This window comes from Burkholderia sp. HI2714 (assembly GCF_002223085.1).
GTDB classification, from domain to species: domain Bacteria; phylum Pseudomonadota; class Gammaproteobacteria; order Burkholderiales; family Burkholderiaceae; genus Burkholderia; species Burkholderia lata_D.
In genome coordinates, this window is record NZ_NKFM01000053.1 from 57672 (window position 1) to 173014 (window position 115343).

The following is a 115343-nucleotide window of genomic DNA, read 5'->3' on the forward strand; positions in this document are numbered from 1 at the left end:
CTTCGGCAGCGGGTGGACGCCGTCGAAGTACGACAGCACTTCCTCCTTGCTGCCCTCGCGCACGCCCCAGGTTTCCTGTTCGCGGCTGTGGAACGTGACGACGAGGTTGTACTGCCGCCCGCCGCGCAGCGGATAGTGGACGAGATGGCAATGCGGGCCGGCCCACACGACCGGCGCATTGATCTGCAGGTCCTGCGGCATGTTGTCGACGTCGACCACCGCGCGATACACGACGTGGCCCGTCACGCGATGCGCGTCGCCGATCAGCGCATGACGGATCGCGGATTTCACGCCGTCGCAGCCGATCACCGCATCGGCACGATAACGTTCGCCATGCTGGTCGGTCACGGTCACGCCTTTTCCGTCCTGCTCGAAGCCGCACACCTGCGTGCTCGTCCGGAATTCGATCTGCGGATGATCCTTGACCGCCTCGTAGATCGACAGGTGAATGTCCGCGCGATGAATCACCGCATACGGATTGCCGAAGCGCTCACGGTATGCGGCGCCCGTATCGATGCGCGCCACCTCGCGCGCATCGACCGCATCCATCAGTTGCAGCCAGTCGGTAAACACCGCCCGGCTGCGCGCAGCCTCGCCGACGCCCAGCGCGTCGAGCGCGTTGAATGCATTCGCCGCGAGCTGGATCCCCGCGCCGATCTCGCCGATCCGATCTGCCTGTTCGAGCAGCTTCACGCGGATGCCCTGGCGCGCGAGCGCGAGCGCCGTCGCGAGCCCGCCGATGCCGCCGCCGATCACCAGCACGCGCCGGCCTTTGTCTTTTGTCTCGCCCATGTGTGTCTCCTGCTTCGTGTTACGCGACGTAATCCGGTTGCCGCTGTGGCTGTGCGGCCTCGAAAGCCGGCTCACGCCGCGCGTGCTCAAAAACCGCGAGGCTGCGCGGATACGCGCTCAGGTCGCAATCCATCCGCAACGCGTTCGCGACCTGCGGCACGAGGCACACGTCGGCGAGCGTCGGCCTGTCGCCGAAGCACCACGGGCCCTCGTCCGCGCGCGCGAGCAGCCGCTCGACGCCGGCCATCCCTTCCGCGATCCAGTGCCGGTACCACGCGGTCTTCTGCTGCGGCGTGACCTTCAGTTCGCCGTCGAGATAGCGCAGCACGCGCAGGTTGTTGACCGGATGGATGTCGCATGCGATCAGCGTCGCGAGTTCCAGCACGCGGGCACGAAGGTGCGGTTCGAGCGGAATCAGTCGAGGCGTCGGCTGGATCTGGTCGAGGTAGTCGAGGATCGCGAGCGACTGCCCGAGACGGAAATCCCCATCGACCAGCGCCGGCACCGCGGCCGACGGGTTCACGTTCGCGACGTACGACGCCTCGCGATGCTCGCCGGTGCGGATGTTCACCGGCAGCGTGTCGTACGGCAGCCCTTTCAGCGCGAGCGCGATGCGCACCCGGTAGGACGTCGAACTGTTGAAGAAGCTATGCAGTTGCACGATGTCGCCTTTCGGGGAAGATGCGTCAGACCACGCGCACGGTCAGTTCGCCGAGCCGTTCGACGCCGACCTTCATCACGTCGCCCGCAACCACCGCGCCGACACCTTCGGGCGTGCCCGTGAAGATCACGTCGCCCGGTTCGAGGCGGAAAAACTTCGACAGGTCAGCCACCGTTTCCGCGACCGACCAGATCAGGTGCGACACGTCGCTCTTCTGCTTCGTCGCGCCGTTGACGGTCAGCCACAGGCCGCCCTGTTCGAAGTGGCCGACATCGCTCGCCGGATGCACGGGCCCGATCGGCGCCGAGCGGTCGAATGCCTTGCCGATCTCCCACGGCCGGCCCATCTCGCGCATCTTCATCTGCAGGTCGCGGCGCGTCATGTCGAGGCCGACCGCGTAGCCCCACACATGTTCGAGCGCGCGCTCGAGCGGGATGTCCGAACCGCCCTTGCCGATCACCGCGACGAGTTCGGCTTCGTAGTGATAGTTCTGCGTCTGCGACGGATACGCGAGATCGAGCGTGTCGCCGTACGCGACCGGCACGATCGAGTCGGCCGGCTTGCAGAAGAAGAACGGCGGCTCGCGATCGGGATCGAAGCCCATTTCACGTGCATGGGCCGCGTAGTTGCGACCGACGCAATACACACGGCGTACCGCGAACTGCGCGTCGCTGCCGGCGACGGGGAGCGCCACGGGCGCTTCGGGCGGGAAAACGAAAGTCATGAATGGCTCCGGCGTCAATACGAATGAAGGGGGCACGCCGCAGCGACGGCGCACGGAAAAAGGAAACGAAACGTTGAAACCGGCCGGCGTCAGTCGCGCGCCTCGCGCAGCAGGTTCAGCGCGGACAGCACGGGCCGGTCGGAATAGCTGAACAGCACGCTGTCGGACGACGCCGACAGCCGCACGGGCACCCACGACGGCACGACGAAAATGTCGTGCGGCTCGAATTCGAAGGCGTTGCCGCCGATGTGCGCGGTGCCGCGGCCTTCGACGACGCAGTAGATCGTCGCGTCGGTGCTGCGGTACGTGCGGCCGTCGAAACCGGCCGGCAGGAACTGCATGAAGGTGGCGATCGTCGGCATCGGCCAGCCGCCCGTCGCGGGATTCACGTAGCGCAGCTTCACGCCGTCCCACGCATCAAGCTCGCCGTTCCGGTACAGCGCGTCGAGCGCTTCGCGGGTGCGGGCATACGGGTAGCTGAATACCGGCGACGTCGGATCGCTCGCGCGATGCCGCACCGGCACCATGTTGTGACCGAAGCGCGCAAAGCTGTTGCCTTCCGGGCGATTCACCGGCTGCACGGCTTCCGGGTAGTTCTCCGCGAAACCCGCGTCGAGGTTGGCGAGCAGCGGGATGTCGAGCCCGTCGAGCCACACGACCGGCTCGCCGCCCGCTTCCTCCGACGGATTGCCGTGGTCATGCCATGCCCACGACGGCGTGATGATGAAGTCGCCCGGCTGCATCGTCGTGCGCTCGCCGTTCACCGCCGTCCACGCGCCGCGCCCTTCGACGATGAAGCGCAGCGCCGACTGCGTATGCCGGTGGCTCGGCGCGATCTCGCCCGGCATGATCAGTTGCAGGCCCGCGTACAGGGTCGGCGTCATGCTCGACTTGCCGGGCAGCCCGGGGTTCTCCAGCACCAGCACACGACGCACGGCCTCTTCCGCGCTGATCACGCTGCCGGCCTGCATCACGAGGTCGCGCACCTGCGCGTACTTCCAGATCGCGGCCTGCGCGGCCGGCTGCGGGGATGTCGGCACGAGGTTGTGCAGCGATTCCCACAGCGGCGCCAGACGTTGCTCGGCGATCCGTGCGTAGTAGGCGGCGCGCGACGCGTCCGGGTGGGTCGTCATGATGTCTCCTTGGAGTCGGCCGATCGGCGTCGGCGCTATGTCGGGGCGGGAACCGTGCTGCAGTCCGTTAGCGGATTTATATTCGACCCAGGCATACCCGGTAAAATGGTAAAATCATCTGATCCATATGTTTATGGATATACCTACGCGCGACGAGGCATGCGATGGACTGGACCCACCGGCTGCGACTGCGGCATCTGCAGGTACTGTTGAGCCTTGCCGGCACCGGCAATCTGAGCCAGTCGGCGGTCGCGCTCGCGACCACGCAGCCCGCGCTGTCGAAATGGCTGAAGGAACTGGAAGAGGACATCGGGCTGCCGCTGTTCGAGCGGCATGCGCGCGGCCTGCGGCCGACGCCGTACGGCGAAGCGCTGATCGAGCATGCGCGCCGGGTCGAAGCGCAGCTCGACGTCGCGCGCGACGACATGGCCGCGCTGCGGGAAGGCGGCAGCGGCCTCGTGACGATCGGCACGTCGGGCGTGGCGGCGGCCGACACCGTGCCGCTCGCGGTGTCGCAACTGCTGAAACGGATGCCGCGCGCACAGGTGCGGCTCACCGAGAGCACGATGAACCAGTTGATGCCGCAGCTCGCACGCAGCGAACTGGATATCGTCGTGGGCCGCTCGGGGTCGACATCCGTCGATCCGCTGCTGCATGCCGAAGCGCTGTATGTCGATCCGGTCGTGTTCGTCGCGCGGCCCGGCCATGCGCTCGCCGGTGCGACGTCGGTCGGCTGGGACAACGTGCTCGCCTACTCGTGGATCGTATGGCCGTCAGGCACGCCCGTGCACAACGCGCTGGAGGCCGCGCTGTCGGCCGCCGGCCGCGTGCGGCCTCCGCACTGCGTCGAATCGAATTCGTCGATCCTCAACCTTACGCTGCTGAACAACACCGACCTGCTCGGCGTGGCGTCGCATCGTGCAGCGCAACGCTTCGCGCAATTGAACGCGATCCGGATCCTCCCGATGCAGCTCGAGGGCCAGGGCGCGGTGTCGATGTACTGGCACCCCGACAGCGCGAATCGCGCGGCCGTGGCCGCGACGATCGAGTGCCTGCGGGCCTGTGCGGCCCCGCAGGTCGGCGGATGGGAGAAAGTAAAGGTGGAATGAATGGCGCGGCCCGGTGTCAACCGGGCCGTGGTGCCGTGGTGCCGTGGTGCCGTGGTGCCGTGGTGCCGTGGTGCCGTGGTGCCGTGGTGCCGTGGTGCCGTGGTGCCGTGGTGCCGTGGTGCCGTGGTGCCGTGGTGCCGTGGTGCCGCGAAGCCTCACGCGCCGTCGCAGGATGCCGTACCGTCCAGCATCAGCGTGCCGACCCGCGCGGGCACGAGCGGCGTGCGCGGCACCGGCGGTGTCCAGCCGAACAGCGCCTGCGCGGCCGCACCACACACACGGCCCTGGCACGCACCCATCCCGCAACGCGATTGCAGTTTCGCGGCCGTCCAGCCCGGCGCTTGCGCGACGGCATCGAAACGCACGTCCTCGCAACGGCACAGCAACGTGTCGGGCCGCGCGAGCCGGCGGATTGGCTCGCGGATCGCAAAGCGCTCGCGCACGGCATCGGCAAACACCTGCCAGTGCGCCCGCTGCGTAACCAGCGCAGCCAACGGCGCCGTCTGCCCGGTCGCCGCCAAACCGGCGATTTCGCCTTCGACCATCGCCAGCTCGCTGCCGCCGACGCCCGTACACTCGCCCGCCGCAAAAACACCATCGCGGCTCGTACGCTGGTGCACATCGACCGCCACCGCGCCGTTGTCGATCCGGCAGCCGAGATGACTCGGCAGCACCGTATTCGGCACGAGGCCGAAGCCGCACGCGAGCCGGTCGCAATCGACCTCGAACTCGCGATCGCCCTGACGAATCCGCACGCGTTCGAGCCGCTTGTCGCCGAACGCCTCAACGACATGCGCATCGGGCCGATAGGCGGCGGTGACGAGTTTCGCGGCCTGCGCGAGCTTCGACGGCCAGCGCCACAGCCCTGCCCCGAAACCGGCCACGTCACCCCATGCGGCCTGTTCGAGCACGTGCGACACGCGCGCGCCGGCCTGACGGGCCGTCGCCGCGCTCGCCAGCAGCAGCGGCCCGCTGCCCGCGATCACCGTGCGCTGCCCGCGCACGTCGAGGCCGTACTTGATCAACGCCTGCAAACCGCCCGCGCCGGTGACACCCGGCAACGTCCAGCCAGGAAACGGCAACAGCAGCTCGCGTGCGCCGCAACAGAGAATCAGCGTGCGGAAATCGAGCAGCACCCCGCGTTCGTCGTCTTCGAGCAGCAGCGTGCCCGGCTGCGTTTCGGCGACGATGCGCGTCGCCGCGAGATGCGTGACGTTCGGCTGCCGCAACACGGCGAGCCGCTCGGCAGCGGCCGGCGTCGGCGCAACCGTTGCGCCTTGCCGCCAGATCTGCCCGCCCGCGCGCGGGTTGTCGTCGACGATCGCAACCGTCGCACCGCTGCGCGCGGCGGCCCGTGCGGCCGACAGCCCGGCCGGCCCCGCGCCGACGATCGCGACGTCGACGCTCAGTCGTTCCTGTTTCATCGCGTGCGCTCCACCTGCATTCCGTCGCGGCACAGCGTCTGGCAAGCCAGCCGGCGTCGGCCATCGATCGTCATCCTGCACTCCTGGCAGATGCCCATCCCGCAAAACGGCGCACGCGCCGCACCCGTGCACGACACGCGCGTCGTGTCGTCGCCGCTCGCCGCGACGGCGGCCGCGACGGTCGCGCCGTCGGCCACCGTCAACGGGCGGCCGTCCAGATGAATGATCATGTCAGCCTCCGCCGGGCCGCCCCAAGGAGGCTGACCGCCCCCGCGGGGGGCGCCGTGCAGGGGACTGGAGTCAACGCTGAAGCGCCAGCTCCGGTCGACCGCAAGCGAAATGAGCGTGGGGGTCGTTTCATGTCAGCGCTCCGGCGACGAGGGACGCGCTCAGAAAGCGTCCCGGCAAATACGGTTCGATATCGATGGGCGGCCGTTCGCCGGACATCAGCGCAGCAACGAGCCGCGCGCTGCCCGGCGCGGTCGTCACGCCGAGCCCTTCGTGCCCGACCGCGAGCCACACGCCCGGCCGCGCCGGATGCTCGCCGAGCAGCGGCAGCCCGTCGGGGCTCGCGGAACGGAACCCCGTCCATGCGCGGATGCCGTTCAGGTCGGCCAGGTCCGGCAAATAACCCACCGCGCGGCGCAGCATGCGCGCGAGCACGGGCGGCTCGACTTGCGCGTCCTCGGTGTCGAACTGGCGCGACGAACCGATCAGCAACTGGCCGGTCGGCCGCGGCTGCACGTTGAACGCGACCGACGTGCCGTCGCTTGCATGCGCGCTCGCGGCGTACCCCAGCTCGACGAGCTGGTGCGACACCTGGCCCGGATAGCGGTCGGTAATCAGCAGATGGCCCTTTTTCGGGCGCAGCGGCAGCTCGGGCAGCAGCGTGCGCGCGGCCACGCCGTTCGCGACGACCACCCGTTCCGCGCGCAGCGTGTCGCCGCTCGCGAGCGTCACGCGCGGACCATCGACCGCGACGGCCCGGTCGCGCCGCAACGTGATGCGCGGCGCGCGCTGCAGCAGCCAGTTCGCGGTGACGGGCGCATAGAGGATCGCGTCGCCGGGAATCTTCAGCGCACCGCCGAGGCCCGCACGCAGCATCGGCTCCAGTCGCGCGAGCGTCGCCGCGTCGATCAGTTCGCCCGCCACGCCATGCGCGGCCAGCGTCGCCTGCTTCGCGCGCGCCAGATCCATTTCGTGCGCATCGGCGGCGAGCCACAACGTGCCGCAGTTGCGGTACGCGCATCCCTCGGGCATCTCGCCGCTCAGCGCGCGCCACAGTTCGATCGAGTAATGGCTGAGCGCGAGTTCGGCCGCGTTGTCGTCCATCGCGACGAGGTGCCCCATGCCCGCGCCGGTTGCCCCGCCGCTCGCGTCGTCGACGACGAGCACGCGCAGCCCGCGCTGCGCGAGTTCGTGCGCGCACGCCGCGCCGACGATGCCGGCGCCGATCACGACGACATCCGCCTTCGTGTCACTCACGGCGCAATACCCCAGCCGAATGGGTCGTCTTCCTCGATCAGCAGCGTCGCTTCCGCGCTCAGGTGTGCGCTGCCGCGAATCGTCGGCACGATGCCGCCGTCAGCCGCTTCATAGCTCGCCTGGAACACGCTGCCAATCACGCTCGCCTGCCGCCATACGGCGCCCGGCGCGAGCTTGCCGTCGGCCGCGAGGCACGCGAGCTTCGCGCTCGTGCCGGTGCCGCACGGTGAGCGGTCGTACGCGAGGCCCGGGCACAGCACGAAGCTGCGGCTGTCGTGTTCGGGATCGTCGGCGAACAGCTCGATATGGTCGATCTCGCCGCCGTTCGCGCCGGTGATGCCCGCGCGTTCGAGCCCTTCGCGCACGGCCGACGCATACGCGGTGAGCGGCGCGACGTTGTCGCCGGCCACGCGCTGCCCATGGTCGCTGATCAGGAAGAACCAGTTGCCGCCCCACGCGATGTCGCCCTTCACGGGGCCGTAACCCGGCACGTCGAGCGCGACGCCCTTCGCATGGCGATACGCGGGCACGTTGCGCACGCTGACCGACAGGTCGTCGTGCAGCGTCGCCTCGACGGTGCCGACGGGCGTTTCGATCCGGTGCACGCCGGGCGCGATGCGCCCCATATGGTGCAGCGTGCGCACGACGCCGATCGTGCCGTGCCCGCACATCCCGAGATAGCCGCTATTGTTGAAGAAGATCACGCCGGCCGCCGCCTCGGGCGACACGGGTTCGCACAGCAGCGCACCGACCAGCACGTCGCTGCCGCGCGGTTCGAGAATGCATGCGGTGCGGTAGCGGTCGTGCTCGCGCGCGAGCACGTCGCGACGCTCGGCCATGGTGCCGCTGCCGAGCGCGGGGAAACCGGACACGACGAGTCGAGTGGGTTCGCCGCCCGTGTGCGAATCGATGATCTGGATGCGCTTCATCATGAGCCGTCCGAAGTGGGGAAAGGAGCACAGCTTCCTCCGTCGCGCGTCCGCCCGCTTGTGGCTTTTCGATGAGGACGACGACGAAATCGGCATAGTGCGAAGCGCCCTTCCCGCGCCGTCCGGCCGCTGTGCCGATTTCGTCATTTTGCTCCGCGATACGACTCAAGCGTGATGGGCATTTGCGCGGCGATACTGGTTGCACACCGACACCTCGTCGGCCGACCGATACAAACACGTAGGAGATTGAAGTGAGCCGAAACGCCATTCAGTGGACCGGGGTTTTCCCGGCCGTCAGCACCCAGTTCAAGCCGGACTTTTCCCTCGACATCGATGCCACGCACCGCGTGGTGAAGAACCTGGTGAACGACGGCGTATCGGGCCTCGTGGTCTGCGGCACGGTCGGCGAAAACACGTCGCTGTCGACGAGCGAGAAGCTCCAGGTGATCGAGGCCGCACGCGACGCGGCCGGCGGCAAGATTCCGGTGATCGCCGGCATCGCCGAATTCACGACCGAATTCGCGCGCAACACGGTGCGTGAGGCCCAGCGCGTCGGCGTCGACGGCGTGATGGTGATGCCCGCGCTGGTCTACTCGGCGAAGCCGCACGAAACCGCCGCGCACTTCCGCGCGGTCGCAACCAGCACCGACCTGCCGGTGATGGTCTACAACAACCCGCCGATCTACAAGAACGACGTGACGCCCGACGTGCTGATCGCGCTGCAGGATTGCGAGAACATCGTCTGCTTCAAGGATTCGTCGGGCGATACGCGCCGCTTCATCGACCTGCGCAACGCGGTCGGCGATCGCTTCGTGCTGTTCGCGGGCCTCGACGACGTCGTGGTCGAGAGCATTGCCGTCGGCGCCGAAGGCTGGGTGTCGGGCATGTCGAACGCGTTCCCGAAGGAAGGCGAGACGCTGTTCCGCCTCGCGAAGCAGAAGCGCTTCGACGAAGCACTCGCGCTGTATCGCTGGTTCATGCCGCTGCTGCACCTCGACGCACGCCCCGACCTCGTGCAGTGCATCAAGCTGTGCGAAGAGCTGGTCGGCCGCGGCAGCGCGATCACGCGCCCGCCGCGCCTCGCGCTGCAGGGCGACACGCTCGCGGAAGTGAAGGCCATCGTCGCGAAGGCGCTCGAAACGCGCCCGGCGCTGCCCGACGTCGGTCTCTGATCGACTCCCCTGCGGCGGCTTGCGGGCTTTCCCCCGCGCGCCGCCGTCTCCGGTCCGGCATGGCCTGCGGGCCCGTTCATACCGGCGCCCGCCCGCGCCGCGCGTGAACGTCCCGCAGCCCGCCCCGGTCGTTCGAACCGGGCGACGCCGGCCGGCAGGCTTGCGCCGCTGCTCCGTCGGAGCGCGGCGCACCTCAAGCCTGTGCCGATATTCCTCCAGGAGACACGCCCATGCCAGGCCAAGGCAACGCTCACCCGTCTGTCCCGCTTTCCCGTTCCGCGCACCCCGACGCGGGTCACGGCAAGTTCAAGAAACAGCTGTCGCTGACCGATCTCACGTTCATCGGTCTCGGCGCCATTTTCGGTTCGGGGTGGCTGTTCGCCGCGAGTCACGTGTCGACGATCGCGGGCCCGGCCGGCATCTTCTCGTGGCTGCTCGGCGGCTTCGCGGTGCTGCTGCTCGGCATCGTCTACTGCGAACTCGGCGCCGCGCTGCCGCGCGCGGGCGGCGTGGTCCGCTACCCGGTGTTCTCGCACGGCCCGCTGCTCGGCTACCTGATGGGCTTCATCACGCTGATCGCCTTTTCGAGCCTGATCGCGATCGAAGTCGTCGCCGCGCGCCAGTATGCGGCTGCGTGGTTTCCGGGCCTGACCGTCGCTGGATCGAGCGACCCGACCACGCTCGGCTGGCTCGTGCAGGCCGCGCTGCTGTGCTTCTTCTTTTACCTGAACTATTCGAGCGTGAAGACGTTCGCGAAGGCGAACAACATCATCAGCGTCTTCAAGTTCATCGTGCCGCTCGCGGTGATCGGCGTGCTGTTCACGTTCTTCAAGCCCGTGAACCTGACGATCCAGGGCTTCGCGCCGTTCGGCATGCCGGGCATCGAGATGGCCGTGTCCGCGGGCGGCATCATCTTCGCGTACCTCGGGCTCACGCCGATCGTGTCGGTCGCGAGCGAGGTGCGCAATCCGCAGCGCACGATCCCGATCGCGCTGATCCTGTCGATCCTGCTGTCGACGCTGATCTACGTGCTGCTGCAGCTCGCGTTCATCGGCAGCATCCCCACCGACATGCTCGCCGCCGGCTGGCACGACGTGAGCAAGGCGTTCTCGCTGCCGTACCGCGACATCGCGCTGGCGCTCGGCGTCGGCTGGCTCGCGGTGATGGTCGTCGCCGATGCGATGATCTCGCCGAGCGGCTGCGGCAACATCTACATGAACGCAACGCCGCGCGTCGTCTACGGCTGGGCGAAGACGGGCACGTTCTTCAAGGTGTTCACGCGCGTCGACGAAGCGTCGGGCATCCCGCGCGCGGGCCTGTGGCTCACGTTCGGCCTCGCGATCTTCTGGACCCTGCCGTTCCCGTCGTGGGAAGCGCTGATCAACATCGTGTCGGCCGCGCTGGTGCTGAGCTATGCGGTCGCCCCCGTATCGGTCGCCGCCCTCCGCCGCACCGCACCCGACCTGCCGCGGCCGTTCCGCGCCAGCGCGTTCGGCCTCACCGGCCCCGCGTCGTTCGTGATCGCCGCGCTGATCGTCTACTGGTCGGGCTGGAGCACGGTGTCCTGGCTGCTCGGCCTGCAGATCGTGATGTTCGTGATCTATCTCGCGTGCCGCCGCTGGGTGCCGACCGCGCACCTGAGCCTCGCCGAGCAAGTGCGTTCGTCCGCATGGCTGATCGCGTTCTATGCCGCGATGATCGTGCTGTCGTATCTCGGCGGCTTCGGCGGCACGGGCCGGCTCGCGCATCCGTACGACACGGTCGTCGTCGCGGCCGTCGCGCTCGTCATCTACTACTGGGGTGCGAATACCGGCGTGCGCGCCGACAAGCTGCAACTCGACGACGACGAGGACTGACGCACTCGTTCCCCTTCCCATGATCCCTTCGGCCGGGCGCTCCACGCCCGGCCCCTGTTTTTTCCGAGGAAAACCATGCAACTCACAGGTCAGCTCCTGATCGGCCAGTCCGCCGTCGCCGGACAGAACGGCACCCTCCACGCGATCGCCGCCACAACCGGCGAACGGCTCGAACCTGCCTTCGGCGGTGCGAGCCTGCACGACCTGGAGACGGCCTGCGCGCTCGCCGATGACGCCTTCGACACCTATCGCGAAACGTCGCTCGAAGCACGCGCCGCGTTTCTCGACGCGATCGGCCGCCACATCATGGCGCTCGGCGACGACCTGATCGAGCGCTGCGTCATCGAAACGGGCCTGCCGCGTGCGCGCATCGAAGGCGAGCGCGGCCGCACGGTCGGCCAGCTCGCGCTGTTCGCGTCGCTCGTGCGCGACGGCGGTTTTCTCGACGCGCGGATCGATCCGGCGCGCCCCGAGCGCAAGCCGCTGCCGCGCGTCGACCTGCGCCTGCGCAACGTCGCGGTCGGGCCCGTCGCCGTGTTCGGTGCGTCGAACTTCCCGCTCGCGTTCTCGGTCGCCGGCGGCGATACCGCGTCGGCACTCGCGGCCGGCTGCCCGGTGATCGTCAAGGCGCATTCGGCACATCCGGGCACGTCGGAACTCGTCGGCCGCGCGATCCAGCAGGCCGCGCGTGAATGCGGGATGCCGGCCGGCGTGTTCTCGCTGCTGTTCGACGCATCACGCGAAATCGGCCAGGCGCTCGTCGCCGATCCGCGCATCAAGGCCGTCGGCTTCACCGGCTCGCGCGGCGGCGGCGTCGCGCTGATGCACATCGCGGCCGCCCGCCCCGAGCCGATTCCCGTCTATGCGGAAATGAGCTCGATCAATCCCGTGCTGCTGTTTCCCGCCGCGCTCGACGCCCGCCACGATGCGATCGCGCCGCAGTTCGTCGCGTCGCTCACGCTCGGCGCCGGCCAGTTCTGCACGAACCCGGGCCTCGTGCTCGCCGTCGACGGGCCCGCGCTGCGCGCGTTCGAGGAATCGGCCGCCGCTGCGGTGCGTGCCGCGCCCGCGCAAACGATGCTGACGCCGCACATCCACGCCAGCTACGAACAGGGCGTCGCGGCGCTTCGCGATCACGCTGCCGTCGAGCTGCTCGCACAAGGCGCCGAAGGCAATCGCCTGCAGGCCCGCGCGGCGCTGCTCGCGACCTCCGCCGACGCTTTCATCGCGCATCCCGAATTGCGCGAGGAGGTGTTCGGCCCCGCTTCGCTGATCGTGCGTTGCCCGGACGCCGACACGCTGCATCGCGTGCTGAAGTCGCTCGAAGGCCAGTTGACGATCGCCGCGCACCTCGCCGACGGCGACGCGCCGCTGTTCGCCGCGCTGCGCCCACTGCTCGAGCGCAAGGCCGGCCGCATTCTCGTCAACGGCTTCGGCACGGGTGTCGAGGTCGGCCATGCGATGGTGCACGGCGGTCCGTTCCCGGCCACGTCCGACACGCGTACGACGTCCGTCGGCGCGCGCGCGATCGAGCGCTTCCTGCGCCCCGTGTCGTATCAGGACCTGCCGGACGCGCTGCTGCCGGACGCGATCCGCAGCGGCAATCCGCTGAACGTGCCGCAACGTATCGACGGCGTGCCCGCGCCGCGGGAGGCGTGAGATGACCGCATCCACCGGCGAAGTCGTCCTGTCGCTCGATGAAGTCCACGCGCTCGCGCTGCGCGTGCTGACGCACAACGGCATGTCCGACGCGCATGCGCGCGCCATCGCCAACGTGATCACGCAGGGCCAGCGCGACGAATGCCATTCGCACGGCGTGTACCGGCTGCTCGTCTGCGTGCGTTCGCTGAAGAAGGGCAAGGTCGATCCGCAAGCCGTGCCGACGCTGCGCCGGCTGTCTTCGTCGATCGTCTCGGTCGACGCGCATCGCGGCTTTTCGCTGCTGAGCTTCGAGACCGGCCTGCCGGTGCTCGTCGAGATGGCGAAGCAGCACGGCATCGCCGCGATGACGATCAACCACTGCTACCACTTCTCCGCGCTGTGGCCGGAAGTCGAGGCCATCGCGGCCGAGGGGCTCGTCGGCATCGCGATGAACCCGAGCCATAGCTGGGTCGCGCCGGAAGGCGGCAAGGAGCCGGTGTTCGGCACCAACCCGATCGCGTTCGCGTGGCCGCGCCCGGGCGGCGTGCCGTTCGTATTCGATTTCGCGACGAGCGCGATCGCGCGCGGCGACATCGAGCTGCATGCGAAGCAAGGCAAGGCGATCCCGCCGGAATGGGCAATCGATGCCGACGGGCGGCCGACCACCGATCCGAAAGCCGCGCTGCAGGGCGCGATGCGCACGTTCGGCGGCCACAAGGGTTCGGCGCTCGCGGCGATGGTCGAACTGCTCGGCGGCGCGCTGATCGGCGACATGACGAGCCGCGAGTCGATGGACTTCGACGAAGGCGTCGGCGCGACGCCATGCCATGGCGAGCTCGTGATCGCGTTCGACCCGAAGGTGTTCCTCGGCGACGATCTCGACACGGGGCTCGCGCGCGGCGAACGGATGTTCGAATCGATCGTCGCGCAGGGTGCGCGGCTGCCGTCGCAACGCCGCTTCGACGCCCGCGCGCGCAGCATCGCGCACGGCGTGCGGATTCCGAAGGCGCTGTACGACGAAATCCTGACGCTGCTCGATTGACGCGCGATCGAGCGGTGCGGCTTCATCGTCGGCAAGACGGGCGATGAAGCCGCCGCCGGGCTCCGCTGGCGATGGCCGGCTTCCGGCTTCGCGTGTTCCCGCCATTGCGTCTTCGCGCCACGCATTGTTCGCTTTGTGCGCCTACGCGCTGCCCGCCGCGCCCCACCCGCGCCGCTCGCCCGCTCCCGCCGGCGCCGCGGGCCCGGCGGCTGTGGGATAATCGCCGAGTTTGCCCAGGGCGCAGCTCAAGAGGTTGTTCGCACGGGCGCGAGAGAGGCCTTTATTCCCGTGCCTCCACCCTTTTCCCGCGATATTTCTTCAGCAACGATCATGCCCACTTACCGTTCCAAAACTTCCACCGCTGGCCGCAACATGGCAGGTGCGCGCTCGCTCTGGCGTGCCACCGGCATGAAAGACGACGATTTCTCGAAGCCGATCATCGCGGTCGTCAACTCGTTCACCCAGTTCGTGCCGGGGCACGTGCACCTGAAGGATCTCGGTCAGCTCGTCGCGCGCGAGATCGAGGCTGCCGGCGGCGTCGCGAAGGAATTCAACACGATCGCGGTCGACGACGGCATCGCGATGGGCCACGACGGCATGCTGTATTCGCTGCCGAGCCGCGACATCATCGCCGACTCGGTCGAATACATGGTGAACGCGCACTGCGCGGACGCGATGGTCTGCATCTCGAACTGCGACAAGATCACGCCAGGGATGCTGATGGCCGCGATGCGCCTCAACATCCCGGTGATCTTCGTGTCGGGCGGTCCGATGGAAGCGGGCAAGACGCGTCTCGCGAACCCGGTCACCAAGGCCATCGAGGTGAAGAAGCTCGACCTGGTCGACGCGATGGTGATCGCGGTCGACCCGTCGTATTCCGACGCCGAAGTCGCCGAAGTCGAACGCTCGGCCTGCCCGACCTGCGGCTCGTGCTCGGGCATGTTCACCGCGAACTCGATGAACTGCCTGACCGAAGCGCTCGGCCTGTCGCTGCCCGGCAACGGCACGGTGGTGGCCACGCACGCCGATCGCGAGCAACTGTTCAAGCGCGCCGGCCGTCGCATCGTCGAACTCACCCGCCAGCACTACGAACAGGACGACGAACGCGTGCTGCCGCGCTCGGTGGGCTTCAAGGCATTCGAGAACGCGATGACGCTCGACATCGCGATGGGCGGTTCGACCAACACGATCCTGCACCTGCTGGCGATCGCGCAGGAAGCCGGCATCGACTTCACGATGAAGGACATCGACCGCCTGTCGCGCGTCGTGCCGCAGCTGTGCAAGGTCGCGCCGAACACGAACAAGTACCACATCGAGGACGTGCACCGCGCAGGCGGCATCATGGCGATCCTCGGCGAGCTCGACCGCGCCGGCAAGCTGCACACCGACGTGCCGACCGTGCACGCGCCGTCGCTGAAGGACGCCCTCGACCAGTGGGACATCGTCCGCACGCAGGACGACGCGGTCCGCACGTTCTACCAGGCCGGCCCGGCCGGTATCCCGACGCAGGTCGCGTTCAGCCAGAACACGCGCTGGCCGAGCCTCGACCTCGATCGCGCCGAAGGCTGCATCCGCTCGTACGAGCATGCGTTCTCGAAGGAAGGCGGCCTCGCCGTGCTGACGGGCAACATCGCGGTCGACGGCTGCGTGGTGAAGACGGCCGGCGTCGACGAAAGCATCCTCGTGTTCGAAGGCACGGCACACGTGACCGAATCGCAGGATGAGGCCGTCGACAACATCCTGAATGACAAGGTCAAGGCCGGTGACGTGGTGATCGTGCGCTACGAAGGCCCGAAGGGCGGCCCCGGCATGCAGGAAATGCTCTACCCGACCAGCTACATCAAGTCGAAGGGCCTCGGCAAGGCATGCGCGCTGCTGACGGACGGCCGCTTCTCGGGCGGCACGTCGGGCCTGTCGATCGGCCATTGCTCGCCGGAAGCGGCAGCGGGCGGCGCGATCGGCCTCGTGCGCGACGGCGACAAGATCCGTATCGACATCCCGAACCGCACGATCGACGTGCTGGTGTCGGACGAGGAACTGGCGCGCCGCCGCGAAGAGCAGAACGCAAAGGGCTGGAAGCCGGCGCAGCCGCGTCCGCGCAAGGTGTCCGCTGCGCTGAAGGCCTACGCGAAGCTGGTCATGTCCGCCGACAAGGGTGCCGTGCGCGACCTGTCGCTGCTCGACGACTGAGAGGGGTAGTCGCCAGCACGGCCGGCTGCTTGTAACACGTAGCCGGTCGCGGGCCGTCCGACCGCCCGCTCGCCCGATCCAGAAGCCGCTCTCCGGAGCGGCTTTTTTTCGTCCTGGCCGACCGAATGCATCGACATCGTCAGTGACGGAATTCTTCCGGACCGCCGCCTCCTCCGCCACCACCGTGGCTTCCGCCGCCGTTCCCGCCGCCTTGCGGCCGCGCACCACCATAACCACCGCCGCCACCCCCACCGCCGCCCGGGTGCACCGGTACCGGCATCGAACGGCCCTCACCGCCCGGCGCGGGAGGCGGACGCATGACGGCGGCCGGCGGCGGATGCACGACGGCCGGCGGCGGCGCTGCCGGACGCGGATTGCCGGCTGCACCCGGCATCGGCGCGGGCGCGGGCGCAGCCGCAGCCGGCGGCTGCGTGCGAATCGCGCCGTTCCAGCCGCCGCGTGCAGCGGACGGTCGCGCGTCGTGCACGGGGGGCGGTCCGCCCGGTGCGGCCTGCGGCGGCCCGCCCGGTTGCGGGCGCCCCTGTCCCGGCGGCACGCCGCCCGGGCCGAGCCGCGGTTCCGCGCGGTGTTCCCACCGATCGCGGTCGTGGAACCACGGCCGGTGACGGTAGTGGCGATCCCAGTACGCCCCGATCGCGAACCCCGTGATCGGCACGCCGATGATCGCGCCATATTCGAGCAGCGGCGCGTAACCGCCCTGGTACGGATAGTCGATCAGTTGCGCGTCGATCCAGCCGCGCACGCCCGGCAGCGCGACGTCGCACCACGTGTAGTCGCTCAGGCAGCCGAACACGTCCAGCGCGGTGCCCGGCGGAATCTGCGCGACGACCGGATAGTCGGGCGCCGGCCCGGCGAACAGTTCGGCCGGCGAATTCGTGTAGCCGGTGCTCTGTGCCTGTGTAATACCTGGCGCAGCCGCCAGGCCGAGCAGGACGACGTACAGGCTTCGGACAATCGTGTTCCTCATGATGCTCTCCCGCACGGTGCCGCCGCGCGCCGGTCAATGCCGATGCCCGCCCCAGCCGCCACCCCAGTGGCCGCCGCCCCACGGACGATGCCCGTACCCGCCGCGTCCACGCCAGCCGCCGCCCCATCCGCCCCAGAAGCCGACCGAGATCGCCGGTGCGCCCCAGCCGTACCAGCCCGGGTAATACGCGGGGGCATAGTACGGATACGGATAGGGATACGGCGGCGGATAGGCCGGCGCGACATAGACGGGAGCCGGGTCGACCACCGGCGGCACGACCGCCGCCGCAGCCGAGCCCGGCGCAGTGGTGCCCGGTGCAGCCGGCGTGACGGGGATCTCGCGCTGCGTCAGCGTGGCCGGCGCCGGTGCGTAGTACGGAGCATAGCCATACGGACTCGTGTAATAGCAGCCGCCGAGGGTCAGCGTCGTCAATGCGAATACCGCACACCTCGCGACAGGAATCGGGGTCATGTGTTGCTCCGGCAGAATCCGCGCGTCGCCGCCGGGCGCGCGCCTGACTCTAGCTTACGTCCCCTGCAGATTTCCGCTCGGTATGATCGGTTACTTTTTGTTTCCTGCACCGGACGGGCGCGCGGGCACGCCGCGTGCTGGCCCGTCTGCCGCGCTCGCGTTGAAGTTCGCGCAAATGCCCTCAACTTGAACGATGTCAGGCTGGCCGGCGCGGACGGGGTTCGCGAACAACCGGCGGCCCGAAACCAGCGGACTTCGGCCCGCCCAGACAGGAACGCGGTTCACGCCGCCATCGACATGACTACGCCACGGCCCACTCCCCGGGCGGACACGCCGCTCGATCCGATCATCCAGTTGCTGGCGCTCGCCGGCGAACAGGGTTATCTGACCCACGCCGACCTCGTCGACGCGCTGCCGCCCGAAAGCGACAGCCCCGACGCGCTCGACGTCGTGCGCGCCGCGCTCGCCGACATCGGCATCGCCGTGCTCGACGAGCCGGCCGCGCCTGCGCCGTTCGCCGGTTCGGCGCCTGTCGACGTCGATCGCGATGCGCTCGACGAAGGCCGCGCGATGCTCGGCGACCTCGCACGCGGCACGAGCGCATCGACCGATCCGCTCGCCCTCTACATGCGCCGCATGCAGGCGGTGCCGCTGCTCACGCGCGAAGGCGAAATCGTGCTGGCGCGCGAGATCGAGACGGGTCGCCACCAGATCCTGCACGCGCTCGCCGGCTATCCGGCGGCGGTGGACGCGCTGCTTGCGCGTCATCGCGCAACGGCCTCGACCAGCGCAGCCGGATCGTCCGACGACGACGCCGGCGACACGCCTGCGCCGGCCAGCTACGACGCGCTGCAGGCGGCCGTCGCGGCCTTGCGCGGCGCGTTGCACGCGCAGGGCTTCCGTTCGGCCGAATACCGTGACGCACGCAACCACGTCGCCGCCCTGCTCGGCTCGATCACGTGGGTCGCATCGGCCGTCGACGACGCGAGCGGCGTCGTGCGCACGCTCGTGTCCGCGCCGCATGGCGCCGCGGCGGGCGAAGCCGCCTGCTTCGACACGGTCGCGCGGCGGGCGCTCGCCGCAGCGCTTGCCGACGGCCAGCAGAAAGTGCGCGACGCCACGCGCGCGATGCTCGAGGCGAACCTGCGGCTCGTGCTGTCGATCGCGCGCAAGTACATGAACCGCGGCGTCGACCTGCCCGATCTCGTGCAGGACGGCAGCCTCGGCCTGATGCGCGCGATCGAGAAATTCGAATACCGGCGCGGGTTCAAGTTCTCGACCTATGCGACCTGGTGGATCCGCCAGGCGATCGCGCGCGCGGTCGCGGATCGCGCCCGCACGATCCGCGTCCCCGTGCACGTCGGCGACCAGTACCAGCGGGTACAGCGGCATGCACTGCGTTTTCAGCAGCGCACGGGCCGCCGGGCGACGCCGGCCGACCTCGCGGCCGAAACCGGCCTCGACGAGGACAAGCTGCGCGCGGTGCTCGCGCTGCCTGCCGAGCCCGTGTCGCTCGACGCGCCGCTGCCCGACGCCGACACCGGCCTCGTCGAGCTGATCGAGGACCAGGCGTCGGCCAGCCCGTTCGAGCAACTGGCCGACACGCGCATGCGCGAATGCGTGAGGTCGCTGCTCCGGTCGGTCACGCCGGCCGAGGCCGACGTGCTGCGCCGGCGGTTCGGCCTCGGCGGCGCCGAGCCCGATACCTACGACGCGATCGCGCAGGACGCGGGCATGTCGCGCGAACGGGTGCGGCAGATCGAGAAACGGGCGCTCGCCGCGTTGCGCACGGCCGCCGAGGCCGAAAATGCGCAATCGTTCCTCGACGCGTGACGGCGTCACGCGACGCACGGTCGTGCCGCTTTCCGGCACGACCGTGCGCTTCGAACCTGTGCTACGTTTGCCATTGACGTGCGTCAAGTTTTCTTCATCGCGTGTCGTGACAATGATGAAAAGCCGACCGGCGCATCGTTAGCCGTGTCCATTCCGTTTGTGCGTCCCCAGGTCCCTCGCCATGCAGATGACCGTCAGCCAAACGTTCGAGGAAAACCGGCATATCGCGGCCTGCCTGCGCGAGGCGGCGCAGCGGCTGGCTGACCAGGGCGCGAATCCGTACCGGGTCGCAGCATACCGCGCATCGGCGGAGACGGTCGACGCGCTCGACCTCGACATCCGCACCCTGTTCGAGTCCGGCGGCGTCGATGCGCTCGGGATGCTGCCCGAAGTCGGCACGGGCGTCGCCCAGGCGATTGCCGAGCTGCTGGTGACGGGGCGCTGGCGCCAGCTCGACCGGCTGTGCGGCGACGCCGAACGCACGTCCGCGTTCGAAGCGGTGCCGGGCATCGGCCACGCGCTCGCGCTGCGCATTCACGACCTGCTGCACATCGATACGCTCGAGGAACTCGAACGCGCGGCCCGCAACGGCCAGCTCGAAACGATCTCGGGCGTCGGCCCGCGGCGCGCGGCCGGCATCCGCACCGCGCTCGACGACGTGCTGAGCCGCCGCCGGCGCTGGCAGGGCCACGTGCAGGACGCCGGCCGCGGCACGGAGCCGCCCGTCGAACTGCTGCTCTACATCGACCGCCTGTACCGCAACAAGGCCGCCGCGGGCGTATTGCCGACGCCTGGCGTCGTGCAACGCGTCACCGCGCATCGGCGCCCGAATGCGGACGACACCGTGCCGCTGCCCGTGATGCACATGACCAAGGGCGGCTGGCATTTCACCGCGCTGTGCCTGCACGCCGCGATGCGCACGCCGGAGGCGTCCCGCCCGACGGACTGGGTGTCGCTCTATTTCTACGACGCCCTGCAACGCGAGCATCAGCGCACCGTCTTCACCGAAACGTACGGCTCGCTCGCCGGCAAGCGCATCGTGCGCGGGCGCGAGCAGGAATGCCGCGTGTATTACGCGGGATAAATCAGTCGTCGCCGATCTCGTCGACGTCGAACGGGACGTCGAGCACCGACGCAATCTGGCGAAAGGCCTGGTTGAGCGAGCGGGAATGGCGGCTGGCACGGTTCACCCCGAGATCGAACCCGGTCGAATACGTGTTGTAATCGGTCCTGTGCTCCCGCTTCGGCACGTCGAACCAGAACGTCACCATGTAGTCGCCGTTCCAGCGAACCGGCATCACGTGCGTGAGTCGCAATCTCGTGATTGCGCCGTGGCGGAACCGGAAGCTGTCGTCACCGACGCGAAACCCCGACCACGCGCCGTCGTTCGACACGAACACGGTCAGCGTTTCGTCCGGCGGCGCGGCGGGCAAGCCGTCTGCCGGGGCGAGGTCGGCCGTCGACACCATCGCCGCGCCCGAACCGTCGCGCCCCGCCTCGACATCCACGTACGCTTCGATCGCCTGCTTCGCCTTGTCGTAGAAACGGCGCGTGACCTCGGGCCGCCCGGTGTCGGTAATCAGAACCAGTTGCTTGAATCGTGCCTGCTCGCCGTATCGAAGCGGCATATCAGGTGTGTCATCGGGCCCGTCAACCGGTTCGTCGTCCAGACTATCGGTCTGTACAGCCGGTGCGGTCACCACAGGCGGTTCAACACCCCCGCGCCGCCGTGTCACCCAATCCATTCCCAACGCCAACAGCACGGGCGGCGTCACCATCACGACGGCCACCGTCGCGAGCCCGGCGAGCACCCCGTAATGCGGCGCGACCCTCGATGCCGCATACGCGGCAGGAAACACAAGCAAAATCCACACGCTGCAACCCCGTTGTTCCTGTTTGCGATGTCTGGCACCGAACGGCTCGCCGCCTACGCGCCTTCCGTCTTCGTGCGGCGCGCCGGATGGCGATGCGCGGCAATGCGCAGCAGCTTCTGGAACGACGGGCATTCGAGATGGTTCGATGCCGGGCACACGGCCGCATGCCGCAACGCATCGCGTACGGCGCCGAGACGGCGAATCGTGCGGTCGAGTTCGTCGGCCTTGCCGTCGAGCTTCGCGCGATCGATCGCGGGCCGTCCGTCCGTGCCGACCATCGCGAGGATGTCGTCGAGCGAAAACCCGGCCTCGCGGCCCAGTGCGATCAGCGCCAGGCGCTCCAGCACCGACTCGTCGTATTGCCGCCGCAGCCCGTGGCGGCCGGTCGGGACGATCAGCCCTTTTTCCTCGTAGTAACGCAGCGTCGACGCGGGCAATCCCGAGCGTCGCGCCACCTCTGCAATGTCCAGCCGGCTCATGCTTGACCTCAAGTGAACTTGAAGTTGCAAGATAGTCGTTCGACGCCATCAAGACAAGCCCGGACTGCCATGAAACCGCTGAAACCATGCTGTATTCCGCTGCACCGCGCAGCCCTTTCCCTGCTCCGCGGAGGGTCGCGATGAGCCTGCCCGATGTCCTGCTCAACCTGTTGCTGATCGGCACGGGCGCCACGCTCGTGATGGATCTGTGGACGCTGTTCCAGCGGCGTGTATTCGGCATTCCGTCGCTCGACTACGCGCTGGTCGGCCGCTGGATCGGTCACATGATGCAAGGCCGGTTCCGGCACGTGTCAATCGGTGCCGCGGCGCCCGTGCCGGGCGAACGCGCGCTCGGCTGGATCGCGCATTATGCGATCGGCATCGCGTTCGCGGCGCTGCCCGTCGCGATCGCGGGCCCGCAATGGATCGGCACGCCGACCCCGCTCCCCGCGCTCGTCGCCGGCCTCGCCAGCGTGGTCGCGCCGTTCTTCGTGATGCAGCCTGCGTTCGGCTTCGGCATCGCGGCGTCGCGCACGCCGAACCCGGGCGTCGCGCGGCGGCGCAGTCTCATCACGCATCTGTCGTACGGGGTGGGGCTTTATCTGGCGGCGTTCATGCTCGCGGCGCTGGCCCGTTGAGCACATCGACTCGGCAGGACCGTAACGGGTAGCGTCGGCTCAACCGGGCCAACGTCGACACCCATGCACGCGCTTCGTCGAGCACGACGGGCGCATCGTCATGTGCCGGCCGGACGAAGGCCGCGCCGGGTACCGCGATGACAACGCCGCATGTCGGCATGCGGGCAAACGCAGTGTGGTTGCGCGTTGCCGCCCGGTGTTTTCAAGTCGCTCATCCGGCCCGCCCGCATGACGGGCCACATCACTCCCCGCCGCAATCGATCAGGTTGTGGCGCACGCGCCCGAGCAGCCGCACCAGCGTATCGCGCTCGTCGGGCGTGAAGCCGCGCAGCCCGTCGTCGGCGACGGTGTCACCCACTTCAAGCATCTGCGGAAAGATCTCGCGCGACTTGTCGGTCAGCCGGATCACGAATGCGCGGCGATCGTCGTCGTTCGCGATGCGCTCGATCCAGCCATAGCTTTCCATCCGGTCGAGCAGCCGCGTGAGCGAGATCGGCGCGATCTCGAGCCATTCGGCGAGGCGCGCCTGATTCATCTCGCCCTTCCACGTCAGGTACGCGAGCACGCGGCTTTGCGCCCGTGTCAGCCCGATCCGCTTCGCGCGCCGGTCGAACAGGCGTCCGTTCAGGCGGGCGACATCGGCGATCAGATAGCCGATCCGGTTCTCGTAAGTCTTGTCCATGCGGCGATTATAGGGGTCAAGCCGGCCCTGCCTCGGCGATAAGCGGATATATAATAAGCGTGCTTATAATTCCAGCCATACCGGATCGCCGCCCACGGCGACCGCCCCGTGGAGACACCCGCTTGAACCCCGCCGCCGACGCCCCCGCCTCGCCCGCCCTGAACCGGCCGATGCTGACCTTGTCGATCATGCTCGCCACGCTGATCCAGACCCTCGACAGCACGATCGCGAACGTCGCGCTGCCGCACATGCAGGGCACGCTGTCCGCGTCGCAGGACGAGATCACGTGGGTGCTGACCTCGTATATTGTCGCGGCGGCGATCGCGACGCCGCTCACCGGCTGGCTGTCCGACCGGCTCAGCGTGAAGCGGCTGCTGATCGTGTCGATCGCGGGCTTCACGGTCGCGTCGGCGCTGTGCGGGCTGTCCGAGACGCTCGTGCAGATCGTCGGCGCGCGTCTGCTGCAAGGCGTGTTCGGCGCCGCGCTGGTGCCGCTGTCGCAGTCGATCCTGCTCGACATCAATCCGCGCGAGAAACAAGGCCAGGCGATGGCGATCTGGGGAATGGGCGTGATGGTCGGCCCGATCCTCGGCCCGACGCTCGGCGGCTGGCTCACCGACAGCTACAACTGGCGCTGGGTGTTCTTCATCAACGTGCCGATCGGCGCGTTCGCGCTCGCCGGCGTGATGACCTTCCTGCCCGCACGCGCGCCGCGCCCGCACGTGAAGTTCGACGCATTCGGGTTCGCGACGCTGGCGCTCGCGATCGGCGCGTTCCAGGCGATGCTCGACCGCGGCGAACAGCTCGACTGGTTCGGCTCGTATGAGATCCGCATCGAGGCGATCGTCGCGGCGCTCAGCTTCGCGTTCTTCCTCGTGCATACGGCGACCGTCGGCAAGGCGTCGTTCTTCAAGTCGGAACTGCTGCGCGACCCGAACTTCGCCACGGGCACGCTGTTCATCTTCGTGGTCGGCGCGGTGCTGTACGCGACACGCGCGCTGCTGCCGCCGATGCTGCAGAACCTGATGGGCTACCCGGTCGCGACGACGGGCCTCGTCACCGCGCCAAGCGGCGCCGGCACGATGATCGCGATGCTGTTCGTCGGCAGGCTGCTGAAATACGTGGATGCGCGGATGCTGCTGCTTGCGGGACTGTCGATTTCCGCGCTCGCACTGTGGCAGATGATGCAGTACACGGTCGTGCTGTCCGAAGCGGACATCGTGTGGCCGGGCGTGGTGCAGGGCTTCGGGCTGGGGCTCGTGTTCGTGCCGCTGAGCGCGCTGTCGTTCTCGACGCTGCCGCCCGACCTGCGTGCGGACGGCACGGCCACCTACAGCCTGATGCGCAACATCGGCAGCAGTATCGGCATCTCGATCGTGCAGACGCTGATGACGCGCAACACACAGGTCGCCCATGCCGACCTCGCGACCCACATCACGCCGTTCAACCCGGCCGTGCAGGCGATGGCCGGCAGCCGCCTCGACATCGCGCTGCTCGACCGCACGATCAACCAGCAGGCGTCGATGATCGCGTACCTGAACGACTTCAAGCTGATGTTCGTCGCGACGCTGCTGATGATTCCGCTGTTGCTGCTGATCCGCCCGCCACAGAAAGCGGCGAGCGTGGAGATCGCGCACGCGGCGATGGATTGACGGGCGCACGCAGAGCGCGCGCCCGCTTCGCTCCGCGTCAGGCCTTCATCGTGCCCGTGCGCACATAGCGCTCGTGCCACGACAGCGCCTCGGCGAGCAGGTGCGGCGTGTGCTTGCCGAAGCTTTCGCGCGACGCGCGCTCGAAGTAATCCTCGAGCATCGGCCGGTAGTCGGGATGCGCGCAGGTCGCGATGATCTTGCGCGCGCGCTGCTTCGGCGACAGGCCGCGCAAGTCCGCGAGGCCCTGCTCGGTGACGACCACCGCGACGTCGTGCTCGGTGTGATCGACGTGGCTCGCCATCGGCACGATCCGCGAGATCGCACCGCCCTTCGCCGTGCTCGCCGACATGAAGCACGACAGGTAGCCGTTGCGCGCGAAGTCGCCCGAGCCGCCGATGCCGTTCTGGATCTTCGTGCCCATCACGTGCGTCGAGTTCACGTTGCCGTAGATGTCGGCCTCGATCATCCCGTTCATCGCGATGCAGCCGAGCCGGCGCACGAGTTCCGGATGGTTGCTGATCTCCTGCGGGCGCAGCACGATCTTCTCGCGGAACGTCGCGATTTCGTCGGCGAAGCGCTGCACGGCGGCCGGGCTCAGCGACAGCGCGGTGGCCGACGCGAAGTCCAGCGTGCCGTCCTGGAGCAGGTCGAGCATGCCGTCCTGGATCACTTCGGTGTACGCGGTCAGGTGCGAGAAGCCGGCCGAGCTGAGCTCCGCGAGCACCGCGTTCGTGATGTTGCCGACACCCGACTGCAGTGGCAGCAGGTTCTCCGGCAGGCGGCCGCGCTTCACTTCGTGACGCAGGAAGTCGATCAGTTGCAGCGCGATCTGCTTGGACGTCGCGTCCGGCGCGGAGAACGCGTTGCTGCGGTCCGGCGCGTCCGTCTCGACGATCGCGACGATCTTGTCGGCCGGGCAGCGCAGGTACGGCTCGCCGATCCGGTCGTCGCTCTTCGTCAGCGGAATCGGCTTGCGGTGCGGCGGCAGCGCGGTGCCGTAATAGACGTCGTGCATCCCGTCGAGGCCGAGCGGCTGGCGCGAGTTGACCTCGAGGATCACGTGCTTCGCGCGTTCGAGCCAGGTCTTGTTGTTGCCGATCGACGCGGACGGAATCAGCAGCCCGTCCTCGCGGATGCCCGCGACTTCGACGATCGCGACATCGAGATCGCCGTACAGCCCGAACCATGCGTACTGCGCGACGTGGCTCAGGTGGACGTCCTGGTAGTCGACTTCGCCGCCGTTGATCTTGTCGCGCAACGTCGGGTCGGACTGGTACGGCAGGCGCATCGAGATGCCGTTGGTGCGGGCGAGCGCGCCGTCGAGTTCCGGCGCGGTCGACGCGCCCGTCAGCACGTTGATCCGGAAGTCCTCGCCGCGCGTGTGCGCCGCGTCGATGTGGGCGGCAAGCGCGGCCGGCACGGCCTTCGGATAGCCGGAGCCCGTGAAGCCGCTCATGGCGACGGTCATGCCGGGACGGATCAGCGCGGCGGCTTCGTCGGCGGTGCGGACGAGCGAACGCAGGGCGGGAGCGAGGATGCGTGATGAAGACATGGCTGGTTTCTGACGCTTGGGTCTGTCGTTGACGTCGCGGGGGGTGTCTCCTGAGCGACATGAAGCCCTTGGGGCCGCGAGGGGCGGCCGGCACCACAGGCACGGTCGGAGTATCGCAGAGGCAATCGCCGCGAAATGTCCGCTAAATGCAAAAGATCCTTGCCGGATTTGCCGGGTATCGAACGACCGTTCTGTGACAGGCGCACCGTTTAAATCGGATGCGCACGAAAGGTGCGCGAAAGCATCGGACAGAAAGACGGTCACCGATCGACAACTCACGCGCATCAATCGACGAATTTCAACGGCAATTGATCGCCTGCGGATCGGCAATGATCGACGCCCGTCCGGCGCGGCCAATTGTCACCCGATGCGGCTTGTCCCGACCTGACGCACGTCAAGCTCGCACGCGCCGCGCGACGCGCATCGGGAAGCGCGAAAAGCACCGCCACACAGGCCTGTGAGGCCCGTCCGTCCTTGACAGCCGCGCGACGCGAACCACACTGGAATACGGATGCCGCAGCCCCGTTTGGCCGCCCTTTCGCGCACGCGCATTTCGGCCGGCCGATCGCCGCAAGACGCGGTAACACTCCCTCATGTCAGGACATTGATCGAATAAAAAGCAACAAATTACAATTCCGTATATATTTCGCCGATGGACCAAAGAAAAACCGCCACACGTTCCGAACCGCCCCTGCCACGCACCTGGGATGCGCGGCTGGCGCGCTCGCTTGTCCGACCGCTCGTCGACACGCCCGTCACCCCGAATCACCTCACTACCGTTCGCCTGCTGATCGGCCTCGCCGGCGCCTGGTGCCTCGCGCACGGCGGCTTCGGCTGGAGCAATGCAGGCGCGTTCCTGATCGTGCTGTCGAACTTCGTCGACCACACCGATGGCGAGCTCGCACGCATCAGCGGGAAATCCAGCAAGATCGGTCATTTTTACGACCTCGCGGCAGACGCGCTCGTCACGGTCGCGCTGTTCGTCAGCATGGGTGTCGGCATCGTCGCCCAGGGCGGCCAGATGGCCGCGTCGCCGGTGCTGCTCGGCGCGGTGGCCGGCGCGGCCGTCGCGCTGATCTTCTTCCTGCGCATGCGGATCGAATCGTTCGCCGGCAAGGCCGGCACCAAGCAGGCATTCGCCGGCGGCTTCGAGACCGAAGACGTGCTGTACCTGCTGCCGCTCGTGACGCTGTTCGACGGCGTCGAGCCGTTCCTGCTCGCGGCGTCGATCGGCGCCCCGCTGTTCGCCGCGTGGGTCGTGTTCGACTGGTGGCGCATCGTCCGGCGCGGCAACCTCCCGCAGAACCCGGCCGCTGCGCAGAACCCAACCGAAATCCAGGCTTCCAAATGACTCCTAGCACGCGCGACGACTCCGTGCTGAGCCCGGCACGCCCCGCGCCCGTGCGCGCGGCCGCAGCCGACCCCGATCGCACCGTGGCCGACCGCGTCGGCCAGCTCGACCTCGACCGCCTGCGCGGCGACTACACGCGCCAGGGCTCGTTCCTTTATCTCGACACCTTCCTGCCGGCCGACGCGCACGCGAAGCTGGCCGACGCCGCCCGCGCGATGCAGGCCGGCCTGAACCGCAATTACCTGCCCGGCCACAAGCAGGGCGGCAGTGTGAGCCGTCATACGATCGACGAGCAGGCGCCGTACATCGCCGAACTGTATCGCTCGAAGGCGCTGATCTCGTTCCTCGAGAAAGTCACGGGCGACAAGCTGATGCTGTCGCCGGACGACGATCCGCACGCGTACGCGCTGTATTACTACACGAAGCCCGGCGACCACATCGGCTGGCACTACGACACGTCGTACTACGACGGCCGCCGCTACACGCTGCTGATCGGCGTGATCGATGAATCGTCGTGCCGGCTCGACTACGAGCTGCACACGCGCAATCCGGACGTGGCCGACGAACCGGGCTCCGTCCAGATCGCGGACGGCGGCATCGTGCTGTTCGACGGCGACAAGCTGCGCCACCGCATCACGCCGCTCGGCCAGAACGAGATGCGTGTGTCGCTCACCTTCGAATACGTGACAAACCCCGGCATGCGGCCGTGGAAGCGCTTCATCTCGAACATGAAGGACGCGATCGCGTATTTCGGTTTCCGCCAGGTGTTCAAGCAACTGGCGACGCGACGCACGAGCGGGTCATGACACGCGCGGGCCTCATCCTGTTGTCCCTCGGGACCGCACTCTTCATCGCACTGCTGGCCTGGCAGGGCGTCGGCGCCGTGGCGTCCACGTTCCTCGCGGCCGGCTGGGGGCTCGCGCTCGTCGCGGCGTTCCACGTCGTGCCGCTCGCGATCGACGCGGTCGCGATCTCCGTGATGTTCCGCCGCGGCCAGCCGGGCGCCGAGCTCGGCAATGCGCTGCGCGCGCGCTGGGTCGGCGAATCGGTGAACAGCCTGCTGCCTGCCGGGCAGATCGGCGGCCCCGTGCTGATGGTGCGCCACCTCGCGCAGCGCGGCACGCGAATGGCCGACGCGGCGGCAGCCGTCACGGTCAGCACGACGATGCAGGCGCTCGCGCAGATGGCGTTCGCGCTGATCGGCATCGCCGCGTTCAGCCTGTATGCGACGCACGAATCGGTCGCGTATCTGCGCACGCCCGCGCTGATCGCCACCGGCGTGCTCGGCGCCCTCGCCATCGCGTTCTATGCGGCGCAGCGGCGCGGACTGTTCGGCCGCGGCCTGCGCCTCGCGTCGAAGCTGCTCGGCCCGCGCGACTGGTCGTCGCTGGCCACGCGTGCCGATGCGATCGACGATGCGGTCGGCGCGCTGTACCGCGATCGTGCGAAGGTCGCGAAGACGTTCGCATTGAGTCTCGTCGGCTGGATCGTCGGCACCGCGGAAGTGTGGCTCGCGCTGCACTTCCTCGGGCATCCGGTGAGCTGGCTCGACGCGCTGCTGCTCGAGAGTGTCGGCCAGGCCATTCGTGGCGCGGCCTTCGCGATCCCGGGCTCGCTCGGCGCGCAGGAAGGCGGCTACCTGCTCCTCGCGCCGCTGGTCGGACTACCGCCCGACGCGGCGCTCGCGCTGTCGCTTGCGAAACGCGCGCGCGAACTCGCGCTCGGCCTGCCCGGCCTGCTCTATCTGCATTTCAGTGAAAGAAACTGGCAGCGGCGCCGTGCGCCGCAGCCGCTCGCCGACTGATCGTTCAGATCCGCCGGCTTTTTGGTTGGAGAACCCATGCGAGCCATCATTCTTGCGGCAGGCCTCGGCTTGCGCCTGCAACAACCGCCCGAGGCGCAGTTCCCGAAGTGCCTGCTGCGCTTCGACGACGTGTCGCTGCTCGAGCGCCATCTGCGCGTACTCGATGCCGCGGGCGTCGACGAGATCGTGCTTGGGCTCGGCTTCCAGCACGAGAAGGTCGAGCAGGAATTGAAGCGCCTCGGCCGCCAGGCCGAGATCGTGATCAACGACCGCTACGACCTCGGCAGCGTGCTGACCGTGCATACCGTCGCCGATGCGATGACGCGCGGCGGCGACGTGCTGCTGATGGACGCCGACGTGCTGTATGACGAGAACATCCTGCACGCGCTGGTGGCCGATTCCGACAAGGCGGTCGACCGCCTGCTGATCGATCGCGACTTCGAAGCCGGCGACGAGCCCGTCAAGCTGTGCCTGAAGAACGGCGTGCCGGTCGAGCTGCGCAAGCAGCTCGCGGTCGACCTCGACTACGACACGATCGGCGAATCGGTCGGCTTCTTCCGCTTCACGGAAGGCACCGCGCGCCGCCTCGCGACGATCGTCGCGGGCTACATCGACAGCGGCCGCGCGAACATGCCGCACGAAGAAGCCGTGCGCGACCTGCTGCTCGAAGGCGGTCACTCGTTCGACGTCGCCGACGTCACCGGCTCGCCGTGGATCGAGATCGACTTCCCGAACGACGTCGCTCGCGCCACGCAAGAAATCCTCCCCCTGATTCAACGCACCACCGCAGGAGTCGCACGATGAACGCACGCGAACCCAACTTCACCGAATCGCGCAGCGCACGCCTGCGCCGCATGCTCGTCAGCAGCGACCTCGAATTCCTGATGGAAGCGCACAACGGCCTGTCCGCGCGGATCGTCCGCGAGGCCGGCTTCAAGGGGATCTGGGCATCGGGCCTGGCGATCTCCGCGCAGTTCGGCGTGCGTGACAACAACGAGGCGAGCTGGACCCAGGTCGTCGACGTGCTCGAATTCATGGCCGACGCGAGCGACCTGCCGATCCTGCTCGACGGCGACACCGGCTACGGCAACTTCAACAACGTGCGCCGCCTCGTGAAGAAGCTCGAGCAGCGCGGCATCGCCGGCGTCTGTATCGAGGACAAGCAGTTCCCGAAGACCAACAGCTTCATCGGCGGCGAGCGCCAGCCGCTCGCGGAAATCGACGAGTTCTGCGGCAAGATCAAGGCCGGCAAGGATTCGCAGACCGATCCCGACTTCTCGATCGTCGCGCGTGTCGAGGCGCTGATCGCCGGCTGGGGGATGGACGAGGCGCTGCGCCGCGCGAACGCATATGCGGAAGCCGGTGCGGACGCGATCCTGATCCACAGCAAGCTGTCGCGTCCGGACGAGATCCTGCAGTTCGCGCGCGAATGGAGCGGCAAGGCGCCGCTCGTGATCGTGCCGACCAAGTACTACAGCACGCCGACCGACGTGTTCCGCCAGGCCGGCATCAGCACCGTGATCTGGGCGAACCATCTGATCCGCGCGTCGGCCTCCGCGATGCAGGCGACCGCACGCGAGATCCACGAGAGCGAAACGCTGATCAACGTCGAAGACCGCGTTGCATCGGTCAACGAGATCTTCCGCCTGCAGGACGCCGACGAGTACTCGGCGGCCGAGCGTATCTACCTGTCGTCGTCGTCGCGCGCGTCGAACGCGGCGATCGTGCTCGCCGCGAGCCGCGGCAAGGGCCTCGAAGCCGTGACCGAAGACAAGCCGAAGGTCATGCTGCCGGTCGCCGGCAAGCCGCTGCTGCGCTGGCTCGTCGACGGCTTCAAGACGCACGGCGTGAACGACATCACCGTGGTCGGCGGCTATCGCGCCGACGCGATCGACACGTCGGGCATCAAGCTCGTCGTTAACGAGCGCCATGCACAGACGGGCGAACTCGCGTCGCTCGCCTGCGCGGCCGACCGCCTGACCGGCGACACCGTGATCTCGTACGGCGACCTGCTGTTCCGCAGCTACATCGTGCGCGACCTCGCGGAGAGCGAGGCCGAATTCAGCGTGGTGGTCGATTCGTCGCTCACCGAGACCAACCAGAGCGTGCGCGACTTCGCGCTCTGCTCGGCAGCGGACGATCGCGGCCTGTTCGGCCAGAAGACGTACCTGCAACGCGTCTCGAGCGACGTCGCCGCAGGCACGCCGCACGGCCGCTGGATCGGCCTGCTGAACGTGCGCGGCGCCGGTGTCGACCGCCTGAAGGCGACGCTCGCGACGCTGCAGGCGCGTCCCGATTTCGACACGCTCGACATCCCGTCGCTCCTCAACGAACTGATCGCCGCCGGCGAGAAGATCGAGGTGCAGTACGTGCACGGCCACTGGCGCGGCGTCAACGACCTCGAAGACTTCCGCCGCGCGGGCGACTTCGCGCACGGCCAGACGCCGCTGTCCGAACCGGGTGCCGGCAACGGGGGCGCGCAATGATCGAAGCGGCCCAGTTCGTCGAGGCCGCGCGCGAGCGCGGTTTCGACTGGTACGCGGGCGTGCCCTGCTCGTACCTGACGCCGTTCATCAATTACGTGCTGCAGGACCCGTCGCTGAATTACGTGTCGGCCGCGAACGAAGGCGACGCGGTCGCGCTGATCGCGGGCGCGACGCTCGGCGGCAAGCGCGGGATCGCGATGATGCAGAACTCGGGGCTCGGCAACGCGGTGAGCCCGCTCACGTCGCTCACGTGGACGTTCCGCCTGCCGCAACTGCTGATCGTCACGTGGCGCGGCCAGCCGGGCGTGGCCGACGAGCCGCAGCACGCGCTGATGGGCCCGATCACGCCCGCGATGCTCGACACGATGGAGATCCCGTGGGAGACGTTCCCGACCGACCCCGAACAGGTCGGCCCGGCACTCGACCGCGCGATCGCGCACATGGACGCGACGGGCCGCCCGTACGCGCTCGTGATGGAGAAAGGCAGCGTCGCACCGTATGAGCTGAAGGCCAACCCGGCCGCGAAGCCGCGTGCGCATGTCGCCGCGCAAGCGTCGTCGCGCGCTGCGTCGGCCGAAGCGTGGCCGACGCGCCAGGACGCGCTGCAGCGCGTGATCGCGCATACGCCGGTCGATTCGACCGTCGTGCTCGCGTCGACCGGCTTCTGCGGCCGCGAACTCTATGCGATCGACGATCGCCCGAACCAGTTGTACATGGTCGGCTCGATGGGCTGCGTGACGCCGCTCGCGCTCGGCCTCGCGCTCGCGCGCCCCGACCTGCGCGTAGTCGCGGTCGACGGCGACGGCGCCGCGCTGATGCGCATGGGCGTGTTCGCGACGCTCGGCACCTACGGCCCCGCCAACCTCACGCACGTGCTGCTCGACAACGGCGCGCACGAATCGACGGGCGGCCAGGCCACGGTATCGCAGCATGTGTCGTTCGCGGGCGTGGCTGCCGCGTGCGGGTATGCGTCGGCGGTCGAAGGCGATACGCTCGACATGCTCGATACGGCACTGGCCGCGCCGGCCGACGGTACGCAGTTCGTGCGGCTCGCGATCCGCACCGGCGTGCCCGACGGCCTGCCCCGCCCGACCGTCACACCGGTCGAGGTCAAGACCCGTCTGATGCGGCACATCGGCGCCGCGCAGACCGAAGCCCACGTTGAAGGAGCCCATTGATGCTGCTGCTGAACCCCGGCCCGGTCACGCTCACCGAACGCGTGCGCCGCAGCCTGCTGCAACCCGATCTGTGCCATCGCGAAAGCGAATTCTTCGATCTGCAGGACGAGGCGCGTGCGCGTCTCGTCGCCGCGTATGAACTCGATCCGGCCGAGTGGACGGCCGTGCTGATGACCGGTTCGGGCACGGCCGCTGTCGAAAGCATGATCGCGGCGCTCGTGCCGAAGGACGGCAAGCTGCTCGTGATCGAGAACGGTGTGTATGGCGAGCGGATCACGCAGATCGCGACGCAGTACGGGATCGCGCATGACGTGCTGAAGCATGAGTGGATGCAGGCACCGGATCTCGTGCAGATTGGTGCGAAGCTCGATGCGGGCGGTTACTCGCACGTCGCCGTGATTCATCACGAAACGACGACGGGCCGGCTGAACGATCTCGGTGCGATCGCCGAGGTGTGCCGTGCGCGCGGCGTGAAAATGCTCGTCGACGGCGTCAGCAGCTTTGGTGCGGAAGCGATCGACTTCGCCGGCGGTGACATCGACGCCGTTGCCGCGACCGCGAACAAGTGCCTGCACGGCGTGCCGGGCGCAGCGTTCGTGATCGTGCGCCGCAGCGCGCTCGCGAAGGCCGCAAGCCGTACGTACTACCTCGACCTCGGCCGTCTCGCGAAGCTGCAGGACCAGCGCAATACGCCGTTCACGCCCTCCGTGCACGCGTATTACGCGCTTGTCGAGGCACTGCGCGAATTTGACGAAGCCGGCGGCTGGCGTGCGCGGCATGCGCATTACAAGGCGCTGGCTGATCAGGCGCAAGCCGGGCTTGCGGCGCGCGGGATGCCGCTGGTGTTGCCGGAAGGTGAATCGTCGGTTGTGCTGCGTGCGTATCGGTTGCCGCAAGGTGTGACGTACGAGACGCTGCATGACGGGCTGAAGGCGCGTGGCTTCGTGATCTACGCGGGGCAAGGCGGGTTGTCGAAGGAACTGTTCCGCATCTCGACGATGGGCGCGATTCAGGCGGCTGATGTCGAGCGGTTGCTGGAGGGGTTTACAGCGTTGACTCGGTAAACACCGCCGTCACATTCATTAACGAAAGGCCCGCAAGGGCCTTTTTTATTTTTTGTACGTTTTTCGGACACATAAGACGCATTGGCCGTGTTCAGCCACGAACGTCCTCTCGACGACGTCACTCCGATCATCGATAATTTTGCCTATCGCCCCTAGACAAACTATCGGTTACCCGCCTCTCATCTTCGAAGCGCACCCTCATACAGTCTGAATTTAAAAATCCACTCATCATTTTTATGATTGAAATATATCGAAATTTTCTATTTCACGATATTTACAAATTCGCCTCACTAGTGGAAGAATGCATTGGAGACCCTCAGATGTTCTTCGAACTTGGGATAGAAAAAGATGAAACCCTTGTCAATCGCATCATTAAACCCCACAAGCTTACGCTTCTTCATGAATACATATTCGCGATGATTCGCACGTGGCAGTCGCGAGACTATAGGAAAAATCCAGACGCACATGAACAAAACGAGGCACAGCGGTTAGCACCCATTTTTTCCGAATACCGGATTCCACTAACCACATTTCCCACCGATGACACTTTCAGTGAAAGCGAAGATGAATTTTACAATTGGTTTGTGGAAAATGAGGATTCTTTCGAGCGATACTGGACCATTGTGACTGACGAAATATTTCACATCACATTCTCGAACCGTCGATTTCTGGAAAGATTCGGAGCCTCCCTTGCTGAATATATTAGGCTGAAGTTACCCCGAAACTCGACAGCCTACACATTAATTGGCGAGAAAGTCGCTCGACCACACAGATATCCTTCATGGCTTAAAAAAGCGATTTTCTATCGTGATCATGGGCGCTGCGTCTTTTGCATGTGCGATCTCAGCGGGCTTGTAGCGACCGACCGACGCCTGCACTTGGACCATATTGTCCCATTGAATCAAGGGGGTAGCAATGATCCGTCTAACTTCCAACTACTATGTGCCGCATGCAATATCAAAAAATCGGATGGACGCCCGAGAGCCGGAACTTTGTATGTTCCGTGGTGGGAATATTGATCATATCCGCCGCATTAGCCGCAGCCCTTCCCGTGTTCCCATGACAGACACTCGACGACGGAAGCGGCAGTAGGAGGGTCGTCAGTCGCAACGAACTCTGCCGTCGCCCCCCTCCTCAGCGAACGGTGGTCAATGCGAATCGCATGCGCGCACGTTAGGCTAGGAGTATACGTTCGACCATAGCCTTGGCAATCTCACGCGAACTCGAGCACCTAAAATTGACCCAAACTACGATGTTTCTTCAGCTTAAAGATCGCGACTGCCTTTGATCACGGCGGGAACAACCTTGTGACCTGGTAGACTCGCCCAAGAAGGACTTGTACCTGTCCAATTGGTCTAGCACGCTCCAAAGTCGGCGTCATTGCACTTGGAAGCGAGAGTTTCCGGTTCTTTTAATCAACTCGATCCTCAACTCTTTAACGCAGTCAAGATCAAGGTTAATCCCCCTTAATCTTGGGGAATTCTCCCCCCGAATAGTGACGCTCGAATCGACGAGTTTTCAAGTGAAGTGTCGGATTTAATCCCGTCGGACTTTAGGTGATGTTATGGCGGTCGGCGCCATCGATTTTTCCGACATCGATCGGATCAAGAAGTATCGAGCTCCCGGCGACACTGTTCGTGCGAAAATGCGCCTCAAGTTCATGATCAAGATGAAACTGACGCGCACAGTAAAATGCACTCCATTTATTTTCGCTTAACTCGAAAAGCGCACCATTCCAATCAATTTAAACTAAAAACTCCAAATAAGGAATGGCATTAACATAAAAAAGCCTTGCATTACACACCCTTTGTCTCAGCGCATGAGGAGACTTTATGCTAAAAAAATACAGATCTTGCGTAACAGCCATGCCGAATGCGGAATCCTACGTTGCGCCATAAATCCTTTTCCGCTTGCCGCGATGGAATATGTGGGTAACTAGGCAGTAGAGCAGCGTTTAAACAACTTTATTCAGCATCAAAGCAAAACTCAAATGTCCCTTCACTAAATCCAGGACTCGTACAAACTCCTTTTCGGCAGAGCTTACTGCCCTTAATAGGCCAACAATAAAATTCCGTGACTCATCGAAATCACACCATCGGCACTAAACCGTCGAACGGATCACACTTTATCAGTGAAATATCTGGCCAACCAGCCCGTACAAAGTCATGCTTTGAATCGGTAAGATGATCGCTTTGTGTCGGCCTCCGTCGAATGCAGCCGGTTCGATGTCAGCACCCGGCTTCGGGTCACCGTCGGGCTGCGGTCGGCCAGTTCCAGTTGTTCGCCTACGTCAACTGTTGGGTAGGCCAAGAATCCCGGTACCAATCGGTCAGATTCCGGCTACCGAAAACGCTTGATTTTCGGAGCGGCGCAGCAAGAATACAAGGAGAAACACGTGTCAGCCGTCAAGTTCCTGGACAAACTCGCATTCATCGTGTCAGTCTCGAGCGGTACCGTCGCAGCAGTTGCTGGTGGCTATTCCTGGACACGGACTGCCGTGGCGGCAGGTTGCATCGCTGCGGTGGCGCCGATCATCAACAGGTGGACAAGCGGTCAACTAGCCTTTGCGCCGCGCATGCTTTCACCCAGACAAGTAGCAGCGCTGCAAACTGAGCTTCGCAAAGGTCCTAGCTTTTCGCTCTGGCTCAACCACAACCGCGAAGAAGGCGAACCAGCAGCATTTCATGCGCAACTCTACGACGCCTTGAAGGCTGCGGGTCTGGACGTGCAGTGGTTCGGTGGATTGACGAACTCCATTACGGGCATCGAGGTAGGTGGCCCGGACATTCCAGAAAAGGTGCGGATTATGAATGCCTTGAGGTCCGCAAAGATCAAGTTCACCAACGTCCACTATACCGATGCGCCTGCGAGCGACCATAGTCCATTGAACACGGTCGGCGTTTCGATATCTATCGGCAAGCGCTTTTGATCCGATGCCATCTAAGCAAGGCTGTCGCAGAAAGACCGTTTTATGATTTCGCGCTCGGCGCGTGGAACGACACGATGGGTCGATACCCCGAAGTAGAGCCGCTCCTACCCTGAATGTCGGGTTTCACCCGTCCAATCTGCCTCGGTGAACGTCGGTTCAGAGTCGTTGGGCGACATTTGCGGAAGTCTGTAAAGAACATTTTTTCAACGTAACCATGAGAATCCTACGCTTCGCCCCGCTGCTGGCGCTCGCCGCCGCCCCCATCGTCCACGCCGCCAACAGCCAGGCTTGTAGCGACGAAACCGTCACAGCCATCGCCCGCTGGGCCGGCATCGCAAGCGCACGCATCGCCACGCGCGACGCGGATCGGCTCGTCGCCGCGTCGGCCTGCAAGGTCATGCCGAACGCGCCCGAAACGACGATCGCGGCCGTTGCGTTCGATTCGCTTCCCAAAAGCAAGAACCCCGACGAAAGCAGCAAGCTGCAAGTCGTCGCGCTCGTCGAAGGGGGCAAGGTCGTAGCGGCAGACCGTTCGGTGATTCAGGAAGATGCAGCGATACAGATCGGCGAAAACAGTTATCGCATCGATACTGCACCGTACCGGCTGTCGCCAGATGTACGGGCATTTGGCGTCGTGTTCAGCAGCACCGCGCACGGACCGAGCTGCCCGGATGCCTACATGGAGAACGAACTGACACTGTGGATTCGCGAAGGCGCCCGTATCCGCCCCGTGTTTGGTACCAATCTCAATGGCTGGGTCGCCACCACAGGCACCGCGTGCGGCCCCGATACCAGCGACCTGCGCAGCGAGTCCGCCCGCATGACGATTGCGGTCGAGAAGACGTCGCACAACGGCTTTGCGGACCTGTCGATTACGGCACACGTGATGAACGCGGAAAGCAACGACGACAAGCAACCGGACGCCGGAAAACGCACCGTGCGCACGGTCGTCAAATACGACGGCAAATCTTACGGGAGCGATATGTACCGGGACTTCTGGTATTCGCCTGCCTCGAAGAAGCGATTCAAATGACGGTGACGTGAAGCCGCGGTGAGTCTCCCTCGCCCGCCTACTCCGCCACCTTCGCTCCGATCGCCTCACCGGAAGCCGGCATCCGCAGCACATCGTCCCGCACACGCCGCGCCTCGCGCGCCGAATAGCGCTCCTTCAACCGCAGGAACGGTTTCTCGACCAGGAAGTAACTGGCCGTCGCGGCGATCAGCGCCCACACGATCCCGAGCGGAAACGCATGCGGAACCTGTAGATCCGGATTCGCAAACGGCTGCTGCCACAGATAAAGACTGAACGAGATCGTGCCGACGAATACGACCGGCCGCGCGCGCAACCACCGCGCACACCAGAACTCGTGACGGAAATTCAGCACGACGATCACGATCGCGATCAACGCGGCTTCGACCGTCACGCCGTAAGTCGCATTCCAGAACCCGCCGAGCCGATGTTCGGCGAGCGGCATGCCGATCAGCACGATGACGATGATCGCGGTCACGATGCGCGTCTCGCCGCGCCACGTACGAATCCAGGCTTCAAGCCGCTCGCGATTGAGCGACACATAACAGCCAATCAGGATCGGATCGACGCCCGTGTGCAACATCATCCCGAGCTGCCCGCGCAGCGCAGGCGCAACGAAATACGTCACGGCGCGCACCAGCGGCACGACCAGGATCAACACGGCCAGCCAGCGCGTGCCGCCGCGGCGCATCCCATACACGAACAGCAGCGGCCAGAACCAGTAGAACTGTTCCTCGAGCGCGAGCGACCAGAAATGGCCGAGATACCACGCGCCGTCCGGATGCAGCACGTTGTCGCCGGTCAGCCCGAACCACGCCGAGTAATTCCACAGGTGCAGCGCCGCATACAGCCACTGCCGGCGGTCGACGTCGAACCAGCCGGCGAAGGCCACGATCGCGACCGCCGCGAGATACACGTAGCAGGCCGGCCAGATCCGCAACGCGCGGCGCACATAGAACGACGTCAGCGCGATGCCGCCCGTGCGCGCGAACTCGGCGCGCAGCACGTTGGTGATCAGGAAACCGCTGAGAACGAAGAAGATCAGCACGCCAAGGCGCCCGTCCGCGATCAGCCGCAACGGCGCGTACCAGCCCGTGTAGCCGCCGGGCAGCACGTGCTCGGCGTGCCCGACCACCACCATCGCGACCGCGACGGCGCGCAACCCGGTCAACTGCGTGACGCGATGGTTCATCGGCTGGTTTCCGTTGGCACGGTGGATGGGCAGCACGCCGGCGCCCCCGCTTCGGCACGCCGATATGCCGCCGGGATTTTGTATGAAAAATATCGGAATGAAATTGCTTCAAAAATCTCCGGGCCGACACCCGCGGCCCCGCACGCCGGAACGAGCCGACACCGGGGGCGGCGAATGGGCATAATGACAAGCCTTGTCCGGCGGCGGCCGGTCCGATGCCAACACAACGATTTTTGCGGCGGCGCAATATCCGTAGCTCCCCGCCCGCACACCGGCCCGCGCGTCGTCCGCCTCCCGTCGACCCTTATCCGGAGCCTGCCTGTGTACCCACCGATCGAACCCTACGCCCACGGCCATCTCGACACCGGCGACGGCCACCGCATCTACTGGGAGCGCTGCGGCAACCCGGCCGGCAAGCCCGCCGTGTTCCTGCACGGCGGCCCCGGCGCCGGCTGCAGCCCCGACCATCGCCGCCTGTTCGATCCGGAGCGCTACGACATCCTGCTGTTCGACCAGCGCGGCTGCGGGCGCTCGACGCCGCATGCGAGCCTCGAGAACAACACGACGTGGCATCTGGTCGCCGATATCGAGCGCCTGCGCGAGATGGTCGGCGCCGAGCAATGGCTGGTGTTCGGCGGCTCGTGGGGCAGCGCGTTGTCGATCGCGTACGCGGAAACCCACCCCGAACGCGTGAGCGCGCTGATCGTGCGCGGCATCTTCACGATGCGTCGCGCGGAATTGCTGTGGTACTACCAGGAAGGCGCATCGTGGTTGTTCCCCGACCTGTGGGAAGACTTCGTCGCACCGATTCCGGAAGCCGAGCGCGGCGACCTGATGGCCGCCTACCATCGCCGGCTGACCGGCACCGACGAAGCCGCGAAGCTCGAAGCCGCACGCGCGTGGAGCATCTGGGAAGGCCGCACGATCACGCTGCTGCCCGACCCCAAACTCGCCGCGCACTTCGCCGAAGGTCACTACGCACTCGCGTTCGCGCGAATCGAGAACCACTACTTCGTGAACAAGGGCTTCGTCGAGGAAGGCCAACTGCTGCGTGACGCGCATCGCCTCGCCGGCATTCCGGGCGTGATCGTGCAGGGCCGCTATGACGTCGCGACACCCGCGCGCACCGCATGGGAATTGTCGAAGGCGTGGCCGGATGCCACGTTCGAGATCGTGCCCGGCGCCGGGCATGCGTACAACGAGCCGGGGATCCTGGAGGCGCTGATCGCGGCGACGGACCGGTTCGCCGCGTAATCGACGCTATGCAACGCGATGCGTGCGGCCGTGCCTGCCGGCACGCTCACGCACCGCCCCTGTCAAAGCGCCGCTTCGACGATCGCCTTGCCGCTGATCGCCCGCTCGACGAGCTGTTCGTCGCCGACCTTGCGGATCGCATCGTCGAGCAGACCTTCCGGCGCTTCGGTCGCCACCTTCAGCAAACCCGACAGGCCGCGCGCGTCGAGCACCACCAGCGTCTCCATCGAATCCGCGCGGCTCACGAGCACGCGGCGCCACGCCGGCCCCGCGCCGAAGCTCGCGCAGAGCGCAATCGTGTCGCTGCCGAGCGTGTAGTCGAATTGTTTGATCATGATCTGCCGCCGTTGCAAGGGAATGGCGCTGCGCGACGGTGCGGTGCCGTGACGTCGACGCACCCGCGCGTGCCGCCGGTGCCCCGGATCGAGTCCGATCCGTTCGCCGGCATGACCATGCTAGGCGTGCAGTATTAACGAAGACTTAAACGGCATTCCCGCGGGCGGGCGGCATGCGTCATGGCGCGTCGAGCGGCTCCACCGTCACGCCGACCTTCAGCTCCTGATCCGCGCCGCCGCCGCGAATCACGCCGCGCAGCGGCGTCACGTCCGCATAGTCGCGGCCGATCGACAGCATCACGTAGTCGTCGCCCGGCGCGCGATCGTTGGTCGGGTCGAGCTGCAGCCATCCGTTGTCCTCGGGCCACGCCGGGTCATACACCTCGACCCATGCATGCGACGCGTCGGCGCCGATCAGCCGCGGCTGCCCGGGCGGCGGCTGCGTGAGCAGGTAGCCGCTCACGTAACGCGCGGCCAGCCCGAGCGAGCGCAGCGCGCCGATCATCACGTGCGCGAAATCCTGGCACACGCCCGTGCGCAACCGCAGCGCATCGAGCGCCGACGTCGTGATGTCGGTGCTGTTCGGCGTATACGCAAAATCGGCATGCACGCGCCGCATCAGCTCCCACGCGGCCTGCACGAGCGGCCGTTGCGGCGTGAAGCTCGACGCCGCATACGCGGCGAGTTCGGGATCGCACGCAACATGCGGCGACGTGAACACGAATTCGCTCGCCGCGTCGTAAGGTTGCCCCGCGCGGAACCGCAAGCGGTCGCGCACCGCTTCCCACGCCATCGCCTGTTTCGCGTCGGGTTTCGCGATGGCGGGCGGCGGCTCGCCGCGCGCACCGCGTGACCACACCGGCGGCGTCACGCGTACCGTGCTGCGGCTACGCACGAGCAGCGCATCGTGCGGCTGGTTCAACGCAAACGACGCGCGCGCGTTGCCGAATGCGTCGATCTCGGTCCCGACCGATTCCGGCGCGGGATCGATGTCGAGCGCAAACGACAGCACCTGCTGGCGCGGCGTGACGAGCGGCTGCAGGCGTGCCTGGTGCTGCGCCGATTCGACGCGCGCCGCGTAACGGTATTCGGTGTCGTGCGTGACGCGCAGCAACCGGCCTGGCGCACCCGCAGCCGGCGCAGATACCGGTGCCGATGCGTTCCGCGTATGACCGGAACCGTGCGGCGCTTTCGCCGCGCCTTTCGTCGTCACCATAACGTCCTGCCCGCCTCGCGCACGTGGCTGAAATAGCGCTCGCCGATCCGGTTCGACAGTTCCCACACCGCCTTCACCGTCGTGTCGAGCGCCTCGAGCAGCTTGTCGTGCCGGCCGCCGTCGGCGGTCTCGCACAGCTCGTGCAGCGACCACGCGGGGACGTCGGGGATCGTCTCGGCCAGCTCGGACAGCGCATAGCCTTCGCTGCGCTCGACCTTCGTCAGCCGGCCGCGCAGCGCCTGCACGACCCAGCCGAGCGAGCGCGGATTGTCGGTATCGAGCACGACGAGCGACAGCAGCGGCGCGACGTCGAAGCCGCGCTGGAACCGCGAACGGAACGTGATCGTGCTGTCGAACAGTTCCAGCACGAGCTCGAAGCCGTCCTGCCGGTGCACCGCGCCTTCGTCGAAGGCGGCCTTCAGCACGCTGCACAGGAAGTCCAGCCGGTCGATCTGCCGGCCGATCGACAGCAGCCGCCAGCCGTCGTCGCGCGTCATGTTGTCGGTCTGCGCGCCCGTGATCGCGCCGAGCAGCAGGCCGAGGCGCTCCAGCAACTGCAGTGCCTCGTTGCCGATCTGCTCCTCGGCTTCCGGCTGGCCCGCGCTGTCCGCGAACAGTTGGGTCGCGTCGTCGATCAGCCGCCATTGATCGCTCGACAGTCGCTCGCGGATCGCCGCGGCCGCGCCACGCATCCCGAACAGGCAGGACGCAATGCCCGACGTGCGATCCGCGCCGCGCGTCAGCGACGTCGCGAGCGTGTGCTGGAACGCACGCGGCGCATCGACGGCGTTCGGCGCGTCGGCCGCGATCAGGCCCGTGTCGCGGCACAGCGTGTCGAGCAATTCCAGGTGCGCGGGGCTGTCGACGTCGTCCTCGCCGCGCAGCCGTTCGAGCGCCGCGCGCGCGAGGCGCATCAGGTTGGTTGCGCGTTCTGTATAACGGCCGAGCCAGAACAGGTTTTCAGCCGCGCGGCTCGCGATCGCGCGCGGGCGCTCGACGAGATCGTCGGGGCCGAGGTGCGTCTGCAGCAGCGTCGTCGAATCGACGATGCCTTCGGTCATCACCCACGTATCGACGGTGCTGCCGCCGCGCGGCATCGGCGCGTTGAACAGCGTGTCGCGCGTGCCGACCCGCGACAGCCCGCCGGGCAGGAGCCGCCAGCGCTGCGCACCGTCGGCGAGCGCGAACACGCGCAGCAGCACCGGCTTCGGCACGATGCGCGCGCCGCCGTTGCTGTCGGGCGCGTCGTGGCGCGGCCAGGTCGGCGCCTGCGACAGCGGCAGGTCGGCCTGCACCGTGTAGTGCTCGGGCCGCGCGAGAATCCGCGCGCGCCATTCCGCCAGTTGCGCCTGCGTGAGCCGCGCGCCGATCACCGGCTCGAATGCGCCGCCTTCCTGCACTTCGGGTGGATAGGATGCCTTGACGATGCCGCGCGCGAGCTGCGGCAGCGCGTCGTCGCAAGCGGCCGCCTCGCCGCACCACCACGAATGCACGGCCGGCAGCGTCAGCGTTTCGCCGAGCAGCCCTTCCGCCAGGCGCGGCATGAAGCCGAGCATCGCCGGCGATTCGAGGAAGCCCGAGCCCGGCGCGTTCGCGAGCAGCACGTTGCCCGCGCGCACGGCCTGCAGCAGCCCCGGCACGCCGAGCATCGAATCGGGCCGCAGTTCGAGCGGATCGAGCCATGCATCGTCGACGCGCCGCAGGATGCCGTGCACCGGTTCGAGCCCGCTCAGCGTCTTCAGGAACACGCGGTTGTCGCGCGCGGTCAGGTCGCCGCCTTCGACGAGCGTGAGACCGAGATAGCGCGCGAGATACGCATGCTCGAAATAGGTCGCGCTGTGCGGCCCCGGTGTGAGCAGCACGATCCGCGAATTCTTCGCGGCGGGGCTGAGCGACTGCATGCTCTGCAGCAGCGCACGGTACGCGGAGGCAAGCCGCTGCACGCGCAGCCCGCGAAACCCGCGCGGAAAGAGCCGCGACACGATCAGCCGGTTTTCGAGCAGGTAGCCGAGCCCGGCTGCGCCCTGCGTGTGCTGCGCGACGATCCGCCATTGGCCGTCGGGGCCGCGCGCGAGATCGAACGCGACGACGTGCAGCCAGGTATCGCCCGGCACGCGTGCGCCGCGCATCGCGCGCAGGTAGCCGGGATGGCCGGTAACGAGCGCGGGCGGCAGCAGCCCGCGCTCGAGGATCGTCTGCGGCCCGTACAGGTCGGCCAGCGTCGCGTTGAGCAGCCGCACGCGCTGCAGCACGCCGCGCTCGATCCCGACCCAGTCCTCGGGCGTGACGATCAGCGGCAGCAGGTCGAGCGACCACGGGCCGACCGCGCCGTCGCCGGCGCGCTGCTCGTGCAACTGGTAGAACAGGCCGTTCTCGCGCATGCGCCGGTGCAGCGCGTCGGCGCGGCGGTCGAGGTCGGCCACGCCGTCGCTGCCGATCGACGTGAAGAAGCTGCGCCACGCAGGCGCAAGCGCAGGCGCGTGCAAGCTGGCCGCGCTGCCGCGCAGTTCGTCGTAGCGGCCGGCAACGGCCGGCGCCGCGAGCGCGGCGGCCAGTTCGGCGGCGTCCGGCTGCGCGCCGGTATCGAAAAGCGTGGGCATCGCGTCGAGGGCGGCGAGATGATCGAGGTCAATGGGCGGCACGATGTCGTTCCGTCGTCAGGGTGCGGCCGCGCACGCGCGCCGCCCCTCCGGGTGGCGGGCTGCGGCGCGCGGCCGCAATCTGCCCGCATCCTAGCATTCCGGCAGGGCCGCCAGCGACCGAAACCGCCGGGTATCGCGAACCGCGCATCGTCATCCGCCTCGTCATCGTCCGGTCACGGCCGCCGCAGGTCGAGCGTGAACGGGAATTCGCGGCTCGGCGCGGCAGCCGCGACATCCATCCGCCCCGGCGTATGCCCCATCTCGACGAAGCGCGCGAGCCGGCGGCTCTCGGCTTCGTATGCATTGACCGGGAACGTCGCGTAGTTGCGACCGCCCGGATGCGCGACGTGGTAGCGGCAACCGCCGAGCGAGCGCTGCAGCCACGTATCGACGATGTCGAACGTGAGCGGCGCGTGCACGCCGAGGGTCGGATGCAGCGCGGACGGCGGCGACCATGCCTTGTAGCGCACGCCCGCGACGTATTCGCCGACGGTGCCGGTCGGCTGCAGCGGCAGCGCGCGGCCGTTGACCGTCACGACGTGCCGGTTGTCGTTCAGCCCCGTCACACGCACTTCGAGCCGTTCGACCGACGAATCGACGTAGCGCACCGTGCCGCCGGGCGCACCCTCCTCACCCATCACGTGCCACGGCTCCAGCGCGCCGCGCAGCGACAGCTGCATCCCGTTCACCGCGATATGGCCGAACAGCGGGAAGCGGAATTCGAAGTGCGGCGCGAACCACGCCGGATCGAACGCGAAGCCGGCGTCGCGCAGTTCGGTCAGCACGTCGTCGAAATCCATCTGAAGAAACGCGGGCAGCATGAAGCGGTCATGCAGCGCGGTGCCCCAGCGCGTGAGCGGCGTCGTGTACGGCGCGGCCCAGAAACGCGCGACCAGCGCGCGCAGCAGCAATTGCTGCACGATGCTCATCCGGGCATGCGGCGGCATCTCGAACGCGCGCAGCTCGAGCAGGCCGAGCCGACCGGTCGACGAGTCCGGCGAATACAGCTTGTCGATGCAGAACTCGCTGCGGTGCGTGTTACCGGTCACGTCGATCAGCAGGTTGCGCAGCACGCGGTCGACGAGCCACGGCGGCATGTCCTGCCCGAACAGCAGCTTGTTGCGCTGGATCTCCGCGAACGCGATGTCGAGTTCGTAAAGCTGGTCGTTGCGCGCCTCGTCGACGCGCGGCGCCTGGCTCGTCGGCCCGATGAAGAGCCCGGAGAACAGGTAGGACAGCGACGGATGGTTGTGCCAGTACGCGATCAGGCTCGCGAGCAGGTCCGGGCGGCGCAGGAACGGGCTGTCGGCCGGCGTCGCGCCGCCGAGCACGAAGTGGTTGCCGCCGCCCGTGCCCACATGGCGGCCGTCGACCATGAACTTCTCGCTGCACAGCCGCGACTGCCACGCGGCGTCGTACAGGAATTCGGTGTGATCGACGAGCTCGTCGAAGTTGCTGGCCGGATGGATGTTCACCTCGATCACGCCGGGATCGGGCGTCACCTGCAGCATCTTCAGCCGCGCGTCGCGCGGCGGCGGATAGCCCTCCAGGACGAGCTTCACGCCCAGCGCGTGCGCGGTCAGCTCGATCGCGCCGAGCAGGTCGAGATAATCCTCGAGCGCGGCAAGCGGCGGCATGAACAGGTACAGGATGCCGTTGCGCACTTCGACGCACAGCGCGGTGCGCGTGATCCACGCGGCCGATTCGAAGCGCTCGGGGAGGCGACCCGGGTCGCGCGCGGCCGGCCGGCCATTGCCGGCCGTGCCGTCGTCGCGCCACTGCATCACGGTCTGCGCGGACGCCTCGCGATGCACGCCGGACAGGTAGCGCGGCGCATCGGCCGGCCCCGCGTAGCGCGCACGGATCGCAGCAGCATCCGGCAGTGCGTCACGCGGCGCGAACGGGTCGCGCTCGACGAGATACGGATAGTCGGCGCGACTCGCCCACGGCAGCGAATCGAGCGGCAGCCGATAGCCCATCGGCGAATCGCCGGGCATCAGGTACATCCGCTCGTCGCGGAAGAACCACGGGCCCGTCTGCCAGCGCGGGCCGTCGAGACCGGGCCGATGGCGGCCCCGCGCGTCTTCCGCGCGCTTGACCGGCAGCACGTAGCCGACCACGCTGTCGAGCTTCTGCTCGAACACCTTGCGCAGCCGCGCGCGTTCGAGCTCGTCGTCCAGACGCGAGTCGAACGGGTCGACGTTGACCGGCAGCCGGCGCTCGCGCCACAGGTAGTACCAGACGTCCTCGTAGCCGGGCCGGATGAATTCGCCGGTCAGGTTCAGCCGCGCGGCGAGCGCATCGATGAAGCGCTTCGCGTCGTCGGTCGTATAGGCGGACGGCTCGCGCTCGTCGGCGAACAGCGACGGATCGTGCCACACGGGCTGGCCGTCCGCGCGCCAGAAGATCGACAGCGCCCAGCGCGGCAGTTGCTCGCCCGGGTACCACTTGCCCTGCCCGAAATGCAGGAAGCCGCCGTCGCCGTATTCGGCGCGCAGCCGTTGCACGAGTTCGGTCGCGTAGCCGCGCTTGGTCGGGCCGAGCGCGTCGGTGTTCCACTCGGCGCCGTCGCGATCGTCGATCGACACGAAGGTCGGCTCGCCGCCCTGCGTGAGCCGCACGTCGCCGGCCGCCAGCGCGCCGTCGACCTGCATGCCGAGCGCCAGCACGCCGTCCCACTGCGATTCCGTGTACGGCTTCGTCACGCGCGGCGATTCGTACACGCGCGTCACGGTCATCTCGTGCTCGAACGACACCTCGCATTCGTCGATCAGCCCCTCGACCGGCGCGGCGCTCGTCGGCTGCGGCGTGCAGGCGAGCGGAATGTGGCCCTCACCGGCGAGCAGGCCCGAGGTCGGGTCGAAGCCGATCCAGCCGGCGCCGGGCAGGTACACCTCGCACCATGCGTGCAGGTCGGTGAAGTCGACCGACGTGCCGCTCGGGCCGTCGAGCGATTTCACGTCGGGCGTGAGCTGGATCAGGTACCCCGACACGAACCGCGCGGCGATGCCGAGATGACGGCACAGCTGCACGAGCAGCCAGGCGCTGTCGCGGCACGAGCCCGACGCCAGTTCGAGCGTCTGCTCGGGCGTCTGCACGCCCGGCTCCATCCGCACGAGATAGCCGATGTCGTGCTGCAGTTGCTGGTTCAGCGCGACGAGGAAGTTCGTGGTGCCGGCCGGCGTGCGGTCGACGCCGTCGAGATACGCGCGGAACAGCGGCGACGCGCTCGTCTGCGGGTCGCACACGAGATACGGTGCGAGCTCGGTCTTCAGCGCGTCGTCATAGCTGAACGGGTATTGCTCCGCGCTGGCTTCGAGGAAGAAGTCGAACGGGTTGTACACCGACATCTCGGCGACGAGATCGATCGTGATCTCGAAGTGCTCGGTGCGCTCCGGAAACACGAGCCGCGCGAGATAGTTCGAGAACGGGTCCTGCTGCCAGTTGATGAAGTGCTGCGCAGGCTCGACCGTCATCGAATACGCGAGGATCGGCGTCCGGCAGTGCGGCGCGGGCCGCAGGCGCACGACCTGCGGGCCGAGGTTGACGAGCCGGTCGTAGCGATAGCGGGTGGTGTGATGCAGCGCGACGTGGATGGACATGGGAGCTCGGTTCGGGTTGGGCCGGCCGCGCGCCGCGTCGCGCTCGATGCGACGCGGCACCCCGGCCTGGCGGATTCGGCGAAAGCGTGCGCGAGGTCAGACGAGCTCGGGCGTCTGCACGACGCTGATCTCGACACCGACGGCCGTCGCGCCGAGCCCCGTCACCGGCTGCGCGTCGCGATAGTCGAGGCCGACCGCGATGCGCACGTAGCGCTCGTCCGGGCAGCGATTCATGAACGGATCGAACCCGACCCAGCCGAGCCCTTCGACGTAGGCCTCGGCCCACGCATGGCCGGCCGGCTGCTGCATCAGCCCCGCCGCCTGCGGCTGCACGCCGTGCGCCGGCTGCGGCATCCCCTGCGACTGCGACTGCGCGGCATGCGACGCACCGAGCACCTGCTGCATGCCCTCGCCGCTCTGCAGCGCGAGCGCTTCTTCTTCCTCGACGTCGCCCGCGTTCTGCTTCGCGTCGGCGATGCGCTGCATCGCGCTGTCCGCCAGCACGTAGCCCGAGATATAACGCGCGGGAATCTTCAACACACGCGCGGCCGCGATGAACGCATGCGCATGGTCGCGGCTCGTGCCCTCGCCGCTTTGCAGCGCGGTTTCCGCGTCGACGGGGGCGTCGGCGGCCAGGTTCGGCGCATACGCGATGCGGTCGTGCACTTCCGTCATCAGCCAGTGCAGCGCGTCGAGGCTGTGCGGCTCGATCGGCAGCGCTTGCGCCAGCGCACGCACGGTGTCGCCCGCCTTCGTCAGCGCCGTTTCGCGCTCGAAGATCCAAGGCGGTGCATAGCCTTCAGGATGACCGAGTATGCCCGCGCGGTCCTGCGTCTCGACGACGCCGGCCGCGACGACGACGATCTCGGCCTTCGCGCCGCGGTCGTGCCGCACGAGGTCGATCCGGTTGCCGAGCCCGTCGGCATAGGACAGCGACGGCTCGACGCCGTCGATCGTGACCTGCCACGCGCGCACCGTCTGCCCGGGGCCCGACTGCGGGCGCAGCCGCAGCCGTTGCAGTGCATGGGTGGCTTGATCGTCGTACTGATAACGCGAGATGTGTCGGATGGCGAGTCGCATGGCAAGTCTCAGTCGAAGTTGTAAGCCTGGGCGATTTCGAGCCCGAGGCTGTTGTTGCGGCCGATGAAGTCGGTCAGGAACTCGTGCAGGCCGCTCTTGAAGATCCGCTCGACCGAGGTGTCGGACAGCATTTGCAGGATCTTCGTGGCCGTGTCGTGACACGGGTGTGTCACACCGTAATCCTTCGCGAGCAGGTTCAGGCTCGACACGACGCGCCCGTAGCAATAGCGCAGCGAACGCGGCATGCGGCCGTTCAGGATCAGGTAGTCGGCGATGTTCATCGGCTTGTACTGCACGTCGTACACCCAGCGGTACGAACGGTGCGCGGCGACGCAGCGCAGGATCGTCTCCCACTGGTAGTTGTCGAGGATCGTGCCGACGTGCGACACCGACGGCAGCAGCAGGTGGTATTTCACGTCGATGATCCGCGCGGTGTTGTCCGCGCGCTCGATGAATGCGCCGATCTGCGCGAAATCGAAGATCTCGTTGCGCAGCATCGTGCTGTAGAAGCTGCCGAGGATCAGCGCGGTTTCGCGCTTCACCTGGTCGAGCACGTTCGGCAGCTCGCTCTCCGGCACCGGCTGCGCGAGCGCGCGGCGCAGCGCGAGCCACGCGCCGTTCACGCTCTCCCATGCCTCGCGCGTGAGCGCCGTGCGCACCATCCGCGCGTTCGAGCGCGCGGCCTCGATGCACGACAACACGCTCGACGGGTTGTCGCGGTCGCGCAGCAGGTAGTCGGTCACGGTATCGGCCGCATACGCGTCGTATTTCTGCCGGTAGCCGTCGTCCGTGCCCGAGCTGACGAGCACCGACGACCATTCGGCCGGCGCGTCGGACGTGCGCGTGAGCGCCATCCGCAGCCCGGCATCGACGATGCGCGCGATGTTCTCCGCGCGCTCGATATAGCGGTACATCCAGTAGAGACCGCTTGCAGTACGTCCCAGAAGCATCTCGTGTCCACTCCGTCTTCGTTCGGTTGGCGCCCCGGTCGCGGGGCGCGCGGTCGCGTCCGGCTCAGTCGGCCAGCACCCAGGTGTCCTTGGTGCCGCCGCCCTGGCTCGAGTTGACGACGAGCGATCCCTCCTTCAGCGCGACGCGCGTCAGCCCGCCCGGCGTGATGCGGATCCGGTCCGACACCAGCACGAACGGCCGCAGGTCGACGTGGCGCGGCGCCAGGCCGGCTTCGGTCAGGATCGGCGTCGTGGACAGCGCGAGCGTCGGCTGCGCGATGTAGTTCGCGGGGCGCGCGCGCAGCTTCGCGGAAAAGGCTTCGAGTTCGGCCTTCGACGCGCACGGCCCGACCAGCATCCCGTAGCCGCCCGAGCCGTGCACTTCCTTCACGACCAGTTCGTCGAGATGGTCGAGCACGTATTTCAGGCTGTCGGCTTCGCCGCAGCGCCAGGTCGGCACGTTCTCCAGCAGCGCCTTGCGGCCCGTGTAGAACTCGACGATCTCCGGCATGTACGAGTAGATCGCCTTGTCGTCGGCGATGCCGGTGCCGGGCGCGTTCGCGATCGTGATGTTGCCCGCGCGGTACACGTCCATGATCCCCGCGACGCCGAGCACCGAGTCGGGGCGGAACGTGAGCGGATCGAGGAACGCGTCGTCGACGCGGCGGTACAGCACGTCGATCGGCTGGAAGCCTTCGGTCGTGCGCATCGCGACGCGGCCGTCGATCACCTGCAGGTCGCTGCCCTCGACGAGATGCACGCCCATCTGGTCGGCAAGGAACGAGTGTTCGTAGTACGCGGAATTGTGGATGCCGGGCGTGAGCACGGCGATGGTCGGGTTGTCGGCGTTGCCGCCCGGCGGGCACACGGCCGCGAGCGACTGGCGCAGCATCTGCGGATAGGTCTCGACCGGACGCACCTTCACCTGCTGGAACAGCTCCGGGAAGAGCTGCATCATCGTCTCGCGGTTTTCCAGCATGTACGACACGCCGGACGGCGTGCGCGCGTTGTCCTCCAGCACGTAGAACGCGTTCTCGCCGGTGCGCACGATGTCGACGCCGATGATGTGCGTGTAAACGTTACCGGGCGGCCGGAAATCGATCATCTCCGGGATGAACGCTTCGTTGTGCGCGATCAGGTGCTTCGGCACGATGCCCGCGCGCACGATTTCCTGGCGGTGGTAGATGTCGTCGAGGAACGCATTGAGCGCCATCACGCGCTGCTCGATGCCGAGCGACAGCCGGCTCCATTCGGCGCCCGAGATGATGCGCGGGACGATGTCGAACGGAATCAGCCGCTCGGCGGCCTCCGCGTCGCCGTAGACGGCGAACGTGATGCCCGTCTTGCGGAACACGCCTTCCGCATCGTGGGCCTTCTGGGCGAGGCTCGCGGGATTCTGCGTGTCGAGCCACTGCTTCAGGCGCGCGTAGGGCGCCCTTACCATGTCGCCGGATTGCAGCATTTCATCGAATGGCTTCATCGATCTTTTCTCCATCGATCGTTTTCCCCGGCATTGCGCATGCCGGACCGGCGTAATCAATGCTTTGCAAGGAACGTGCCTTGCTCGATCCCCTCGATATCCCCCCGTTTTCGCGCCGCGCCGGGCACGCCCGCGCGGCATTGCGCACCATCACGGTGCAGCGCCCGACGCGACGGGCGACGACGGTGCGTCGCCGGCGCGCACGGTTCATGCTGCGCCGCGTCTTTCGAACATAGTTCCCCCGCGTGTCACGAATGTGCAATCTGCACTGCACAAAAAACGGGCCACCCGGGCCTCGGACCACCGGAACGAAAGGACGGGAAGGCGGGCCGGTACGCGCACGGCGCAACCGGCCCTAAGGGGAAGTACCGTCTGCGGCCGCACCGGCAGTTCGACGCGATGAACTGTCCGGTTAGTCGGGTCCGGCACCTCAACGCTATGCAGCCTTAATCCCGCCGACAACGCCCATGCATATTTCGACTGACACCCATCGAAAAAAAACATCGGGCCGACCGGCGCGATGCGCGGTACGCTAGAACGTTCGTGCAGCAAACGGTGCCGCCGCCTTTCAGGCGCCCGACTATAAAAAGCGAAGATCGAAATGGAAGCAAAGTGGCTGGAAGATTTCCTGAGCCTGGCGGATACCAAGAGCTTTTCCCGGGCCGCGCGTAACCGGCACCTCACGCAATCGGCATTCAGCAGACGAATAGCCGCACTCGAAACCTGGATGGACGCGAAGCTGGTGGACCGGAGCATCAACCCGATCACGCTGACGCCGGCCGGCCAGATGTTCCGCGGGCTCGCCGCGGACATCCTGCGCAGCATGTATGCGGCGCGCAATCTCGTGAACGGCTACGACCAGTTCGCGGCCAGCGATCAGGTCGTGCGTTTCGCGGTGGCCCATACGCTCGTCTTCACGCTGTTTCCCGAATGGCTCAAGCAGCTCAACGGCGAGGTCGGCCACGTCACCGCGCGCGTCAACGCGGTGAACGTGCCGGAAGGCGTGCAGCAGCTCGTCGAAGGGGAATGCGACCTGCTGCTCGGCTATCACCATCCGCAGCTGCCGATCGTGCTCGACCCGAACCACTTCCCGTTCGTCAGCCTCGGCGTCGAACGGATCCTGCCCGTGTCGTCACCCGATGCGCGCGGCAAGCCCGTGTTCCAGCTGCCGGGCACCCCCGACGCGCCACTGCCGCTGCTCGCGTATTCGTCGGGCGCCTTTCTCGGCAACATCGTCGAGATGCTGCTGCTGAACGCCACCGAGCCGTACGTACTGCACCGGTGCTTCGAGACGCACATGTCCGAGGCCCTCAAGGGCATGGTCCTGGCCGGGCACGGGATCGGCTGGCTCCCGGAAAGCTGCGTCGCGAAGGAACTCGCGGAAGGCACGCTCGTGTGCGCGGGTTCCGGTGACTGGATCACCGAGCTCGAAATCCGCCTGTACCGGTCGGCCCGCAAGCGCGGGCTCGCGGCCGAGCAACTGTGGACCTACATCATGAACCGGCCGCGCGCGGCGGTCGAAGGTGCAGCCGGCGCGGCCGAGCCCGCGGCCGCACCGGCGATGCGCATCGCCCGACGCAGCGCGGGCGGCAGCCGCTGATCGCCGCGTTCGCGTCGTTCCCGCGGACGGCGCGAACGCCAGCCCGGTTCGCGACAATCGGGTGTGCGCAGGCATTCGCACCGCGCCGCTTCCCGGCGAACGCGCCCCACTCTCCGGTAGCAAGCAACGATCCCGCTTTAGCCTGAATAATTACCGCGCCGGACGCGCAATCGATATCAGACGAATCGCAATCGTTTGCATTCCCGGGTTGAACTTTTTACGTCCGGCATAGCACATGGGCATTTTCCGTCTGATTATCTGGGCAGAAATACCCTGTTACAGAACAAATTAAAAGTTTCGATTTACCTGTAACAATCTAAAATATCAACAACGCCTCCCTCGCATTTCATATCGTGCGACCTGTATCTGGATCGATATCAATTCTGCCGGGACACAGTCGCAAAAATTCCTTTTATCGGTCGTTATTTTTCGGCATGAATGTCGATACGTCTGACGTGATTCAATGCGTGCAGGATCATCGCTACCGAGTAGCAATTTTCATATTCGGCAATATCGACTTTCTTCATAGTTAAGAGAAGTCATACGAATCCGTCGTTATCCTATTTAAATAGGATATTTAACGCCGTCCCATTCAGGCCACACGCGGTTGTTCGTTCAAAAACCATCGTGTATCAATAGCGTGTCGCAAAAAGAACGTTGGCAAATCTGACTCGGAATAAATGCTCGCCATTGATTCCGGACGGGAGGTTGCAATGTCTTCCTCGTTTCGACAGCATGCGCGCCCTTTGGTGGGCGTCTTCATCTGCACGCTCTGCATGAATGCAACGGCCCAGACGCTCACGTCCCAGCCACCCGCGTCCGCCGCCGCCACCGCGTCCGGCCCGGGTGCGGATCGCTACGTCATTTCGTATATCTGCGGCGATGCGCGGATCGACGGTACCGCGCCGCTGCCGCCCGACGGGCGGCCGTACAACCTGGGCGTGTCGTTTGCTTCCGCCAAGACGGGGCAGCCGCTCGCCAACGTCCAGGTGCGCCTGCGGCGACATGGCCGCGTACTCGTCGAATTCAATGCCTCGGGGTCGCGTTGCCTGTTCAGCGTGCCCGATGCGAGCTACCGGGTCGAAGGAACCTATGAGGGAGCGACCCAGTTCGCGATCGTCGAAACGGGGGTGCTGACCACGCAGTTGAAATGGTGAGCGCCACCTGAGCGCACCCCATCACGTCTTACAACACAACGTATCGAATCGAGGAGACATGAATGACTCGTGCAGAACGACAGGACGACTCGCCCGCCCACCAGCCGAAACCCTCCTGGGGTCCCGGAAAGAACGCGGCGCTCAGCTTCGTCGCATTCGCCGCGATCTTCGGCATCTTCGCGTACGCCGAACGGGACACGACGGTCGGCCATGCGAGCGTGACGCACGACATCTCCAGCGCGATCGGAACCGCCGTCGGGAAAACCCGCAACGCGGTCATGGCCCTTGCCTCGCGTGCCACCGCAACCGGTACGTCCGGGACATCGGCCGAGCACGGGCCGGCCCCGACACGCACGCAGGCCGCACCGGCCGCGCCGGCGCCGCAGGTCGCGTCGACGTCGGCCGCGCCCGAGCTATCCCCCGTGCCGCCCGTCACGCTCGCGGCCGGACCGGAAGCCGCGCCGCAGCCCGCCCCCCGTGCCGTCGCGAAACACCGGCAGTCGGCGCATGTGCCGCCCGTGACGCTCGCGGCTGGTACGCATCCATCGGCCTACGGTCGCGCCGCCACGCGGCACGGCGCCGCGCACCGTGCGCAGCGTGCCGAAGCGCTGGCTGGCACGAGCAGGCGCATGGACTTCGCGCCCAGGCCCCGGCCGTATGGCACCGACACCATGCGGATGCAGACGGCAAGCATCACGCACGCCGAGCTGGAAAGCGCGCGTGCGCTGGCGAAGGCGCGCTCGTGCGCGGTGATCGACGAATGGGACTGTGTGGAACAAAACGCGAGCCGGGCGCTCGCGATCGACCCCAAGAATAGCGAATCGCGTGCATTGCTCGGTCAGGCGATCCGCAACCGGCTGTAAGCCGGGGTCCGCATCGCCGGGCCCTGGCAGCCCGGCCGCGCGACGTGCGAAGACGTGCGTCGTCAGGCGGCCAACTGATGTGATCGTGCCAACAGGAGACAACTCGTGGACAACAATCGGAAACAACAATTCACCACCGTCGCGCCGTCCAACCGACGGCTCCTCCTGCATGCACCGCTGGTGCTGCTGCTCGTCGCGTCCAGCCCCTGCTTCTCCGCCGACGGCGATCCGGAAGCAGGCCGCGTCAACGAATTCGCCGGAACCCACGGCGCCCCGGATGCGGGGCCGCGCGGTGGACAGCCGACGGTCGTGTCGATCCAGATTGCCCTGGCCGAGGTCGCCCCGCCACCTCATGCGACGACGCCGATCGCGCGGGCTTCGGACGAATCGATGCAGATCGCGCAGGCATCGAACCCGCAGCAGCCGACCATGCCGACCACTGTCGTGGTGGAACCGGAGGCGCCGCGATCGAGCGCCGCGGTGCCGGATGCGCGATCGCCGGATACGGCGGATACGGCGGTTACGCCGGCACCGGTCGCGCAGACACCGGCAGCGCCGATGCTGCTTGCGCAAGCCGAGAACGCCCGTCCACCTGAAGCGTCGACGATGTCCGACACTTCCGCCTCCCCTTCCCCGGCGCCGATCGCGCCGCCTTCGGACACCCCGCCGAAGATCGAACCAGCCGCACCCGCCACGCCGCCGCTCGCGCCGACGCAAACCGCGCAGGCCTCCGGCACCCCGATGCCGAACTCGCCCACGCCCGTTCCCCAGATGCCTGGCTCACCGCCGCCGTCGTCCCCGGCGCCGAACTCGCAGACGCCCGGCGCCCAGCTACCCGGCGAGCCGACACAGCGATCGCAGGGACCCGACGTCGAGAAGCCGAACGCCCAGGCGCCGAACCTGCGTACCGCCGACGTCGAGACCGTGCGCAATGACGTGTTCGGCCTCGCGGCGAGCGGTGGCGCGGTCAAGGCGCTCGAGGAAGCGAAGGCCCGGCCCGATGCGTTCTCCGCCGTCGACATCGCGCAACTGGAAGAACTGTCGATTCGCCAGCAGGTGCGCGGCGGACGCGACAAGTCGCGCTCGATGACGAGTTCCGACCGCTTCGACGGGATCGACAACGCGCTGCGCGCGGCAGACGACCTCGACAAGCGGATCCCGGCCACGCCCGAGTACACGCCGGTCAGGACCGCGCTCGCGGGCGACCGGACGATCGCCCTTGCGGCACGCGGCGACATGAAGCAGGCCGTCGCGACGTTCGAGACGATTCCGTCCAACGCGGAAATCTCGATCGACGCGCTGGCAGCCGTGGGCGACGCCTACCTGTACCTGAGCGAACCGGGCAAGGCGAATGCCGTGTACCAGCGTGCGCTGAAGCAGGCGACCGCGTCGCCGACGGATCGCGCGACCCGCGGCTTCCAGTACGGCGAACGCACGCGTCCGATCGAACTGCGCGAAGGGCTGTTCTGGTCGTACGTCGACCAGGGACGCGCGGCGGACGCCAAGAAGGCGCTCGACGACATGGGCGCGACGCTTCCGCCGGCCAAGCAGGTGACCAACGTCGGTCCGGGAGAAAGCGACTATCTGCGCTACTACCGGCTGCGTGCGCAATACCTGATCTTCACGGGTCACCCCGATGAAGGGATCGCCGCACTCGAAGAGCTCGAGAAGGAGGTGCCGTTCAACGCGGAGGTGCGCGCCGCGCACGCCGACGCGGTGTCCGGCCAGGCGCATCCGCGCCAGGCGATCGCGATGTATCGCGCGTCGCTGACCGACCACCCCGACAGCGTCGAGATGCTCGCGGGCCTCGGTCGCGCATCGCTCACGGCAGACGACTACGCGACCGCGAAGTCCGTCGACCAGACCCTCGACAACACGTTCCCGGACAGCGGCGCCGTGCGGACCTTCAAGCGCGACTACAAGGCGTACCGCAGCCCGGTGTTCACCACCGACCTGAGCTTCGAGCACGGCAACAGCGCACTGGCCGACAACAGCTTCACGTCGGACAGCTACCTCTATTCGCAACCGTTCGGCGACAACTGGCGGGTCTTCGCGCACACGTTCTACGGCCATGCGCAAACCGACAGCGGCAGCGTCAGCCGCACGCGCACGGGCATCGGCGGCGACTACCGGCACGGGCCGCTCACCGTGCTGGGCGAAGTCACACGCTCGCTCGGCGGGGACGGACGCACGGGCGGCCGCGGATCGATCGCGTACGCGCTGAACGACTACTGGACGGTCTCCGCCGGGCTCGACTCCAACGACAACTCGCTGCCATGGAAGGCGTATGCCGCGCACATCTGGGGCCGCTCGGCGAACGTGTCGGTCGTGTTTCGCCAGAACGACCGTCGTGAGGTCAAGCTGAGCTACGGCGTGAGCCGCTACAGCGATTCGAACTTCCACCAGGAGATCGCGGCAACCGCCACGCAGCGCGTGTACACGACCGCCAACCAGCAGGTCAACGTATCGCTGGATCTCGGCACCGACAGCAACACGCGCACGAACGCGCCCTACTTCAGCCCGGGCCGCGACTATGCGGCCGCGGCGACCGTCATGCACCAGTTGACGCTGTGGAAGAAGGGCGACATGGGGCTGCAGCAGCGCGTCTCGGTGTCCGGCGGCATGTACAACGAGCGCGGCTTCGGCACCAGCGCCCTGTGGAGCGCGCGCCTCGAGCACGCGTGGACGTTCAAGCACGACATCACGCTGAGTTACGGCGTCGAGGTCAGCAGCCACGCGTACGACGGCCAGCGCGAACGCTCCGAAACCGGCTTCATGTCGGTCAACCTGCCGTTCTAGCAAGGAGATCGAGCAATGCTGCAATCCAGACGGACCTTCATGTGCGGATGCATGGGCGCATTTGCCGCCTGTTCGCTGTTTCCGGGCGTGGCCAATGCCAAGATGATCGACCTGCTACCGCCGTCCGATCCGGCCGACGGCAAGACGTTTCGCGTGATCTGCATGCACGACGTGCGTGACAACCTGATGCAGACGTTCAACTCCGGTACGGCGATGGTCGACGCGTTCGCGGTCGATACCGGCACGCTGACCGCCATCTTCTCGTGGCTGCAGACCAACAACTACCACACCATCACGGTCAAGCAGATCGAGGAGTCGCGGCACGGCGGCAAGCCGCTGCCGCCGCGCTCGGTGCTGCTCACGTTCGACGACGGCTTTCGCAGCCACTACACGAAAGTGCTGCCGCTGCTCGAGCGCTTCAAGTATCCGGCCGTGATGGGCCTCGTCACCGCGTGGATCGACACACCGCCGGATACGCCGATCCGCATCAGCGACAAGGTTCAGGTGCCGCGCGACTATTTCCTGTCGTGGGACGAGGTGAAGAAGCTCGGCCAGTCGCCGTTCGTCGAGCTCGGTTGCCACACCCACAACCTCCATCACGGCGCGGTCGCGAATCCGCAGGGCAACGAATTGCCGGCGACCACGTCGCATCTCTACCTGCAAGACCAGAAACGCTATGAAACCGACGCCGAATTCCACGCACGCGTGCACGACGACCTGCAGACTTGCGTGCGGCAGATCCGCGAACGCACGGGCATCGTCGCACGCTCGATGGTGTGGCCATACGGCGCGGAAAACCAGCCCGTTCGCCAGATCTCGACGTCGCTCGGGATGGACATCCAGTTCAGCCTCGATGCCGGCCCGAATACGCCGGACGTGCCGCTGGACCGGCTGCGGCGGATCCTGATGATGTACGACATCGACATCGGCGGGTTCGAGCGCTCGATGCGCGAACCGGCGTCCAACCGCGGCGACGTCGACGTGCCCGAGCGCATCGTGCAGGTCGACCTCGACCAGGTCTACGATCCCGATCCCGCACGGCAGGAAACGAATCTCGGCAAGCTGATCGAGCGCATCTACCGGATGCAGCCGAAATCGGTATACCTGCAGGCTTATGCGGACCCGAAAGGCACGGGCGTGGCCGAAGCCGTGTATTTCCCGAACCGGCACCTGCCGATGCGCTCCGACCTGTTCTCGCGCGCCGCGTGGCAGCTCAACACGCGTGCCAACGTGCAGGTGTACGCGTGGATGCCGGTGCTCGCGTTCCGGCCGCCGGCCGACAAGCTGCGCGGGCTCGAGGCCGTGAGCGCCTACGGCGGCGCGCCGGCTCGCGAGAACGGCACGCGCACGTTCCGGCTGAGCCCGTTCGATCCGGAAGCACGGCTGATGATCCAGCAGGTCTACGAGGACCTCAGCAAGCACGCGTCGTTCAGCGGCATCCTGTTCAGCGACGACGCGGTGCTCGACGACTACGAGGATGCGGGCCGGCATGCGCTGCGCATCTATTCGCAGTGGGGGCTGCCGGCCGACGTCGGCAAGATTCGCGAGAACCCCGAGCTGCTGAAGCGCTGGACACGCCAGAAGTCGCGCTACCTGATCGACATGACCAAGCAGCTGGAACAGATCGTGCTCGCCCATCAGAACGTGGGCGACGTGCTGACCGCGCGCAACATCTTCGCGATGCCGGTGCTCAAGCCCGAATCGGAAGCGTGGTACGCGCAAAACTACGACGATTTCCTCGCCAGCTACGACTACGTCGCGCTGATGGCGATGCCGTACATGGAGCAGGCGAAGGATCCCGAAGGCTGGCTGGACCAGCTCGTGAAAGCCGTGCGCGCGAAGCAGCGCGGGCTGCAGCGCACCGTGTTCGAACTGCAGTCGTACGACTGGCACGCACAGAAGCAGGTGCCGGCCAGCACGCTGCTCGCGCAGATGCGGCGGCTGCGCAGCGAAGGCGCGGTGAATTTCGGCTACTACCCGGACAACTTCCTGAACGGGCAGCCGGAACTCAACGTGATGCGCGACGTGATGTCGCTGAAGTCCCGCCTCGACCCGACCTCGATCAACGCGCTGATGCAACAGCATACGCAGGGAACCAAGACGCCATGACCACCCACAGCATCATCCAGCGCCTGCAGGATTTCGTCTTCTACTACCCGTTCTTCATGTCGTACCTGTGGATGATCGGCGGCGTGGTGCACTACTTCCTGCTCGAGGAAGGCCGCGAGATGTCCGCGCGGACGATCGCGTCGAGCGGGATCCCGAAGATCTCGATCGTCGTGCCCTGCTTCAACGAAGCCGCGAACGCGCGCAGCGTGATCAGCCACCTCGACCGGATGCAGTATCCAAACTACGACATCATCGCGGTCAACGACGGCAGCAAGGATCGCACCGGCGAGATCCTCAACGAGCTGGCCGTCGAGATCCCGCGGTTGCTCGTGATCCATCACGCGCGCAACGAAGGCAAGGCGGTCGGGCTCACGACCGCGGCGGCCGTGTCGAACGCGGAATACCTGCTGTGCATCGACGGCGATGCGCTGCTCGCGCATGACGCGATCGGCTGGATGCTCGAGCATTTCCTGACCGATCCGGGCGTCGGCGCCGTGACCGGCAACCCGCGCATCCGCACGCGCACGTCACTGCTCGGCCGCATGCAGGTCGGCGAATTCTCGTCGATCGTCGGGCTGATCAAGCGCACGCAGCAGGTGTACGGCCGCATCTTCACGGTATCCGGCGTGATCACGATGTTCCGCAAGACCGCGCTCGCCGACGTCGGCTACTGGAGCTCGGACATGCTGACCGAGGACATCGACATCAGCTGGAAGCTGCAGTGCCGCGACTGGCGCGTCGTGTACGAGCCGCACGCGCTGAGCTGGATCCTGATGCCCGAGACGGTGAAGGGCCTGTACCGGCAGCGGTTGCGCTGGGCGAAGGGCGGCATCCAGGTGCTGATGAAGTACGCGGGCTCGCTTGCGCGACCGACGCAGATGATGATGTGGCCGCTGTTCGCCGAGTACCTGATCGGCATCGCATGGGCGTACTCGATGACGTTCATCCTGCTGCTCGCGCTCATCAACGTCGTGTACCCGCTGCCGCAAGACTGGCACGTATCGGTCGTGCCGCACTGGCACGGCATGCTGCTGGTCGCCACCTGCATCCTGCAACTGATCATCGGCAGCATGATCGATCGTCGTTACGACGAAAAACTCCTGATGTATTTCCTGGACACCATCTGGTATCCCGTCGCTTTCTGGCTGATCAGCATGATCACCACCGTCGTCGCCCTGCCTGCCGTCGTGCTGCGGGGCCGCGGCAAGCGGGCCGTATGGGTCAGCCCCGACCGAGGCATTCAACATGAAGAACGCACCGATTATTGACCTTTCCCTGCGCGCACCGCGCGAAATGATCGCCGAGCGCGGCCGCATCATCGGGTCCGTGCTGATCGTCTGGTTCCGGCTCTTGCGGCCGGCGCTGGTGGGGGCCGTGTGGGCATCGATCTGCATCTACACGTACCGCTACCTGCTGCCGTTCAATCCGGCCGAGATGCCGATCGAACAGATGGTGTTCTACGCGACCAGCATCGCGCTCATCGCGGGCACCATCGTCATGTGGCTGATCGCCGGACGCGTCGTGCATCCGCTGGCCTACCGGCTGCGCGTATCGAAGATACTGCGGCGCTCGGCCAGCGCGAAGGTGCGCTCGGTGCCGCCGACCGTGCTGGCAAGCGCCCGCCGGCGCGGCGCGCGGCGCACGACGCGCATTCTCGTCGCGTCGCACGACGCGAACGGTTCGATTTCCGACATCGAATGGGTAGCCCACGCGGGGCCGCAGCCCCGCGAGTAGGTCAGCGGAGCCGCGTCGCTGCGCACGGGATGTCATTCGTGCGACGCGGCGCCACTCCAGATACCGCGCTGCCGCACTTTGCCGGCAGCCCGGCAACCTTTGTGGACGAGGTGAAACATGTGCGGAATCGTCGGAGCAAGCGGCCTGAACAATCAAGTGCCGCAACTGGTCAATGCGCTGAGCAGGCTCGAGTATCGCGGCTACGATTCGTGCGGCATTGCCGTACAGGACGAAGGCCGCCTGCGCAGCGAACGCACGTTGCGGCGCGTGACCGACCTGCAGGCCCGCGTGCTGACGCTGGGTCTCGAGGGGCAGACCTGCATCGCGCACACGCGCTGGGCAACCCACGGCGCACCATCCGAAATGAATGCGCATCCGATCATGTCCGGCGACACGATCGCGGTCGTGCACAACGGCATCATCGAGAACCATGACGCGCTGCGCGTGGAGCTGCGGGAGCGCGGCTATACGTTTCGCGGCCAGACCGACACCGAGGTGATCGCGCACCTGATCCACAGCCTCTATCGCGACGACCTGTTCGACGCGGTCGTGCGCGCCGTCAAGCGGCTGCACGGCGCGTACGCGATCGCGGTGCTGAGCGCGAAAGAGCCGCAGCGCCTCGTCGCCGCGCGCGCCGGCTCGCCGCTCGTGATCGGCATCGGCGCCGAACAGAACTACCTCGCGTCGGACTGTGCGGCGCTCGGCGACCTGACCGACCGCTTCGTCTACCTGGAAGACGGCGACGTCGCACTGATCACGCCGGACCGGATCGCCGTGGTCGACTCGGGCGGGCACGAGGCCCAGCGCCCGCTGTGCCATGTGAAGGCGCGCGAAGACGACGCCGCGCTCGGCCCGTACCAGCACTTCATGCAGAAGGAGATCTTCGAGCAGCCGAAGGCGATCGCCAGCACGCTCGACGGCATCGACACGATTTCGCCCGCGTTGTTCGACGCGACCGACGGCACGCGCGCGCAGCTGTCGCGAGTGAGGAACGTGCTGCTGCTCGGCTGCGGCACCAGCTACTACGCGGGGCTGACCGCGAAGTACTGGCTGGAGGCCATCGCGGGCGTGCCCGCCCAGGTCGAGATCGCCAGCGAATTCCGCTACCGCGAGACGGTGGCCGATCCGCGCACGCTCGTCGTCGGCATTTCGCAATCGGGCGAGACGGCCGACACGATCGGCGCGATCGAGCAGGCGCGCGACATGGGCCAGGAACTGTCGATGGCGATCTGCAACGTGGCGACCAGCACGATCGCGCGCAACGCGCCGCTGCGGTTCCTGACGCGGGCCGGCATCGAGCTCGGCGTCGCGTCGACCAAAGCGTTCACGACGCAGCTCGTCGCGCTGTTCGTGCTGACGCTGACGCTCGCGCAACTGCGCGGCCGGCTCGACGCGAAGCAGGTCGCGCTGCACCTGAAGCAGCTCCATGCGCTGCCCGAGCGCATCGGCCACGCTCTCGCGCTCGAAACGCAGATCATGGGCTGGGCCACGAAGTTCGCACGCACCGAGAATGCGCTGTTCCTCGGGCGCGGCATTCATTTCCCGATCGCGATGGAAGGTGCGCTGAAGCTCAAGGAAGTGTCGTACATCCACGCGGAAGGCTATGCGGCCGGCGAACTGAAGCATGGCCCGCTCGCGCTCGTCACGAGCGCGATGCCGGTCGTCACGATCGCGCCGGACGACCGCCTGTTCCAGAAGCTGAAATCCAACATGGCCGAGGTACGCGCGCGCGGCGGACGGCTCTACGTGCTGGCCGGCGACCAGCTCGGGATCGACGCCGACCGCGACACGCACCTGATCCGCGTGCGCGAATCGGGTGACGTGCTGTCGCCGATCGTCAACGTGATTCCGCTGCAGCTGCTCGCCTATCACGTCGGCTGCGCGCGCGGCGCCGACGTCGACAAGCCGCGCAACCTCGCGAAATCGGTGACCGTCGAATGAGCGGGCGAACGCGCCCGGCACAGGCGGTCGCGCGGTGCGTCGCGACCGTGCTGTGCGGCGCATGCGGCATCGTCACGGCGATGCCGCCCGCCTTCGCCGCCACGCCGGCCGTGCATACGGTCACCGTGCAGGGCGACCCTTCATCTCACCCGGCGGCCGTCGATCCGCGCAGCTTCATGCACGGCATCGGCGTGGCCGACGCCGGCAACGGCAAGCGCTGGGTGTTCTTCAGCAGCTCGGGGACCGTGCCGCGCGGCGCGATGCGCGGCGGCAGCTGGCCGCATGACGTGTACGTCGGCGAATGGCTGCCCGGCAAGCCGAACCTGCTGCACGTCCGCACGTTCATCAGCCGCCCCGAGGCGCAGGAGCCCGTGTCGATCGCGCAGAACGCGCGCGGCGACATCTTCGTCACGTTCGAGGACGGCTGGAACGCGCCGCAGGAAGTCAGCCAGCGCTACGGCGTCTACCGCCGCGACCTGAAGCCGATCAAGCCCTATCCGAACGACGTCGAATCGGGCGGCCATTCGGGGCACGTCGCCACGGCTGCCGACCGCTTCGTCGTGTTCTATTCCGCCGACTGGATCGACGGCGGCGGCGTCGACAACCTCGGCACCGGCAACGGCGTGTACGTGAAAACCTATGACGCCGCCGGCCGCATGCTGAACCATGTCGCGGTCGCGCCGCGCCGCCGCGAGTGGTGGCCCGTCGTCGCGGGCTCGCCGCACACCGCGCTGCTCGTCTGGCAGAAATACATCGAAGGGAGCACGGACGCGACGCTCGAATACGCGATGTTCGACCCGGTCACGGCGAAGCTGGACAAGCTGGGGACGCTGAACGACGCGATCCAGTACTACGTGTATTCGTCGGCTTACGTGCCGGAGATCGACCGCTTCATCGTCGTCACGACGACGGCGGACGATCGCGGCGTCGCGATGCTGATCGCGCCGGATGGCCGCCGCACGGCGACGCTCGACTGCCTGCCGGCGTCGGTGCGCGAATCCGGCATCGGGGTGTCGGGCACGCATGCGTACGTACCGATCCGCGACGGGCGGCTGCTGACGCTGGCGCTCGGGCCGGCGGGCATTTCAGTGAGCGGCGTGCAGCGTTCGCCGATTCCGTGGGGTTCGACCGGTATCGCCGGCTTCCCCGGGAACGGCACCGCGATGCATTTCGTGTCGCTGACGCCGTCGGGCACGCGCGAAGCCGATTTCGAACCGGCCCGGGAAACGCCGATGCCGAAGAGCGCCGTGCCTTGCTCGAGCCATTGACGGCGGCGTGGTAACGGACAGGATCACCGTGAACGCGGCCTGCATGCTCTCGTCCCGGCCTGCCCGCCGCCCCGCTCCCCGCGCTCCAGCCCTCCCGCCTCTTCCGCTCCTTCGCGCTCAAACCACGCCGTGCCATGCCACATCCTTCGCGCAGCCCGACTGCCAGGCGCGCTGCCAGCGGCTTGCCCGATCATGATCGGCCGCTCCCTACCCGCGCAGCAGTCGCCAGCGCCGCGCGTACCGGATAGACTGTCGCCCGATTCCTTCCATCGGCCGCGGCGTCCGCCTCCTGTCGCCGCCGGAACGCCCTTTCCCGGAGAACGAATGCTGAAGCGCCGGTGGTTTTCGCTTTTGCTGCTGACGGTTTGCCTGATCGGACAACGCGCGTCGGCCCAGTCCGCGCTCGAACTCGAGACGGACGGCACGGCCCGCGCCCTCACCCGGCAGACGCTGCTCGCGCGCCCCGATGCCGCCGACATCCACGTGCCGCGCGACATCGCGTACGGCCGGCCGATGACGTTCCGCGCGGTGCCGTTCGCCGCGCTGCTCGGCGACAGGCTGCCGGCCGACGGCGTGCTCGAAACCCGTGCCGCCGACGGCTTCGCCGCGCAACTGCCGCTGGAGCTCGTGCGCCGCCGCACGCCGGCCGGCGCTACCCCGTGGCTCGCGATCGAGGATCCGGCGCATCCGTGGCCGAAGCTGCCCGGCAAGCCGGTCAGCGCCGGGCCGTTCTACCTGGTCTGGCTCGGGCCGGACGCGTCGTCGGTGCGCGGCGAGCAGTGGCCGTATCAGATCGTGCGCGTCACGATCGAATCGTCGCCGCTCGCGCGCTGGCCGTCGCTCGCCGTCGATGCCGCGTTGCCTGAAAACGATCCGGCTCGCGCGGGCCAGCACCTGTTCGTCATGCAATGCCTCGCGTGCCACCGCCTCGACGGCGCGGGCAGCAGCCATGCCGGCCCCGACCTGAACGCGCCGATGAATCCGGTCGACTACTTCCAGCCCGCCGCGCTGCGCCGCTATATCCGCAACCCGGCTTCGGTGCGCGACTGGCCGGGCCGCAGCATGCCGGCGTTTCCGCCCGATCAGCTGAGCGACCGCGAACTCGACCAGATCGTCGCGTATCTCGCTTATATGGCGCGACGCAAGGCCGCTCGGTAACGCGCGGCTGAATCGAATGACTCAAGGAACGTTGATGACGTCAGGCGACACGCTGTTCACCATCGCACGGATCGACGCCGCGCAGACGCACGCGCTCCGCGCGATGATCCTGCTGAATGGCGATCTGGATGCGAGCGCGCTGGCCGGCGACCATGCGCCGACGACGCTGCACGTCGGCGTACGCGACGCGTCGGGCATCGTCGCCGTCGCGTCGCTCTGCGAGGAGGTGCGCGACGACGATCCTGCGCGACCGGCATGGCGGCTGCGCGGGATGGCCGTCCACCCTGCCGTCCGTGGCATGGGCTTCGGGCGTGTGCTGGTGCAGGTGTGCGTGCGGCACGCGGAAGCACACGGGGCTGCACTCGTGTGGTGCACGGCACGCGAATCCGCGCACCGGTTCTATGAAAAGCTCGGCTTCACGGCCGATGACGCGACGATCACGATGCCGGGGCGCACCGATATTGCGTTCCATGTGATGCGGCGATACATCGATCGGCAATCGCCGGCGGGCTGACGCGAACCGGGCGTGCGCGACATCAGGCGGAACGCGACGCGGCCCGGTCCGGCCCGGGGAACACCCTCGCGCCGGACCACCACCGCCCCCTCAGGCTCAGCGTTCCTGCGCACTCTGCAGCACCGCACGCAACAGCACGTCGGCGCCCGCCGCCGCCCACTCGGGCGTAATCGCTTCGGCTTCGTTGTGGCTCAGCCCGTCGACGCACGGCACGAAGATCATCCCCGTCGGCGCGACGCGCGCGACATAGCACGCGTCATGGCCGGCGCCGGACACGATATCCATGTGCGACAGCCCGAGCGCCTGCGCCGCATCACGCACCGTCTCGATGCAGCGCGGCGCGAACGGGATCGGCGCATACGTGAAGATCTGCTCGATCTGCGCACCGAGGCCCGTTTCGTCGGCCACACGCGCGAGTTCCGCGCGCAGTGCCGCGTCCAGTTCGTCGAGCACCGCGTCGTCGGGATGACGGAATTCGACCGTGAAGAAGCACCCGCCCGGCACGGTATTACGCGAGTTCGGCCGCGCCTCGATCATCCCGACGGTCGCCCGCGCGTACGGCGCATAACGGCGGCCGAGCACTTCGACGAACGAGATCATCCGTGCGGCGCCGACCAGCGCATCGCGACGGAATTCCATCGGCGTCGTGCCCGCATGTGCGTCGACACCGGTGAGCGTCACCTCGTACCAGCGCTGCCCCTGCCCGGCCGTCACGACGCCGATCGTCTTGCCGGCCCGTTCGAGAATCGCGCCCTGTTCGATATGCAGTTCGTACGCCGCATGCACCGGATAGCCGCCGACGGGCTCGGCGCCCGCGTAGCCGATCCGCGCCAGTTCCTCGCCGATCGTCCTGCCTGCGCCATCGGTGCGCGACAGCCCGTATTCGAGCGTATAGACGCCCGAGAACACGCCGGCCGACACCATCGCCGGCGCGAAGCGCGAGCCTTCCTCGTTGGTCCAGATCACGACGTCGATCGGGCGCTCGGTCTCGATGCCCGCGTCGTTCAGCGCGCGCACGACCTCGAGCCCGCCGAGCACGCCGTAGATGCCGTCGTAGCGGCCGCCCGTCGGCTGCGAATCGGCGTGCGAGCCGGTCATGACCGGCGCGGCGTCGGGGTTGCGCCCCGCGCGGCGCGCGAACACGTTGCCCATCTGGTCCACGCGCACCGTGCAGCCGGCGTCTTGCGCCCATTGCACGAACAGGTCGCGCGACTCGCGATCGAGATCGGTCAGCGCGAGGCGGCAGACGCCGCCCTTCGGGGTTGCACCGATCTGCGCCATCCGGTCGAGCGACGCCCACAGGCGGTCGCCGTCGACGCGCGGCGCGCTCACGCTTTCAGCAATCGTGTTGTCGTCACGCATCGCCGTTCTCCGGCGCGACCTGCAGCGCGTAACGGAAATCGCAGCGCTTGCCGCCCTGCATGATCGTGCTCGTCCGCGTGAGCGCGATGTCCGGCGCATAGCCCTGGATGAAATAGCTGTCGCGCGCGCAGCTCAGCAGGTGCCCGATCTCGCCGAGCCCCATCGCGTGATACATCTCCGCGTAGCTGCAGCGATGCACGTCGTAGTCGTAATGCGCGTCGTCCGCGCGCCGCACCTCGACGTCGAGCGCATCGTCCTTCTCCCACAACACTTGCAGCGCGATGAACGACTTCACGCTCGTGCCATCCGGTTCCTGCGCGGCAAACGTGCGGCCGGCGTCGACCGCCGCGCCACGCACGGCTTCCGCGATCACGGCCTGCGCGCGCTCGGCGCCGAATTCGCGCTTCATGATCTCGTAGATCGGCTTGATGATTTCCGCTTCGATGCGGCGCCGCGCGAGGATCCCGAGGCGCGTGTCCTCGGGTGCGGCGGCGGATGTCTGGGTGGCTTCGGTCATGGGGATCGTCTTCGTCGTTTTATCGCTGGGTCACGCTGGGTCGCACTGTCTCGTTTACTTGGTCGCGGTGCGCGAGCCGCCGAGCACGTCGACGACGCTCCACTTGCCGCCGCGCGCCTGGTAGATCGTGAAGGCCGGATCCTTCAGGTTGCCTTCGGCATCGAACGCGATCCGCCCCGTCACGCCGGGCCGGTCGATCGCACGCACCGCCGCGACCAGTTTCGCCGGCTGCGTCGTACCGGCCTTCTGCGCAGCCGCGATCAGCGTGGCGGCCGCGTCATACGCGAACGGCGCATGCAGTTCGATCGGGGCGCGGAAGCGCGCCTGGTATTGCGTGTCGAACGCCTTGCCGCCCGGCATCCGGTCGAGCGGCAGGCCCGGTTCGAGCGCCGTCACGCCGTCGCCGTCCTTGCCGGCAAGCGACAGGAAGGTCTGGCTCACGAAGCCGCCCGCGCCGAGCAGCGGCGCGTTCACGCCGAGCTGGCGCATCCGGCGCGAGATCGGCGCGGCCTGCGCATCGAGGCCGCCGAAGAACACGAGATCCGCGCGCTTGCCCTTGATCGCCGTCAGCACGCCGCTGAAGTCGGTCGTCTTGTCGTTCACGTACTGGCGATCGACGATCGTGCCGCCGTTCGCCTCCACGCCCTTGATGAACTGGTCGGCGAGCCCCGAGCCGAACGACGTGCGATCGTCGATCACCGCGATGCGCTTCGCCTTCAGCGTCTTCACCGCATACGCGCCGGTGAAATTGCCGCCCGCATCGTCGTGACCCATGATGCGGAAGGCCGTCGCGTAGCCCTGCTGCGTGTATTGATGGCCGGTGGACGCCGGCGCGATCTGCGGGATGCCCGCATCGCGGTAGACGCGCGACGCCGGCACGCTGCAGCCCGTGTTCCAGTGGCCGACGACGCCGATCACGTGCTTGTCGACGAGTTGCTGCGCGACCGCGACGGCCGTGCGCGGATCGGATTGATCATCGGCCGCGACGAGCTTGTAGACGACCGGCTTGCCGCCGATGGTCGGATGCTTCGCGTTCGCGTCGTCGATCGCGAGTTGCGCGCCGTTCTGCAGATCCTTGCCGATCCGCGCGGACGGGCCGGTGAGCGGCGCGGCGAGACCGATCAGGATCGTCTGCGGCGCGGATTGCGCGAACGCGGGAACGGAGGCGACCAGGGCGGCCGCCGAGAATGCGAGACTGGCGTGGATAAAAGCGATTTTCATGTGCGGGGATCGGTGAATCGGATCAAAACATGAAAAATATTAAATATTTAGCACCCAAACCCCAAATATCCAATTGTTGGATGCTTATGCCGTTCCCGACACATTAACCTACATCACTGTAAATGCAGGGCATTTTCATGTTGTCGCTTACCCTGATTTTTCGATAAAATTCGACACATGAAAAATATCGAACAATTGCCGCACGATCCGCCGCTGCGCGCGGTGCGTGCGTTCGAAGCGTTCGCGCGCCTCGGGTCGGTCACGGCGGCGGCGGGCGAGCTCGACATCACGCCGTCGGCGGTCAGCCATCAGCTGCAGCTGCTCGAAGCGTTCATCCAGACGCCGCTGACCGTGCGCGAGGGCCGGCTGCTCGCCCTCACCGACGAAGGCCGCGACTACTACCGCTCGATCAGCGCCGCGTTCTCGGTGCTGCGCAGCGCGACGCGCTTCGTGCGCGACCGCTCGTCGCTGCGGCAGATCACCGTCAGCCTGATTCCGCTGCTCGGCATCGGCTGGTTCATTCCGCGGCTGCACGCATTCCTGGCCGACAACACGGACGTCGACGTGACCGTGCTGTACGCGCATCACCGCAACTACCGCAGCGATGCATCGGACCTGTCGATCCGCTTCGGCACCGGCGACTGGCCCGGCTACCGCTGCGAACGGCTGCTGCCGGGCGCGATGGTGCCGATGTGCAGCCCGTCGTTCCTGAAGCGCCACGGGCCGTTCCGCACGCCGGCCGATCTCGCGCGCGCTCCGCTCGTGCACGACGAGGATCGCAGCACGTGGGTCAACTGGCTGCAGGGCGCGGGCGTGAAGCATGTGTCGCATGCGGTGGGGCCGATGTTCGAGGACGGCCAGCTCACGCTGAGCGCCGCGCGCGCGGATCTCGGCGCGGCCTTGCTGCGCGCGCCGCTGGTCGAGCGCGAGCTGGCGAATGGCGAGCTCGTGAAGCTGTTCGATCACGTGCTCGACGACGGGCGCGATTACTACCTGTGCACGCGGGAGGACGCGGACATGCCGGACGGGGCGAGGCGGCTGGCGGCGTGGTTGAGGAAGATGGCGGGGATTTGAGCTAAGCACGAAGACGCCGCTCCGACAACCGGCCGAATCGGGAAGCCGCATTCGCATCGGACGTGCCGCGCACTTGCAGTTGGCCGACCGGATCGCCACGATGGTCGTGTCCCGTCACGGAGGTTGAAATGAACAGAATTCCGGTCGATCTATCGGATGACCAGCATGCCGCGTTGACCCGCATCGCCACGCACCAGAACAGATCCTCAGCCGAGATCGTCCGGGACGCGATCGACGTCTACATCGCGCTACGGAACCGGACACTTGCTGACAATGTGTTCGGCCTCTGGAAGGGGCGCAATGCCGTCACCCAGGAAGACTTGCGCTCGGAGTGGTGAACGCGCCCCCGGACGACCTTCGGTGCCGCCTGGAGTCGATCCACCGCGGCTTTTGACTTTCGACGCATTCCCGCTCGCCGCATCTCCGCCCGGCAACCGCTCCACGCGTCAATGACCTCCCCCGCACACCCCACCCAATCAAGGGCCGGAAGCAGATAGAAAATCCCGATGCCCCGGATTGAAACAAGCAATTTCACAAGCTCAGGGTGAACCCGGATACTGGCAACACTCCACTCACCACTGACGAAAAGGAATTGTCCAGATGCCGATCATCAACACCCAAATCAAGCCGTTCAAGGCAACCGCTTACCACAATGGCGATTTCGTGCCCGTCTCGGAAGAGAACTTCAAGGGCAAGTGGTCCGTCGTCGTGTTCTACCCGGCCGACTTCACGTTCGTCTGCCCGACCGAGCTGGGCGACCTCGCCGACCGTTACGCGGAATTCCAGAAGCTGGGTGTCGAAATCTACGGCGTGTCGACCGACACGCACTTCACGCACAAGGCATGGCACGACACGTCGGACACGATCGGCAAGATCAAGTACCCGATGATCGGCGACCCGACGCTCACGCTGTCGCGCAACTTCGACGTGCTGATCGAGGAAGAAGGGATGGCCCTGCGCGGCACGTTCGTGATCAACCCGGAAGGCGAGATCAAGCTGTGCGAAATCCACGACAACGGCATCGGCCGCGACGCAGGCGAACTGCTGCGCAAGGTGCAGGCGGCGCAATACATCGCGGCGCACCCGGGTGAAGTGTGCCCGGCCAAGTGGACGCCGGGTGCGGAAACGCTGACCCCGTCGCTCGACCTGATCGGCAAGATCTGACGATCGCGCCGCGCGCCTCGCACGAGGCGCGCGAGCCTCCCGATGACGGGCCGCCGCGACATGCGGCCCGCGCCCTCCTCCGGCACGACGTGCCCGACCAGAATCATTAATACGGAATCCGAAACGCCATGCTCGACGCCAATCTCAAGAACCAACTCAAAGCGTACCTCGAAAAGATCACGCGCCCGATCGAACTCGTCGCCTCGCTCGACGACAGCGCGAAATCGCAGGAACTGCTGGCGCTGCTGAACGAGATTGCGTCGCTGACGGATCGCGTGACCGTGACCGAACGCCGCGACGACGCCGAGCGCAAGCCGTCGTTCTCGATCGGCGAGCCCGGCAAGCCGGCCGGCATCCGCTTCGCCGGCATCCCGATGGGCCATGAATTCACGTCGCTCGTGCTCGCGCTGCTGCAGACGGGCGGCCATCCGATCAAGCTCGACGACGACGTGATCGAACAGATCCGCGCACTCGACGGCGACTACGCGTTCGAGACGTATTTCTCGCTGTCGTGCCAGAACTGCCCGGAAGTCGTGCAGGCGCTGAACGTGATGTCGCTGATCAACCCGCGCATCCGTCACGTCGCGATCGACGGCGCGCTGTTCCAGGGTGAAGTCGAGTCGCGCCAGATCATGGCCGTGCCGACGATGTTCCTGAACGGCGCCTCGTTCGGCCAGGGCCGCAGCAGCGTGAAGGAAATCCTCGCGAAGCTCGATACGGGCGCCAGCGCACGTGCCGCGAAGTCGCTCGAGTCCAAGCCGGTGTTCGACACGCTGATCGTCGGCGGCGGCCCGGCAGGCGCGGCGGCGGCGATCTACTCGGCGCGCAAGGGCATTGCGACGGGCGTCGTCGCCGAGCGTTTCGGCGGCCAGGTGCTCGACACGATGGCGATCGAGAACTTCGTGTCGGTGCAGGAAACCGAAGGGCCGAAGTTCGCGACCGCGCTCGAACAGCACGTGAAGCAGTATGACGTCGACATCATGGACGTGCAGCGCGCCGATGCGCTGATTCCGGGCGACGTGCACCAGATCCGCCTCGCGAACGGCGCGGTGCTGAAGGCGAAGACGATCGTCCTCGCGACCGGTGCGCGCTGGCGTGAAATCAACGTGCCGGGCGAGCGCGAATACCGCAACCGCGGTGTCGCGTACTGCCCGCACTGCGACGGCCCGCTGTTCAAGGGCAAGCGCGTCGCGGTGGTCGGCGGCGGCAACTCGGGTGTCGAGGCCGCGATCGACCTCGCCGGCATCGTGAAGGCCGTCACGCTGATCGAATACGGCGCGCAACTGCGTGCGGACGAAGTGCTGCAGCGCAAACTGCGCAGCCTGCCGAACGTGACGATCGTCACGCAGGCGCAAACGACCGAGCTGACCGGCGACGGCAGCAAGCTGAACGGGCTCGTCTACAAGGATCTGCGCTCGGGTGACACGCAGCGCATCGATCTCGAAGGCGTGTTCGTGCAGATCGGCCTCGTGCCGAACACCGAATGGCTGAAGGGTACGGTCGAACTGTCGAAGCACGGCGAGATCGTCGTCGATGCACGCGGCGCGACGTCGGTACCGGGCGTGTTCGCGGCCGGCGACGTGACGACGGTGCCGTTCAAGCAGATCGTGATCGCCGTGGGTGAAGGCGCGAAGGCATCGCTCGGCGCGTTCGACCACCTGATCCGGCAGGACGTTGCACCGGTTGCCGCCGCGCAGCCGCAGGCCGAGGAAGCGGTCGCCGCGTAACGCGCGTCAACTCGTCGGCACAACAGTTTGTCTCTCTTGGCCCCGCATGCTTTGGTCGGCGTGCGGGGCCCTTTTTATGCCGAAGGCGTTCGCGGTTACTTGGTCGCGGTCGGGCCGCCGTCCGCTGGCGCAGGCGCCGTCGACTTAAAACTGCTCGACTGCCTGACCAGTTGCTCGGTCATCGCGGCCGCCACCGGATTCGCGCCGGACGACGAACCGCCCTGCCGGTACGAACCGGTGCTCGCCGGCATCGACGACACCGATGACATCGACGGCGGCGGCAACGACGGGTCGAGCTTCGCCGATTCCCTGACGAGCGCGGCCGTCTCCGGCGTTTCGGATTTCGTTGCGGAGGGTGCTGCGGCCGCGTGGCGTTCGAGGCCGTCGCGCTTGCGCGACGCGCGTTGCGTGACCTGCGCGGGTGCGGGTGCAGGTGCGGCCTGCTGCACGGGTTTGGCGGCCGGCGGCGGCGCCGGTGGGGTCGAATCCTGCGCATCGACCGTCACGACGTTGACCTTCGGCGGCGGTGCGGCCGGCTTCGTCACCGGTTGCGGCTTGTCGCTGACCACCGGAATGGCGGGAACAGCCGCCGGCGCGGCGTCGACGCGCGCGGTTGCAGCCGGCGCGGGCGTGGGTGCGGGTGAAGGCGGCGCGGCAGCCGCCTGCTTCGTTGCCGTCGCGGCGGCCGATGCCGGCGGCGAAATCGCGCCCTGCACCGCGTGATCGTTGCCCGCGGGTGCCGCGGCAACAGGCGCGGCCGAATCGCCGATGCCGGCATCTTCGATCGCACGGTGGTCCGCGCGCAGCAGCATCACGTACGCGGTGCCCGCCGCGGCGACCAGGAGCCCGCCGGCGATCATCATGGTTTTACGGGTACTTGTCATGCTTGCTCACCGATCATATCCACGTGAACAAGCCATCATACGCGGCCAGCGTCCGTTGATCTCGTCCGAATACATTTGGTTGCATTGATGACGGCGGAGGTCGCCGGTACCGTGCGCAGCCCTATCGTCAGACGAAAAACCGCCCGCCCCACCCGTCAGATGCAGAAGATCGCGACCGCTATCCCGCCGAACAGCAGCCACTTGACGGTGTAGTACACGGTGCGATTCCACGCCTTCAACCGCTTGCCGGCGCGGCGAATCGCATACAGGTATCTGAATGCACGATTGAGCCCGCCGGTACGGTCACCGGTTTCATTCGGCGACGCGGCCGCGCGCATCAGCAGTTGCCCGAACGCGTCGTTGACGCGCTGCGCCCAACGATATTTCATCGGGCGGTCGATGTCACAGAACAGGATCACGCGATCGTGCGCGGTGCGATTTTCGGCCCAGTGCAGGTACGTCTCGTCGAACATCACGGCCTCGCCGTCGCGCCACGCATACGATTCGCCGTCGACGACGATCCGGCATGCGTCGTCGTTCGGCGTATCGAGCCCGAGGTGGTAACGCAGCGAGCCCGCATATGGATCGCGATGCAGCCCGAGCCTCCCGCCCGGCGGCAACTGCGCGAACATCGCCGCCTTGATCGACGGAATCCGCGACAGGATCTCGACCGAGCGCGGACACAACGCCTGCGCGGACGGATGCGGCGCGTCGTACCACTTCAGGTAGAAACGTTTCCAGCCGTGGCGAAAGAACGAATTGAAGCCGATGTCGTTGTACTCGCCCGATGCCTTGATCCGGCTCGCGTCGCGCAACGCGAGCGCTTCGCTGCGGAACGTGCGCCATTCGCGCTGCAGCACCGCGAGTTCCGGAAAGTGGTCCGTGTCGAGAAACGGCGTGGTCGGCACCGACGAGAACGCGTACGAAAAGCAGTTCAGCGGCGCGGTAAAGGTCGAGTGGTCGGATAGTTGCCTGAACAACCGGTGCCGAACCTTGCCGCGCCGATGCGTGTACACGACACACGCAACGAACACGATCAACAGGACCCAGCGCATCGATATTTCCCCCGTAAGCTGTTTGCCAGAATTCTAGGTACGGGGAAAATTTCCTGCGCTGACGCGCAGGTCATGCGGTGTGCGTTGTCACGGCGTAGCGAGATGCCGGATCGCGCCATGCCGAAACGCCGAAAAGCCCGTGAATACGGGCTTTTCGGGCAATCCGGACGCGCGGACGGCCTACCGCCGCCGCACGCGCCGGCAGCGACTATTCCGGAAACGGCAAATCAGTTTGTCCGTCTGCGCGCATGCCGAACGTGTTCAGCGTCATCGCGACGAGCGCGTAGTAGCCGAGCAATGCAACGAGATTGACGACGGTTTCGTGGCCGAAGCGCGCTTGCGCACGCGCGAACGTCGCATCGCTCACGCGCCGCGTGTCGTACAGCTCGCTCGCGAATGCATGGATCAGCGCATCGTCGTCCGACTCGAATGCGGGTGCGACGCCGCGCCGGATCGCGTCGGCCGTCGCGGCCGGCACGCCCGCCTCGAGTGCGATCGGATGGTGGATGTGCCACTCGGCCTGCGAGCGCCAGCGCGCGGCCGTCACGAGAATCGCGAGTTCCGACAGGCGCAGCGGCAGGCCCGTGCGATAGCGGCAGAACGCGCCGAGCTTCTGTGCGTGCTGAGCCAGCTCGGGGCTCGCGATCCAGCCGAGAAACGGCCCGTTCAGGTTGCCGCGCGGGCCATTGAGAATGTCGGCCAGCACGGCCTTCTGCTCATCGGTGGCCGATGCGGGATCGAACGGAGGCAATCTGTTGGTCATGGCGAAGTCCGGACTAGGTTCGATGAATGCGGTCACGCGCCGGCCGACGCGAGCGCCGTACCGATCGCGCCCGACAGCCGCTCGACGATCGTATCGATCTGCTGCGCGGTGCAAATGAACGGCGGCGCGACCAGGATGTGATCGCCGTGAACGCCGTCGATCGTCCCGCCCATCGGATACACCATCAGGCCGCGCTGCATCGCTTCGCGCTTGACCGCCGCATGCAGCTTCAGCGCCGGATCGAACGTCGCCTTGCTGTCGCGATCGCGCACGAGCTCGACGCCGACGAACAGCCCGCGGCCGCGCACGTCACCGATATGCGGATGCGCGCCGTAATGCTCGCGCAGCGACGCGCGCAGTTGCTCGCCGCGCGCCTTCACGTTGTCGAGCAGTTGCTCTTCGGCGATCACGCGCTGCACTTCGAGCGCGGCCGCGCAGGCGGTCGCATGGCCGAGGTACGTGTGACCGTGCTGGAAGAAACCCGAGCCGTCGACGATCGTCCGGTAGATGCGGTCGCTGACGAGCGTCGCGCCGATCGGCTGGTAGCCCGCGCCGAGCCCTTTCGCGATCGTCAGCAGGTCGGGGGCGACGCCGTCTTCATCGCACGCGTACAGGTAGCCCGTGCGGCCCATCCCCGACATGATCTCGTCGAGGATCAGCAGCACGCCGTACTTGTCGCACACCGCGCGAATCTTCTTCAGGTACGTGCGCACCGGCGGCACCGCGCCGGCCGTTGCGCCCACCACCGTTTCCGCGACGAACGCCGCGACGTTTTCCGCGCCGAGTTCGACGATCTTCTGCTCGAGTTCGTCCGCCAGGCGTTGCGCATACGCTTCGTCGGTTTCACCCGCCTGCTGGTCGCGGTACGCATAACACGGGCTCACGTGGTGCGCCTCGATCAGCAGCGGCAGGAACGGCTCGCGCCGCCACGCATTGCCGCCGATCGCGAGCGCGCCGAGCGTGTTGCCGTGATAGCTCTGGCGTCGCGCGATGAAATGGCGGCGCTGCGGCTCGCCCTTTTCGACGAAATACTGGCGTGCGAGCTTCAGCGCGGCCTCGACCGCCTCGGAGCCGCCCGACACGAAATACACGTGTTCGAGGCCGGCCGGCGCGGCGTCGACGAGCCGGTCGGCCAGTTCCTCCGCCACGTCGGTCGTGAAGAACGACGTATGGGCGTACGCCAGTTGCTGCGCCTGCCGCTTGATCGCGTCGATCACGCGCTGGTTGCTGTGGCCGAGACACGAAACGGCCGCGCCGCCGCACGCGTCGATATAGCGTTTGCCGGTCGAGTCGATGATCTCGATACCCTCGCCTGCGACGGCAACGGGCAAGGTGGCGCGCGGAGCGCGATGGAAAACGGTCGTCATGCGTTGCCTCATGGATCAGGACGCGTCGTGCGCGCGTCCGGACGGCACGATGCGCGTCGCGAAACGCTGCGTGCCGTGTTGGTGAAGGGTGAAATCGATCGATGCCGCGCCGATCGCGAACACGGCGGTGGCCAGCGTGTTCTCGTCGTCGGGGTCGGCCGGATCGTCGCGGTAGATCGGCAGCCCTTCCGGCGCGCGATCGCCGAGCACGCGCAGCAGCGCGGCTTCGTCGATCGCGTCGATGGCGGGCGTGAGCGCATCGACGCGACGCTGGCGGTCGGCCGACGATTGCGTGACGATCTGCGCTTCCGCGTCGCAGCCCGGGTGCACGAGATGGTTCGCATGCCCCGTAAGCCGCGCGACGTCGACCACCGAACAGCGCGCGACGCTCGCCTCGATGCTCAGCAGCCGCGCATCGCAGGTCGCGCCCAGCGTGTGATGAAAGCCGCTCGCGCGCGCATGGCCGCGCAGCACGTCGGCCGCCGCGTCGAGCGACGTCGCATCGAGCACCGCGCGCGCGAGGATCATCCGCGGCACGCCCGCTGCCGGCGTGCGGATCCGCAGGTTGTTGATCGCCTGCGCGATGCCCGCGCGGTTCGCGGCAAAGGTATGGCCCGGCAGCGAACCGGGGTAATAGAAGCTGATGAAGCCGGGCTTGCCCGCCGGTTGCACGTCGACGAGCAGGCAGCGCTCGCGCAGGTACGGATCGCCGTCCTCGTTGTGCGCGATCCAGCGCGTGCCGGCCGCGTCACGCGCGGCAAGCGTCGTGCAGCCGTCCGGCGCGTTGTGGATCAGCTCGCCGCGGCAGTTCCACAGAAAGATGTCCTCGGCCGGCCAGCCGACACCCGCCGCGATCCCGTCCAGCTCCGCGACGAGATCCGGATACGCGGCCAGCGCAGCCTGCCGCAGCGCGGCGACGAACGGATGGCCGCGCCAGCGGCGCACGGCCTGCCACGCGCTGCTCTGCTGCATGTATTCGTCGAACACGGGGCGGGCGAGCTCGCCGAGGCGCACGCCGATGTCGAACGGCGCGCCGGCGATGACAGGGGAAAGGGAAAGCGGCATGTCGGTATTTCGGTTTCGTTCAGGACACGTGTTTCAGGAATTCCTTCAGGCGTGGCGTCGGCGGCCGGTCGATCAGGTCGACCGGATGGCCGTCCTCGGCAATCCCGCCCTGATCCATGAACAGCAAGCGTGTGCCGACCCGCTTCGCGAAGCCGATCTCGTGCGTGACGACGATCATCGTCATGCCTTCGGTCGCGAGATCCTGCATCACTTTCAGCACTTCGTGGCGCAATTCCGGATCGAGCGCCGACGTCGGCTCGTCGAACAGCATCAGCCGCGGCCGGATCGCGAGCGCACGCGCGATCGCGACACGCTGCTGCTGGCCCCCCGACAGCTCCGACGGATAATGATTCGCGCGCGATTCGAGGCCGACCTTGTCGAGCAGCGCCATCGCCTGGTCGCGCGCGTCGGCGCGCGACGCGCCGCGCACCTGCATCGGCCCGAACATCACGTTCTCGAGCGCGGTCATTTGCGGGAACAGGTTGAACTGCTGGAACACCATGCCGGCTTCGAGCCGGATGTTGCGGATCGTCGTCGCGTTGCCGCGCACGCTCTGGCCGTCGACCAGCAACTCGCCGCCGGTGATTTTCTCCAGCGCGTTGATACAGCGCAACATCGTCGATTTGCCCGAGCCCGACGGGCCGACCACGACGACCACCTCGCCCGCGTCGATCTTCAGGTCGATGTTCTTCAGCACCGGCACGTGGCCGAAGCTCTTCGACACGTTCTGGAATTCGATCATGCTCATAGAATCCTCATGCGCTTTTCGACGAGCCGAAGCGTCAGCGTCATCACGCCGGTCAGTATCAGGTAGATAACGGCCACCGCACTCCAGATCTCGACCGCCTGGAAATTGCCCGCGATGATCTCCTGTCCCTTGCGCGTCAGCTCGCCGACGCCGATCACGATGAACAGCGACGTGTCCTTCAGGCTCACGATGCACTGGTTGCCGAGCGGCGGAATCAGCCGCCGGAACGCGAGCGGCCCGACGATCTTCAGCAGCACACGCGGCATCGACAAGCCCATCGCGAGCCCCGCTTCCGTCAGCCCCTTTGGGATCGACAGCAGCGCGCCGCGCACCACTTCCGCGAGATACGCGCCGGAATTCACCGTGATCGCGATGATCGCGGCCGTCAGGCCGTCGATGCGGATATGCGCGAGCAGCGGCAGCGCGAAATACAGGAACATCACCTGCACGACGATCGGCGTGCCGCGAATCAATTCAATATAAACCTGCGCGAGCACGTTCATCGCCTTCGGTCCGTATGCGCGGAACATGCCCGCGACCATCCCGACGATGAAGCCGCCCACCAGCCCGAAAAATGCGATGAACACCGTCAACCGGACCCCATCCATCAGGTCCGGCAACGCCGCCCAGATCGCCGACCAATCGAAATTCACTTGTCGCTCCCCGTTCGAATCAAGACCGGCGCGGCCACTCGGCCGCACCATGGCGCGTGGTCACGCTCACATCTTCGGCGGTTCGGCGCCGAACCACTTCTTGTAGATCTGCGCGTAGCGGCCGTCGGCCTTGATCTTCACGAGCGACGCATTGACCTTCGGCACCAGCGCGCTGCCCTTCGGGAAGCCGATCCCGTACTTGTCGCCGCTGACCGGCTGGCCCGCGACCTTCACCTTGCCCTTGCCTTCGTTGTTCACGAAGAACAGCACGTTCGGCGTGTCGTGCATCGCCGCGTCGACGCGGCCGGCTTCGAGCGCGAGGTAGGCCTGGTCGATGTTCGGGAACTGGCGGATCTCCTTCGGCTTCAGGTGCGCCTTGATCCAGTCGATCGTCGCGGTGCCCGTTTTCGCGGCGATCACCTTGCCGTTCAGGTCGTCGATCGACTTGATCGTCGTGTTGCCGGTCTGCACCATCGCCGCGAGGCCGCTGTCGTAGTACGGCGCGGAGAAGTCGATCGCCTTCTTCCGCTCCTCCTTGATCGTCATGCCCGACAGCGCGACGTCGATGTTCTGCGTCTGCAGCGCCGGGATCAGGCCCGCGAAATCCATCGGCTGGATCGTGTATTTCCAGCCCTGGTCCTTCGCGATCTCCGCCCACAGGTCGAGATCGAAGCCGACGTACTTGTCGCCCTGCTTGAACTCGAACGGCATGAACGACGTATCGGTCCCGACGACGAGCGTCTTGGTATCCGCATGGGCGATGCTGGCGCCGAGCGCGGCAGCGACCGCGACGGCTTTCAGGAAGGAACGGCGACTCATGGTTTCTCTCCGCATGGTTGAGCGATGTGACCGGCCAGCCGGCCGGCGGAACGACGACATCAAGCCGCACCGCAACATGCGATGTCGAATTAGACCTTAGTGCAACAAGTGTTGTCAACGGCGATACTACGACAACAAAAAAGTCCGCAACGGATAAATGCATCGAGACAAACCCGCGGCGCGCGGGGCGGATAAATCGGAGGAAAGGGAAAGCGGCTCCGGGGCGAAGCGGCCGGGCTGGGTCGCGCTGCGCCGGCCGACGGCGGCGTCTGATGGGCAGTTGGCAGTGACTGGGGACTGGCCGGGAGGGTTTGCCGTCAACGGCACATCACGCGCGAGAGGAGCATGACGGCGCGACTGGCCGGACAACTGCCGCCGCCGCGCGTTTGTCGGCGCGTTTGTCGGCGCGTTTGTCGGCGCATTTGTCGGCGCATTTGTCGGCGCATTTGTCGGCGCGGATCGTCGGCGCTTCGGCGCGGCGTCGTGCCGTGCCGGTGCGGCCGCCCCCGCGACGCCGGCAATCGCCGGCGCGGTTCAACGCATGTTGCGGAATGCGCACGGCCCAGCCGGCCGGCCGCGCGCCTCCGATGCAGCTTCGCTTACGCCGCCACCCCGCTCGCCTGATGCGACACGAGCCGCGCATACGCGCCCTGCCGCGCCATCAGGTCCGCATGCCGTCCGGCCTCGATCACGCCGCCGTGCTCCATCACGAGAATCAGGTCGGCGTTGCGCACGGTCGACAGCCGGTGCGCGATGATGATCGACGTGCGCTGCGTCATCAGGTCTTCCAGCGCCGCGCGGATCTGCTGCTCGCTGATCGTGTCCAGATGGGACGTCGCTTCGTCGAGGATCAGCACCGGCGCATCCTTGAGGAACGCGCGTGCAATCGCGACACGCTGGCGCTGGCCGCCCGACAGCTGCACGCCGCGCTCGCCGACGCGCGTCGCGAGCCCGTCCGGCAGCCGCGCGACGAAGTCGCCGAGCGCTGCATGGTCGATCGCGCGCTGCACGGCCGCGTCGGACGCATCGCCCGCGGCGAGCCGGATGTTCGCTTCGAGCGTGTCGTTGAACAGGTAGGTATCCTGCGCAACCAGCGCGATATGCTGCCGCAGGTCGTCGAGCCGCAGGTCGCGCAGGTCGACGCCGCCGAGCGTCACGCGGCCCTGCTGCGGATCCCAGAAGCGCAGCAGCAGGCTCGCGACCGTCGACTTGCCGGCGCCCGACGCGCCGACCAGCGCGACCGTGCTGCCGGGCGGCACCTCGAAGCTCACGCGGTCGATCGCGGGCACGCTGCGGCCCGGATACGTGAAGGACGCGGCCTCGAAACGCACCGCCGGATCGGCAGGCATCGCTTGCGTGCCGTCCGTCACCGGCACCGGCTCCTTCTCCAGCGCACGCAAGCGGCGCGTCGATGCGATCGTGTCGGCGAGCTGGCGCGCGACCTGGCCGATTTCGGCCACCGGCATGAACGCGGCCACCGCCACCAGCACCAGCAACGGCAACGACTCGCGCGGAAACCAGCCGCGCGCGCACAGCAGCGCGCCGAGCGCCGCAACGACCAGCCCGCCGAGCCCGCTCGCGATTTCCAGCGCGGCACTTTGCGCCGACAGATCGTCGAGCAGCTTTGCGCGTTGCTTGCGGTACGCGTCGACTTCGGCCACGAACGCTGCGCGCCGGCGCGCAACGGCCTGGAACGCGGTCAGCTCCGCGAGCCCCTGGATCGTTTCGGTCAGGTGCGCGCCGAGCTGGCCGAGCGCTTCGCGCGCGCCGGTACCGAGCCGGTCGACGTCGCGCCGCGCCAGCACCGGCGCGAGCCCGGCCCACAGCAGGAACGGCAGCAGCACGAGCGCGAGCGGCCAGGCAACCGACGCGAGCAGCACCAGCACGGCAGCCGGCACGAGCACCGCGACGAACGCGGGCGCCAGCGTGTGCGCATAGAAATATTCGACGGTCTCGACGTCCTGCGTGGCGAGCGACACGAGATCGCCGGAACGACGGCGCAGCAGCCCGGCCGGCGCGAGGCGTTCGAGCGTCCCGAACAGCGCGATGCGCATTTCCGCGAGCAGCCGGTACGCCATGTCGTGCGCGAGCCACGATTCGAGCCAGTGCAGCACGGCCGCTACCGGCGCGATCACGAGCAGCGCGGTGACGAGCGTGGAGTTCACTTGGCCGCCAGGTACCGCTCCGACCACCAGCGCGCCGATCACGCCGACGCCGATAAACGCGAGCACGCGGCCGATCCCGAACAGCACCGTCAGCACGACCTTGCCCGTCCACGGGCGCACGAAGCGCAGCAGCGTCTGCAGGGTTTCCGGCCAGCCGATCTCCGCCGCATCGTCGTTCAGCGGCCGCACCTGCGGGCCCGACGACGCGCGCGCGGTCGCGCCGGCCGTCGCCGCCACACCGACCGATTCGGCGACCGCTTCCAGTTGCGACCCCATCAGCCGGCGATACGGGCCGTCGCGCGCGATCAGCGCCGCGTGCGTGCCCTCGTCGACCACCTGCCCCTGGTCGAGCACCAGGATGCGATCGGCGCCGATCACGCTGGACAGCCGGTGCGCGAGCACGAGCGTCGTCCGCCCGCGCGTGAGCCGGTCGAGCGCCTGCTGGATCAGCGCTTCGTTCTCCGCGTCCACCGACGACAGCGCCTCGTCGAGCAACAGGATCGGCGCATCGCGCAGCAGCGCGCGGGCAATCGCGAGGCGCTGGCGCTGGCCGCCCGACAACATGAGTCCGCGTTCGCCGATGCGCGTCGCGTAGCCGTCGGGCAGCGCCGCAATGAAATCGTGTGCGTTGGCGGCACGCGCGGCGGCGATCATGTCCGCATCGCTCGCATCGGGGCGGCCGAGCCGCAGGTTGTCGGCCACGCTGCCGTCGAACAGCGTCGCATCCTGCGCGACGACCGCGATCATCTCGCGCACCTGGCCGGCATCGAGCGTGCGCACGTCGCGGCCGCCGATGCGGATCGCGCCGCCCTGGGCATCGTGCTGGCGCAGCAGCAGGCGCACGATGGTCGACTTGCCCGCGCCGCTCGGCCCGACGATCGCCACCGTCTCGCCTTCGCGAACCGAGAAGCTCAGTGCCGCATGCGCGTCCGCGCGGCGCCCTGGATACGCGAAGCTGACGGCGTCGAACGCGATCTCCGGCCGCAGTCCCGTCACACGCGGCGCGTCGGCCGCCGGTGCATGGCTATCCGCGTCGAGCAGCGCGTGGATCGCATTCGCCGCCGACTGGCCGATCATCCCCTGGTGCAGCACGGAACGCAGGTCGCGCAGCGGCCGGAAGATTTCGCTGCCGGCCATCAGCACGATCAGCAGCGCCTCGAGGCTCATGTCGCCGTGCCGCACGCGCCACGCGCCGACCGCGATCGCGGCGGCCGCGCCGAGGCCGGTGCCGAGATCCGTGAAAAGCCGCGTCAGCAGGCCGAGCGCGAGCACCCAGAACGTGCTGTCGGACAGTGCGCGCGCCTTCGCGGCCAGCTTCGCGCCGAATGCCGTGCTTTGCCCGAACGCCTTCAGCGTCGGCAAGCCTTGCACCGCGTCGAGAAACTCCTCGCCGAACGCCTTGAAGGCGGCCGAGCGCGCAAGCGCCGCACGCTTGTCGGCGCGATGCACGAGCTGCGGCAACGCGAGCGTGACGAGCGCCGCGACCAGCAGGATCGCGGCCGTCGGCACGTCCCACCACGCGAGCACCGCGAAGATCATCACCGGCGCGCAGGCGGCGATCACGAGCTGCGGCAAGTAGGTGCCGAAAAACGTCTGCAATTGTTCGACGCCATCGACGACGGCCAGCATCACGCCGCCCGTGCGTTCGCCGCTGAACCACGCGGGGCCGAGCGCGGCGATCCGGTCGAACAGCCGCGCGCGCAACGTGGCCTGCACGCGCCCGGCCGTGTGCTGCGCGAGCACCGTGCGGCGATGGTCGAGCCACGCGCGCAGCAGCACGCAAGCCGCCGTTGCAACGACGGCTTCGCCGATGCTGCGTGCCGGCGCGCCGGAAAAGACCCCCGCCAGCACGCGGCCGAGAAAGACGAAACGCAGGATCCCGACACCCATCGCGAGCAGGCCGAGCGCGACGGCCGCGGCAACCCGCCAGCGCAGTCCCGCCATCATTGCCCATAGTCGTCGGTCGAAATACATGAAGCCCTCCGGTCGTGTCCGATGATGTTTTTTGTTGACCGGATCGAGGCTACCCGCGCGGCCCGTGCGCGGCAAAAGATGATTTTTCAACGGGTGTTGAGTCAACTACAATACCCCGCATGTCGCACCTCCCTCCCCTCAGCGCATTGCGAGCTTTCGAGGCGGCCGTCCGCCTCGGCGGGTTCGCGCGCGCGGCGGTCGAGCTGAACGTGTCGACGAGTGCGGTCAGTCACCAGATTCGCGCGCTCGAGGAATCGCTCGGCGCGCGGCTGCTCGAACGCAGCACGGGGCTCGGCGGCATCAGCCTCACGCCGGCCGGCGCCCGCCTGCTGCCGGCTGTCAGCGATGCGCTGTCGCGGCTGACCGACGCCTGTGCCGAGATTCGCGGCACCGCGCAACGGCTCACCGTATCCGCCAACGCGCCGTTTTCGGCGATGTGGCTCGCACGCCGCCTCGCGGAATTCTCGTCACTTCATCCCGACACGCCGCTGCATGCCGTCGTGCTCGACGACGAACCGGATTTCGCGCGCAGCGGCGTCGATCTGGCGATCGTGCACGTGCCCGCGCATCGGCTGCAGGCCGACGACGACATCCTGCTGCAGGAAACGGTGTTCCCGGTATGCAGCCCCGAACTGCATCCGTATGCCTCGGTGAACGTGTGCCGCTCCCGGCTGCTTCAGGAGATGCACGAGCACAGCCCCGAGATCGACTGGCGCAACTGGTCCGCGGAGTTCGGCCTGCCGGGCGACTTCGAGACGAAGATCGTCCGCTACAGCAGTTTCAGCCAGGTCATCGGCGCGGCGGTCGGGGGCGCGGGCATCGCGCTCGGCCGCGCGCCGCTGATCGAGCCCGAGCTGCGCAGCGGGCGCCTCGTGCCACTGAGGCCGGGCCTCGAACGCGCCGCGTCGTGGCGCTTCGTGCTGCGCCGCAACCCGTCGACGCGGCACCGGCTGCTCGATCCATTGATCGCGTTCCTGCGCCGCGAAGCCGAAGCGGACGCGGACGCAGCGCCGATCGCGGGCCCGATCGTTGCGCCCGCATCCAACGACAGTCGCGTGCGCGGCACGGGCGGCGCGACCGGCAAGTAACGCACCGGCCTCGCCCGCATGCGCCGCTTACGGCGCAGCGAAGAACAACGCCACCACGCACGCCATCCCGCCGAACCACACGAGCGAACGCAGCGACGCCCAGTTCAGCAGGTACATCAGCGTGTAGACGATGCGGATCGCGACGAACGCGATCGCCAGCTGGTCGACGCGATGCACGTTCGCGCCGTTGTGCCATGCCACCACCAGCGCGGCCGTGAACAGTGCAAGCGCTTCCCACGCGTTCTGGTGCGCGGCCTGCGCGCGGGCGCGCCAGCCTTCGAGCTTCGCCAGGTAGTCGCGCGGCGTGCGGTTGTCGTAGCCTTTGCGGGCCTTCGCGAGAAACGTCATCGGGAACGGCAACAGCGCCACGATGAACAGGCACAGCTGGGACGTCGTCATCAAAAGTCTCCTCCTTTATGATTACATTGAGCAATGACAAGATCGCCGAGAGCTTAGCATTGCGTCGCGCTGTTCGCGCACCGGTTTTCTAGACGGGAGACTCGGCGACGCGGCCCGTCGACAGCCGCGACGCACTGGGTTCGACACCCAAATTTCCACCAAATCATCGACAAAAACGTTAATTAAAACTGGTCGAACACCAATAAGATAGCGTTCAACACTGGCCCGGCGCGTTGTCGCGCCAGGCCGCCGAACCCGCGCCGCCGCGCGCGCCGAACGACATCCGATCCGAGCCATCGCCATGCCCCGTCCCATCGTCGCCCATATCCGCCCTGACGCCGTCCGCCACAACCTCGACTTCATCCGCCGCACGGCCGCGCGATCGCGCGTGTGGGGCGTGGTCAAGGCCGATGCGTACGGCCACGGCATCGAGCGGATCTACCCGGGCCTCGCGGCCGCCGACGGCATCGCACTGCTCGATCTCGACGAAGCCGTGCGCGTGCGCGAACTCGGCTGGGACAAGCCCGTGCTGCTGCTCGAAGGGATCTTCGAGCCGGCCGACGTCGAGCTGGCCGATCGCCACCGCCTGACGGTGGCCGTGCACTGCGACGATCAGCTCGACCTGTTGATCGCGGCAAAGCCGCAGCAGCCGATCGACATCCAGCTCAAGATGAACTCCGGGATGAACCGGCTCGGCTACCGCCCCGCCGTTTTCCGTGCCGCGTGGGAGCGTGCGGCCAGCGCGCCGTCGATCGGCAAGATCACGCTGATGATGCATTTCGCGAACGCCGACGAAGGCGAAGTCGACTGGCAGCTCGATCAGTTCGATGCGACTACCGCGGGGATTCCGGGCGAGCGCTCGACGTCGAATTCGGCCGCCGTGCTGTGGCATCCGCGCGCGCACCGCGACTGGGTGCGGCCCGGCACGATCCTGTACGGTGCATCGCCGACGGGTGCGGCGCGGGATATCGCCGATACGCCGCTGATGGCCGCGATGACGCTGACGAGCAAGATCATCGGCGTGCAGACGTTGTCGCCGGAAGAAACCGTCGGCTACGGCCGCCGCTTCACGGCCGACCGGCCGATGCGGATCGGCGTCGTCGCGTGCGGCTATGCGGACGGCTATCCGCGCCACGCACCGACCGGCACGCCGATCGCGGTGGACGGCGTGATGACGCGCGTCGTCGGCCGCGTGTCGATGGACATGCTGACCGTCGATCTCACGCCGTGCCCGAACGCGGGCATCGGGTCGAGTGTCGAGCTGTGGGGCGACCAGGTGAAGGTGGATGACGTGGCGGAAGCCAGCGGCACGATCGGCTACGAGCTGATGTGCGCGCTCGCGCGCCGCGTGCCGGTCGTGATCGTGCCGCCGGGTGCGTCGAGCGAACAGCCGACGCTGCGGACCGGGAGCTACGGGCGCTGACCGGCGGAGAGGCGGCGACGCACACGCTGTTGCGTCGCCTGACGTGCGCTTCGGTTGCGGGTCGCCTTCGGGCGGCCCGCTTGCATTTCAGTGTGAGCGAAAGGCCTGGGTGACGGCCCTTCCGCTTCGTTCAACGCACTACGAACGCCACGTCGGCTTGCGCTTCTCGAGGAACGCGTCGATCCCTTCACCCGCATCCTCCTCCATCATGTTGCGCGCCATCACGTCGCCCGCATACGCATAGGCTTCGTCGAGCGGCAACTCGCGCTGGCGATAGAACATCTGCTTGCCGTACCGCACCGCGGCCGGGCTCTTCGCGACGATCTCCGCGACCTTGCGCGCAACGGCCGCATCGAGCGCGTCCTCGGGCACGGCCTCGTTGACGAGGCCCCACGCGGCGGCCGTTGCCGCGTCGACGAAGCGCCCGGTCACGAGCATGTCGAACGCGCGCTTCGCCGTGACGTTGCGGCTCAACGCAACGGCCGGCGTCGAACAGAACAGTCCGACGTTGATGCCCGATACCGCGAAGCGCGCGGTGTCGGCCGCGATCGCCAGGTCGCACGCGGCGACGAGCTGACAGCCGGCCGCCGTCGCGATGCCGTGCACGCGCGCGATCACCGGCACCGGTAACGCGCGCATCGCGAGCATCACGCGGCTGCACTGTGCGAACAGCGTGCGGTAGTAATCGAGTTCGGGCTTGCTGCGCATCTGCCGCAGGTCGTGGCCCGCGCAGAACGCCTTGCCTTCCGCGGTCAGCACGACGCAGCGCACGTGCGGATCGGCAGCCAGCGTATCGAATGCATCGTGCAGCGCCGAAAGCATCGCTTCGGACAACGCGTTGAACTGCTGCGGGCGATTCAGGCGCAGCGTGACGACGCCGTCGCGCGTGTCGCGCAGCAGGATCGGCTCGGCTGTCTCGTGAATGGGTTCCATGGTGTTCCGCTCGGCGGGGTTCGGCAGGATTCGGGGCGATGCGAACGAGCGGCCATCGCGCCCGCCCGCGGCATGTCGGGGAAATGGTCCTCCACATTCGGCACGACGTCCAGTCGCGCCGCCGCATGCGCATGCGCGGCGGCCTGCCGGCCACTGCGCAACGACCATGCCGCGCGCGCGTCAAGCGTCAACGGACCCGCTGCGCGGCTTCCGCACGGCCCGCCGTCCTCGCGGCCAGCGCGGCAATCGCGTAGGCGACACCCCCGAGCGCCGCGACCGCCCACAGCGCATCGGTCAGATCCGGCAACAGTATTGTCGCGGCGCCTGCGACGGCCACGCCGAGCAGGCTGCCGGCCTGCCGCGCCGCGTTGAGGAACCCGGACGCGACGCCCGCCGCGTCGGCAGGCACCTGTTCGAGCACCGTCGCGATCATCGGCGCGACCGACAGCGCGGTCCCGGTGCCGAAGGCGGCCATCGCCGTCCACACCACCGGCCACGGCGCATGCAGCGCAAGCGCAATCGCGATCGCCGGAATGGCCAGCGCGGCCATCGCGAGGCCGTTCGCCATCAGCGTGACCGGACGAACGTGACCATGCAGTTTTCCCGACAGCAGATTACCGAGCGACAGACTCAGCGCGAACGGCAGCAGCGTCAGCCCGATCTGCCGCGCGCTCATGCCGAAGCGCCCGTGCAGGTACAGACTCAGCACGAACAGCAGCCCGAAGTAGCCGACATAGACGAGGCTGCCCATCAAGTTCATCGCGACGAACACGCGGTTGCGAAACCATGCAAGCGGCACCATCGGATGGCGGGCGCGCCGCTCCACGACGACCAGCACGGCGGCGGCGAGCACGGCGATCAGCAACGCGGCACGGACCTCCGTGGCGCCGGCGCCGCGCGTCGGCAATTCGATCACCGCGAAACACAGTGCGCCGAGCGCCGCCGCACTGACGCACTGGCCGGCCCAGTCGAAGTGGCGCACATCCCGCGCGACCGATGCGCGAACGAGCGCCGCCGCGCCGGCAAAGGCGACCGCGCCGGTCGGCACGTTGATCAGGAATGCGCTGCGCCAGCCGAAATCGTCGACCAGGATCCCGCCCAGCACCGGCCCCACGGCGACCGCGACCGACGCGATGCCGGCCCACACCGCGATCGCCCGCGCGCGCTCGGCCGGCACGTCGAAGGTGCTGCGTACGATCGCGAGCGACGCAGGCAGGAAGAGCGCGGCACCCATGCCCTGCACGAAGCGCGCGACCACGAGGACGGCCACCGACGACGCGACACCGCATGCGGCCGACGCTCCGACGAACAGCGCCAGCCCGGCAAGGTATACGTGCTTCGCGCCGAACCGGTCGGACAGCGCACCGCCCGCGAGGATCAGCGCGGCGAAGCTGAGCGTATACGCGTCGACGATCCATGCAAGCTCTGCGACCGTCGCGCCGAGGCTCGTGCGCATCGCGGGCAGCGCGACATTGACGATCGTCGAATCGAGCACCGCCATGAACATCCCGATGGCGACGAGCGCCAGCGTCAGGCGCTGCTCGCGCGCCGTCGCGCGGCTCGATGCCGCGAGCGCGACCGGGGAAACGGGGACGGAATCGGAATGGCAATCGGACATGACACCTCCATGCAGATGCCGGAAGTCTAGGACCGGGCGCGCGATGCGGAAAAGTGATAATTTCGCATCTACCTGATGCAGATCTGCATCACCTCTTCCCGTGCGTCGCCGCCTGCCCGATGACACAATCGATTCGCATGAACTGGGACAACGCCCGCTTCTTCCTCGCACTGGCGCGCACCGGCACGCTGCGCGGCGCCGCGTCGCAGCTGAATGTGGACCAGGCGACGGTCGGACGCCGGATCGCCGCGCTCGAGGAAGAGCTATCGGCCCGGCTGTTTCTGCGCACGCCGTCCCTCTATGTGCTGACGACCGCGGGCGAAGCGCTGCTCGAACCGGCCGAAACGATGGAGCGCGCATCGCTGACGATCGAACGCCGCGTGATGGGGCTCGACGAACAACTGGCCGGGTCCGTGCGCATCGCGACGACCGACACGCTCGGCAAGCGCTTCGTCGTGCCCGCGATCGCCAACTTGCGGCGCAAGCACGCCGGCATCGACGTCGTGTGCGTGACGTCGGCGCAAATCACCAACCTCACGCGCCGCGAAGCGGATCTCGCGATCCGCACGTTGCGGCCGGAATCTCCGGACCTGATCGTCAGGCGGCTCGGGCATCTCGAAACGGGCATCTACGCATCCCGCCGCTACCTGGCCGAACGGGGCGAACCGGTCGCGGGCAGCGCGTTCGACGGGCACGATCTGGTGATGTATCAGCAGCCGGTGGTGCCGACGATGTGGGACGCGCTGTGCGGCGAGCCGACGTCGCGCGGCCGCGTGATGTTCCAGACGTCGTCGACGATGATGCTGGTGGAAGCCACGCTGGCGGGGCTCGGCATTGCGGAGCTGCCGTGCTTCCGCGCCGACACCGAGCCGGAGCTGGTGCGGCTCATGACGCAGCGGTGCAATCATTTCGACGTGTGGCTCGTCGCCCATGCCGATCTCTACAAGACCGCGCGCGTGCAGGCGGTGATCGAAGCCGTCGTCGATGAATTCGCGACTGCGGCGGCGGGCCGGTAGTAGCCCGCCGGTAGTGGCCTGCTAACAGGCCGGTGCGTCAGCGCGGCTGATACTCGCCATCGGCAGCAGACCAGCGAAACGTCTGACGCCATTTGCCGCCGCGCTCTCGCAACTGCAAGTCGTGGAAGCCGTCCGTCGAGGACGACAGCACACTGAGCGCATTGCTGCCTTCCGTGATCTCGTGATCGCGCGTGCCGTTGCGATGCCAATCACCGGCGATATCCCGGTAGAACATCATCGGCTGCGCGAACACGATGCGCAGCGTCTTGCCGTCGATCCGGAACAGGTACAACGCCTCGAACGATGCGCCGCCGCCGGAATAGCCGATCGACCAGCCCGCCCGCACCCCGAACGCAGCGTCGCCGGCCCGGAGCGCATACGGCGCGAGATCGAACCGCGACCACCGCTCGGGCCGTAACGCGCGATCAGCCGGCTGTGTCGCCTGTTCGAGGTAGTCGGGACTGTCGAGATTCGTGCTGCTCCAGTCTGTCGCCTGGTCGAGCGGCTGTTCGGTACGCGCGACGAGGCGCGGCACGCCGTCCGGGCCGCGCTCGAACACGCCCAGCCAGACCAGTGCTTTCTGGTCGTCGGCATCGGCGCCGCGCTGGAAGCCTTCGCAATCGGTGGGCGCACGGAAGCGCAGCGTCTCGCGCGCAGACTCGTCGGTCGGTGCCACGCACACGATCGCGACGAACGCACCGGGGCGTTGCGGCCACGGTTTCGCGCCGACCAGCACGACACGCGCAAGCGGCTGGCCCGGTGCAAGCTGCGCCGCCAGCCCCTCCCGCGTGAAGCCTGGCGGCAGGTGCACACCGAAACCGTCCACTTCCGCGCCGCCCATGTCGCGCGCGTACGCGGCGCGTGTTTCGGGCGAACCGAGCTTCCCGGGCACCTGGTCAAGCGAATGCGCGGTGCCGGCCGCGTACGCGGCGAAGCCCGCGAATGCAGCGCCGATCGCGACGAGCCACGGCATCAAGCGAATTGTCATGCTGGAATGATCCTGTGAAGTAACGAGGCAACGTGCTGCGGCGCCGCACACGCGATCGTGTGCGTGACGACCGGATCGGCCCGCAGTGCCATCTGAGTTCCATGATGTTCTACTTGCCGGGTTCGACAAGTTTCGGTGAGCAATGGGTGGTCACCTCCGCTTGCGCCCGCTGCGCCACATGCGCACGCCCGACCACAACTGTCCGACACCCCCGACGAAAAAGACCACGCCCATCCCGCCGATTGTCAGCGCATCGCCCCAGATTGCCCCGAATGTATTCATCCGCGCCGTCATATGGGGCGCATCGGGTGCGTAGCGCACCTCGACCGTCGCGCCATCCTCCACGCTGACCTCGCCGCCCTGCGGGTATTCGACGTGCTCGCCCGCGAGCGTCGTGAACGCGATCTCCGGATGATGCGGGCCCGCGTTCAGCTTGATGACGCGCCCCGGCACGACGACCGACGTCCGCAGGAATTCGCGCGTCGACTGCGCGTACAGGGCAGCGCCGATCAGCAGGCACGTACCGACGACGGTAAAGACGACGCCCTTCGCGATCAGCGTTTCCGTCTGCTGCGCGTCGGTGCGACCGGATCCCGATACCATTCCGTTCACCTCAAGGACGCGACTGATAGCACGACACGTCGATCTTCGACTGCGTCTTGCAGCGGTACATCACACCGCGCCCCGTTTCGTCGGTCACGCCTTCGTATGGGCCGTTGCATGCGCCGCGCACGAGCGCCGCCCGATCGATCCTGATTGTCATGGGAAGGTGTCCCGTTCCTGATTGTTGTGGATGCCGTGCGTGCTGCGCAGGTCGCGCAATCACGCCGCCCTCGGCATCCGGCAGGATACGGAGATCGCGGCACGCTGTAAATTGCACGCGCGTCCCGCCGGCCACCCCGCGCGGCTACCCGACGCTCGCGACGCGCGCGATCGTCTGCCGCAGCCAGATATGCGCGGCGTCGCCGTGCCGGCGCTCGTGCCAGTGCTGCGCGAACTCGAAGGCATCGATCGGGAACGGCGGCTCGAACATGCGCAGCCGTGCATCGTCGCGCACGCGGTCGAGGTTGCGCCGCGCGACGGTCAGCACGAGGTCGGTGCCGGCGATCAGGTCGTTCGCCACTCCCCAGAACGGCAGGATCACCGCGATGCGCCGCTCGCGCCTTAGGCGCGCGAGCGCGCGATCGACTTCGTTGTCCATCCCGTCGCGCATTGCGACGAGCGCATGCGGCCGGGCGAGCCACGCATCGAGCGCGAGTTCGCCGCGGCGCGGCAGGCGGCTCGCATCGGCAACGCACGCGAACGATTCGATGAACAGCGGTTGCGCGTGCAGGTCGCGCTGCATCGCGGGCAACACGCCGAGCGCGAGATCGACCTCGCCGTCCATCAGCTGCATCCGCATCGCCTCGCGCGTGGCCTGCGACACGATCAGCTCGATGCCCGGCGCGTCGGCGCGCAGCGTCTTCACCAGCGCCGGCAGCACGATCCGCGCGCCGTAGTCGGACATCGCGATGCGAAACACGCGCGTGGCCGCGGACGGATCGAACGCCGGCGGCTCGATCAGCGCGCCGAGCCGGCCGAGGACGTCGTTCAGCGGCTCGACCAGTTCGTTCGCACGCGCGGTGAGCGCGAGCCGGCCCGCGCGCCGCACGAGCAACGGATCGCCGAAGATTTCGCGCAGCCGCGCGAGCGCATGGCTCACGGCCGGCTGGCTGCGGTGCAGCCGGACGGCGGCGCGCGAGATGTGTTTTTCGCTCAGCAACACGTGCAGCGTCACGAGCAGGTTCAGGTCGATACGGGCCAGATTATTCATGGAAGGAATATGAAGCATCCGAATAACGAATTTCCATTCGCAATCTTAATGGACAACAATCATTTCAACCTCCTTTCACGACCGCCCCAGATGACGACTTCCCTGTCCTTCGCCACCCTTCCGCTCGCCGTCGCGGCCTTCGTCGCCGGCGCGCTCGTGCCGCTGCAAGGCGGCAGCAATGCCGCGCTCGGGCGCGCGCTCGGCCACCCGCTGTGGGCGAGCGTCGCGTCGCTGACGGTCAGCCTGCTCGCCGTGCTGCCCGTGCTGCTGGCCACCCGGGCGAACGCGCCGCTCATCGGCGACGCGCTGCAGCGCCCGCTGTGGATGTGGCTCGGCGGCCTCGCGGGCGTGATCTACGTCACGCTCGCGCTGATCCTGACGCCGCGGCTCGGCGCGACGACCTTCATCGTCTGCGTCGTCGCCGGGCAAATGCTCGCGTCGCTGCTGATCGACCACTACGGGCTGATGGGGCTCGCGCAGCGGCTCGCGACACCCGGCCGCATCGCGGGCGTCGCGCTGATCTTCGCGGGGATGATCGTCGTGCAATGGCAGACGCCCGCGCCACGCGTGCCGGCCGCTACCGGCAACGCGGCAGCCGCGCAACCCGAACCGCAGCGCTGAATGGGCGGGCGGGCGTGGGTGCGCCGCAGCCCGACGGGCGTCAGCCCGCGAGCTTCTTCAGCGCGTCGAGCACCGCGTCGCCCTTGAACGGCTTCACGATCCAGCCCTTCACGCCGGCGGCCTTGCCGCGTTCCTTCATCGCCGGGCTGCTTTCGGTCGTCAGCATCACGACGTTGACCGTCGCGTTCGCCAGTTCGCCGCGGATCTTCTCGACCATCGTCAGGCCGTCCATGTTCGGCATGTTCACGTCGCTGATCACGAGGCGCACGCCGGGCGTCGCCTTGAGCTTCGCGAGCCCGTCCTTGCCGTCGACGGCCGTCGCGACGTCGAGCCCGTGATTGCGCAGGAAGCCCGCGACTTCGTCGCGCACCGTGCCCGAATCGTCGACCACCAGAATCTTTGCCATGTCGTATTCCCCTTCCTTTCCTTGTTGCTGACTTCAGTATTCAAAACAGTTCGAGTTCACCCGATTCGACCATCGGCCCCACGTCCTGCACCGATTCGCGGAAATCCTCCGGCGACCAGCTCAGGCTGAACACGAAGCGCTGGTCGAGACAGACGGAGCGCCCCGATGCCGGATCGGTCATCCGGTACTTGAAGCAGAGCTGCGGACAATCGCCGCCGAACGAGATGAACTTCTGCTTGTGATTGACGACGAGCGGCACCTGCACCGGATGGCGCGCCAGCGCCTCGGCGTCGCCTAGATAGCGGTTCTTGAACGCGCCCCATACGAGGTTGGTCAGCTCGCCGAGCACGCTGTTCACGTCGCGGAAATCCGGCGCGCGACCGCCTTCGCGCGTGCCGCCGATCATGTCGAGCAGCGGCTGCTCGCTCGTCTGCAGCAGCATGTAGCCGCGGCACCACGCGCTTTCGAGCGCAATCAGGCTGAACACTTCGCCGAAGATGATCTGGTCGCGCACGATGCACGGCGTTTCGTGCTCGATCGTCATGCCCGGGAACAGGCTGTCGATGCGCGCCTCGGTGATCTCCGAGATGCCGCGCACGAGTGCGTTCGGGTAGTCGCGGCCAAACAGGTATTCGTCGATCGCGCGCTTGAGCGGCGTCATGTCGTCCGCGACGTAGGCCGCGCATGCGACGCGCGCGAGCGCCTCCGGCAGCCCGTCGCGCGATGCGAGCGATTCGCGGCGCAGGATGATCGGCAGCTCGGGGCGCAGCGCATCGATCTGCGTCGCGATGATCGCGCTCTCGGCCGGCGAACCGCCGTAATCCTCGGCCAGCAGGATCGCGCCGAGGTCGATGTTCGAGCGCAGCACCTTCAGCAGCCGGTTGCGCCGCACGGTCAGGCCGACCAGGTTGTGCTCGTCGCAGAAACGCTTGATCGCGTCGGCGTGCGCGCGACTGTCGTCGAGCACGAGCACCTTGCTGACGGGTTTATCCAAGGTCATCTCAAGGTTTCCTCATGGTCGGTCAGGGTCGGTCAGAACAGTTCGAGCTCGCCGCCGGTATCCACCGTGGCCGTTTCCGGCACATGGAAATCGACCGGCGCGTTCGCGCACACGCACAGCGTCGCGCCGACCCGCACGTCGCCGTCGAGCGTCAGGTCGTAGGCGGCCACGTGATTCGGCGCCAGCGCGGGCAGGTAGTCGATGCTCGATCCGCTCAGCAGACAAGGCGTCGACATCCCCAGGTCGGGAAACGGCACGGTCAGCGCCTGGTTGATCGCGCCGCAGCACAGGTTCGCGACTTCCATGAACGCTTCGGGCAGCGGCCGCTGGCTGCTCGTGCCCGCCGTCGCGCCGGCGAAATAGCGGCGCGTCGCGTCGTCGTCGCTGAAGCGCAGGGCGAGCAGCAGGCGGAAATGCAGCGCCGAGATCGTCAGCACCGCGACATGCTCGGGCACCGTCGGCTTCGTGCGCGACTTCGCGGGCGCGTGATCCCGCCCGTCGTGTGCGGGGCCGGTAGACGGCCGGATGTCACACGCACCGCCGGATGCGAGCCGCGTGCGCGCCGCGTCGAAGAAAATCCGCTCGAAGCCCGCTTTCGCCTGCGCACTGATCACGCCGCGCCTCCTTCGATCTGCGCGTGCAGTTGCCCGGCCAGCGTCTCGACGGTCGCGAGCGCGGCCGTGATCATCTTGCCGCCGGCCTGGATGTCCTGGAACGTCGCTGCCGTCACGAGATCGTTGCGGTTCAGGCTGTCGCGATAGCTGTTCGACAGTTGTTGCGAGCGCGCGGCCAGCCCGCGCACCTCGCTCGCGACGATCGAGAAGCCGCGCCCGGCCGCGCCGGCGCGCGCGGCCTCGATCGACGCGTTCAGCGACACGATCGACACGTGCGCGACGATCGCCGACAGTTCCTGGTTCTTCGCACGCATGTCCTGGTTCTGCGTGGTCAGCGAGATCATCTGCTCGTGCCAGCGCTCGAACGTGCCGGCGAGGCCGCGCAGGCGCGCAGCTTCGTCGGCGATCTTCATTGCATGCTGCGCGAGCGCCGTTCGATCGGCCGACAGCGCCTGCATGGCGTCGCGCTGCGTGCCAGCGGCGGACGTCTCGCGCGCCAGCGCATCCTCGAGCTGCGCCTCGCGCTGCGCCCATGCGTCGGCCGTCTCCGCATGCGCCGACTTCACGTCCGCGATGCGCGCATCGGCTGCGTCGAGCGCGCCGCGCAACTGCGCCGTATCGCGCTCGAGCGCCGCGACGAGCCGCTTGCGCGTCACACGAAACACGACCGCCGCCACGATGGCGACGACGACACCGCCCGCCAGTGCGGCGGCCATCTGGATCATCCACGCCTGCCCGATCACGTCGTCACTCCGCCGCGCCGATATCCGCGCTGCGCGCACGTTCGTGCACGACGCCCTGGGCGGCCCCGTCCGCCGCGAAGCGAGCCGGCAGCGACACGATCGTCTCGAACGCGCGATACGGCGCGCCGACGCGATCGTCGGTGAAGCGCAGCGCGATGTCGCCGCCGTCGCGCTTCAGGAAGTTGCGCACCGCGTCCATCCCGACGCCGCGCCCCGACACTTCGGTCACCGTCTGCGCGGTCGAGAAACCCGGCCGGAAGATCAGCTCGGCGACATCCTCGTCGGACAGCGCCGCATCGTGGTCGGCATCGATCCAGCCGCGCTCGCGCGCGATGCCGCGAATCCGGTCGAGCGCGAGGCCGCGGCCGTCGTCGCTCAGCACGAACCACAGCTCGCCGCCGCCCACGCCGACCGCGATGTCGATCGTGCCGGATGCCGCCTTGCCGGCCGCGCGCCGCTCGTCGGACGATTCGATCCCGTGGTCCATCGAATTGCGCAGCAGGTGCATGAACACGTTCTTCAGCGTCGCGGCGATTTCGCTGCGCACGCGGTGGCCGTGGCTGTCGATATGCACGACCGGCGCCGGCTTGCCGAGTTCGGCCGCGAGCGACGGCAGCGACTCGATCACGCCGCCGAGCGCATCGCCGATGCCCTGCGTGCCGAGCTGGCTCAGCATGCGGCGCACGGCATCCCGGGCCGCGTGCCAGTCGGACGCATTCGCCGGATCGGCGCCGTCGAGCACGCGCAGGCTCTCGCTGATGTGCGCGCGCTCGACCATCAGGAAGTCGGCGCCCTGCACCGCTTCGCCGCTGCGGCCGAGCGTGACCGCGTTGATCGTCGCGTAATGCTCGACCGCGTCGCGTACGCGGGCCAGGTCGTCCATCAGCGCGTCGCGGTTCCACTCCGGGCCGCCGTCCGCGCGGCGCAGCGAGTCGTACGCCTGCTCCGCTTCGTGGACGATGTTGGTCAGGTGCTGGAGGCTGTACGTGCGCGCATTGCCCTTGATCGTGTGCATGTTGCGGAACAGCGCCGCGACGATCGAGTGATCGGCGCGCTCGTGCTGGCGGATCATCCGCTCGTTCTCGCTGAGGAAGCCCTTCGCGCTGTGCACGAAGTCGTGGAACTTGTCCTGGCTGATCGACAAAATCTCGCCGATCATCTCGAGGCGGCGCTGCTGCTCGCCGGCCTGTGCGGTCAGCTCGCGAATCTCGGTCACGTCGCGCACGCACAGCATCAGGCGCACGACCGTGTCGGTCTCGTCGGTGATCGCCGACCAGCTCAGGTCGAGCCACTTGTCGCGGCCGTCCGGCATCCGCTTCGCGACATCGTTCACGAGCAGGTGCTCGTTGAACGCGAAGTTCATGCTGTCTTCGCCAAGGCATGCGTGCACGGCCGCATCGACCTGCGAGCGGGCGTCGGAACCGATGTTCGAGTCGTCGAACACGAGCGCCATCAGGTCGCGGCCCGCGATGTCGTTCGTCTCGAAGATGGTTTCGAGGTACGCGGAATACTCGGCATGCACGACACCGCCCTCGACGACGGTCAGGATCCCCTGCTGCATGTTCTGCAGCATCGCCTGGATGTCGGCCGTCTTCTGCTTGAGCTGCGCCGAGTTCTCCTGGATCTTCTCGATCATCCCGTTGAACGCGACGATCGAATGGCCGATTTCGTCCATCCGGCCCACCGGCACACGGCGCGTGAAATCCTGGCTCGTCGCGATCTCGCTCATCGCCGTCTGCATCCCGATCAGCGGACGCGTGATCTGGCGATACAGCAGCAGGCCGAGCGCGGTCAGCAGCACGATTACCGTGCCGGCGACGCCCGCGATCGCGGTCGCCGTGGTCGACAGCATCCCGTTCAGCGCGCTGATCGCGTCGTCCTTCTGGCGGTTCTTCTCGACGCGCAGCGTGTCGACGATGCTTTCGAGTTCGTCGCGATACTGCGCGACGTTCGCGAACAGGTAGGCCTGCGCCATCTCGGGCTTGCCGTCGGCCTTCATCTTCACGGTGTCGTCGATCGCCGCGAAATAGTTCGTGGCGCTTTCCTTCGCCTGCGAGACGAGCCCGACCTGCGCCTGCCCGACCGCCGACTTCGCCTGCACGTCGAGCGCGGCGCGCAGCGCGCCCTGCTTCGCCTTCAGCTCGTCGCGCGCCTGCGCGGCGGTGTTCGCGTCGGGCGCATAGACGAGCGTCATCGTCGCGATCTGGATGTTCTTCACATCGGCGACGAGATCCGCCGACGCGAGCGCGCTCGGCACGATTCCCTGGGTGACCTGGCGTACCTCGGACGCGCTCTTGCGCGTCTGGTACACGGCATAGATGCCGATCGCGGACAGCGCGAAGAACGTCAGGACGACTAGCAGCGTAATGCGATGACGGATGGTCATGAGTACAGGTCCCCGCAGCGATCCGGCTTCGATCGCCGTTTGGTCTATTGAAAGAATGTGAGCGCCGAATTATCGGGGATGGTGTATGACGCTCCGATGACCGAAAATCATTCATTCATTGATGAAAATGAAATGAATAATTGTGACGAAAGCGCCCTAAAGTATTGCCGGGATCTGCCGTTAACCTCGTGCCACGAGGCTTCGACCGGCGATCCTGCGCGGCCTTTGAATTCCAGGTTCGGATATTTTATTTTTATTTATTTAATCCACTGATTAGCCGCAATCGGGCTTTCGTAAAACGTTTGCGCATTATCGACGAATTCAGTCGAATTCGCGATTTTTTATTGCCTGAGCGTGATTCGACGGACGGATGAAAACGATTCCGCCCGCCCCGGGAGCGACGATGCGATGGGCTGCATCGTCGGCCCCGGAGCGGGCGGGAGCGGCTAACGACCGGTCAGTGGCTGCTGGCGCGCGTCGCCCCCAGCCCCGTTTCCGAACGCACCTGCTGCGCGGCGAACGCGCCCTTCTCCGCCTTCGCGCGCAGGCTCGTGTCGAGGACCGAGAACAGCCATACGCCCACGAAGCCGATCGTCATCGAGAACAACGCGGGCGACGTGTACGGGAACCACGCCGAACCCTTCGGATAACCAAGCGTTGCCTCCCACACCGACGGCGACACGATCGTCAGCCCCACCGACGAGACGAGCCCGAGGAAGCCGCCGATGACCGCGCCACGCGTGGTGCAGCCCTTCCACATCATCGACAGGAACAGCACCGGGAAATTGGCCGATGCCGCGACGGCAAACGCCAGCGACACCATGAACGCGACGTTCTGCTTCTCGAACGCGATGCCCAGCAGCACGGCGATCACGCCGAGCACCAGCGTCGTGATGCGCGACACCTTCAGCTCGTCTGCACTGTTGGCCTTGCCGTTCTTGAACACGGTGGCGTAGAGATCGTGCGACACCGCGGACGCACCCGACAGCGTGAGCCCGGCCACCACCGCCAGGATCGTCGCGAACGCCACGGCCGAGATGAAGCCGTAGAACACGTCGCCGCCCACCGTCTTGGCCACCAGCACCGCGGCCATGTTGGCCGTGCCTGCGCCGCCCTTGATCACGCCCTTGGCCACGTCGGCCAGTTCCGGATTGGTCAGCACCAGCGTGATCGCGCCGAAGCCGATGATGAAGATCAGCACGTAGAAGTAGCCGATCCACGTGGTGGCCCAGAACACGGATTTACGCGCTTCCTTCGCATCCGGCACCGTGAAGAAGCGCATCAGGATGTGCGGCAGGCCGGCGGTGCCGAACATCAGCGCCATGCCGAACGAGATGGCCGAGATCGGATCCTTGATGAACCCGCCCGGCGACATCACCGACAGCCCGATCCGGGTCGCGTCGTCCGGCGCCTTGCCGGCATTCGCGGCGATCGCGGTCTTGACTTCCACGGCATGGGCGAACAGCGCCTCCGGGCTGAAGCCGTACTGCGCGAGCACCATGATCGCCATGAAGGTCACGCCCGCGAGCAGCATGCACGCCTTGATGATCTGCACCCACGTGGTGGCGGTCATGCCGCCGAACAGCACGTAGACCATCATCAGCGCGCCTACGATCACGACCGCCACCCAGTAGTCGAGACCGAACAGCAGCTTGATGAGCTGCCCCGCGCCCACCATCTGCGCGATCAGGTAGAACGCCACCACCACCAGCGTGCCGATCGCGGCGAAGCTGCGGATCGGCCCCTGCTCGAAGCGATAGCCCGCGACGTCGGCGAAGGTGAACTTGCCGAGGTTTCGCAGCCGCTCGGCCATCAGGAACGTGATGATCGGCCAGCCGACCAGGAAGCCGATCGAGTAGATCAGGCCGTCGTAACCCGACGTCATCACCGCCGCAGAAATGCCGAGGAAGGATGCCGCCGACATGTAGTCGCCCGAGATCGCCAGGCCGTTCTGGAACCCGGTAATGCCGCCGCCGGCCGTGTAGAAATCCGCGGCGGAACGCGTGCGCGACGCCGCCCACTTGGTGATCCACAACGTCCCGGCCACGAACAGCGCGAACAGGACGATGGCCGTGGTGTTGGTGGCCTGCTTGGCGGTCTGCCCGACATCGCCGCCGCCCGCGACGGCCACGCCGCACACGAGCGCGGCCAGCAGCGCGACCAGCGTCATCGAAAGTGTCTTCTTCATTGGGCGACGTCCTGCAGGATGTCCTGCGTCAGTTGATCGTATTCGTTGTTCGCGCGGCGCACGTAGATGCCCGTGATGACGACGGTAAACACGATCACCGCCATGCCCACCGGTACGCCGACGCTCGTCACGCCGGTGCTCACGGGCTTCGCGAGGAACGACTTGTCGAATGCGATCAGTGCGATGTAGCCGTAGTACACGATCAGCATCAGCACGGTCAGGCAGACACCGAGCGTATTGCGCCGTCGCTTGAGCTGCGCATACTTCGGATGCGCTTCGATCTTTTTCACCAACCCATCATGCATCGCCTGTCTCCTGGTTTGCTTTTTGAATGAGTTCGGCGATTCTGAACAGCGAAGCTGACTGCGCGCTTACTCGATCTTTCGAGGGCGGCCTCCCGGGCACTATGGTTTTCCCTAGCGGTACGGGGCGTAGCGCCGCTGTCGGAAGCGAGATGCTTGATGGGTGGATGCGCCCCTGCGCGGGGCGCGCCGTAACGTCGACGTCATGTCGGCGCAGCGATGCGGGTTAGTCCGGACGCAATATTTCGATAGTTCTCAATAGGCGGATAGTCGCGCGCAGCGTCGATCACGGATCGAGCGCGCCGCCGGTCCATCCCGCCGACGGCCGCGAACCCGTCAGCTTCAGCGCGACGTCGCCCTGCGCGACCAGCCGCTCCCGATTGCGCGTGACGATGCGTCCGGCCTGCGGCGCGACCAGCACGTACTCGCTGCCGGGCATGCCCGGATGTGCGACGATCCGTGCGATGCGCTCGCCCGCGTCGACCGTCGCACCGAGTTCGCGTTCGTATACGAGCACGCCCGACACCGGCGCGAGCACCGTCTCCATGTGCGCGATCGGCACGGCCTCGCCATGCCAGTCGTGCGCGCCGACAGGCTCCGCGATCACGCAACGGCCACGCAGGAACGCGAGCACGCCGTCGGCATCGCGCTCGGCGAGCGCGTCCGATACGTCGGATTGCCCGCGCAGCTCGACAGTCGCGACGAGCCGTTCGCGCAGGCCGCCGTTGCGCGCCCAGTGCGCGGCGATCGCACCTTCGAACGCGCCGTCGTCGTCCTCGTCCCACAGGATCGCGACGTCGACGCCGAGCGCGGCCGCGAGATCGCGGCTGGCCGGCCACAGATCGCGGTGCAGGTACAGGTACGGCAGCGCTTCGGAATCGGTATGCAGGTCGAGCACGATATCGGCACCGCACGCTGCGTCGAACAGCGTGCGCTGCCAGGCGGCGAATGTCGTCGCGGGCCGGCGAGCCGCGGCCGATTCATGGAAATGCCGGTTGAAATTGCGGTGCGTCGCATCGTGGAAGCGGCCGAGCAGCCGCCCTTGCCGGAATTGCGCAAGCCCGAGCGGGTTCGCCTGCGGCACCACCGTTACCGTGCCGCACAGCATGCCGCGATCGTGCGCCGCGCACAGCTGCGGGAGCAAGCGGTGCAGCACGAGCATGCCGGCGATCTCGTCCGCATGCACGCCGGCCTGCAGATGCACGCGCGGCCCGTCGCCGCCCGACAGCCGCCACGCGCGGATCGCGAGCGGCTGCCCGCCGTCGCCGGGCACCTGCCATGTCAGCGCCTCGATCATCGTCCGTTCTCCTTCGGATGCGGCTTGCCCATCACGACACTGCGTGCGAATCCGCGCCAAGGCTCGCGACGAATGCCGCAATGCGCTCGCATGCATCGGCCAGCTTCGCATCGTCGACGACGAAGCCGAAGCGCACGAAGCCGGATGCGGTCTCGCCGAACGCGCTCGCGTCGAGCAGCGCGACCTGCTTGGCGCGGAACAATCCCCACGTGAATGCGTGCGCGTCGAGCCCGGTGCCGCGCACGTCGACCATCATGAACATTCCGGCTTCCGGCAGCAGGCAACGCAGCCCCGGCACGTCGCGCAGGCGCGCGTAGGCCAGGTCGCGGCGGCGCCGGTACAGCTCGCGCATGTCGGCGACGATCGCGGCCTTGTTGTCGAGCGCGGTGACGGCCGCCTGCTGGATGAAGCCCGGCAGCCCGTACAGCATGCACAGCGCGAGCCGCTCCGCGTGCTCGATCAGCTCGGCCGGGCCGATCGCCCAGCCGACCCGCCAGCCGGGCATCGCATGCGATTTCGACAGGCTGCCGATCGTCACCGTGCGCGCGGCCATCCCCGGCAGCGACGCGATGCTGACCAGGTCGCGCTCGAACGTCAGTTCCGCATAGACCTCGTCGGACACGACCCACAGATCCCGCTCGCAGGCGAGCCGCGCGATGCGTTCGAGATCGGCTCGAGGTAAGACGACGCCGGTCGGGTTGCAGGGTGTCGCGAAGAAGATCGCCTTCGTGCGCGGCGTCACGGCCGCCTCGAGCGCGTCGAAGTCGAGATGAAAGCCGCGCGACGCATCGACCGGCACGGGTACGAGCGTCGCGCCCGACGCGCGCACGCTCGCTTCGTACGTCAGGTACATCGGCTCCGGCACGATCACCTCGTCACCCGTCTCGCACAGGCACATCGCCATCGCGAACAGCGCGTTCTGCGCGCCGGCCGTCACGATCACGTGCTCGGCACCGACGGCCTGCCCGGACGCCTTCGCATGCTCCCGCGCGATCGCCGCGCGCAGCTCTGCACGGCCGCGCACCTCGCTGTAGTGCGTATCGCCGCCGCGCAGCGCGGTCACCGCGCGCTCGACGATCACGTCGGGCGTCGCGAAATCCGGATCGCCGACGCTCAGGATGATCGCCGGCTCGCCCGCCGCGACGGCCGCCTGTGCCGCGTAATGAATGTCCCATGCAGTCGTGCGCTTGCCCTGCAGGCGATCGACCAGCTTCGAATAGTTCATGCGTTCTCCGTCGCGCGGCGTCCGAGCGGCCGCCGCATCTTCAAGGGTTCGTTCACCGCGGCATGCGTACCGGCACACGCCGCTCGAGCCGGCCGAACGCGCGTTCGATCACGAACGCGAGCACGACATAGATCGCGGCGATCGCCAGCAGCGGCTCGTAGGTCCGCAGCGTCTGCGCGCGGATGTAGTTCGCGGCGCCGAGCACGTCCATCACCGCGACCGTCGACGCGAGCGCGGTCGATTTCAGCAGCATCACCGTCTCGCCCGCGAGCGTCGGCAGCAGGATCTGGATCGCGCGCGGCAGCCACACGCGCCGCGCGATCATCGACGGGCGCATCCCCATCGCGCGCGCCGCCTCGATCTCGCCCTTCGGTACGCCGCGCAGGCCCGCGCGCAATACCTCGCCGACATACGCGCCGACGCTGATCACCAGCGCGAACGCGACATACCAGAAGCCGTCGCGCAGGAACGGCCACAGCACGCTGTCGCGCAGCGCGGGCCAGCCGGCGAACAGCGAGCCGACGCCGTAGTAGATCAGGTAGATCTGCACGAGCAGCGGCGTGCCGCGTATCACTTCGGTGAACGCCTTGCTGACGCGCGCGACGACCGGGTTGCCCGACAGCCGCGCGAACGCGACGACGATCGCGAGCGCGAAGCCGAACACGGCCGAGATGACGAGCAGCTTGACGGTGGTCAGCACGCCAATCAGCAGCAGCGATCCGTAGGAAGACAGTACGCTCAGATCCATGACGTTGATCCGGTTCGGTCGAAAAAGACGTGAGAAGACCCGGCGTGGCTCACGATGCCGGCATCCAGCGGCCGAAACGCCGCTCGATCTCGCGAAACAGCATGCCGGACAACGACGTGATCGCGAAGTACACGGCCGCGACCATCAGGTAGTAGTGCATGTACTCGCGCGTCGACCCGGCCGCCTGCTTCGCGGTGTAGAGCAGCTCGCTGTAGCCGACCACGCTGATCAGCGCACTGTCTTTCACGAGAATCAGCCACAGGTTCGTGAAGCCGGCCAGCGCATACGGCGCCATCGCCGGCAACGTCACGCGGCGGAACACGAGCGACGGCGGCGCGCCGAATGCGCGCGCCGCCTCGATCTGCCCGTACGGGATCGCGAGGATCGCGCCGCGGATGATCTCGGCCGCATACGCGCCCTGCACGATGCCGAGCACGATCACTGCCGCCGCGAAGCCGTTGACCGCGACCGGCCCGGCACCGACCGCCGTCATCAGCAGGTTGATGGCATCGGTGCCCGCGTAATAGAGCAGCAGGATCAGCAGCAGCTCGGGCACCGCGCGGCACAGCGTCGTGTAGCCCTGCGCGAGCCGCTCCAGCACGCGCACGCCGGACAGCTTCGCGGCCGCACCCAGCAGCCCGAGCACGATGCCGACGACGAACGCGCCGAGCGAAATCTCGAGCGTCACGCCGGCGCCCTGCAAGAGCGCGACGCCCCAGCCGTCCGGGTCCATGCCCAGGTAGCTCACCCATCCCCAACCGTCCATGCCGCCTCCTCGTCCGTGCGTGACGCCCGTGTGCGCTCGATCAGTGCGGCCAGAGGTCGATCGGGAAATACTTCTTCGCGATCTGTGCGTACTTGCCCGATGCATGCAGTTGCTCGAGCGCCTGGTCCATCTGCTGCTTGAGCGGTGCATCGGCCTTGCGCATCCCCGCGCCGACACCGTAGCCGAAGATCGCCGGGTCCATCTTCACGCTGCCGGGGCCCTTCAGCTCGAACGCCGAACCGTCCTTCGACTTCAGGAAATCGAGGATGCCGAGCTGGTCGAGATACATCGTGTCGATGCGGCCGGCGACGAGGTCGGCGTTGCAGTCATCCTGCGTGTTGTACAGGCGCACCGTCGCGGACTTGCCGTAGGCCATCTTGATGAACTCGGCGTTCGCGGTCGAACCCTGCACGCCGATCACCTTGCCCTTCAGCCCGTCCGGCGTCAGCGTGAGCTTCTGGTTCTTCGCGCCGACGAAGGTGCCCGGCGTCTCGTAATACGGCCGCGAGAACGCGATCACCTTCTGGCGCTCCGGCGTAATCGACATCGAGTTGAAGATCACGTCGATCTTGTCGCTGAGCAGCGCCGGGATGATGCCGTCCCACGCGACTTCCTTGATCTCGCACTTCGCCTTCATCTGGTCGCACAGCGCGCGGATCAGGTCGGCCTCGAAGCCGCTCCACTGGCCCGTCGGGCTCTTCATCAGGAACGGCGGATAGGGTTCGGCCGCGACCCCGAAGCGCAGCACGCCCGACGACGCGTGCGCGGAACCGAACGGCGCGAGCGCCGCGAGGACGAGACTCAACAGGCACAGCAGACTGCGTGCGACACGTTTCATGGTCGGACTCCTTGCGGGAAAGATAGGGATCGGGGCAGCCGGCCGCGCGGGCACGCGCGGATCGCCCCCACGGTTCAGTGGCGTTGCCGATGCGCGTTGACGAACTGGCGGCAGCGTTCGCTCTGCGGCGCGTCGAAGATCTCGGCCGGCGTGCCGCTCTCCTCGACGCGCCCTTCGTGCAGGAACAGCACCTTGTTCGACACGTCGCGCGCGAACGCCATTTCGTGCGTGACGAGAATCATCGTGCGGCCTTCGCACGCGAGATCGCGAATCACCTTCAGCACTTCGCCGACGCGTTCGGGATCGAGCGCGGACGTCGGCTCGTCGAACAGCATCACCCTGGGCCGCATCGCCAGCGCGCGCGCAATCGCGACGCGCTGCTGCTGGCCGCCGGACAGGAACGCGGGATAGACGTTGCGCTTGTCGGCAAGGCCGACGCGTTCGAGCAGCTGCTCGGCGCGCGCGATCGCTTCGGCGCGCGGTTCGCGCAGCACGTGCACGGGCATCTCGATCACGTTCTCGAGCACCGTGCGGTGCGCCCACAGGTTGAAGCTCTGGAACACCATCCCGAGCCGCGTGCGAATGCGCTCGACCTGGCGCGGATCGGTCGGCACCGTGCGACCCTTGCGGTCGACCTTCAGGCCGATCTCCTCGCCGTCGACCACGATGCGTCCGCGGGTCGGCGTCTCCAGCAGGTTGATGCAGCGAAGCAGCGTGCTCTTGCCCGAGCCGCTCGCGCCGATCAGCGAGATCACTTCGCCTTCGCGCGCGCTCAGCGACACGCCCTTCAACACCTCCAGCTCGCCGAACCGCTTGTGCAGGTCCGTCACCTGCACGCGCGCCTCGACGGCCGCCTTCACGCTCTCCACCCGCGCCAACATGCTGTCTCCTGTGTCGAATTCTCACGCCCGTCCCGTGCGGGATCGCAGCGTCTTGTTGAATGGCCGACCAACCTCATGCGGAGTCGAGTATAGGCGCTGTTGAACGGTGGTTCAACAGATTTCAATCATCCGGAAGCAAGGGTTTTCGCGGGTTCCGCACCGCTTTCGATGGTGTAATTGAACAAGCGTCCGACACTCCCCTATAATCGGTGCCATGACGATTCCGTAAGGTCACTCCGTGAAAAAGACTCCTGGCAGCGCACCGGTTCAGACCCGCGGCCGCGGTATCCGCGAAACGCCCGCGGTGCGGCAGCAATCGATCATCGACGCGACGATGCGCTGTATCGCGCGCTACAGCTATTCGGAAACCACGATCGACCGCATCTGCGCGGAAGCGAAGGTGTCGCGCGGGCTGATCAACCATCACTTCCAGTCGAAAGACGAACTGATGGCGCAGACCTACAAGCGGCTCGCGGCCGACCTGCTCGACGTGTCGCGCGCGGCGGCCGCGAACGCGACCGGCCCCGAGGACAAGCTCGACGCGATCATCAGGGTGTGTTTCGCCGCGCCGGTGTTCGCGCCGAAGAACGTGAAGGTGTGGCTCGGCTTCTGGAGTGTCGCCCACAGCGACCCGGTGATCCGCAAGGCGCACAAGGAGCTGTACGCCGGCTACCGGCAAGCCCTGAAGAAACTGTTCGACCAGATCGCGGAAGTGCGTGGCGGGACCGTCGACAGCGATCTCGCCGCGCTGACGCTGACGGCCGTGATCGACGGGTTCTGGCTCGAGCTTGCGCGCGACCCGACGTCCTTTACCGCGGAAGACGCGCTGGCGAGCTGCCTGCGCGTCGTCGATACGTTCCTGCCGCCGCCGAAGACGGCCCGCAAGCGCGCGTAACGCGGCGCGCCGGCGACATGGCGCAGCATCGCCGCCGGCAACCCGGCGGCGCACACGACGGCCTCGCATGGCGAGGCCGTTCGCGTTTTCAGCGCGCGCGAATCTCGATCAGATACGGCGCGTCATGCGCCGCCGCTTCGCTGAGCGCCCCGGCCAGCGAAGCGCCCTCTTCGACGCGTTGCGCGCCCCATCCATACGCCCGTGCGATCGCGACGAAATCCGGCGTATGCAGATCCACGCCGACCGGCTCGACCCCGCCGTCGACCATCGCGCGCTTGATTTCCCCGTATCCGCCATTGTTCAGCAGCACGACGATCACGCGCGCACGATGCTGCACCGCCGTGCCGAGCTCCGCGAGCGTGTACTGGAATCCGCCATCGCCGGCGAGGCAGACCACCGGCCGCGACGCATCGCCGAGGCTCGCGCCGACGGCGGCCGGCAGCCCGTAGCCGAGCGAGCCGAACCCGACCGACGCGTTGAACCAGCTGCGCGGGCGCGGCGCCGCGAAGCCGACGTTGCCCGCGTAGACGATGCGCGTCGAATCCCCGACGATCGCCGCATCGGGCAGCGTGTCGCGCACGCTGTCGAGCAGCGCGAGATCGCGGCGCATTTCGTCGTTCAGTTCCTGTCGCGCCGCCGCACGGCACCTAGTCGCGCGTTCGATGCCGTCGCGATCCGCATGGGCGCCCGCGTCGCCGGGCCACACGCGCCGCAGCGCGCGCAGGGTTTCGCCGACGTCGCCGAGCAACGGCAGCGCGGGCACCGCATTGCGGCACAGCTGCTGTGGATCGATGTCGATCCGCACGAGCGGCGCGGGCATCGAGAAACTGCGCGTCGCATACAGGTCGTAATCGGTCGGCCCGAGCTCGGTGCCGAGCGCGACGATCAGGTCGCTGTCGCGCATCAGTGCGCGCACCGCGTCGCTCGACGCCGACCACGCGATGCCGAGCGGATGCGCGGGCGGCAGCACGCCACGACCGTTGATCGTCATCACGACCGGCGCATCGAGTGCTTCGGCGAGCCACCGCACGTCGTCGGACGCGTCGAGCGCGCCGCCGCCCGCGAGGATCAGCGGCGCGCGCGCGGCAGCCGCCTTCGCGCGCAGCGCGTCGATGCCGTCGGCCGATGCAGGACCGGGTGCGATGCGCGGCGGCGCCGCCGGCACGGGCGGCAACGTGTCGGCCGGCGCCGCGAGCACGTCGAGCGGGATCTGGAGGTGCACCGGGCGCGGCCGGCCGCCCGAGAACACCGCGAACGCGCGCGCGATCGCCTGCGGCAGTGCGTCGGCGCGCGGCACCGTGTAGCTGAACGCGGCAACGTTCCCGGCAAACGCGTGCTGGTCCGGCAGCTCGTGCAGATGGCCATTGCCCGAGCCGATATCGCCGGACGCGTTGACGCTCGAGATCACCAGCATCGGAATCGAATCCGCAAACGCCTGCGCCATCGACGTCGCGATGTTCGTCATCCCGGGTCCGGTGATCACGAAGCACACGCCGGGCTTGCCGGTCGCGCGCGCATAGCCGTCCGCCATGAAGCCGAGGCCCTGCTCGTGGCGCGCGCTCACGTGACGCAGCGTGCTGCCAGCCAGCCCGCGATACAGCTCGATCGTGTGCACGCCGGGAATGCCGAACACCGTATCGACGCCGTAGGCGGCGAGCAGGTCGACGAGATACATGCCAACTGTTTTCATTTCGCTTCCATCGTTCAGGACAGGTTTCTGGATCGTTCGCCAAGCGGCGAAGCCGTCAGTGCGCGAGCCCCGGCAGCAGTTCGCGTACGCCTTGCGCGAGCATCTGGAACGCGATCGCGGTCAGCACGATGCCCGACAGCCGCTCGACGAGCGTCCTGCCGATCTCCCCGAGCCGCCGGCACCACGACGCCGAGCACGCATACGTGAGCCCGATCACGCCCGCATGCAGCACGCAGGCCGCGCTCAGCGCGAGCAGGTCGGACGGCGTATGAAAGCGCGTCGCGGTCGTGATCACGAGCGACATCACCGCGCTGCCGATCGACAGCGGGAAGATCAGCGGCACGGCAATGTAGTTGCGCCATTGCGCGTACTCGAGCCGCGTGTCGCCGCCGCTGCGTTCGTCGTTCGCCGTGCCGCGCATCATCGGAATCGACCACAGGCACAGCACGAGGCCGCCCGTCAGCGTCAGCGCGCCGAGCGTGAGGCCGAGCATGCGCAGCAGGAACTGCCCGCCCCATACCGCGCCGACCATCAGCGCCGCGATCCACGCGAACAGCCTGAATGCGATCTGTCGCTGCGTCACGTCGGGAAAATGCCCGGTAACGGCCGCGTACATCGGGATCGCGACCGGCGGACAGAACAGCGTCAGCAGGCCGGTCAGGAACAGCAGCACGTCGCTCGACGTCAGGGTCATCGTTCGAACTCGGATGCGGTCGGGTGGTTGAGAGGCGTATCGGCATCGTGGCCGGGTGTCGCGATCAGTCCAGCGCGGCTTCCTGCGGCGCGCGCTCGCGCGGCCGCATGTCGCCGTCGAAGTCGTCGAGCGTCGGAAACGCCATCGGTTCGAACCGATCGAGCTGCGCGAGATGGCCGGCGTAACGGTCGAGCACGGCCGCGCGCTCGGTATCGCCGATATACGGCACGTGATAGCCGACGAACGACGGCAGCACGTCGAAGCCCGCATAGCCGAGCGTGCCGCGCAGCACGTGGCGCAGCATCAGGTCCATTTCGCCATGCACGCCGTCCGCGCCGAACATGTAGTCGCGGCCGCCGCACGTATAGGCGAGCAGCGCGCGCTTGCCGCGCATCCCGCCGCGATCGTAGAAGCGCACGCCGCCGTATACCTTGCCCGACACGAGCACGCGGTCGATCCAGCCCTTCATGATCGCCGGCACCGAGCACCAGAACAGCGGGAAGCTCAGGATCAGCAGGTCGCACGCGGCGAGCTTGTCGAGTTCCGCGGCGATGTCCGGCGCGATCGCGTGCGCGGCGACGTTCTCGCGCTGCTCCAGCGCGTAGACGAGATAGTCGGGGTTCTTGCGCACGCCGAAATCGGCCGGGCTCGCAACCGGATTCCACTGCATCGCGTACAGGTCGGACACCGTCACGGTGTGCCCCTGCGCTTCTAGCGTACTCACTGCGCGGTGCAGCATCGACGTGGTGAACGACTGCGGTTCGGGATGGGCGTGGACGATCAGGACTTTCATGATGCGATTTTTCTCCGCAACGTAACGTCGAAGGGGTGAACTCACACGGCCCCGGCCGCGCGCTTGCGCAGCAGCGACAGGCCGATCGCGACGCAGGTCGCGGCGAGCAGCAGCGTGGACACCGACGCGATCGCCGGATCGACGTTCTCGCGCATCCCGTCCCACATGCGGCGCGGCAGTGTGTACACGCTCCGGCTCGAGATGAACAGCGTGACGACCAGCTCGTCCCACGACAGGATGAACGCGAACACCGCCGCCGACAGCACGCCCGGCCGGATCGACGGCAGGATCACGTAGCGCAGCGTCTGCGCGAGGTTCGCGCCGAGGCTGCGCGACGCCTGCTCGATCCGCAAGCCGACCATCGCGAGCGACGCAGACACGGCCACCACCACGTAAGGCACCGACAGCACGACGTGCGACAGGATCACGGCCGGAAGGCTGTCGAGCATCCCGAGCTCGCCCCACAGCCGATAGAACGCGAGCGCCGACACGATCGGCGGCACGATCAGCGGAAACAGGATCACGCCGCGCACGAATTCGCCGCGCCGCGACGCGACCTTCCACAGCCCGATCGCGCACAGCGTGCCGAGCGTGACCGAGATCGTCGACGACGCCAGCGCGATCAGCCCGCTCTGGAGAAAGCTCGACACCCAGCCGTCGTCGTCGAGCAGCACGCCGTAGTGCCGCAACGACAGCGCGCCGTCCGGCATCGACAGGTAGTCGCTCGGCGTCAGCGATACGGGCACCGACACGAGCAGCGGCAGCATCAGGAACAGGATCGCGGCCCACGCGACACCGACCACCAGCGCGCGCCCTGCGGTCATGCGGTTCTTCATCGGTTCGTCCTCCGTTCGAATCAGCGCGCGCCGAACAGCTCGCGCAGGTCGACGAAACGCGCGAGCAGCGCGAGCGCAGCCAGGATCGACGCCAGCAGCAGCGACGCGAGCGCCGCCCCGCTGCCCCAGTTCACGAGCTGCAGGATCTGCGTGCTGATGTACTCGGCGATCATCACCGTGCGGCCGCCGCCGAGAATCACCGGCGTCACGTAGAAACCGAGCGAGAAGATGAACACGAGGATCGCCGCGCCGACGATGCCCGGCCGCGTCTGCGGGAAATACACCTTGCGGAACGTGACGAACGCGCCCGCGCCGAGCCCCTGCGACGCACGCGCGAGCTGCGGGTCGATGCCCTTCATGTTCGCGTACAGCGGCAGCACCGCATACGGAATCATGAAGTGGATCATCCCGATCACGACGCCGATCTCGTTGCGCATCAGCGGCAGCGGCGCGTCGATCAGCCCGACGCGCATCAGCAGCGTGTTGACGAGCCCCTGCTCGCCGAGCAGGAACAGCCACGAGAACGCACGCACCAGCACCGACGCCCAGAACGGCACGAGCAACCCGAACATCAGCGCCATCCGCTGACGCGGGCCGACGTGCGCCATCGCATAGGCGATCGCGTAGCCGAGCGCGACCGAAAAGACCGTTGTGACCGCGCACACACGCAGCGTCGTCCACAGCACGCGGCGCACGCCGTGGTTCTCCAGCAGCCGCGCGTAGTTCTGCAGGCCGGGCTCCGGCACCGTGAAGCCGAGCCACAGCACGCGCACGAGCGGAACCACGTACAGCACGATCAGCACCGCGAGCAGCGGCACGACGAGCAGCCAGTAGCGGTCGGCCTTCGCACGGCCGAGCGGGACGGTGCCCGCGGCGGGAGTAGACAGGGTAGTCATGACGTCACGCTCACGAGGCGGCGGCTCAGGACGACATCAGGTCGGTGTACTGCGCGAGCGTCGCTTCGTAGTGCTGCGCCCACCATTCGGGATTCACCTTGCACTGCTTCGCCCAGTTCTCGGGCGTGCCGGGATTGTCGGCGCGCAGCGCCTGCGGCACCGCGGCGGTCGCGGCCGGCGTCACCGGCCCGTTGCCGAGCAGCGACAGCAGGCGCACCTGCGGCTCGACACCCTGCACGAACTTGATGAACTGCCACACGGCGTCGCCCGACGGGTTGTTCTTCGGCACGCCCCACACGTCGCACGACGCGAGCCCCTGCTCCCACGTATAGCGGAACCGGCCGTTGCTCTCGCGCTGGATCACGTTCGCGCGCGTATGCCAGATGCACGCCATGCTGACTTCGCCGTTGCGCAGCAGCTGCAGGCTGTCCGCGCCCGAATCCCACAGCAGCACGTTCGAGCGCAGCTCCTTCAGCTTCTTCAGCGCGCGCGGCACGTCGATCGGGTAGACCTTGTCCTTGTCGACGCCGTCGGCCATCAGCGCGGCTTCGAGCGCGCCGCCCATCCACTTCCACAGCCCGCGCTTGCCCGGAAACTTGCCGACGTTCCAGAAATCGGCCCAGTT

101 protein-coding genes (2 of these 101 cut by a window edge) are annotated in these 115343 nt (G+C 67.3%); 41 read left to right on the top strand and 60 right to left on the bottom strand.

Translation table 11 applies throughout. From position 1 onward, the window contains the following. From CFB82_RS27030 to gtdA, 4 genes are all read right to left on the bottom strand, one after another. Positions 1 to 792 carry the 5' portion of a 3-hydroxybenzoate 6-monooxygenase gene (locus CFB82_RS27030; protein ID WP_089486005.1) on the bottom strand. The gene continues 417 nt to the left of window position 1, outside the view, so the window shows 792 of its 1209 coding nt (coding positions 1–792); its start codon is at positions 790 to 792; the stop codon falls past the left edge of the window. Positions 793 to 811: 19 nt separating this feature from the next. Then, complete coding sequence (gene maiA / locus CFB82_RS27035) at positions 812 to 1453, bottom strand: maleylacetoacetate isomerase (protein WP_089486006.1); 642 nt, start codon at positions 1451 to 1453, stop codon at positions 812 to 814. A gap of 25 nt (positions 1454 to 1478) precedes the next feature. Beyond that, positions 1479 to 2177 (bottom strand): fumarylacetoacetate hydrolase family protein, encoded by a 699-nt coding sequence (locus tag CFB82_RS27040; protein ID WP_089486007.1) that lies wholly within the window; start codon positions 2175 to 2177, stop codon positions 1479 to 1481. An 89-nt stretch (positions 2178 to 2266) separates the two neighbouring features. Continuing rightward, entirely contained in the window at positions 2267 to 3310 is a 1044-nt protein-coding gene (gene gtdA, locus CFB82_RS27045) for a gentisate 1,2-dioxygenase (protein WP_089486008.1), read from the bottom strand. A 164-nt stretch (positions 3311 to 3474) separates the two neighbouring features. On the opposite strand from gtdA, the gene CFB82_RS27050 reads away from it, so the two are divergent. Next, complete coding sequence (locus CFB82_RS27050; protein ID WP_089486009.1) at positions 3475 to 4419, top strand: LysR family transcriptional regulator; 945 nt, start codon at positions 3475 to 3477, stop codon at positions 4417 to 4419. Positions 4420 to 4574: 155 nt separating this feature from the next. On the opposite strand, the gene CFB82_RS27055 is transcribed toward CFB82_RS27050, so the two are convergent. The 4 genes from CFB82_RS27055 to CFB82_RS27070 form a co-directional block, all read right to left on the bottom strand. Beyond that, positions 4575 to 5843 carry an NAD(P)/FAD-dependent oxidoreductase gene (locus CFB82_RS27055; RefSeq protein WP_089486010.1) on the bottom strand — a complete coding sequence of 423 codons (1269 nt, stop codon included), beginning with the start codon at positions 5841 to 5843 and terminating at the stop codon, positions 4575 to 4577. Continuing rightward, the gene (locus CFB82_RS27060; protein ID WP_069251340.1) at positions 5840 to 6073 is read right to left on the bottom strand and encodes a 2Fe-2S iron-sulfur cluster-binding protein; all 234 of its coding nucleotides are present in this window, start codon (positions 6071 to 6073) and stop codon (positions 5840 to 5842) included. Before CFB82_RS27060 ends, CFB82_RS27055 begins: the two co-directional genes overlap by 4 nt. A gap of 127 nt (positions 6074 to 6200) precedes the next feature. Further along, positions 6201 to 7328: an NAD(P)/FAD-dependent oxidoreductase gene (locus CFB82_RS27065; RefSeq protein ID WP_089486011.1), complete on the bottom strand. Its 1128-nt coding sequence runs from the start codon at positions 7326 to 7328 to the stop codon at positions 6201 to 6203. Beyond that, entirely contained in the window at positions 7325 to 8257 is a 933-nt protein-coding gene (locus tag CFB82_RS27070; protein WP_089486292.1) for a 4-hydroxyproline epimerase, read from the bottom strand. Before CFB82_RS27070 ends, CFB82_RS27065 begins: the two co-directional genes overlap by 4 nt. Before the next feature lie 251 nt (positions 8258 to 8508). Here CFB82_RS27070 and CFB82_RS27075 point away from each other — a divergent pair, with 251 nt between their 5' ends. From CFB82_RS27075 to ilvD, 5 genes are all read left to right on the top strand, one after another. After that, positions 8509 to 9429: a dihydrodipicolinate synthase family protein gene (locus CFB82_RS27075; RefSeq protein ID WP_006484863.1), complete on the top strand. Its 921-nt coding sequence runs from the start codon at positions 8509 to 8511 to the stop codon at positions 9427 to 9429. Positions 9430 to 9659: 230 nt separating this feature from the next. Next, a complete protein-coding gene (locus tag CFB82_RS27080) occupies positions 9660 to 11285 on the top strand; it encodes an APC family permease (protein WP_089486012.1) in 1626 nt (541 codons plus the stop codon). A gap of 75 nt (positions 11286 to 11360) precedes the next feature. Continuing rightward, positions 11361 to 12944, top strand: a complete 1584-nt coding sequence (locus CFB82_RS27085) for an aldehyde dehydrogenase (NADP(+)) (RefSeq protein WP_089486013.1) — start codon at positions 11361 to 11363, stop codon at positions 12942 to 12944. A gap of 1 nt (position 12945) precedes the next feature. Further along, positions 12946 to 13968 carry an Ldh family oxidoreductase gene (locus CFB82_RS27090; protein ID WP_089486014.1) on the top strand — a complete coding sequence of 341 codons (1023 nt, stop codon included), beginning with the start codon at positions 12946 to 12948 and terminating at the stop codon, positions 13966 to 13968. Between the two features lie 330 nt (positions 13969 to 14298). Then, the gene (gene ilvD, locus CFB82_RS27095) at positions 14299 to 16158 is read left to right on the top strand and encodes a dihydroxy-acid dehydratase (protein ID WP_069251334.1); all 1860 of its coding nucleotides are present in this window, start codon (positions 14299 to 14301) and stop codon (positions 16156 to 16158) included. A 139-nt stretch (positions 16159 to 16297) separates the two neighbouring features. Here ilvD and CFB82_RS27100 read toward each other — a convergent pair whose 3' ends face one another. Together CFB82_RS27100 and CFB82_RS27105 are read right to left on the bottom strand one after the other, a co-directional pair. Further along, entirely contained in the window at positions 16298 to 17146 is an 849-nt protein-coding gene (locus tag CFB82_RS27100) for an SH3 domain-containing protein (protein WP_089486015.1), read from the bottom strand. A gap of 33 nt (positions 17147 to 17179) precedes the next feature. After that, positions 17180 to 17617 carry a hypothetical protein gene (locus tag CFB82_RS27105; RefSeq protein ID WP_089486016.1) on the bottom strand — a complete coding sequence of 146 codons (438 nt, stop codon included), beginning with the start codon at positions 17615 to 17617 and terminating at the stop codon, positions 17180 to 17182. 297 nt (positions 17618 to 17914) lie between these two features. On the opposite strand from CFB82_RS27105, the gene CFB82_RS27110 reads away from it, so the two are divergent. Beyond that, positions 17915 to 19450 (top strand): sigma-70 family RNA polymerase sigma factor, encoded by a 1536-nt coding sequence (locus CFB82_RS27110; RefSeq protein ID WP_089486017.1) that lies wholly within the window; start codon positions 17915 to 17917, stop codon positions 19448 to 19450. Positions 19451 to 19631: 181 nt separating this feature from the next. Next, positions 19632 to 20534, top strand: a complete 903-nt coding sequence (locus tag CFB82_RS27115) for a helix-hairpin-helix domain-containing protein (protein ID WP_069251328.1) — start codon at positions 19632 to 19634, stop codon at positions 20532 to 20534. A 1-nt stretch (position 20535) separates the two neighbouring features. Here the strand turns inward: CFB82_RS27115 and CFB82_RS27120 are convergent, their stop codons facing one another. Next, positions 20536 to 21261 carry a hypothetical protein gene (locus CFB82_RS27120; RefSeq protein ID WP_143750973.1) on the bottom strand — a complete coding sequence of 242 codons (726 nt, stop codon included), beginning with the start codon at positions 21259 to 21261 and terminating at the stop codon, positions 20536 to 20538. A 116-nt stretch (positions 21262 to 21377) separates the two neighbouring features. Next, complete coding sequence (locus CFB82_RS27125; protein WP_089486019.1) at positions 21378 to 21803, bottom strand: helix-turn-helix domain-containing protein; 426 nt, start codon at positions 21801 to 21803, stop codon at positions 21378 to 21380. 140 nt (positions 21804 to 21943) lie between these two features. On the opposite strand from CFB82_RS27125, the gene CFB82_RS27130 reads away from it, so the two are divergent. Next, a complete protein-coding gene (locus tag CFB82_RS27130; RefSeq protein ID WP_089486020.1) occupies positions 21944 to 22441 on the top strand; it encodes a DUF2938 domain-containing protein in 498 nt (165 codons plus the stop codon). Positions 22442 to 22682: 241 nt separating this feature from the next. On the opposite strand, the gene CFB82_RS27135 is transcribed toward CFB82_RS27130, so the two are convergent. Then, positions 22683 to 23123, bottom strand: coding sequence for a MarR family winged helix-turn-helix transcriptional regulator (locus CFB82_RS27135; RefSeq protein ID WP_047850156.1), 441 nt, complete (start codon positions 23121 to 23123; stop codon positions 22683 to 22685). A gap of 122 nt (positions 23124 to 23245) precedes the next feature. On the opposite strand from CFB82_RS27135, the gene CFB82_RS27140 reads away from it, so the two are divergent. Beyond that, positions 23246 to 24775 (top strand): DHA2 family efflux MFS transporter permease subunit, encoded by a 1530-nt coding sequence (locus tag CFB82_RS27140; RefSeq protein WP_069251324.1) that lies wholly within the window; start codon positions 23246 to 23248, stop codon positions 24773 to 24775. A 37-nt stretch (positions 24776 to 24812) separates the two neighbouring features. On the opposite strand, the gene CFB82_RS27145 is transcribed toward CFB82_RS27140, so the two are convergent. Then, positions 24813 to 26327 (bottom strand): acetyl-CoA hydrolase/transferase family protein, encoded by a 1515-nt coding sequence (locus CFB82_RS27145; RefSeq protein ID WP_089486021.1) that lies wholly within the window; start codon positions 26325 to 26327, stop codon positions 24813 to 24815. 652 nt (positions 26328 to 26979) lie between these two features. Between CFB82_RS27145 and CFB82_RS27150 the strand changes: the two genes are divergently transcribed. From CFB82_RS27150 to CFB82_RS27200, 10 genes are all read left to right on the top strand, one after another. After that, the gene (locus tag CFB82_RS27150) at positions 26980 to 27678 is read left to right on the top strand and encodes a CDP-alcohol phosphatidyltransferase family protein (protein WP_089442772.1); all 699 of its coding nucleotides are present in this window, start codon (positions 26980 to 26982) and stop codon (positions 27676 to 27678) included. Further along, positions 27675 to 28484, top strand: coding sequence for a HalD/BesD family halogenase (locus tag CFB82_RS27155; protein ID WP_069251321.1), 810 nt, complete (start codon positions 27675 to 27677; stop codon positions 28482 to 28484). The genes CFB82_RS27150 and CFB82_RS27155 overlap by 4 nt, the downstream gene beginning before the upstream one ends. Beyond that, positions 28481 to 29482: an HpnL family protein gene (locus CFB82_RS27160; RefSeq protein WP_069251320.1), complete on the top strand. Its 1002-nt coding sequence runs from the start codon at positions 28481 to 28483 to the stop codon at positions 29480 to 29482. Before CFB82_RS27155 ends, CFB82_RS27160 begins: the two co-directional genes overlap by 4 nt. A gap of 36 nt (positions 29483 to 29518) precedes the next feature. Further along, a complete protein-coding gene (locus CFB82_RS27165; RefSeq protein ID WP_089486022.1) occupies positions 29519 to 30286 on the top strand; it encodes a phosphocholine cytidylyltransferase family protein in 768 nt (255 codons plus the stop codon). Next, positions 30283 to 31968, top strand: coding sequence for a phosphoenolpyruvate mutase (gene aepX / locus CFB82_RS27170; RefSeq protein WP_069251318.1), 1686 nt, complete (start codon positions 30283 to 30285; stop codon positions 31966 to 31968). Before CFB82_RS27165 ends, aepX begins: the two co-directional genes overlap by 4 nt. Then, positions 31965 to 33146 (top strand): phosphonopyruvate decarboxylase, encoded by a 1182-nt coding sequence (gene aepY, locus CFB82_RS27175; RefSeq protein WP_089486023.1) that lies wholly within the window; start codon positions 31965 to 31967, stop codon positions 33144 to 33146. Before aepX ends, aepY begins: the two co-directional genes overlap by 4 nt. Then, positions 33146 to 34210 carry a 2-aminoethylphosphonate aminotransferase gene (locus CFB82_RS27180; RefSeq protein WP_089486024.1) on the top strand — a complete coding sequence of 355 codons (1065 nt, stop codon included), beginning with the start codon at positions 33146 to 33148 and terminating at the stop codon, positions 34208 to 34210. Before aepY ends, CFB82_RS27180 begins: the two co-directional genes overlap by 1 nt. Before the next feature lie 320 nt (positions 34211 to 34530). Then, positions 34531 to 35229, top strand: a complete 699-nt coding sequence (locus CFB82_RS27185) for an HNH endonuclease (RefSeq protein ID WP_179255459.1) — start codon at positions 34531 to 34533, stop codon at positions 35227 to 35229. Between the two features lie 1376 nt (positions 35230 to 36605). Next, positions 36606 to 37139, top strand: a complete 534-nt coding sequence (locus CFB82_RS27195) for a hypothetical protein (RefSeq protein WP_143750974.1) — start codon at positions 36606 to 36608, stop codon at positions 37137 to 37139. A 214-nt stretch (positions 37140 to 37353) separates the two neighbouring features. Beyond that, positions 37354 to 38172 carry a multidrug ABC transporter ATPase gene (locus tag CFB82_RS27200; protein WP_089486027.1) on the top strand — a complete coding sequence of 273 codons (819 nt, stop codon included), beginning with the start codon at positions 37354 to 37356 and terminating at the stop codon, positions 38170 to 38172. Between the two features lie 37 nt (positions 38173 to 38209). Here the strand turns inward: CFB82_RS27200 and CFB82_RS27205 are convergent, their stop codons facing one another. Further along, complete coding sequence (locus CFB82_RS27205; protein ID WP_089486028.1) at positions 38210 to 39361, bottom strand: acyltransferase family protein; 1152 nt, start codon at positions 39359 to 39361, stop codon at positions 38210 to 38212. A gap of 321 nt (positions 39362 to 39682) precedes the next feature. Here CFB82_RS27205 and pip point away from each other — a divergent pair, with 321 nt between their 5' ends. After that, on the top strand, positions 39683 to 40615 hold the full coding sequence (gene pip / locus CFB82_RS27210; protein ID WP_089486029.1) for a prolyl aminopeptidase: 933 nt from the start codon (positions 39683 to 39685) through the stop codon (positions 40613 to 40615). A 62-nt stretch (positions 40616 to 40677) separates the two neighbouring features. On the opposite strand, the gene CFB82_RS27215 is transcribed toward pip, so the two are convergent. The 7 genes from CFB82_RS27215 to CFB82_RS27245 form a co-directional block, all read right to left on the bottom strand. Then, positions 40678 to 40950 (bottom strand): hypothetical protein, encoded by a 273-nt coding sequence (locus CFB82_RS27215; RefSeq protein WP_046547562.1) that lies wholly within the window; start codon positions 40948 to 40950, stop codon positions 40678 to 40680. A gap of 178 nt (positions 40951 to 41128) precedes the next feature. Next, positions 41129 to 42166: a transglutaminase family protein gene (locus CFB82_RS44705; protein WP_089486030.1), complete on the bottom strand. Its 1038-nt coding sequence runs from the start codon at positions 42164 to 42166 to the stop codon at positions 41129 to 41131. After that, complete coding sequence (locus CFB82_RS27225) at positions 42160 to 44766, bottom strand: circularly permuted type 2 ATP-grasp protein (protein WP_089486293.1); 2607 nt, start codon at positions 44764 to 44766, stop codon at positions 42160 to 42162. The genes CFB82_RS44705 and CFB82_RS27225 overlap by 7 nt, the downstream gene beginning before the upstream one ends. A 215-nt stretch (positions 44767 to 44981) precedes the next feature. After that, a complete protein-coding gene (locus CFB82_RS27230) occupies positions 44982 to 48410 on the bottom strand; it encodes a transglutaminase family protein (protein WP_089486031.1) in 3429 nt (1142 codons plus the stop codon). 96 nt (positions 48411 to 48506) lie between these two features. Then, positions 48507 to 49490, bottom strand: a complete 984-nt coding sequence (locus CFB82_RS27235; protein WP_089486032.1) for a transglutaminase family protein — start codon at positions 49488 to 49490, stop codon at positions 48507 to 48509. A gap of 8 nt (positions 49491 to 49498) precedes the next feature. Continuing rightward, complete coding sequence (locus tag CFB82_RS27240) at positions 49499 to 50440, bottom strand: alpha-E domain-containing protein (RefSeq protein WP_069251306.1); 942 nt, start codon at positions 50438 to 50440, stop codon at positions 49499 to 49501. 64 nt (positions 50441 to 50504) lie between these two features. Then, positions 50505 to 51920: a circularly permuted type 2 ATP-grasp protein gene (locus CFB82_RS27245; protein WP_069251305.1), complete on the bottom strand. Its 1416-nt coding sequence runs from the start codon at positions 51918 to 51920 to the stop codon at positions 50505 to 50507. 601 nt (positions 51921 to 52521) lie between these two features. On the opposite strand from CFB82_RS27245, the gene CFB82_RS27255 reads away from it, so the two are divergent. The 11 genes from CFB82_RS27255 (at position 52522) to CFB82_RS27310 (ending at position 67063) form a co-directional block, all read left to right on the top strand. Beyond that, positions 52522 to 53520, top strand: coding sequence for a LysR substrate-binding domain-containing protein (locus tag CFB82_RS27255; RefSeq protein ID WP_089486034.1), 999 nt, complete (start codon positions 52522 to 52524; stop codon positions 53518 to 53520). Between the two features lie 713 nt (positions 53521 to 54233). Further along, a complete protein-coding gene (locus tag CFB82_RS27265; protein WP_089447454.1) occupies positions 54234 to 54677 on the top strand; it encodes a hypothetical protein in 444 nt (147 codons plus the stop codon). Between the two features lie 62 nt (positions 54678 to 54739). Further along, complete coding sequence (locus CFB82_RS27270; protein WP_089486036.1) at positions 54740 to 55540, top strand: hypothetical protein; 801 nt, start codon at positions 54740 to 54742, stop codon at positions 55538 to 55540. Between the two features lie 105 nt (positions 55541 to 55645). Then, on the top strand, positions 55646 to 58339 hold the full coding sequence (gene pgaA, locus CFB82_RS27275) for a poly-beta-1,6 N-acetyl-D-glucosamine export porin PgaA (protein WP_089486037.1): 2694 nt from the start codon (positions 55646 to 55648) through the stop codon (positions 58337 to 58339). An 18-nt stretch (positions 58340 to 58357) separates the two neighbouring features. Further along, positions 58358 to 60448: a poly-beta-1,6-N-acetyl-D-glucosamine N-deacetylase PgaB gene (pgaB, locus tag CFB82_RS27280; protein ID WP_089486294.1), complete on the top strand. Its 2091-nt coding sequence runs from the start codon at positions 58358 to 58360 to the stop codon at positions 60446 to 60448. Further along, entirely contained in the window at positions 60445 to 61716 is a 1272-nt protein-coding gene (gene pgaC, locus CFB82_RS27285) for a poly-beta-1,6-N-acetyl-D-glucosamine synthase (RefSeq protein WP_089447451.1), read from the top strand. The genes pgaB and pgaC overlap by 4 nt, the downstream gene beginning before the upstream one ends. Continuing rightward, positions 61694 to 62182, top strand: coding sequence for a Biofilm PGA synthesis auxiliary protein PgaD (locus CFB82_RS27290; RefSeq protein WP_089447450.1), 489 nt, complete (start codon positions 61694 to 61696; stop codon positions 62180 to 62182). The genes pgaC and CFB82_RS27290 overlap by 23 nt, the downstream gene beginning before the upstream one ends. 117 nt (positions 62183 to 62299) lie before the next feature. Then, positions 62300 to 64123: a glutamine--fructose-6-phosphate transaminase (isomerizing) gene (gene glmS, locus CFB82_RS27295; protein ID WP_069251298.1), complete on the top strand. Its 1824-nt coding sequence runs from the start codon at positions 62300 to 62302 to the stop codon at positions 64121 to 64123. Beyond that, positions 64120 to 65391 carry a hypothetical protein gene (locus CFB82_RS27300; protein ID WP_089486038.1) on the top strand — a complete coding sequence of 424 codons (1272 nt, stop codon included), beginning with the start codon at positions 64120 to 64122 and terminating at the stop codon, positions 65389 to 65391. The genes glmS and CFB82_RS27300 overlap by 4 nt, the downstream gene beginning before the upstream one ends. A 324-nt stretch (positions 65392 to 65715) precedes the next feature. Next, the gene (locus CFB82_RS27305) at positions 65716 to 66549 is read left to right on the top strand and encodes a c-type cytochrome (protein WP_089486039.1); all 834 of its coding nucleotides are present in this window, start codon (positions 65716 to 65718) and stop codon (positions 66547 to 66549) included. Between the two features lie 34 nt (positions 66550 to 66583). Further along, positions 66584 to 67063, top strand: a complete 480-nt coding sequence (locus CFB82_RS27310) for a GNAT family N-acetyltransferase (protein WP_089486040.1) — start codon at positions 66584 to 66586, stop codon at positions 67061 to 67063. 96 nt (positions 67064 to 67159) lie between these two features. On the opposite strand, the gene CFB82_RS27315 is transcribed toward CFB82_RS27310, so the two are convergent. The 3 genes from CFB82_RS27315 to CFB82_RS27325 are packed head-to-tail and all read right to left on the bottom strand — an operon-like array spanning position 67160 to position 70163. Continuing rightward, on the bottom strand, positions 67160 to 68425 hold the full coding sequence (locus CFB82_RS27315; protein ID WP_089447446.1) for a Zn-dependent hydrolase: 1266 nt from the start codon (positions 68423 to 68425) through the stop codon (positions 67160 to 67162). After that, complete coding sequence (locus CFB82_RS27320) at positions 68418 to 68942, bottom strand: L-2-amino-thiazoline-4-carboxylic acid hydrolase (RefSeq protein ID WP_089447445.1); 525 nt, start codon at positions 68940 to 68942, stop codon at positions 68418 to 68420. The genes CFB82_RS27315 and CFB82_RS27320 overlap by 8 nt, the downstream gene beginning before the upstream one ends. A 54-nt stretch (positions 68943 to 68996) precedes the next feature. After that, positions 68997 to 70163, bottom strand: a complete 1167-nt coding sequence (locus tag CFB82_RS27325) for a branched-chain amino acid ABC transporter substrate-binding protein (RefSeq protein ID WP_089447444.1) — start codon at positions 70161 to 70163, stop codon at positions 68997 to 68999. Positions 70164 to 70340: 177 nt separating this feature from the next. On the opposite strand from CFB82_RS27325, the gene CFB82_RS27330 reads away from it, so the two are divergent. The 4 genes from CFB82_RS27330 to ahpF all read left to right on the top strand — a co-directional run bounded on the left by CFB82_RS27330 (position 70341) and on the right by ahpF (position 74128). Then, positions 70341 to 71237 carry a LysR substrate-binding domain-containing protein gene (locus CFB82_RS27330; protein ID WP_069251291.1) on the top strand — a complete coding sequence of 299 codons (897 nt, stop codon included), beginning with the start codon at positions 70341 to 70343 and terminating at the stop codon, positions 71235 to 71237. Positions 71238 to 71365: 128 nt separating this feature from the next. Then, the gene (locus CFB82_RS27335) at positions 71366 to 71575 is read left to right on the top strand and encodes a hypothetical protein (RefSeq protein ID WP_089447443.1); all 210 of its coding nucleotides are present in this window, start codon (positions 71366 to 71368) and stop codon (positions 71573 to 71575) included. A 262-nt stretch (positions 71576 to 71837) separates the two neighbouring features. Beyond that, on the top strand, positions 71838 to 72401 hold the full coding sequence (ahpC, locus tag CFB82_RS27340) for an alkyl hydroperoxide reductase subunit C (RefSeq protein WP_006488685.1): 564 nt from the start codon (positions 71838 to 71840) through the stop codon (positions 72399 to 72401). Between the two features lie 128 nt (positions 72402 to 72529). Beyond that, entirely contained in the window at positions 72530 to 74128 is a 1599-nt protein-coding gene (ahpF, locus tag CFB82_RS27345; protein ID WP_089447442.1) for an alkyl hydroperoxide reductase subunit F, read from the top strand. A gap of 95 nt (positions 74129 to 74223) precedes the next feature. On the opposite strand, the gene CFB82_RS27350 is transcribed toward ahpF, so the two are convergent. The 9 genes from CFB82_RS27350 to CFB82_RS27395 form a co-directional block, all read right to left on the bottom strand. Further along, entirely contained in the window at positions 74224 to 75012 is a 789-nt protein-coding gene (locus CFB82_RS27350) for an extensin (protein ID WP_069251289.1), read from the bottom strand. A 155-nt stretch (positions 75013 to 75167) separates the two neighbouring features. Next, positions 75168 to 76067: a lipid A hydroxylase LpxO gene (gene lpxO / locus CFB82_RS27355; RefSeq protein WP_069251288.1), complete on the bottom strand. Its 900-nt coding sequence runs from the start codon at positions 76065 to 76067 to the stop codon at positions 75168 to 75170. Between the two features lie 208 nt (positions 76068 to 76275). Beyond that, complete coding sequence (locus tag CFB82_RS27360; RefSeq protein ID WP_089486041.1) at positions 76276 to 76830, bottom strand: carboxymuconolactone decarboxylase family protein; 555 nt, start codon at positions 76828 to 76830, stop codon at positions 76276 to 76278. Between the two features lie 32 nt (positions 76831 to 76862). Beyond that, complete coding sequence (locus CFB82_RS27365) at positions 76863 to 78197, bottom strand: aspartate aminotransferase family protein (protein WP_089486042.1); 1335 nt, start codon at positions 78195 to 78197, stop codon at positions 76863 to 76865. A 15-nt stretch (positions 78198 to 78212) separates the two neighbouring features. Continuing rightward, positions 78213 to 79262, bottom strand: coding sequence for a C45 family autoproteolytic acyltransferase/hydolase (locus CFB82_RS27370; protein WP_089486043.1), 1050 nt, complete (start codon positions 79260 to 79262; stop codon positions 78213 to 78215). Between the two features lie 19 nt (positions 79263 to 79281). Further along, a complete protein-coding gene (gene glnQ / locus CFB82_RS27375) occupies positions 79282 to 80010 on the bottom strand; it encodes a glutamine ABC transporter ATP-binding protein GlnQ (protein WP_011547980.1) in 729 nt (242 codons plus the stop codon). Beyond that, entirely contained in the window at positions 80007 to 80714 is a 708-nt protein-coding gene (gene glnP / locus CFB82_RS27380) for a glutamine ABC transporter permease GlnP (protein WP_174946568.1), read from the bottom strand. Before glnP ends, glnQ begins: the two co-directional genes overlap by 4 nt. Positions 80715 to 80729: 15 nt before the next feature. Further along, complete coding sequence (gene glnH / locus CFB82_RS27385; protein ID WP_089486044.1) at positions 80730 to 81482, bottom strand: glutamine ABC transporter substrate-binding protein GlnH; 753 nt, start codon at positions 81480 to 81482, stop codon at positions 80730 to 80732. Positions 81483 to 82081: 599 nt separating this feature from the next. Continuing rightward, positions 82082 to 85621 (bottom strand): ABC transporter ATP-binding protein/permease, encoded by a 3540-nt coding sequence (locus CFB82_RS27395; RefSeq protein WP_089486045.1) that lies wholly within the window; start codon positions 85619 to 85621, stop codon positions 82082 to 82084. Between the two features lie 119 nt (positions 85622 to 85740). Here CFB82_RS27395 and CFB82_RS27400 point away from each other — a divergent pair, with 119 nt between their 5' ends. After that, positions 85741 to 86709 (top strand): LysR family transcriptional regulator, encoded by a 969-nt coding sequence (locus CFB82_RS27400; RefSeq protein ID WP_089486046.1) that lies wholly within the window; start codon positions 85741 to 85743, stop codon positions 86707 to 86709. Between the two features lie 27 nt (positions 86710 to 86736). Here CFB82_RS27400 and CFB82_RS27405 read toward each other — a convergent pair whose 3' ends face one another. Next, positions 86737 to 87108: an MAPEG family protein gene (locus CFB82_RS27405; protein ID WP_089486047.1), complete on the bottom strand. Its 372-nt coding sequence runs from the start codon at positions 87106 to 87108 to the stop codon at positions 86737 to 86739. 301 nt (positions 87109 to 87409) lie between these two features. Here CFB82_RS27405 and alr point away from each other — a divergent pair, with 301 nt between their 5' ends. Next, entirely contained in the window at positions 87410 to 88531 is a 1122-nt protein-coding gene (gene alr / locus CFB82_RS27410; RefSeq protein ID WP_089486048.1) for an alanine racemase, read from the top strand. Between the two features lie 138 nt (positions 88532 to 88669). Here the strand turns inward: alr and CFB82_RS27415 are convergent, their stop codons facing one another. Both CFB82_RS27415 and CFB82_RS27420 read right to left on the bottom strand, forming a co-directional pair. Continuing rightward, positions 88670 to 89464, bottom strand: a complete 795-nt coding sequence (locus CFB82_RS27415; RefSeq protein ID WP_089486049.1) for an enoyl-CoA hydratase — start codon at positions 89462 to 89464, stop codon at positions 88670 to 88672. Positions 89465 to 89651: 187 nt separating this feature from the next. Then, positions 89652 to 91082 (bottom strand): MFS transporter, encoded by a 1431-nt coding sequence (locus CFB82_RS27420; protein ID WP_089486050.1) that lies wholly within the window; start codon positions 91080 to 91082, stop codon positions 89652 to 89654. Between the two features lie 137 nt (positions 91083 to 91219). Here CFB82_RS27420 and CFB82_RS27425 point away from each other — a divergent pair, with 137 nt between their 5' ends. Next, entirely contained in the window at positions 91220 to 92098 is an 879-nt protein-coding gene (locus CFB82_RS27425; protein WP_069251276.1) for a LysR family transcriptional regulator, read from the top strand. Between the two features lie 37 nt (positions 92099 to 92135). Here the strand turns inward: CFB82_RS27425 and CFB82_RS27430 are convergent, their stop codons facing one another. The 4 genes from CFB82_RS27430 to CFB82_RS27440 form a co-directional block, all read right to left on the bottom strand. Then, positions 92136 to 93086 (bottom strand): hypothetical protein, encoded by a 951-nt coding sequence (locus CFB82_RS27430; protein ID WP_089486051.1) that lies wholly within the window; start codon positions 93084 to 93086, stop codon positions 92136 to 92138. Between the two features lie 150 nt (positions 93087 to 93236). Further along, complete coding sequence (locus CFB82_RS27435) at positions 93237 to 93689, bottom strand: DUF3592 domain-containing protein (protein WP_089486052.1); 453 nt, start codon at positions 93687 to 93689, stop codon at positions 93237 to 93239. Positions 93690 to 93699: 10 nt separating this feature from the next. Further along, positions 93700 to 93849: a hypothetical protein gene (locus CFB82_RS43410; protein WP_179255460.1), complete on the bottom strand. Its 150-nt coding sequence runs from the start codon at positions 93847 to 93849 to the stop codon at positions 93700 to 93702. 144 nt (positions 93850 to 93993) lie between these two features. Beyond that, complete coding sequence (locus CFB82_RS27440; RefSeq protein ID WP_089486053.1) at positions 93994 to 94899, bottom strand: LysR family transcriptional regulator; 906 nt, start codon at positions 94897 to 94899, stop codon at positions 93994 to 93996. 90 nt (positions 94900 to 94989) lie between these two features. Between CFB82_RS27440 and CFB82_RS27445 the strand changes: the two genes are divergently transcribed. Beyond that, positions 94990 to 95520 carry a DMT family transporter gene (locus CFB82_RS27445; RefSeq protein WP_089486054.1) on the top strand — a complete coding sequence of 177 codons (531 nt, stop codon included), beginning with the start codon at positions 94990 to 94992 and terminating at the stop codon, positions 95518 to 95520. A 40-nt stretch (positions 95521 to 95560) separates the two neighbouring features. Here CFB82_RS27445 and CFB82_RS27450 read toward each other — a convergent pair whose 3' ends face one another. The 13 genes from CFB82_RS27450 to CFB82_RS27510 form a co-directional block, all read right to left on the bottom strand. After that, positions 95561 to 95926 carry a response regulator gene (locus tag CFB82_RS27450; protein ID WP_031401467.1) on the bottom strand — a complete coding sequence of 122 codons (366 nt, stop codon included), beginning with the start codon at positions 95924 to 95926 and terminating at the stop codon, positions 95561 to 95563. 40 nt (positions 95927 to 95966) lie between these two features. After that, positions 95967 to 96926, bottom strand: coding sequence for a chemotaxis protein CheX (locus CFB82_RS27455; protein WP_089486055.1), 960 nt, complete (start codon positions 96924 to 96926; stop codon positions 95967 to 95969). Between the two features lie 32 nt (positions 96927 to 96958). Then, positions 96959 to 97540 (bottom strand): hypothetical protein, encoded by a 582-nt coding sequence (locus CFB82_RS27460; RefSeq protein WP_089486056.1) that lies wholly within the window; start codon positions 97538 to 97540, stop codon positions 96959 to 96961. Beyond that, positions 97537 to 98265, bottom strand: a complete 729-nt coding sequence (locus tag CFB82_RS27465; protein ID WP_089486296.1) for a methyl-accepting chemotaxis protein — start codon at positions 98263 to 98265, stop codon at positions 97537 to 97539. The genes CFB82_RS27460 and CFB82_RS27465 overlap by 4 nt, the downstream gene beginning before the upstream one ends. Positions 98266 to 98287: 22 nt before the next feature. Next, the gene (locus CFB82_RS27470; protein ID WP_089486057.1) at positions 98288 to 100669 is read right to left on the bottom strand and encodes an MCP four helix bundle domain-containing protein; all 2382 of its coding nucleotides are present in this window, start codon (positions 100667 to 100669) and stop codon (positions 98288 to 98290) included. Between the two features lie 457 nt (positions 100670 to 101126). Further along, on the bottom strand, positions 101127 to 102857 hold the full coding sequence (locus CFB82_RS27475) for a cation acetate symporter (RefSeq protein WP_069251269.1): 1731 nt from the start codon (positions 102855 to 102857) through the stop codon (positions 101127 to 101129). After that, positions 102854 to 103162 carry a DUF485 domain-containing protein gene (locus CFB82_RS27480; RefSeq protein WP_069251268.1) on the bottom strand — a complete coding sequence of 103 codons (309 nt, stop codon included), beginning with the start codon at positions 103160 to 103162 and terminating at the stop codon, positions 102854 to 102856. The genes CFB82_RS27475 and CFB82_RS27480 overlap by 4 nt, the downstream gene beginning before the upstream one ends. Before the next feature lie 283 nt (positions 103163 to 103445). Then, positions 103446 to 104456: a succinylglutamate desuccinylase/aspartoacylase domain-containing protein gene (locus tag CFB82_RS27485; protein WP_089486058.1), complete on the bottom strand. Its 1011-nt coding sequence runs from the start codon at positions 104454 to 104456 to the stop codon at positions 103446 to 103448. Between the two features lie 31 nt (positions 104457 to 104487). Continuing rightward, positions 104488 to 105681 carry a pyridoxal phosphate-dependent aminotransferase gene (locus CFB82_RS27490; RefSeq protein WP_089486059.1) on the bottom strand — a complete coding sequence of 398 codons (1194 nt, stop codon included), beginning with the start codon at positions 105679 to 105681 and terminating at the stop codon, positions 104488 to 104490. Between the two features lie 52 nt (positions 105682 to 105733). Beyond that, positions 105734 to 106429, bottom strand: coding sequence for an ABC transporter permease (locus CFB82_RS27495; protein WP_089486060.1), 696 nt, complete (start codon positions 106427 to 106429; stop codon positions 105734 to 105736). Positions 106430 to 106478: 49 nt separating this feature from the next. Then, positions 106479 to 107195, bottom strand: a complete 717-nt coding sequence (locus tag CFB82_RS27500; protein WP_089486061.1) for an ABC transporter permease — start codon at positions 107193 to 107195, stop codon at positions 106479 to 106481. Positions 107196 to 107235: 40 nt separating this feature from the next. Next, complete coding sequence (locus CFB82_RS27505) at positions 107236 to 108033, bottom strand: transporter substrate-binding domain-containing protein (RefSeq protein WP_089486062.1); 798 nt, start codon at positions 108031 to 108033, stop codon at positions 107236 to 107238. A 74-nt stretch (positions 108034 to 108107) separates the two neighbouring features. Then, on the bottom strand, positions 108108 to 108893 hold the full coding sequence (locus CFB82_RS27510) for an ABC transporter ATP-binding protein (RefSeq protein WP_373558857.1): 786 nt from the start codon (positions 108891 to 108893) through the stop codon (positions 108108 to 108110). A 259-nt stretch (positions 108894 to 109152) separates the two neighbouring features. Here CFB82_RS27510 and CFB82_RS27515 point away from each other — a divergent pair, with 259 nt between their 5' ends. Beyond that, entirely contained in the window at positions 109153 to 109809 is a 657-nt protein-coding gene (locus CFB82_RS27515) for a TetR family transcriptional regulator C-terminal domain-containing protein (RefSeq protein ID WP_256990490.1), read from the top strand. A gap of 88 nt (positions 109810 to 109897) precedes the next feature. Here CFB82_RS27515 and CFB82_RS27520 read toward each other — a convergent pair whose 3' ends face one another. From CFB82_RS27520 to CFB82_RS27545, 6 genes are all read right to left on the bottom strand, one after another. Next, positions 109898 to 111499: a 5-guanidino-2-oxopentanoate decarboxylase gene (locus CFB82_RS27520; RefSeq protein WP_089486064.1), complete on the bottom strand. Its 1602-nt coding sequence runs from the start codon at positions 111497 to 111499 to the stop codon at positions 109898 to 109900. 55 nt (positions 111500 to 111554) lie between these two features. Beyond that, on the bottom strand, positions 111555 to 112193 hold the full coding sequence (locus CFB82_RS27525; protein WP_089486065.1) for a MarC family protein: 639 nt from the start codon (positions 112191 to 112193) through the stop codon (positions 111555 to 111557). Between the two features lie 64 nt (positions 112194 to 112257). Then, on the bottom strand, positions 112258 to 112986 hold the full coding sequence (locus CFB82_RS27530; protein ID WP_089486066.1) for an NAD(P)H-dependent oxidoreductase: 729 nt from the start codon (positions 112984 to 112986) through the stop codon (positions 112258 to 112260). 41 nt (positions 112987 to 113027) lie between these two features. Continuing rightward, positions 113028 to 113822 (bottom strand): ABC transporter permease, encoded by a 795-nt coding sequence (locus tag CFB82_RS27535; RefSeq protein ID WP_089486067.1) that lies wholly within the window; start codon positions 113820 to 113822, stop codon positions 113028 to 113030. Between the two features lie 20 nt (positions 113823 to 113842). After that, entirely contained in the window at positions 113843 to 114718 is an 876-nt protein-coding gene (locus tag CFB82_RS27540) for an ABC transporter permease (RefSeq protein ID WP_089486068.1), read from the bottom strand. Positions 114719 to 114743: 25 nt separating this feature from the next. Beyond that, a protein-coding gene (locus tag CFB82_RS27545) for an ABC transporter substrate-binding protein (protein ID WP_089486069.1) crosses the window boundary here: on the bottom strand, positions 114744 to 115343 show its 3' portion. It continues 510 nt past the right edge of the window; 600 of the gene's 1110 nt are visible here — the last part of the coding sequence; its start codon lies off the right edge, out of view; it ends in the stop codon at positions 114744 to 114746.

Excerpts from the sequence above, each read along its gene's own strand:
- CFB82_RS27040 (WP_089486007.1), bottom strand. The coding sequence starts at position 2,177 with ATGACTTTCGTTTTCCCGCCCGAAGCGCCCGTGGCGCTCCCCGTCGCC.
- gtdA (WP_089486008.1), bottom strand. The coding sequence starts at position 3,310 with ATGACGACCCACCCGGACGCGTCGCGCGCCGCCTACTACGCACGGATC.
- CFB82_RS27050 (WP_089486009.1), top strand. The coding sequence starts at position 3,475 with ATGGACTGGACCCACCGGCTGCGACTGCGGCATCTGCAGGTACTGTTG.
- CFB82_RS27055 (WP_089486010.1), bottom strand. The coding sequence starts at position 5,843 with ATGAAACAGGAACGACTGAGCGTCGACGTCGCGATCGTCGGCGCGGGG.
- CFB82_RS27060 (WP_069251340.1), bottom strand. The coding sequence starts at position 6,073 with ATGATCATTCATCTGGACGGCCGCCCGTTGACGGTGGCCGACGGCGCG.
- CFB82_RS27070 (WP_089486292.1), bottom strand. The coding sequence starts at position 8,257 with ATGAAGCGCATCCAGATCATCGATTCGCACACGGGCGGCGAACCCACT.
- CFB82_RS27080 (WP_089486012.1), top strand. The coding sequence starts at position 9,660 with ATGCCAGGCCAAGGCAACGCTCACCCGTCTGTCCCGCTTTCCCGTTCC.
- CFB82_RS27085 (WP_089486013.1), top strand. The coding sequence starts at position 11,361 with ATGCAACTCACAGGTCAGCTCCTGATCGGCCAGTCCGCCGTCGCCGGA.
- CFB82_RS27090 (WP_089486014.1), top strand. The coding sequence starts at position 12,946 with ATGACCGCATCCACCGGCGAAGTCGTCCTGTCGCTCGATGAAGTCCAC.
- ilvD (WP_069251334.1), top strand. The coding sequence starts at position 14,299 with ATGCCCACTTACCGTTCCAAAACTTCCACCGCTGGCCGCAACATGGCA.
- CFB82_RS27100 (WP_089486015.1), bottom strand. The coding sequence starts at position 17,146 with ATGAGGAACACGATTGTCCGAAGCCTGTACGTCGTCCTGCTCGGCCTG.
- CFB82_RS27105 (WP_089486016.1), bottom strand. The coding sequence starts at position 17,617 with ATGACCCCGATTCCTGTCGCGAGGTGTGCGGTATTCGCATTGACGACG.
- CFB82_RS27110 (WP_089486017.1), top strand. The coding sequence starts at position 17,915 with ATGACTACGCCACGGCCCACTCCCCGGGCGGACACGCCGCTCGATCCG.
- CFB82_RS27115 (WP_069251328.1), top strand. The coding sequence starts at position 19,632 with ATGCAGATGACCGTCAGCCAAACGTTCGAGGAAAACCGGCATATCGCG.
- CFB82_RS27125 (WP_089486019.1), bottom strand. The coding sequence starts at position 21,803 with ATGAGCCGGCTGGACATTGCAGAGGTGGCGCGACGCTCGGGATTGCCC.
- CFB82_RS27130 (WP_089486020.1), top strand. The coding sequence starts at position 21,944 with ATGAGCCTGCCCGATGTCCTGCTCAACCTGTTGCTGATCGGCACGGGC.
- CFB82_RS27135 (WP_047850156.1), bottom strand. The coding sequence starts at position 23,123 with ATGGACAAGACTTACGAGAACCGGATCGGCTATCTGATCGCCGATGTC.
- CFB82_RS27145 (WP_089486021.1), bottom strand. The coding sequence starts at position 26,327 with ATGTCTTCATCACGCATCCTCGCTCCCGCCCTGCGTTCGCTCGTCCGC.
- CFB82_RS27150 (WP_089442772.1), top strand. The coding sequence starts at position 26,980 with ATGGACCAAAGAAAAACCGCCACACGTTCCGAACCGCCCCTGCCACGC.
- CFB82_RS27155 (WP_069251321.1), top strand. The coding sequence starts at position 27,675 with ATGACTCCTAGCACGCGCGACGACTCCGTGCTGAGCCCGGCACGCCCC.
- CFB82_RS27160 (WP_069251320.1), top strand. The coding sequence starts at position 28,481 with ATGACACGCGCGGGCCTCATCCTGTTGTCCCTCGGGACCGCACTCTTC.
- CFB82_RS27165 (WP_089486022.1), top strand. The coding sequence starts at position 29,519 with ATGCGAGCCATCATTCTTGCGGCAGGCCTCGGCTTGCGCCTGCAACAA.
- aepX (WP_069251318.1), top strand. The coding sequence starts at position 30,283 with ATGAACGCACGCGAACCCAACTTCACCGAATCGCGCAGCGCACGCCTG.
- aepY (WP_089486023.1), top strand. The coding sequence starts at position 31,965 with ATGATCGAAGCGGCCCAGTTCGTCGAGGCCGCGCGCGAGCGCGGTTTC.
- CFB82_RS27180 (WP_089486024.1), top strand. The coding sequence starts at position 33,146 with ATGCTGCTGCTGAACCCCGGCCCGGTCACGCTCACCGAACGCGTGCGC.
- CFB82_RS27185 (WP_179255459.1), top strand. The coding sequence starts at position 34,531 with ATGTTCTTCGAACTTGGGATAGAAAAAGATGAAACCCTTGTCAATCGC.
- CFB82_RS27200 (WP_089486027.1), top strand. The coding sequence starts at position 37,354 with ATGAGAATCCTACGCTTCGCCCCGCTGCTGGCGCTCGCCGCCGCCCCC.
- CFB82_RS27205 (WP_089486028.1), bottom strand. The coding sequence starts at position 39,361 with ATGAACCATCGCGTCACGCAGTTGACCGGGTTGCGCGCCGTCGCGGTC.
- CFB82_RS27215 (WP_046547562.1), bottom strand. The coding sequence starts at position 40,950 with ATGATCAAACAATTCGACTACACGCTCGGCAGCGACACGATTGCGCTC.
- CFB82_RS44705 (WP_089486030.1), bottom strand. The coding sequence starts at position 42,166 with ATGGTGACGACGAAAGGCGCGGCGAAAGCGCCGCACGGTTCCGGTCAT.
- CFB82_RS27225 (WP_089486293.1), bottom strand. The coding sequence starts at position 44,766 with ATGCCCACGCTTTTCGATACCGGCGCGCAGCCGGACGCCGCCGAACTG.
- CFB82_RS27230 (WP_089486031.1), bottom strand. The coding sequence starts at position 48,410 with ATGTCCATCCACGTCGCGCTGCATCACACCACCCGCTATCGCTACGAC.
- CFB82_RS27235 (WP_089486032.1), bottom strand. The coding sequence starts at position 49,490 with ATGCGACTCGCCATCCGACACATCTCGCGTTATCAGTACGACGATCAA.
- CFB82_RS27240 (WP_069251306.1), bottom strand. The coding sequence starts at position 50,440 with ATGCTTCTGGGACGTACTGCAAGCGGTCTCTACTGGATGTACCGCTAT.
- CFB82_RS27245 (WP_069251305.1), bottom strand. The coding sequence starts at position 51,920 with ATGAAGCCATTCGATGAAATGCTGCAATCCGGCGACATGGTAAGGGCG.
- CFB82_RS27255 (WP_089486034.1), top strand. The coding sequence starts at position 52,522 with ATGGAAGCAAAGTGGCTGGAAGATTTCCTGAGCCTGGCGGATACCAAG.
- CFB82_RS27265 (WP_089447454.1), top strand. The coding sequence starts at position 54,234 with ATGTCTTCCTCGTTTCGACAGCATGCGCGCCCTTTGGTGGGCGTCTTC.
- CFB82_RS27270 (WP_089486036.1), top strand. The coding sequence starts at position 54,740 with ATGACTCGTGCAGAACGACAGGACGACTCGCCCGCCCACCAGCCGAAA.
- pgaC (WP_089447451.1), top strand. The coding sequence starts at position 60,445 with ATGACCACCCACAGCATCATCCAGCGCCTGCAGGATTTCGTCTTCTAC.
- CFB82_RS27290 (WP_089447450.1), top strand. The coding sequence starts at position 61,694 with ATGAAGAACGCACCGATTATTGACCTTTCCCTGCGCGCACCGCGCGAA.
- glmS (WP_069251298.1), top strand. The coding sequence starts at position 62,300 with ATGTGCGGAATCGTCGGAGCAAGCGGCCTGAACAATCAAGTGCCGCAA.
- CFB82_RS27300 (WP_089486038.1), top strand. The coding sequence starts at position 64,120 with ATGAGCGGGCGAACGCGCCCGGCACAGGCGGTCGCGCGGTGCGTCGCG.
- CFB82_RS27305 (WP_089486039.1), top strand. The coding sequence starts at position 65,716 with ATGCTGAAGCGCCGGTGGTTTTCGCTTTTGCTGCTGACGGTTTGCCTG.
- CFB82_RS27310 (WP_089486040.1), top strand. The coding sequence starts at position 66,584 with ATGACGTCAGGCGACACGCTGTTCACCATCGCACGGATCGACGCCGCG.
- CFB82_RS27315 (WP_089447446.1), bottom strand. The coding sequence starts at position 68,425 with ATGCGTGACGACAACACGATTGCTGAAAGCGTGAGCGCGCCGCGCGTC.
- CFB82_RS27320 (WP_089447445.1), bottom strand. The coding sequence starts at position 68,942 with ATGACCGAAGCCACCCAGACATCCGCCGCCGCACCCGAGGACACGCGC.
- CFB82_RS27325 (WP_089447444.1), bottom strand. The coding sequence starts at position 70,163 with ATGAAAATCGCTTTTATCCACGCCAGTCTCGCATTCTCGGCGGCCGCC.
- CFB82_RS27330 (WP_069251291.1), top strand. The coding sequence starts at position 70,341 with ATGAAAAATATCGAACAATTGCCGCACGATCCGCCGCTGCGCGCGGTG.
- CFB82_RS27335 (WP_089447443.1), top strand. The coding sequence starts at position 71,366 with ATGAACAGAATTCCGGTCGATCTATCGGATGACCAGCATGCCGCGTTG.
- ahpC (WP_006488685.1), top strand. The coding sequence starts at position 71,838 with ATGCCGATCATCAACACCCAAATCAAGCCGTTCAAGGCAACCGCTTAC.
- ahpF (WP_089447442.1), top strand. The coding sequence starts at position 72,530 with ATGCTCGACGCCAATCTCAAGAACCAACTCAAAGCGTACCTCGAAAAG.
- CFB82_RS27350 (WP_069251289.1), bottom strand. The coding sequence starts at position 75,012 with ATGACAAGTACCCGTAAAACCATGATGATCGCCGGCGGGCTCCTGGTC.
- lpxO (WP_069251288.1), bottom strand. The coding sequence starts at position 76,067 with ATGCGCTGGGTCCTGTTGATCGTGTTCGTTGCGTGTGTCGTGTACACG.
- CFB82_RS27360 (WP_089486041.1), bottom strand. The coding sequence starts at position 76,830 with ATGACCAACAGATTGCCTCCGTTCGATCCCGCATCGGCCACCGATGAG.
- CFB82_RS27365 (WP_089486042.1), bottom strand. The coding sequence starts at position 78,197 with ATGACGACCGTTTTCCATCGCGCTCCGCGCGCCACCTTGCCCGTTGCC.
- CFB82_RS27370 (WP_089486043.1), bottom strand. The coding sequence starts at position 79,262 with ATGCCGCTTTCCCTTTCCCCTGTCATCGCCGGCGCGCCGTTCGACATC.
- glnQ (WP_011547980.1), bottom strand. The coding sequence starts at position 80,010 with ATGAGCATGATCGAATTCCAGAACGTGTCGAAGAGCTTCGGCCACGTG.
- glnP (WP_174946568.1), bottom strand. The coding sequence starts at position 80,714 with ATGGTGCGGCCGAGTGGCCGCGCCGGTCTTGATTCGAACGGGGAGCGA.
- glnH (WP_089486044.1), bottom strand. The coding sequence starts at position 81,482 with ATGAGTCGCCGTTCCTTCCTGAAAGCCGTCGCGGTCGCTGCCGCGCTC.
- CFB82_RS27395 (WP_089486045.1), bottom strand. The coding sequence starts at position 85,621 with ATGTATTTCGACCGACGACTATGGGCAATGATGGCGGGACTGCGCTGG.
- CFB82_RS27400 (WP_089486046.1), top strand. The coding sequence starts at position 85,741 with ATGTCGCACCTCCCTCCCCTCAGCGCATTGCGAGCTTTCGAGGCGGCC.
- CFB82_RS27405 (WP_089486047.1), bottom strand. The coding sequence starts at position 87,108 with ATGACGACGTCCCAGCTGTGCCTGTTCATCGTGGCGCTGTTGCCGTTC.
- alr (WP_089486048.1), top strand. The coding sequence starts at position 87,410 with ATGCCCCGTCCCATCGTCGCCCATATCCGCCCTGACGCCGTCCGCCAC.
- CFB82_RS27415 (WP_089486049.1), bottom strand. The coding sequence starts at position 89,464 with ATGGAACCCATTCACGAGACAGCCGAGCCGATCCTGCTGCGCGACACG.
- CFB82_RS27420 (WP_089486050.1), bottom strand. The coding sequence starts at position 91,082 with ATGTCCGATTGCCATTCCGATTCCGTCCCCGTTTCCCCGGTCGCGCTC.
- CFB82_RS27425 (WP_069251276.1), top strand. The coding sequence starts at position 91,220 with ATGAACTGGGACAACGCCCGCTTCTTCCTCGCACTGGCGCGCACCGGC.
- CFB82_RS27430 (WP_089486051.1), bottom strand. The coding sequence starts at position 93,086 with ATGACAATTCGCTTGATGCCGTGGCTCGTCGCGATCGGCGCTGCATTC.
- CFB82_RS27435 (WP_089486052.1), bottom strand. The coding sequence starts at position 93,689 with ATGGTATCGGGATCCGGTCGCACCGACGCGCAGCAGACGGAAACGCTG.
- CFB82_RS43410 (WP_179255460.1), bottom strand. The coding sequence starts at position 93,849 with ATGACAATCAGGATCGATCGGGCGGCGCTCGTGCGCGGCGCATGCAAC.
- CFB82_RS27440 (WP_089486053.1), bottom strand. The coding sequence starts at position 94,899 with ATGAATAATCTGGCCCGTATCGACCTGAACCTGCTCGTGACGCTGCAC.
- CFB82_RS27445 (WP_089486054.1), top strand. The coding sequence starts at position 94,990 with ATGACGACTTCCCTGTCCTTCGCCACCCTTCCGCTCGCCGTCGCGGCC.
- CFB82_RS27450 (WP_031401467.1), bottom strand. The coding sequence starts at position 95,926 with ATGGCAAAGATTCTGGTGGTCGACGATTCGGGCACGGTGCGCGACGAA.
- CFB82_RS27455 (WP_089486055.1), bottom strand. The coding sequence starts at position 96,926 with ATGACCTTGGATAAACCCGTCAGCAAGGTGCTCGTGCTCGACGACAGT.
- CFB82_RS27465 (WP_089486296.1), bottom strand. The coding sequence starts at position 98,265 with ATGATCCAGATGGCCGCCGCACTGGCGGGCGGTGTCGTCGTCGCCATC.
- CFB82_RS27470 (WP_089486057.1), bottom strand. The coding sequence starts at position 100,669 with ATGACCATCCGTCATCGCATTACGCTGCTAGTCGTCCTGACGTTCTTC.
- CFB82_RS27475 (WP_069251269.1), bottom strand. The coding sequence starts at position 102,857 with ATGAAGAAGACACTTTCGATGACGCTGGTCGCGCTGCTGGCCGCGCTC.
- CFB82_RS27480 (WP_069251268.1), bottom strand. The coding sequence starts at position 103,162 with ATGCATGATGGGTTGGTGAAAAAGATCGAAGCGCATCCGAAGTATGCG.
- CFB82_RS27485 (WP_089486058.1), bottom strand. The coding sequence starts at position 104,456 with ATGATCGAGGCGCTGACATGGCAGGTGCCCGGCGACGGCGGGCAGCCG.
- CFB82_RS27490 (WP_089486059.1), bottom strand. The coding sequence starts at position 105,681 with ATGAACTATTCGAAGCTGGTCGATCGCCTGCAGGGCAAGCGCACGACT.
- CFB82_RS27495 (WP_089486060.1), bottom strand. The coding sequence starts at position 106,429 with ATGGATCTGAGCGTACTGTCTTCCTACGGATCGCTGCTGCTGATTGGC.
- CFB82_RS27500 (WP_089486061.1), bottom strand. The coding sequence starts at position 107,195 with ATGGACGGTTGGGGATGGGTGAGCTACCTGGGCATGGACCCGGACGGC.
- CFB82_RS27505 (WP_089486062.1), bottom strand. The coding sequence starts at position 108,033 with ATGAAACGTGTCGCACGCAGTCTGCTGTGCCTGTTGAGTCTCGTCCTC.
- CFB82_RS27520 (WP_089486064.1), bottom strand. The coding sequence starts at position 111,499 with ATGAAAACAGTTGGCATGTATCTCGTCGACCTGCTCGCCGCCTACGGC.
- CFB82_RS27525 (WP_089486065.1), bottom strand. The coding sequence starts at position 112,193 with ATGACCCTGACGTCGAGCGACGTGCTGCTGTTCCTGACCGGCCTGCTG.
- CFB82_RS27530 (WP_089486066.1), bottom strand. The coding sequence starts at position 112,986 with ATGAAAGTCCTGATCGTCCACGCCCATCCCGAACCGCAGTCGTTCACC.
- CFB82_RS27535 (WP_089486067.1), bottom strand. The coding sequence starts at position 113,822 with ATGAAGAACCGCATGACCGCAGGGCGCGCGCTGGTGGTCGGTGTCGCG.
- CFB82_RS27540 (WP_089486068.1), bottom strand. The coding sequence starts at position 114,718 with ATGACTACCCTGTCTACTCCCGCCGCGGGCACCGTCCCGCTCGGCCGT.